This is a genomic window from Chitinophaga sp. RCC_12, from assembly GCF_041360695.1.
Lineage (GTDB): Bacteria > Bacteroidota > Bacteroidia > Chitinophagales > Chitinophagaceae > Chitinophaga.
On sequence record NZ_JBFUPS010000001.1, the window covers coordinates 1,211,104 to 1,326,446 of the forward strand.

At 47.1% G+C, this 115,343-nt stretch carries 93 protein-coding genes and 3 tRNA genes (2 of these 96 only partly in view); 47 read left to right on the forward strand and 49 right to left on the reverse strand.

What is annotated here, in order from left to right; all coding sequences use genetic code 11:
• The 7 genes from AB6805_RS04680 to AB6805_RS04710 form a co-directional block, all read right to left on the reverse strand.
• Positions 1–437: the start of a RagB/SusD family nutrient uptake outer membrane protein gene (locus AB6805_RS04680; protein WP_370908296.1), read on the reverse strand. Its footprint begins 994 nt before the window's first position; the window shows 437 of its 1,431 coding nt (coding positions 1–437); it begins with the start codon at positions 435–437; the stop codon falls past the left edge of the window.
• An 18-nt stretch (positions 438–455) separates the two neighbouring features.
• Entirely contained in the window at positions 456–3,848 is a 3,393-nt protein-coding gene (locus AB6805_RS04685; RefSeq protein ID WP_370908297.1) for a SusC/RagA family TonB-linked outer membrane protein, read from the reverse strand.
• Positions 3,849–4,074: 226 nt separating this feature from the next.
• Positions 4,075–5,124: a FecR family protein gene (locus AB6805_RS04690; protein WP_370908298.1), complete on the reverse strand. Its 1,050-nt coding sequence runs from the start codon at positions 5,122–5,124 to the stop codon at positions 4,075–4,077.
• Positions 5,125–5,234: 110 nt separating this feature from the next.
• Complete coding sequence (locus AB6805_RS04695; protein WP_370908299.1) at positions 5,235–5,816, reverse strand: RNA polymerase sigma factor; 582 nt, start codon at positions 5,814–5,816, stop codon at positions 5,235–5,237.
• Between the two features lie 103 nt (positions 5,817–5,919).
• Positions 5,920–6,867 (reverse strand): DUF6607 family protein, encoded by a 948-nt coding sequence (locus AB6805_RS04700; protein ID WP_370908300.1) that lies wholly within the window; start codon positions 6,865–6,867, stop codon positions 5,920–5,922.
• Between the two features lie 18 nt (positions 6,868–6,885).
• A complete protein-coding gene (locus tag AB6805_RS04705) occupies positions 6,886–7,473 on the reverse strand; it encodes an HmuY family protein (protein ID WP_370908301.1) in 588 nt (195 codons plus the stop codon).
• A gap of 11 nt (positions 7,474–7,484) precedes the next feature.
• Entirely contained in the window at positions 7,485–9,569 is a 2,085-nt protein-coding gene (locus AB6805_RS04710; protein ID WP_370908302.1) for a TonB-dependent receptor plug domain-containing protein, read from the reverse strand.
• Positions 9,570–9,737: 168 nt separating this feature from the next.
• Here AB6805_RS04710 and AB6805_RS04715 point away from each other — a divergent pair, with 168 nt between their 5' ends.
• From AB6805_RS04715 to AB6805_RS04725, 3 genes are all read left to right on the forward strand, one after another.
• Positions 9,738–10,451: a pirin family protein gene (locus tag AB6805_RS04715; protein ID WP_370908303.1), complete on the forward strand. Its 714-nt coding sequence runs from the start codon at positions 9,738–9,740 to the stop codon at positions 10,449–10,451.
• A gap of 140 nt (positions 10,452–10,591) precedes the next feature.
• The gene (locus tag AB6805_RS04720; protein WP_370908304.1) at positions 10,592–12,106 is read left to right on the forward strand and encodes a PAS domain S-box protein; all 1,515 of its coding nucleotides are present in this window, start codon (positions 10,592–10,594) and stop codon (positions 12,104–12,106) included.
• A gap of 4 nt (positions 12,107–12,110) precedes the next feature.
• Positions 12,111–13,169 (forward strand): response regulator, encoded by a 1,059-nt coding sequence (locus AB6805_RS04725; protein ID WP_370908305.1) that lies wholly within the window; start codon positions 12,111–12,113, stop codon positions 13,167–13,169.
• 2 nt (positions 13,170–13,171) lie between these two features.
• Here AB6805_RS04725 and AB6805_RS04730 read toward each other — a convergent pair whose 3' ends face one another.
• The 5 genes from AB6805_RS04730 to AB6805_RS04750 form a co-directional block, all read right to left on the reverse strand.
• Positions 13,172–13,552 (reverse strand): hypothetical protein, encoded by a 381-nt coding sequence (locus tag AB6805_RS04730; protein WP_370908306.1) that lies wholly within the window; start codon positions 13,550–13,552, stop codon positions 13,172–13,174.
• Positions 13,553–13,563: 11 nt separating this feature from the next.
• Positions 13,564–14,250: a hypothetical protein gene (locus tag AB6805_RS04735; protein WP_370908307.1), complete on the reverse strand. Its 687-nt coding sequence runs from the start codon at positions 14,248–14,250 to the stop codon at positions 13,564–13,566.
• A gap of 186 nt (positions 14,251–14,436) precedes the next feature.
• Positions 14,437–15,960, reverse strand: coding sequence for an ArnT family glycosyltransferase (locus AB6805_RS04740; RefSeq protein ID WP_370908308.1), 1,524 nt, complete (start codon positions 15,958–15,960; stop codon positions 14,437–14,439).
• Between the two features lie 143 nt (positions 15,961–16,103).
• Positions 16,104–18,494, reverse strand: a complete 2,391-nt coding sequence (locus AB6805_RS04745) for an ABC transporter permease (protein ID WP_370908309.1) — start codon at positions 18,492–18,494, stop codon at positions 16,104–16,106.
• Positions 18,495–18,635: 141 nt separating this feature from the next.
• The gene (locus tag AB6805_RS04750; protein WP_370908310.1) at positions 18,636–20,711 is read right to left on the reverse strand and encodes an alpha-N-acetylglucosaminidase; all 2,076 of its coding nucleotides are present in this window, start codon (positions 20,709–20,711) and stop codon (positions 18,636–18,638) included.
• Between the two features lie 113 nt (positions 20,712–20,824).
• Between AB6805_RS04750 and AB6805_RS04755 the strand changes: the two genes are divergently transcribed.
• From AB6805_RS04755 to AB6805_RS04765, 3 genes are all read left to right on the forward strand, one after another.
• Positions 20,825–23,326, forward strand: coding sequence for a cation-translocating P-type ATPase (locus tag AB6805_RS04755; RefSeq protein ID WP_370908311.1), 2,502 nt, complete (start codon positions 20,825–20,827; stop codon positions 23,324–23,326).
• 9 nt (positions 23,327–23,335) lie between these two features.
• Complete coding sequence (locus tag AB6805_RS04760; RefSeq protein ID WP_370908312.1) at positions 23,336–24,313, forward strand: 2-hydroxyacid dehydrogenase; 978 nt, start codon at positions 23,336–23,338, stop codon at positions 24,311–24,313.
• A 63-nt stretch (positions 24,314–24,376) separates the two neighbouring features.
• Positions 24,377–25,639: an acetyl-CoA C-acetyltransferase gene (locus AB6805_RS04765; protein ID WP_370908313.1), complete on the forward strand. Its 1,263-nt coding sequence runs from the start codon at positions 24,377–24,379 to the stop codon at positions 25,637–25,639.
• Between the two features lie 15 nt (positions 25,640–25,654).
• Here the strand turns inward: AB6805_RS04765 and AB6805_RS04770 are convergent, their stop codons facing one another.
• From AB6805_RS04770 to AB6805_RS04805, 8 genes are all read right to left on the reverse strand, one after another.
• Positions 25,655–28,672, reverse strand: a complete 3,018-nt coding sequence (locus tag AB6805_RS04770) for a PVC-type heme-binding CxxCH protein (RefSeq protein WP_370908314.1) — start codon at positions 28,670–28,672, stop codon at positions 25,655–25,657.
• 197 nt (positions 28,673–28,869) lie between these two features.
• Positions 28,870–30,015: a redoxin domain-containing protein gene (locus AB6805_RS04775; RefSeq protein ID WP_370908315.1), complete on the reverse strand. Its 1,146-nt coding sequence runs from the start codon at positions 30,013–30,015 to the stop codon at positions 28,870–28,872.
• A 102-nt stretch (positions 30,016–30,117) separates the two neighbouring features.
• The gene (locus AB6805_RS04780) at positions 30,118–31,068 is read right to left on the reverse strand and encodes a zinc-binding alcohol dehydrogenase family protein (protein WP_370908316.1); all 951 of its coding nucleotides are present in this window, start codon (positions 31,066–31,068) and stop codon (positions 30,118–30,120) included.
• A 69-nt stretch (positions 31,069–31,137) separates the two neighbouring features.
• Positions 31,138–31,677: a Crp/Fnr family transcriptional regulator gene (locus AB6805_RS04785; protein WP_370908317.1), complete on the reverse strand. Its 540-nt coding sequence runs from the start codon at positions 31,675–31,677 to the stop codon at positions 31,138–31,140.
• Positions 31,674–32,231: a DUF1543 domain-containing protein gene (locus AB6805_RS04790; protein WP_370908318.1), complete on the reverse strand. Its 558-nt coding sequence runs from the start codon at positions 32,229–32,231 to the stop codon at positions 31,674–31,676. The genes AB6805_RS04785 and AB6805_RS04790 overlap by 4 nt, the downstream gene beginning before the upstream one ends.
• Before the next feature lie 42 nt (positions 32,232–32,273).
• Positions 32,274–34,922 (reverse strand): GH116 family glycosyl-hydrolase, encoded by a 2,649-nt coding sequence (locus tag AB6805_RS04795; protein WP_370908319.1) that lies wholly within the window; start codon positions 34,920–34,922, stop codon positions 32,274–32,276.
• A 514-nt stretch (positions 34,923–35,436) separates the two neighbouring features.
• The gene (locus AB6805_RS04800) at positions 35,437–36,852 is read right to left on the reverse strand and encodes a glycoside hydrolase family 30 beta sandwich domain-containing protein (RefSeq protein WP_370908320.1); all 1,416 of its coding nucleotides are present in this window, start codon (positions 36,850–36,852) and stop codon (positions 35,437–35,439) included.
• Between the two features lie 114 nt (positions 36,853–36,966).
• The gene (locus AB6805_RS04805) at positions 36,967–37,929 is read right to left on the reverse strand and encodes a YheT family hydrolase (protein ID WP_370908321.1); all 963 of its coding nucleotides are present in this window, start codon (positions 37,927–37,929) and stop codon (positions 36,967–36,969) included.
• A gap of 46 nt (positions 37,930–37,975) precedes the next feature.
• On the opposite strand from AB6805_RS04805, the gene AB6805_RS04810 reads away from it, so the two are divergent.
• Together AB6805_RS04810 and AB6805_RS04815 are read left to right on the forward strand one after the other, a co-directional pair.
• Complete coding sequence (locus AB6805_RS04810) at positions 37,976–38,797, forward strand: helix-turn-helix domain-containing protein (protein WP_370908322.1); 822 nt, start codon at positions 37,976–37,978, stop codon at positions 38,795–38,797.
• Between the two features lie 80 nt (positions 38,798–38,877).
• Positions 38,878–40,302: an amidohydrolase family protein gene (locus tag AB6805_RS04815; RefSeq protein ID WP_370908323.1), complete on the forward strand. Its 1,425-nt coding sequence runs from the start codon at positions 38,878–38,880 to the stop codon at positions 40,300–40,302.
• A gap of 224 nt (positions 40,303–40,526) precedes the next feature.
• Here the strand turns inward: AB6805_RS04815 and lepB are convergent, their stop codons facing one another.
• On the reverse strand, positions 40,527–41,714 hold the full coding sequence (lepB, locus tag AB6805_RS04820; protein ID WP_370908324.1) for a signal peptidase I: 1,188 nt from the start codon (positions 41,712–41,714) through the stop codon (positions 40,527–40,529).
• Between the two features lie 346 nt (positions 41,715–42,060).
• Between lepB and AB6805_RS04825 the strand changes: the two genes are divergently transcribed.
• The gene (locus AB6805_RS04825; protein WP_370908325.1) at positions 42,061–43,038 is read left to right on the forward strand and encodes a sugar phosphate isomerase/epimerase family protein; all 978 of its coding nucleotides are present in this window, start codon (positions 42,061–42,063) and stop codon (positions 43,036–43,038) included.
• Between the two features lie 322 nt (positions 43,039–43,360).
• Positions 43,361–44,581, forward strand: a complete 1,221-nt coding sequence (locus tag AB6805_RS04830) for a tetratricopeptide repeat protein (RefSeq protein ID WP_370908326.1) — start codon at positions 43,361–43,363, stop codon at positions 44,579–44,581.
• A 23-nt stretch (positions 44,582–44,604) separates the two neighbouring features.
• On the opposite strand, the gene AB6805_RS04835 is transcribed toward AB6805_RS04830, so the two are convergent.
• Positions 44,605–45,273, reverse strand: a complete 669-nt coding sequence (locus tag AB6805_RS04835; protein WP_370908327.1) for an ankyrin repeat domain-containing protein — start codon at positions 45,271–45,273, stop codon at positions 44,605–44,607.
• 187 nt (positions 45,274–45,460) lie between these two features.
• Between AB6805_RS04835 and AB6805_RS04840 the strand changes: the two genes are divergently transcribed.
• From AB6805_RS04840 to AB6805_RS04875, 8 genes are all read left to right on the forward strand, one after another.
• Entirely contained in the window at positions 45,461–46,096 is a 636-nt protein-coding gene (locus AB6805_RS04840; RefSeq protein ID WP_370908328.1) for a 2Fe-2S iron-sulfur cluster-binding protein, read from the forward strand.
• Positions 46,093–47,073: a xanthine dehydrogenase family protein subunit M gene (locus tag AB6805_RS04845; protein WP_370908329.1), complete on the forward strand. Its 981-nt coding sequence runs from the start codon at positions 46,093–46,095 to the stop codon at positions 47,071–47,073. Before AB6805_RS04840 ends, AB6805_RS04845 begins: the two co-directional genes overlap by 4 nt.
• On the forward strand, positions 47,070–49,304 hold the full coding sequence (locus tag AB6805_RS04850) for a xanthine dehydrogenase family protein molybdopterin-binding subunit (protein WP_370908330.1): 2,235 nt from the start codon (positions 47,070–47,072) through the stop codon (positions 49,302–49,304). The genes AB6805_RS04845 and AB6805_RS04850 overlap by 4 nt, the downstream gene beginning before the upstream one ends.
• Positions 49,301–50,455: an XdhC family protein gene (locus AB6805_RS04855; protein WP_370908331.1), complete on the forward strand. Its 1,155-nt coding sequence runs from the start codon at positions 49,301–49,303 to the stop codon at positions 50,453–50,455. The genes AB6805_RS04850 and AB6805_RS04855 overlap by 4 nt, the downstream gene beginning before the upstream one ends.
• Complete coding sequence (locus AB6805_RS04860; protein WP_370908332.1) at positions 50,455–51,048, forward strand: NTP transferase domain-containing protein; 594 nt, start codon at positions 50,455–50,457, stop codon at positions 51,046–51,048. The genes AB6805_RS04855 and AB6805_RS04860 overlap by 1 nt, the downstream gene beginning before the upstream one ends.
• Positions 51,049–51,425: 377 nt before the next feature.
• Positions 51,426–52,319 carry a phytanoyl-CoA dioxygenase family protein gene (locus AB6805_RS04865; protein WP_370908333.1) on the forward strand — a complete coding sequence of 298 codons (894 nt, stop codon included), beginning with the start codon at positions 51,426–51,428 and terminating at the stop codon, positions 52,317–52,319.
• A gap of 12 nt (positions 52,320–52,331) precedes the next feature.
• Complete coding sequence (locus AB6805_RS04870; RefSeq protein ID WP_370908334.1) at positions 52,332–53,144, forward strand: SDR family NAD(P)-dependent oxidoreductase; 813 nt, start codon at positions 52,332–52,334, stop codon at positions 53,142–53,144.
• 96 nt (positions 53,145–53,240) lie between these two features.
• On the forward strand, positions 53,241–53,981 hold the full coding sequence (locus tag AB6805_RS04875) for a DUF72 domain-containing protein (RefSeq protein WP_370908335.1): 741 nt from the start codon (positions 53,241–53,243) through the stop codon (positions 53,979–53,981).
• Here AB6805_RS04875 and AB6805_RS04880 read toward each other — a convergent pair.
• On the reverse strand, positions 53,970–54,749 hold the full coding sequence (locus AB6805_RS04880; protein ID WP_370908336.1) for a DNA-formamidopyrimidine glycosylase family protein: 780 nt from the start codon (positions 54,747–54,749) through the stop codon (positions 53,970–53,972). The two genes, AB6805_RS04875 and AB6805_RS04880, sit on opposite strands and share 12 nt — an antisense overlap.
• A gap of 324 nt (positions 54,750–55,073) precedes the next feature.
• On the opposite strand from AB6805_RS04880, the gene AB6805_RS04885 reads away from it, so the two are divergent.
• Complete coding sequence (locus tag AB6805_RS04885; RefSeq protein WP_370908399.1) at positions 55,074–55,832, forward strand: murein L,D-transpeptidase catalytic domain family protein; 759 nt, start codon at positions 55,074–55,076, stop codon at positions 55,830–55,832.
• A gap of 1 nt (position 55,833) precedes the next feature.
• Here AB6805_RS04885 and AB6805_RS04890 read toward each other — a convergent pair whose 3' ends face one another.
• Entirely contained in the window at positions 55,834–57,393 is a 1,560-nt protein-coding gene (locus AB6805_RS04890; protein ID WP_370908337.1) for a murein L,D-transpeptidase, read from the reverse strand.
• Between the two features lie 156 nt (positions 57,394–57,549).
• Positions 57,550–58,137 carry a hypothetical protein gene (locus AB6805_RS04895; RefSeq protein WP_370908338.1) on the reverse strand — a complete coding sequence of 196 codons (588 nt, stop codon included), beginning with the start codon at positions 58,135–58,137 and terminating at the stop codon, positions 57,550–57,552.
• A gap of 239 nt (positions 58,138–58,376) precedes the next feature.
• Here AB6805_RS04895 and AB6805_RS04900 point away from each other — a divergent pair, with 239 nt between their 5' ends.
• From AB6805_RS04900 to AB6805_RS04925, 6 genes are all read left to right on the forward strand, one after another.
• Positions 58,377–59,195, forward strand: a complete 819-nt coding sequence (locus AB6805_RS04900; protein ID WP_370908339.1) for a DUF5672 family protein — start codon at positions 58,377–58,379, stop codon at positions 59,193–59,195.
• 63 nt (positions 59,196–59,258) lie between these two features.
• A complete protein-coding gene (locus tag AB6805_RS04905; RefSeq protein ID WP_370908340.1) occupies positions 59,259–60,209 on the forward strand; it encodes a hypothetical protein in 951 nt (316 codons plus the stop codon).
• Positions 60,210–60,244: 35 nt separating this feature from the next.
• Positions 60,245–60,844, forward strand: a complete 600-nt coding sequence (locus tag AB6805_RS04910; RefSeq protein ID WP_370908341.1) for a class I SAM-dependent methyltransferase — start codon at positions 60,245–60,247, stop codon at positions 60,842–60,844.
• Complete coding sequence (locus AB6805_RS04915) at positions 60,823–61,836, forward strand: glycosyltransferase (protein WP_370908342.1); 1,014 nt, start codon at positions 60,823–60,825, stop codon at positions 61,834–61,836. Before AB6805_RS04910 ends, AB6805_RS04915 begins: the two co-directional genes overlap by 22 nt.
• A gap of 19 nt (positions 61,837–61,855) precedes the next feature.
• On the forward strand, positions 61,856–62,854 hold the full coding sequence (locus tag AB6805_RS04920; protein WP_370908343.1) for a glycosyltransferase: 999 nt from the start codon (positions 61,856–61,858) through the stop codon (positions 62,852–62,854).
• Complete coding sequence (locus AB6805_RS04925) at positions 62,854–63,546, forward strand: hypothetical protein (protein ID WP_370908344.1); 693 nt, start codon at positions 62,854–62,856, stop codon at positions 63,544–63,546. The genes AB6805_RS04920 and AB6805_RS04925 overlap by 1 nt, the downstream gene beginning before the upstream one ends.
• A 44-nt stretch (positions 63,547–63,590) precedes the next feature.
• On the opposite strand, the gene AB6805_RS04930 is transcribed toward AB6805_RS04925, so the two are convergent.
• Both AB6805_RS04930 and AB6805_RS04935 read right to left on the reverse strand, forming a co-directional pair.
• Positions 63,591–66,128, reverse strand: a complete 2,538-nt coding sequence (locus AB6805_RS04930) for a phosphocholine-specific phospholipase C (RefSeq protein WP_370908345.1) — start codon at positions 66,126–66,128, stop codon at positions 63,591–63,593.
• Positions 66,129–66,320: 192 nt separating this feature from the next.
• Positions 66,321–66,740 carry a hypothetical protein gene (locus AB6805_RS04935; RefSeq protein WP_370908346.1) on the reverse strand — a complete coding sequence of 140 codons (420 nt, stop codon included), beginning with the start codon at positions 66,738–66,740 and terminating at the stop codon, positions 66,321–66,323.
• Positions 66,741–66,819: 79 nt separating this feature from the next.
• Here AB6805_RS04935 and AB6805_RS04940 point away from each other — a divergent pair, with 79 nt between their 5' ends.
• Positions 66,820–67,686, forward strand: a complete 867-nt coding sequence (locus tag AB6805_RS04940; RefSeq protein ID WP_370908347.1) for a helix-turn-helix domain-containing protein — start codon at positions 66,820–66,822, stop codon at positions 67,684–67,686.
• Between the two features lie 60 nt (positions 67,687–67,746).
• A complete protein-coding gene (locus tag AB6805_RS04945; RefSeq protein ID WP_370908348.1) occupies positions 67,747–68,616 on the forward strand; it encodes a hypothetical protein in 870 nt (289 codons plus the stop codon).
• Positions 68,617–68,662: 46 nt separating this feature from the next.
• Here AB6805_RS04945 and AB6805_RS04950 read toward each other — a convergent pair whose 3' ends face one another.
• From AB6805_RS04950 to AB6805_RS04965, 4 genes are all read right to left on the reverse strand, one after another.
• On the reverse strand, positions 68,663–69,802 hold the full coding sequence (locus AB6805_RS04950) for a hypothetical protein (protein WP_370908349.1): 1,140 nt from the start codon (positions 69,800–69,802) through the stop codon (positions 68,663–68,665).
• A gap of 70 nt (positions 69,803–69,872) precedes the next feature.
• Positions 69,873–71,681, reverse strand: a complete 1,809-nt coding sequence (locus AB6805_RS04955) for a hypothetical protein (RefSeq protein ID WP_370908350.1) — start codon at positions 71,679–71,681, stop codon at positions 69,873–69,875.
• 15 nt (positions 71,682–71,696) lie between these two features.
• Positions 71,697–72,674 (reverse strand): FecR family protein, encoded by a 978-nt coding sequence (locus AB6805_RS04960; protein WP_370908351.1) that lies wholly within the window; start codon positions 72,672–72,674, stop codon positions 71,697–71,699.
• A 10-nt stretch (positions 72,675–72,684) separates the two neighbouring features.
• Positions 72,685–73,260, reverse strand: a complete 576-nt coding sequence (locus tag AB6805_RS04965) for an RNA polymerase sigma-70 factor (protein WP_370908352.1) — start codon at positions 73,258–73,260, stop codon at positions 72,685–72,687.
• A 370-nt stretch (positions 73,261–73,630) separates the two neighbouring features.
• On the opposite strand from AB6805_RS04965, the gene AB6805_RS04970 reads away from it, so the two are divergent.
• The gene (locus AB6805_RS04970; protein ID WP_370908353.1) at positions 73,631–74,008 is read left to right on the forward strand and encodes an OmpH family outer membrane protein; all 378 of its coding nucleotides are present in this window, start codon (positions 73,631–73,633) and stop codon (positions 74,006–74,008) included.
• 258 nt (positions 74,009–74,266) lie between these two features.
• Here the strand turns inward: AB6805_RS04970 and AB6805_RS04975 are convergent, their stop codons facing one another.
• The gene (locus AB6805_RS04975; RefSeq protein WP_159454320.1) at positions 74,267–74,560 is read right to left on the reverse strand and encodes a GNAT family N-acetyltransferase; all 294 of its coding nucleotides are present in this window, start codon (positions 74,558–74,560) and stop codon (positions 74,267–74,269) included.
• Between the two features lie 182 nt (positions 74,561–74,742).
• Positions 74,743–75,615 carry an SMP-30/gluconolactonase/LRE family protein gene (locus tag AB6805_RS04980; protein ID WP_370908354.1) on the reverse strand — a complete coding sequence of 291 codons (873 nt, stop codon included), beginning with the start codon at positions 75,613–75,615 and terminating at the stop codon, positions 74,743–74,745.
• A 132-nt stretch (positions 75,616–75,747) separates the two neighbouring features.
• Here AB6805_RS04980 and AB6805_RS04985 point away from each other — a divergent pair, with 132 nt between their 5' ends.
• Together AB6805_RS04985 and AB6805_RS04990 are read left to right on the forward strand one after the other, a co-directional pair.
• Positions 75,748–76,728, forward strand: a complete 981-nt coding sequence (locus AB6805_RS04985) for a DUF2157 domain-containing protein (RefSeq protein ID WP_370908355.1) — start codon at positions 75,748–75,750, stop codon at positions 76,726–76,728.
• Positions 76,715–77,884 (forward strand): hypothetical protein, encoded by a 1,170-nt coding sequence (locus AB6805_RS04990; protein ID WP_370908356.1) that lies wholly within the window; start codon positions 76,715–76,717, stop codon positions 77,882–77,884. The genes AB6805_RS04985 and AB6805_RS04990 overlap by 14 nt, the downstream gene beginning before the upstream one ends.
• A 66-nt stretch (positions 77,885–77,950) precedes the next feature.
• Here the strand turns inward: AB6805_RS04990 and AB6805_RS04995 are convergent.
• The 5 genes from AB6805_RS04995 to AB6805_RS05015 all read right to left on the reverse strand — a co-directional run bounded on the left by AB6805_RS04995 (position 77,951) and on the right by AB6805_RS05015 (position 81,070).
• Positions 77,951–78,023: transfer RNA gene (locus AB6805_RS04995), tRNA-Gly, on the reverse strand.
• 27 nt (positions 78,024–78,050) lie between these two features.
• Positions 78,051–78,126, reverse strand: a tRNA-Gly gene (locus tag AB6805_RS05000).
• Positions 78,127–78,353: 227 nt separating this feature from the next.
• On the reverse strand, positions 78,354–79,580 hold the full coding sequence (locus AB6805_RS05005; RefSeq protein ID WP_370908357.1) for a PepSY-associated TM helix domain-containing protein: 1,227 nt from the start codon (positions 79,578–79,580) through the stop codon (positions 78,354–78,356).
• Between the two features lie 163 nt (positions 79,581–79,743).
• Positions 79,744–79,944: a hypothetical protein gene (locus AB6805_RS05010; protein ID WP_370908358.1), complete on the reverse strand. Its 201-nt coding sequence runs from the start codon at positions 79,942–79,944 to the stop codon at positions 79,744–79,746.
• Positions 79,945–80,050: 106 nt separating this feature from the next.
• Positions 80,051–81,070 (reverse strand): glycosyltransferase family 2 protein, encoded by a 1,020-nt coding sequence (locus tag AB6805_RS05015; RefSeq protein WP_370908359.1) that lies wholly within the window; start codon positions 81,068–81,070, stop codon positions 80,051–80,053.
• Positions 81,071–81,188: 118 nt separating this feature from the next.
• Between AB6805_RS05015 and AB6805_RS05020 the strand changes: the two genes are divergently transcribed.
• Both AB6805_RS05020 and AB6805_RS05025 read left to right on the forward strand, forming a co-directional pair.
• Positions 81,189–82,337, forward strand: coding sequence for a PAS domain-containing sensor histidine kinase (locus AB6805_RS05020; protein WP_370908360.1), 1,149 nt, complete (start codon positions 81,189–81,191; stop codon positions 82,335–82,337).
• Positions 82,338–82,418: 81 nt separating this feature from the next.
• A tRNA-Leu gene (locus AB6805_RS05025) sits at positions 82,419–82,502 on the forward strand.
• A gap of 130 nt (positions 82,503–82,632) precedes the next feature.
• Here AB6805_RS05025 and AB6805_RS05030 read toward each other — a convergent pair.
• Entirely contained in the window at positions 82,633–82,794 is a 162-nt protein-coding gene (locus AB6805_RS05030; protein ID WP_370908400.1) for a LuxR C-terminal-related transcriptional regulator, read from the reverse strand.
• A 97-nt stretch (positions 82,795–82,891) separates the two neighbouring features.
• Between AB6805_RS05030 and AB6805_RS05035 the strand changes: the two genes are divergently transcribed.
• The 3 genes from AB6805_RS05035 to AB6805_RS05045 all read left to right on the forward strand — a co-directional run bounded on the left by AB6805_RS05035 (position 82,892) and on the right by AB6805_RS05045 (position 89,594).
• Positions 82,892–84,076 (forward strand): FecR family protein, encoded by a 1,185-nt coding sequence (locus AB6805_RS05035; protein ID WP_370908361.1) that lies wholly within the window; start codon positions 82,892–82,894, stop codon positions 84,074–84,076.
• A 230-nt stretch (positions 84,077–84,306) separates the two neighbouring features.
• On the forward strand, positions 84,307–87,666 hold the full coding sequence (locus AB6805_RS05040; protein ID WP_370908362.1) for a TonB-dependent receptor: 3,360 nt from the start codon (positions 84,307–84,309) through the stop codon (positions 87,664–87,666).
• Between the two features lie 53 nt (positions 87,667–87,719).
• A complete protein-coding gene (locus AB6805_RS05045) occupies positions 87,720–89,594 on the forward strand; it encodes a RagB/SusD family nutrient uptake outer membrane protein (protein ID WP_370908363.1) in 1,875 nt (624 codons plus the stop codon).
• Positions 89,595–89,645: 51 nt separating this feature from the next.
• Here AB6805_RS05045 and AB6805_RS05050 read toward each other — a convergent pair whose 3' ends face one another.
• From AB6805_RS05050 to AB6805_RS05065, 4 genes are all read right to left on the reverse strand, one after another.
• Positions 89,646–90,200 (reverse strand): RNA polymerase sigma factor, encoded by a 555-nt coding sequence (locus tag AB6805_RS05050; protein WP_370908364.1) that lies wholly within the window; start codon positions 90,198–90,200, stop codon positions 89,646–89,648.
• Positions 90,201–90,402: 202 nt separating this feature from the next.
• Positions 90,403–92,322, reverse strand: coding sequence for an alpha/beta hydrolase-fold protein (locus AB6805_RS05055; protein ID WP_370908365.1), 1,920 nt, complete (start codon positions 92,320–92,322; stop codon positions 90,403–90,405).
• Between the two features lie 194 nt (positions 92,323–92,516).
• Positions 92,517–93,671 carry a FecR domain-containing protein gene (locus tag AB6805_RS05060; protein WP_370908366.1) on the reverse strand — a complete coding sequence of 385 codons (1,155 nt, stop codon included), beginning with the start codon at positions 93,669–93,671 and terminating at the stop codon, positions 92,517–92,519.
• 43 nt (positions 93,672–93,714) lie between these two features.
• Positions 93,715–94,302: a sigma-70 family RNA polymerase sigma factor gene (locus AB6805_RS05065; RefSeq protein ID WP_370908367.1), complete on the reverse strand. Its 588-nt coding sequence runs from the start codon at positions 94,300–94,302 to the stop codon at positions 93,715–93,717.
• 242 nt (positions 94,303–94,544) lie between these two features.
• Between AB6805_RS05065 and AB6805_RS05070 the strand changes: the two genes are divergently transcribed.
• The 9 genes from AB6805_RS05070 (at position 94,545) to AB6805_RS05110 (ending at position 107,146) form a co-directional block, all read left to right on the forward strand.
• Positions 94,545–98,027, forward strand: a complete 3,483-nt coding sequence (locus AB6805_RS05070) for a SusC/RagA family TonB-linked outer membrane protein (protein WP_370908368.1) — start codon at positions 94,545–94,547, stop codon at positions 98,025–98,027.
• Between the two features lie 24 nt (positions 98,028–98,051).
• Positions 98,052–100,034: a RagB/SusD family nutrient uptake outer membrane protein gene (locus AB6805_RS05075; RefSeq protein ID WP_370908369.1), complete on the forward strand. Its 1,983-nt coding sequence runs from the start codon at positions 98,052–98,054 to the stop codon at positions 100,032–100,034.
• 42 nt (positions 100,035–100,076) lie between these two features.
• Positions 100,077–101,288 carry a DUF5000 domain-containing lipoprotein gene (locus AB6805_RS05080; protein ID WP_370908370.1) on the forward strand — a complete coding sequence of 404 codons (1,212 nt, stop codon included), beginning with the start codon at positions 100,077–100,079 and terminating at the stop codon, positions 101,286–101,288.
• A gap of 29 nt (positions 101,289–101,317) precedes the next feature.
• Complete coding sequence (locus AB6805_RS05085) at positions 101,318–102,523, forward strand: DUF4998 domain-containing protein (protein ID WP_370908371.1); 1,206 nt, start codon at positions 101,318–101,320, stop codon at positions 102,521–102,523.
• 307 nt (positions 102,524–102,830) lie between these two features.
• Positions 102,831–103,418, forward strand: coding sequence for an SHOCT domain-containing protein (locus tag AB6805_RS05090; protein ID WP_370908372.1), 588 nt, complete (start codon positions 102,831–102,833; stop codon positions 103,416–103,418).
• 304 nt (positions 103,419–103,722) lie between these two features.
• On the forward strand, positions 103,723–105,015 hold the full coding sequence (locus AB6805_RS05095; protein WP_370908373.1) for a DUF2130 domain-containing protein: 1,293 nt from the start codon (positions 103,723–103,725) through the stop codon (positions 105,013–105,015).
• A gap of 10 nt (positions 105,016–105,025) precedes the next feature.
• A complete protein-coding gene (locus tag AB6805_RS05100; protein ID WP_370908374.1) occupies positions 105,026–105,646 on the forward strand; it encodes an HAD family hydrolase in 621 nt (206 codons plus the stop codon).
• A 203-nt stretch (positions 105,647–105,849) separates the two neighbouring features.
• The gene (locus tag AB6805_RS05105) at positions 105,850–106,494 is read left to right on the forward strand and encodes a DUF4136 domain-containing protein (RefSeq protein WP_370908375.1); all 645 of its coding nucleotides are present in this window, start codon (positions 105,850–105,852) and stop codon (positions 106,492–106,494) included.
• A gap of 31 nt (positions 106,495–106,525) precedes the next feature.
• Positions 106,526–107,146 (forward strand): outer membrane beta-barrel protein, encoded by a 621-nt coding sequence (locus AB6805_RS05110; protein ID WP_370908376.1) that lies wholly within the window; start codon positions 106,526–106,528, stop codon positions 107,144–107,146.
• A gap of 77 nt (positions 107,147–107,223) precedes the next feature.
• Here the strand turns inward: AB6805_RS05110 and AB6805_RS05115 are convergent, their stop codons facing one another.
• A complete protein-coding gene (locus AB6805_RS05115) occupies positions 107,224–108,240 on the reverse strand; it encodes an FAD:protein FMN transferase (protein WP_370908377.1) in 1,017 nt (338 codons plus the stop codon).
• A gap of 45 nt (positions 108,241–108,285) precedes the next feature.
• The gene (locus AB6805_RS05120; RefSeq protein ID WP_370908378.1) at positions 108,286–109,464 is read right to left on the reverse strand and encodes an acyl-CoA dehydrogenase family protein; all 1,179 of its coding nucleotides are present in this window, start codon (positions 109,462–109,464) and stop codon (positions 108,286–108,288) included.
• A gap of 317 nt (positions 109,465–109,781) precedes the next feature.
• On the opposite strand from AB6805_RS05120, the gene AB6805_RS05125 reads away from it, so the two are divergent.
• Positions 109,782–110,066 (forward strand): YciI family protein, encoded by a 285-nt coding sequence (locus AB6805_RS05125; RefSeq protein WP_370908379.1) that lies wholly within the window; start codon positions 109,782–109,784, stop codon positions 110,064–110,066.
• 72 nt (positions 110,067–110,138) lie between these two features.
• Here the strand turns inward: AB6805_RS05125 and pyrF are convergent, their stop codons facing one another.
• The 3 genes from pyrF to AB6805_RS05140 all read right to left on the reverse strand — a co-directional run bounded on the left by pyrF (position 110,139) and on the right by AB6805_RS05140 (position 112,970).
• A complete protein-coding gene (gene pyrF / locus AB6805_RS05130; protein ID WP_370908380.1) occupies positions 110,139–110,960 on the reverse strand; it encodes an orotidine-5'-phosphate decarboxylase in 822 nt (273 codons plus the stop codon).
• Positions 110,961–111,174: 214 nt separating this feature from the next.
• The gene (locus AB6805_RS05135; protein WP_370908381.1) at positions 111,175–111,801 is read right to left on the reverse strand and encodes an FMN-binding negative transcriptional regulator; all 627 of its coding nucleotides are present in this window, start codon (positions 111,799–111,801) and stop codon (positions 111,175–111,177) included.
• A 71-nt stretch (positions 111,802–111,872) separates the two neighbouring features.
• Positions 111,873–112,970 (reverse strand): Mrp/NBP35 family ATP-binding protein, encoded by a 1,098-nt coding sequence (locus AB6805_RS05140; RefSeq protein WP_370908382.1) that lies wholly within the window; start codon positions 112,968–112,970, stop codon positions 111,873–111,875.
• A 189-nt stretch (positions 112,971–113,159) separates the two neighbouring features.
• On the opposite strand from AB6805_RS05140, the gene AB6805_RS05145 reads away from it, so the two are divergent.
• A complete protein-coding gene (locus tag AB6805_RS05145; protein WP_370908383.1) occupies positions 113,160–113,765 on the forward strand; it encodes a carboxypeptidase-like regulatory domain-containing protein in 606 nt (201 codons plus the stop codon).
• Between the two features lie 58 nt (positions 113,766–113,823).
• Positions 113,824–114,708 carry a 3-hydroxyacyl-CoA dehydrogenase family protein gene (locus tag AB6805_RS05150; protein ID WP_370908384.1) on the forward strand — a complete coding sequence of 295 codons (885 nt, stop codon included), beginning with the start codon at positions 113,824–113,826 and terminating at the stop codon, positions 114,706–114,708.
• A gap of 98 nt (positions 114,709–114,806) precedes the next feature.
• On the opposite strand, the gene AB6805_RS05155 is transcribed toward AB6805_RS05150, so the two are convergent.
• Positions 114,807–115,343 carry the 3' portion of an Imm25 family immunity protein gene (locus AB6805_RS05155; RefSeq protein ID WP_370908385.1) on the reverse strand. It continues 75 nt past the right edge of the window, so 537 of the gene's 612 nt are visible here — the last part of the coding sequence; its start codon lies off the right edge, out of view; its stop codon occupies positions 114,807–114,809.

Sequence of the window (115,343 nt, forward strand, 5' to 3'; positions counted from 1 at the left end):
GCTTCGCCTTTGATAATATTATAGTTATCCGCGGTAAAGATTAATTTTTTGTTGTCGATATTTTTCAGGATATAATTTGTTTGCGCGATGGTAGCATACATATTACCCCAGATACTATTGATGATGCCTGTTATACCGGCATTGTCATACTGGTAGGTGGCGGCATAAAAAAAGTCGTGATCTATTTTCGTGGTGTTGTCGTATCCCTGCGATAAGACTTCCAGGAAACCGAAAGTCAGGTTGCCACCGTATAGTTGCCCGTCGGCCGCTTTCTGATAGCTGCCATACAGTGCATCTTTGAAACCCTGTTCAGTAGAAAACTGTTCTGATTCCTTGATTTCTGTCTTGGGTCTTACATCCAGCCATTTCTTGCAGGAGATAAGTGTGAGTGAGGTGATGGAAGCTACCAGGAAAAGTATATTGCGTAGATGTTTCATGTTCAGATCCTCTTAAAATTAAAAAGTGGTTTGTAACTGTAAAGTGAAGCTGCGGCTGAAAGGATAATCCAGGCCTCTTTCCCGCTTAATACTGGACCACCAGAACAACTGGTTGGTGAAGAGGGTGAGCTTGGTATCGTGCAGGCGTAACCGTGCGTTCTGCGCGTCACTTAAGCGATAATACAGCGAGGCGCTTTCGAGGCTCAGCCAGTCGTCTTTCTGTACAAAGCGGGAAGTGGCGTAGGTGATGGTGTTAATGGTGTACCCGTTATTATCCACAATACCTTTATAAAAAGTTGCGTCACCTGGTTTTTTCCAGCGCTCTTCAAATACACGGCGGTCCACATTAAATCTCATGTCAGCACTTTCTACCCTGTCAACCAGTGTTTGATTATAGGTATAGCCACCAAACCGGTACCGGAAGTAGAGGTTCACACCGATGCCTCTTTTTTCAAAATTGGTTCCGAAGGTTCCTTCCAGTGTGGAGCGGGCGTCTCCTACTATTACCTGGTCCAGTGGGTCATACACAGTAGTAGTGGTACCGTTGCGGGTACGAAAAATTTCTCTCCCGGTAGAAGGGTCGATGCCCAGCGAAGGCACTGCCCAGATAGCGGTGGTACTACGGCCTTCAGCAAAGCGGGCCAGCGGTGTGGTGCTGAGTGAATCAGTATTTTTTTTGTTGAGTTGTTCGAGGGTATTGGAGATTTTCTCAATTTTATTCTGCACATGAAATCCGTTGGCAAAAACGGACCAGCTGTCGCGGTTCCGCGAATTAGAGAAAATGGTGTAGCGTAAATTTACTTCATACCCTTTGCTTACTACGTCGCCCATGTTATCCATATACATGGAAAAGCCGGTAGATGGGGCGGTGGTGATAGACACAACAGAACCTTTTGTTTTCTCTTCAAAATAGTTGGCGGTAATATCCAGTCGCCTGAAAAAAGTACCGTCAATACCAAAGTTGCTTTTAGCGGTTTGCTGCCAGGCAAGATTGGGGTTACCAAAGCCAAGCAGGGAGGTGCCGAGGTGGTATAAATAATCCTGGTCGGTATAGTACCTGCTGGTGGTAAGACCGAGGTAGCTGGCAAAATTGGAGGAGCCGGTATATCCGTATGAATAGCGGAGTTTCAGCCGGTTGATAGCGGTACTGTTTTCCAGGAATTTTTCTTTATGAATATTCCATCCGCCGCCTACGCTCCAGAAAGAGGCAAATCGTTTATTGGCGCCAAACTGGGAAGATCCATCCAACCGGTATGAAACATCCAGCAGGTAGCGGTTATCGTATGCGTAACTCACGTTGGCAAAATACCCCAGCAAACGGGTAAGCCCTTCTGTGCCGAATGGCCGTGCACCTGTTTTGTATCCGTTTCCCAGTGTCACCTGATCCAGTTTATCATTTGGGAACCCGTTGATGGTGTAGGATTCTGAAGTAAGTTTTTCCTGGCGCAGGGTGGTACCCAGTGAACCAAAAAACATATGTGATCCGAACGATTTGTTTAAGTCGATGGTGAAAGCCCCATCGATCGTATTCCTTAAACCGTAACCTTTTGTGTAAGATCCTTTTTCATAATATCGTTCCACAGGGATACTGTCGAAGGCAGTGTGTTGCGCCGGGAGGAACTGATCTCCGCCGTTGGTGGTGCGCTGATAGGCAAAGCGGCCGGTAAAGCGCAGCCATTCTTTTGCCTGCCATTGCGCAAAAAAGTTGTTAGTGATATTTTGCTGTGTATACTGATCTACTGTGTGCAGGGATACATTATAAACCGGGTTCAGTTGTGAAGCCAGCCGGGTGTCATCAAAGAAGCGGATATCTTCCAGGTAGTATTTGGGATTTCCGTTTGCATCGTAAGGCGACCAGTAAGGATTTAATTTAGTATAAGTATAAAATGAGCCATAGGGTGAATTAACTGCCTTGTTGAAATTGAGGGTAAGATCATTTCTGAATAAAAAGTTTTTATATCGATAGGACAAATACGTGTTACCGGAGATATTCTGCCGGCTGGAGCCTTTCATGACACCCTCTGTAGTATTGTAGGTACCATTGAGGCCGTACATCACCGATTCCGAGCCACCTTCCAGGTAGAGGTTATGAGTACTGCCAATGCCGTTGCGCAGGGGTACATTGAGCCAGTCGGTATTGATACCTTTGGCTACTTCCGCCAGGCGGTAGTTATACTGAAAATCTTTTTTTTCCTGCCAAACGGGATTGGGATAGCCGTTATAAAGACCTGCTTCTTTTTCCAACTGGAGTTTCTCTTTGGAATTTACCAGGTCATAGCCTTTCAGGTCAGGCAGTTCTGCCACCACACTACCGGTATAGGTTACACGTAAACTGCCTTCACGGGGTCTTATTGTTTCAATAACAATTACGCCGTTGGATGCACGGGAACCATAAATAGAGGTAGCTGCTGCATCTTTCAGGATAGTGACCTTTGCGATGCGGTTCATATCAAAATCGTTTACCCGTTGTAGTGATACCTCAAAACCATCCATAATAAAGAGTGGTGTATTGGGGCTGGTGGTAAAGTCGTATACGTTGTTTTGATTAGTGCCATTCAGATTACCGAGGCTGTTACCGCCTCTTACCACTACACTGGGCACTGCGTTGGGGTTGGAGCCGGCAGCGATATTTTCCGGCATCTGGAAAGAGGGATCGAGTGCGCGCAGTGCGCTTAATACGCTGTTGCCCGATACCTTGTTCAGCTCTTCTTTTGTATAGGAAGATGCTGCACCGGTGAAGTTCTCCGCCGGCCTGGAAAACAGCCCGGTTACCACTACTGCGTTCAGTGATTTGGAACTGGTACTGAGTTTAACCGTGAGGTTAGCGGATCTGCGTACTTCCACTTCCTTTGTTTCATAGCCGACATAACTGATAAGCAGGGTGGCTTTACCGGCTGATACATCCACCGGTATTTTAAAGGCGCCTACTTCGTTGGAGGTGGTGCCGTTCAGTACTTTAGTTCCTTTCTCAATAACAGTGGCGCCCACAATGTGGTCGCCGCTTTTTTCATCGAGGATACGGCCTGTAATAACTGCCTGTTGTTGGAATAGTGCTGCTGCTTCATTGTCTGAAATGCCGGGATTGGCAATAGGCTTTACATACAATACCACGCTGCTGTCGACCTCCCGGTAGGCGAGATTAGTATTCTCCAGTACGGCATTCAGCGTAGCGCTTACGGAACGGCTGGCAGTGGGGAGCGTGATATGTTTGTACTTAGCTACTGCTGTAGGGGGATAAGCAAAAAGAAATCCGCTGGCCTGCTCAATTTTCTTAATAGCGCTGTGGAGCGTTTCATCTCTGAGGCCGAGTGTAATTGTTTTCTTTCCCAATTCCTGGCCCGACACCGGTGAGGCTATCAGTAGTTGAACGGACAATGCCAGCAGAAAAGAATACAAGAAAATTATCTTCATAATAAAACCTGTTTTGCCCTTTTTCCTAATGTATGGCTGGTTGATTCGCATAGGGACATAGCGATCCCTCACGGAGATTAGATCCATAATTCTGATGGTTGATTTAGATAATTACAATTAAAAAAATTAGCAGCTACACGCGGTGCACAACGCGCTTTACCGGATGAAGATCTTCACCGATATTATATTCCGTTTGTTGATTGACTACCGTTTTATAAGCGTTTATCTATTGATTGGCACATCCTTCACCGTTCAGTACTACTTTATCGTTGGGATAAATGGTATACCCGGCATTTGCCACACTGCAAATAATGGTCAGCACTTTCTCCAAAGGCTGGTTATGAAAAAATGTTCCTGCAATACGGCAATTTTTTAATGCCTCATTGGCAAATAATATTTTCACATGGTACTTATCTCCTATCATAACAGCTGCTTCCTCCATACTTACATCGTCCAGCACCAGGAATTCATCTTTCCATTTTACCACTTCCATACTTTTCACCTGCGCCCTTACTACTGTGCTGGTAAGCATATTTACTGATAGCTGCTGATCCGCTACCAGTACGCCATAGCTGCTTTTCTCATCATTTACCTTTACCTTACCCCTGGTAACAGTAATCACTACACGCTGCTGATCGGTTGATGCTTTTACATTAAAAGCGGTCCCAAGTACCTGCGTGCTGAGCTTACCGGTTTTCACGATAAAGGGTTTATCCGGCACTTCTTTAATATCAAAATATCCTTCTCCCCATAGCCGCACTTCTCTTTTATTCCCTTTGAAGTCGCGGTTATATTCCAGGCGGCTGTTATCCGCGAGTAACACTGTACTTCCATCGGGCAGGCGTACAAACTTCGTTTGTACTTCCACTATTTCTTCTGCTGCTGATGCAGCTGCGGGTAGGTTAATGGCTACCAGCGGCTGTTTTTTGCCTGCATGCCACCACCACCAGCCGGCAAAAGGCAGCACCAGCAAGCCAGTTACAATGGCAGCCAGCGCCAGCCTCCGCATGCCGCGGCGACGGTTCCGTTTAAGCGGGATAATGCTGGCAATGTGTGATTCGGCCGACATGATATTGCCGATCATCTCATGATAGCGCTCAAATGAAACGTCTGGTTCCATGATGCCGCTATCCCATTCCGCATCTATCCGGTTCTTTATTTCTTCATCAAAGTTGCCTTTGTTGATCAATCCCCTCAATTCATTCCACTCTGCCTCGCTGGCTTTCCCGGCAAGGTATTTATCCATTAATTCATTGAATCCAGGGTCGTTCGTCATAACGATACAATAACTTTACAGGAACTTACAGGTAGTTTTTCAAAACTTATATAATAACAGACACCTGGCAAATTCCGATGGTGGAGGATGAAGAAATATATTTTTTATTGTTATTTAACAAGAGTGATCACCAAGAGGATACTGATGCTACCGTTCAGGTAGCGGCGGATCGACTGTAACGCCCTGGCCATATGGGATTTCACGGTAACGGCGGAGATATGCATGCGGCTGGCGATGGCTTCATGGCTTAGTCCTTCTTCTTTGGCAAGGCGGTATACTTCCCGTTGCTGGGGCGGCAACTGTCCGAGGGCGGTCTGGATAATTTCCCGGTATTGGTGTTCCTGGATCCGGTGGTCAGTATCGTTTACCATTACCTCCCGGCGGCCAAGCTCTTCCTGGGCGGCGGCCTCATTGGCCCGTTTGCGGAAACGGTTCAGGACCAGGTTCCTGGTCACAACTTTCAGATAGGCATCCAGATTCTTTACTTCCGGCAGGGTTTCACGCTTCAGCCAACACTTCAGGAACACATCCTGTACCACTTCTTCAGCGGCTGCCTGCGACCGGAGAAACCGGAACGCCACAGAATACACCTTCGTACGGTAGCGGCTAAACAGCTCCGTAAAAGCATACTCACTGCCCTGTGATAACAGTTCCAGCATTGTGTTCTCATCGTAATTACTCGGGGAAGGCATATCCACGTAATATATGATTGCCCGACAAAATAGTTCAAAATATTTTAGCAAAACAAAAAAACCGCAGCCAGGAATGACTGCGGTACTTTTCTTATCCACTCGTTTATCGTTGTAAACTCAATGCTGTATTATGCGAAAACTGTTGTAATGTAGCCGTTACAGTCTTTTCCAGTTCGGCGCCGGCCAGCTCTTTGCGGAAAGCCTTTTCCTCCAGTGCGGACATCACCTTATATAACGGTTCATCATTTACTTTCTTCTGCAGGTTAATCTCGCTGCTCTCTCCATAGATCTTATCCCAGCTTTTACGGACTACCGCCCAGAAAGCTTTATGCTGCTCCCACCATTCTTTAGCCTGCTGGCATTTACTTTCACTGGTGCGGTTATAGGTATTTAATCCCTTCTCTCCCACAATCACCTTATCTATGCCATTTGCGCGAATCACCTTCTGGTTATCCTGTTCATGCACAGAGCCGGTAGCGGTAATTTCATGATGATTTACCCGGTGCAATACGTTATAGTCCTTACGGGTAGTGTATTCCCTGCGGGGTAACGGTGCATCTGACGCAGCTTCCCAGTAGTGGCGGCCGTCTGTATGTACCCAGGTAGCGGAACCTTCATAGCGCGGTTCATCGTCCACGCCATATACTTTCTGTGACCACTGACCTTTTACCTGCGCGGTGGGCAGCGTGACTTTCTTCCATTGGTTATCCTGCGTATAGGCCAGCAACTGCTGGTTTTCATACTGCCAGTCCTCTGTCCAGTGTTTAATCACGTTGCTGTCTGCAATCAGCAGATGCTGCAATACAATGCGGTGCGGATCTTCTGAGGCCACAGTTACATATTCAATGGCGTCAATAATCTTATGATATCCTTTAGGCTTATAGCTGCTATCCGCGGGGAATGTTTCTGTATATTCAAAGGTCACGTCCTGGCAGCCACACATACTTTTGATAGCTGCTTTATCCTGCGATAATTTATCGCCGCCCTTTTGCTGGGCGGTTGCTGCCAGCGCCATGAATGCGCTGATGGTTAAAATGGAAATATGTTTCATAAAAATAATAATGAGTGGTTAGTTGAATTGGCGTGTGCCGTTTGGCTGATAAGCAAACCGGAAATTATAATAACGGCTGATTGAATTCTGGTCCGGTGCAGCCGGCGCATCTTTGTAATAGCTGGTCACTTCCAGTTTGGCATAATTACCATTCGCTGTTTTCAGTACAATCACGGCGCCTGTTACCGGTGAAATTACGTGTGTGGTCATGTTGTAAGCATACCAGCCGGTGATGGCTTTCTTTGCAACAGCATCGGTAGTGTAGCCTGTTTCCGGCGCTGTTACCAACTGGCTGAATACACCGGTAATCACCTGGGCTTCGGCTTTACCAGGTCCGCTGGTACCGCCATTGATGATAATGGTAGTGGCTTTGAAACCAATGTCCCATTTTGTGGTAGCGGAATCGCTGTTCGGAATTACTTTATTATCTGCGAGGCTGTATAAAGTAAAACTGCCTTTATTGGCTGCATCCGCATCAATGTTTGCTACTGTTTTGGTTTCCACTGCAACCACCGGCGGTGTAACGGTATTATCATCATCCTTGCTGCAGGATACCAGTGTAAAAAGCGACAGTGACAGCATACCAGCTGTGAGTATTTGTTTCATATAGTATTTGGTTAATGGTTTACGTGATGATAAAAATTCCAGGTGGCGCCAATGGAATAGATCCTGCCTGGCATAGTACTGATATGCTGTGCATCCGTGTAGTTAAACACGTTTTCCACCGTAGCCTGCATACGCAGTTGACGTTTGAACAGGTATTTAGCTGCCGCCAGGTTTACCGTAGCATATCCGGGTACAAACTCACTATCCTTATCCGGTGTGTTATTCCCGTTCTCGTCGGTGAAGCCGTATTTGCTGCGGCACAGCATCCGTGCATTTGCATCGATGCCCAAACGGTACAGGGTATACGCTATTTTCAGATTGGCCGAATGATGTGAGCGGTTAAACAATCCGAAGTATTCACTGCGGGTAAGTGCGCGTGTTTCCCCGGTAGTTTCATCCTTCGTATATACTTCGCCGTTTTTTACCTTTTTAAAAAGATCATTATCTTTTGAGCGAAGGTATTGGTAGCCGGCCGACAGCTGTAAATGTTTACCAACAGCCTGTCCCAGCTCCGCTTCTGCGCCGGCAGTAGTAATACTGTTGATGTTTACATAGCTGTATACTGCCAGGTCGTTTGTTTTTACGGCAATAGCACGGGTGTCTATCAGGTTTTTTACACTGTTGTAAAAGACATTTACTTTGGCGGTGGTACGGGAAAATGGTTTCCCTTCCACTCCCAGGTTATAGGACCAGGAGCTTTCGGCATCCAGGTTTTTCAATTGTTCCGGATCGATGTTCACCTGTTTGATCTGCCCCTGCTGCTGCATTTCTTTCAGGATATCCGCTGCCAGTTTGGTACCTACTACGGTGTAACCAACTGCTGCGTTATTAAAATGCAGGTATAGCTGCCTGAAATCAGGCGCACGGTAGCCGCGGCCGATGGTGCCCAGCAGGCGCCAGTTGGGCGCTAGCTGATACGACACCGATAACTTCGGACTGAACTGAGATGGGTATTGGTTATGCGTATCAAAGCGGCCGCCGAGTAATACATTCCATGCATTTGCCGGTTTCCAGTTTTCCTGTATAAATACATACCCGGTATTAAAGGCCATCCGTTCCTCATAGCGGGTGGCTTCGAGCGATTCATGCACATAACCCACACCAGCGGTGAGCTGATGTTGCGGATGCAGCTGCCAGTCGGCCTGATATTCCGGTTTCAGATATTGCTGGGTAAAAAATGATGCATCATATAAACTTTTGTCCTCCCGGTAATGCATATCTTCATTGGTGGAATACCGCGAATAATACACCCGCCACGTTTGTTTGAAACGCTGTACCGGCGTATGGATCAGCTGTAACGATCCGTTCATGTCCTTCTCCTTTCCGATATCATCCACCGTTCCTTTGGCATCCAGGAAATAACTGTTATACTTTTGTTCGTAGTATCGCCCGGAGAGGATGGTGCTCCATTTGCCGGACCAGTTGTGTTGCCAGCGCGACTGTGCCGTATATGCTTTAAATGGCGACACGGTAGGCGCAGTGCTTTGGTTACCAAGCGTGTATCCGTCACTGTTATAAGTGTTTACACTGGCGGAGAAAGATCCTTTTTTATAAGGAATACGTGTGCTGCCATCAAGGGTATAGGTATTATTGGAACCATACCGCGCGCTGATACTGCTTATTCCCTCCTTGCTGTTGTTGCTGGTAATGATGTTAATAACGCCGGCCAGTGCATCGCTCCCATAGAGTGAAGAAACAGGCCCTTTAATGATTTCAATTCTTTCTATATTACTCACCACAATCCTCGACAGGTCTAACGTGCCGGCAGTTCTGCCTATAAGCGGTTCTCCGTCCAGCAGTATGAGTGTGTACTCCGCTTCCAGACCCTGCATCTGCACACCTGTTCCATGATTGGAGGTGATGAACAGGCCGGTTTGCTCTGCCAGCACCTGTTGCAGCAATACCGCTCCCATGGCCTGTATCTGTTGTTTATGGATTACGGTAACCGGTACCGGCACTTTGCTTAACAGTTGTTCATTCCTGGTAGCGGTAACCACTACTTCCTGTAACACTTTACTGCCGGAAGTAGTGTCGGTTTGGGCAAAAAGGGTCCCTACCCGCATGATGCAGGTGAGCAGGAATAAATATTTATACATCTTAAGGTTTATCTGAAATTGTGAAGCAAAAGTACGGGCATAAACAACAGCACCTTTACGAGTTTGGGAAAGTTATTTACGAGATCCGGAAATTTGCTGTTAACTTAGTTAGCCCGGAAAACTAACCGTTGCCGGAACAATTTTAAATCATCACCTGTTCATTAATATATGAAAACACAACACTTCCCGGCGGCCGACAGAGGCGTTAAAGACATAGGCTGGCTGAAAAGTAATTTCTTCTTCAGCTTCAGCGATTTTTATCATCCCATGCGCAGCGCTTTCGGTACACTGATCGCGTTCAACGACGACTATGTAGAAGCCGGCAAAGGCTTTGGTACACATCCGCATGTGAACATGGAAATCATTTCCGTTTTACTGAAAGGAAAGATGAACCATAAAGATTCCATGGGATACAGTACCGAGATAGAAGCACCTGCCGTGCAGATCATGAGTGCCGGCAGCGGGTTAAGGCATGAAGAGTATAATATAGGTACGGAAGAAGTTAACTTCTTACAGATCTGGATTCTTCCTAAACAACAAAACATTTCACCGAGGTATCAGCAACGCAGTTTCCCGCTGGAAAAAAGAAAGAATAAACTGGTGACAATAGTATCCGGCGAAGAAGGGATGGAACACTGCTGGATCAATCAGAATGCGAAGCTGTCGCTCGGATACTATGAGCAACCGGCCAGTGTTACCTATACCTTCAACCCCTTGAATAAGTGCTTGTTTATCTTTTCTATTGACGGCAACCTCAGGGTGCAGGACCAGGTATTACAGCCGCGTGATGCAATAGGGATATGGGAAACCGGTGAAGTAACATTGCAGTGCGGCGAAAAAACAACCTTCCTGGTTATCGAAACGCCTGTCAATCAGAAGTAAATCTCTCCTTAATACATATTAAATACAGACATATTATTACTTTTCTAAAATAATAACATCCAATTTATTCATACAGGTAATTTATTCCACCGGGAATCATTAAATTTATATTGCACCGCTTCAAAGGCTCAATTACCTGTATGATTAATACCTCCCAAAATAATTACATAGGTTTCGAGGTACTCTTTAACCATGCCACCATCAGCATACTGGTTGCCGACAATCAGCAGCGGATCGTGATGGCCAACCCCTTCCTGCTTAACCAGTTTGGCTATACGAAAGAAGAAGTAACAGGTCAGCTGGTGAGCCTGCTGCTTATCAGCGACCATAAAGAACAGTATGCGGTAAGGAAAAGCGGCAGCCAGTTCCCGGTAGAGATCAGCCAGGCTAACCACTCCACCCCGGAAGGAATACTAACCATTATTTACATCACCGACGCCACCGATCGCCGCAATGCGGAGATGACCCTGCGTGAACTTTCGCAGCAACGCAAAGAAGCGGCTGTGAAAGACGGCTCACTCCAGCGCATGAACAGTTTCCTCAACAGCTTATGGACCAGTACCGGCGCCATGATCATCGTGATCAATACCGATGGTTTCATCCGGTGGTTCAACCCTGCAGCAGAGAGGATTCTGGGCTATAAAGCCAGTGAGGTGGTGGATGTATATACCCCGATGCTGCTGCACGATCCGGAAGAAGTAGCCCTGCGGGCAGAAGAATTTTCACAGCAGCTGAACCAGCCGGTGGCTCCCGGTATGGAAACGCTGACCATTAAAGCCAGGCTAAACCTTTACAATGAATATGAATGGCAGTACATCCGGAAAGATGGTAGCACGCTGCCGGTTTCCCTGACGGTATCCGCCATACGGGATGCGGCCGATATTACCGGGTATATCGGTATTGCCATCGACCTCTCCCGCATTAAACAGGCGGAATCTGAGCTGAGAACTTCCCTGGAAAAAGAGCGGGAGCTTAATGAACTTAAATCCAGGTTTGTATCCCTCGCTTCCCATGAATTCAGGACACCCCTCAGCGCCATCCTTTCTTCCATCTACCTGGTGTCCAAATATGAAGCAGATGATGACGTAGCCAAACGGAGTAAACACATTCAACGTATTATTTCCGCGGTAAATATGCTGACGGATATACTAAACGACTTCCTCTCGGTAGGAAAAATAGAAGAAGGAAAAATCCAGGTACGCCACAGCACCTTCGACGCCGGTAAACACATCAGCAACATCCTGGGCGAAATGGACGGACTCAAAAAAACCAAACAGAATATTTACTATGCACACCACGGCGCCGCCCATGCCTGCATGGACCCTACACTATTAAAACACATTGTTATGAATCTTGTCTCCAATGCCATCAAGTTTTCTCCGGAGGGAGCCATTATATCCATCCGGTCACAATGTAGCGACAGCAGCTTCCAGCTATCCGTAAAAGACAAGGGAATAGGTATTTCAGAAGAAGACAGGCAGCATCTTTTTGAGCGGTTTTTCCGTAGCCAGCATGTGTCCAATATTCAGGGTACAGGACTCGGGCTGCACATTGTAGCCAAATATGCGGAATTGATGAATGGTACCGTTTCCTGTAACAGCGCTCCGGAAAAAGGCACAGAGTTCCTTGTTACCGTTCCCTTCCCCCAAAACTGAGCTCATGGAAAAAATACTGCTGATTGAAGATAATGCTGCCATCTGTGAAAACGTGGCGGAAATCCTTGAACTGGCCAATTACCAGGTGCTCACTGCCACCAATGGCAAAGAAGGCGTGGCCATGGCCCTGGAACACCTGCCCGATCTTATTGTATGCGACATCATGATGCCCGTGCTGGATGGCTATGGCGTTTTACACATGCTGCATAAAAACAAGGCCCTCCAAAAAACGCCTTTTATCTTCCTGACAGCCAAAGCAGAAAGAACAGATATACGGAAAGGAATGGAGCTGGGGGCAGATGATTATATTACCAAGCCCTTTGAAGGCACAGAGTTACTCAGCGCGATAGAAAGCAGGCTGAAAAGATGCGCTGAGATCAAACAGGACACGGTTACCGGCTTGCACGGGCTCCAGGTACTGCTGTCGGCCAGTACCGGCAAAGATCAGCTCGCCCTGCTCAAAGAAGACCGCAATACCAATCACTATAAGAAGAAACAACGCATTTACGCTGCCGGCAACCGCCCGGATCATTTATATTACCTGCTCCAGGGAAAAGTAAAAACGTATAAACGGAACGATGAAGGAAAAGAACTGATCATAGGTTTATATAACGAAGGGGATTTTCTTGGATATAACGCCCTGCTCGAAGGCGGCAACTACCAGGAATATGCGGAAGCGATGGAAGACACACTGGTAGCAGTGATCCCGCAAAAAGATTTTGAACAGCTGATCAGCAGTAACCCGGAAGTGCTGGGGAAATTTATCCAGCTGTTATCAAAAGAAATGGTAGAAAAAGAACAGCAACTGATCGGGCTGGCGTATAACTCGCTCCGTAAGAAAGTAGCGGAAGCATTGCTGATGCTCGACAAAAAATACAATACGGCAGGCAGTAAACATTTTACGATCGATATCAGCCGGGAAAACCTTGCCGCAGTAGCGGGAGTCGCAAAAGAATCATTGATACGCACGTTGGGCGATTTCAGGGATGAACAGCTGATTGCCCTGAAAGAGGGGCAGATCGCATTTTTATCTCTCAAAAAACTGGCGGCGCTGGTAAACTGATCCTATACTTTTTCTGCTGCTATAAAAATGAGGAATGCCACCTTTAAACGCTCGTACTCCTGGATCATTCCCTCCATATCATTTTTCAGCACCGCATAAGGATGCGGCGAAGACACGCCAGCCGGCTGCTTATTCAGCCAGTCGAGCTGCTCCCCTATTTCATGCCTTAACAGGACGAGCGACTCTTCCCGATCCAGCATCGTGAGCTGAAATTCTTCTGCCTCCTCAATAAACGACCGCCGAGTAGTTTCTTTCAACGCGGCCGCCAGCCGGTTAATCAGCGAAGCATTATCTTCTCTTAAGGCTTTCAGGGTTCTGATCCAGTTGTTGCATGCCTCCCGGTAGGCCGCAATATCTGTTTCAGTGCTAGGATCATAAGACATATTGATAGTTGCTAATTATAATAGGTTTGCAGCATGTGCAGATTTTTATCTGCACCCCATTTCTTCAACAGCTGACATAGATGTTGCTGGTGATGATTCATTTGCCGGATGCCTGACATCAATTCCATAATATGACGGAGATATTGTTCACCCGGTAAATAATTTTCCTTTCTTGCCACATCTTCCAGTACAGACAACATCGTTTTGCTTTGCAAAACAAATTCCTTCACTACCTTATAAAGTTTATTGATGTGTTCCTGTGCGGGCTCTCCTTCCGGTTCCCGTTTTTTAGACCTTCCGGCCGGTTGCAATTCCTGCTTCATATTACGCAGGATTACATTGTGGTAAATAGATACCTCCCGGTAGAAATGAATGATGAGATCACTGAAATCCAGGTAAAGCCCCGGTAAACTACCGGCTGATGCCTGTACCTGTGTATAAAATTCTTCCAGTTTCTGCATTACCTTCGCCGTTTCAGGCGCCGCTTTATCTGCGATACAGCGTTGTATTTCTTCTGCGTACCGGTCGTTGTTACCCGGCATACCCAGTTGCATATCCAACAATGTTTTCACACCGGCATGACGTCCGTATTGTCTGAAAATATGATTCCCATATTTGCGTAAATGCCTGATGGGAAAAAAAAGAAAACCTTCACAAAATTTCCGCTGACGGGATGTAGGAGTTAATCCGCTGAACATGATTTGCATTTTTTTAACAGTAGGTAAAAGTACCACCGCTGATAGAACGGTGATACCTTCTCAACAGCACATCTTCGCTTTTTGTTTACGCCAAGGAATCCAGGTGGATGTCCAAATGCTGGCGTAAAACTAAACCGGAATGCGTTGCTGAACAATGACGGGCATTACTCCTTCTGTTGACAGTCGTCATTTTTTCGGATGACCGGGATCATTAGCGGACTGATGAGGCTGGTAATTTATACAGCGGAAAACGAGGAATTTTCTTACTACGCGGCCCTGCTGGGTAACAACGATAGGAGGCAGCGACCGCACGGAGCTAAAGAACGGCGCCAGTTCTTCTGTTACAAATTCCTGTTCATCCACATCGTCGTTTACGTCGGTCAGTGAATTGATAAACAGGGCATTTTTTCCTTTTAATGCGTTTATATTGGTTCCGATAAAATCGAACTGCAGTGCATTTTCACCAATAATATTACGGGAGTATACCATGCGCCCCAGGTAAAGATTGAGCATCGCACTGGTTTTGTAATCATCTGCAGAAAAAATAAAATCATCGGGGTATTCTTTCGACAATGCCTTCACCCCATCGCCCAGCCCTTTCCAGCCGATCATGGTATCATCTGAATGAATGGGTACAGGATAAAAAATGATTTCCACCGCCAGCGCCAGGTGGATCACTAATGAACAGATCCATTGCCAGCGTACATACTTAAAGGTGATCCAGGTGCTTATCCATATAGTGCCCGTTATATAAGCAGGCATCATCCAGTTTATCTTTACCCAGTAAATGGGAGAAATCACCAGGAAAATACCAAAAACAGGAATAAAAAAACATAAGAGGAAAAGCTGACGGGCAGAGATGCGCGTAATATGCCATCTGTATTTACGGACCAGTTTATACAGATAATACAGCAAAGCAAAGAATAATACAGGTAGCAGAATAGCCGCCTGGTGACCAATAACACCGAAAAAGTCCAGCGGACGGAACTCTACGCCCTCTACCCGGTCGGATGATTGGAACCGGAAAGAGGCAAAGTCGTTATCCACATTCCAGATCACCACGGGCAAAATGGTGATGCAGAAAAACACGACGCTGGCCAGGAACCAGGGGGACCACAAATACCGCCGGTGTTCCTTCGACAGTAATAAATAAAGCACCGCTCCCGCCGGCAGGAAAACAGCCGTGTATTTGCTGTCGAATGCCAGCCCCATGGCGATCCCCGCCCAAATCCAGTAGGCTTTACGCTGCTCAAATACCGCCCTGTACACTGCTATCAGCGATAAAGTCCAGAACAGCAGCAATGGTACATCAGGTGTGGATACCAGTGATAAGATAGTGACCATCAGCGTAGCGCCCAGCAGCAACAGGCTATTCCAGGCACGCTCCAGTGGCAGGAAGCACCTCGATAAATTGTAAAAGGCCAGCAGTGTACCAATGGTAACCAGGGTATCTGCCAGCTTGATCACAAATACATGCCGGCCGAATAAGTCTGTAAAAGCACGCAGGATCCAGGCAATAGCCGGAGGGTGATCGAAATATGACAGGGCGAAGTGTTGTCCGTAGAAATAATAATAGGCGTCCTGGGGCATGGCACCCATAATGCCTATAAACGAAAATCTTAGCAGCACAATCATCCCGATGGCGATAGCCATCCATTTATGCGCTGTGATATAAGCAATGAAACGATTACTCCCCGGTAGATCCTGCATATGATAGGCTGACAGTTGTAATTATAACAGATGATGTGGTCAGATGCCTCCTTCCACAATCTCTGTGCCGCTTGGTAATTTCATACCTGCTGCTTAACTATAATTAACATTACTGTACCCCTTTGTTCAACTTCAACAAGGGATTATTCCGCCTTCAGACTATTTACAGGATTGGCCCTTGCTGCCAGTAGCGACTGCAGTCCCACGGTAGCAAAAGCAATGAGTAATGCGCCGGCTGCTGCTATCGCAAACAGGTACCAGCTGATACCTGCCCGGTAGGCAAAATCCCTCAGCCAGCGTTCCAGTAAATACCAGGCTACGGGTGTGGCAATCAATACAGAAAAGATCACCAGTTTGAGGAAATCTTTTGACAACAACGCTACAATCCCACCTACACTGGCTCCCAATACTTTCCGGATGCCTATTTCCCGGGTACGTTGCTCCGTCATGTATACCGTCAGCGCCAGCAAGCCCATCACAGAAATGAAAACGGAGATGAAGGTGAACACATGAATGATATATTGTACCCGCGTGTAGCTGCTGAAAACCTGTTGAAAATTATCATCCAGGAATGAATAGCGCAGCGGAAATCCCGGCTCTATCGTTTCCCATAAGGCACTGATACCCGCCAGCGTTTTATCCAGGCTGGCCGTATTCACCTTCACGAGGAGCGCTCCTCCCGACTGATAAGTGCAATGTGCATTGGAAATACTGTACAGGGTGGGGCGTACATAACTATCAAAACCCTGCACCTGGAAATCTTTCACTACCCCCACTATCTGGTAGGGCACACTGTCGCAGGAGGCATAGCGAATCTGTGTACCCACAGGATCAACTACGCCAAGCGATTTGGCCGCCGATTCGTTGATGATGGCCGTATTGTCCTGGTCTTCCGGATGTGCATCCGAAAACATCCTGCCGGCCAGGACTGCAATACCGAGCGTGGCAAAAAAATCGGTGCTTACCCGCACTGAAGAGAGTGCCCTGCTGCTGCCTGCATAATTGAAAGTGCTGAAAGAAGTATCTATATCGCCGCCGGGAACCGCCGTGGTTTTGGATACCAGTTGCACCCCTGGGATACGTAGCAGCTTTGCTCTTGTTTGTTCAAAATTCTTTTCACGGGTTGGCTGCATCGCTTCTATCTGCACTACCTGCTCAGGATTAAAACCAATATCCCGGTGTTTCATAAAATTCATCTGGTGCGCCATCACCAACACACTCACCATAAAAAATACAGATACGGCAAACTGCACCACGATCAGCGAATGGCTGAAACGCTTACCGGTATTGCCCATGCTGAAATTACCCTTCATCACATGTACTACGCTCCTGCGCGAAAATACCATTGCCGGGTACAAGCCCGAAATAAGTATAATAGCCAGCAAAGCAGCTCCGCCCTGGAGGATCATTTTATAGGAATACAGCTGACCGGAGAAAGACAACGACAACCCAAACGTTTGGTTAAACAAAGGCAGCATGACAACACACAAGCACATTGCCAGTAACAAACTGATACCGCATTGAATGGTTACTTCCATCATAAACTGCCCAAGTATCTGGGAACGGCTGGATCCCATCACTTTTCGTACCCCTACTTCCCGTGAGCGCTTCAACGTTTTTACCAGCGACAGGTTGCTGGAATTCAGCGCACCGCTCAGCAGTAGTAAACCTGCCAGCAGGAACAGGATCATCGTTGTTTTAAAAGGACTGCTACCCAAACGCGGGAAATTATGGATATCCGGTACTGCTTCTGTAAACAGTGAAGGCGCATGCCCTGCTTTAATATAGGCTGCGTAAGATTCATTACCTGTTTTCAGGCGATGCTCATAAAAAATACGGTTCACTTTATCTTCCAATACTCCCGGTGATAATGGCTCTCTTAAACGGATATACGAAATATAGGAAATATTACCCCAGCCACTATTAGCAGCCATATATGGGTCTCTCAATATAATGGAAGCATTTATATGCGAAGGCGTGGCCGGTTCCGCAATAACCCCGGTTACAGTGAAAGCCATCCGGTTATACACCTTTATCACTTTCCCCATGGGATCTTCTTTGCCAAACAATTTTTCGCTGACCGCTTTTGTAATCAATGCAGAAGCAGGCTCATTGAAAGCCGTAGCTGCATTTCCTGCCAGTAGCCGCAAAGGAAATACCTGCAAAAATCCGCTGTCTGCCATCACCACGTTTTGCTGATATATTTTGCGATCATCTACGCTGATCAGTATTTCATGTTTACCCGAGGGTATTATACGGGTGTATGCCTCCACTTCCTTCATATGTTCCTGCAGCAATGGCGCCAGGGGAGCCGGCACAGGATTGTTGGCGAAATTACTTTCCGTTTGCCGTGACACGCGGTATACCTGTTTCAGCGAAGGGTCCCAGCGATCATAACTGAGTTCATAGTTAAGATATAGTAAAATAATGAGAAAACTTGCCAGGCTTATGGCCAAACCGCCGATATTAACAAATGAGGTGAATTTGCTTTTCATCAGGCTCCTGAAAGCGATCTTACAATAGTTGCGGAACATTGCAGTGAGATTTGAAACATACTTATAAAAAAGGTGCCGGAATCCGGCACCTTTGGTTATCAATTCCTTATAATTAAGCACTCGATAGGCAATGTTCACTTTCGTATGGAATATGTTCATTTTCGAACGCCGGAAAATCCGCTATGGCTGCATTGTCCATTGTTTTTCCCACTGGAAGAAATCAGGCGCGGTGGCCGGCTTCCCCTCCAGCTGCGCAGTGAGATAAGTAATATACATTTTCCAGCGGGGCAGATAAAAATTCCGCATCAAACCACCCCATTCCTTGTTGGCATAATCATGCAGATCTGTTTCCGGGTTGTCTGGCCCCCAATAAGTAATCTGTGTTTTGGCATTCTTTACCAGCAGGGCTTTTTCAGCGGGTGTTTGCCCCATATTCTGCGCTGCGGTTATCCAGGTATCCAGCCTGAAATGACGGCTACCACTCAGCAACAGGTCTTGTTGCTTTATGAGCGCGAGGAAAGCGTTGGATGTTTGTTTAAATGCCGGCAGGTCTTTTTCCTTGTAGGCAGCCACCATACCGGCAAATGCCTCTTCGCCCTGGTTGGCGGTTACCTGGCGCTGGAAATCAATGGCGTCAATTTCATAGGTAGCGTTATCTTTCATCTTTGGCGCGGCTTTCATGAACTCCGCTACCGCTTCGGCAAATTGCCGGGTATCATAATTACGCTTGCGGGTGCCCCAGGATGACACGGGCTTGTCTTCCAGCGTGGGCCTTGCACAGAATACCGACTCATTGGGGCCTTCCTGGTATTGCGGAAAGCTGCTGTAAGCGGTAGCAATCAATCCCTGCCACGCAGCCTGCAACTGCGCATTATCGCTGCCATAACGGTAACGTACATATGATTTTATCCATTCCTTTATGTCTGTTTTCTCCGGACGCCAGGCCAGTTCCAGCATCAGGTCGTAGATCACGGGGTTGTTGTGGATTCCTTCCGGCATAATACCTATGCCTTTGAACCGGGCAGCATACGGACTGTGCGCCGCGCGCCAGGTTTCATCTGCAAAGCGCTGCAGCTTACCATAGAGCCCGGACTTTTCCCCGAAGTTGGTGACACTGCACCAGATAAAGGCCGTGCCCTCATAACCTTTGCGGGTTTCCCAGTTGGCCGTATTTTCTCCAAAAAGCTCCTGTACCAGTACTTTCGATTTATCAAGTCCCGCCAGCAGTGCGCCCGAGGGATTGGCCTGCCATCCCTGCAACACCCAGGTGCTACCCGGAAAATGCTGTAACATGGTTTGCTGAATAGTACGGGCGGCGGCGGTTACATCTACCCCTTTGCTGATCCCTCCTTCATGAAAGGGATCACCGGCAAAGAAACGAATATTGCTGCCGTAGAGCTTTTTCATCTCTTCATAATAAATACCGGCTATTTTGGTAAAGGCACTATCTCCCGGCACCAGGAAATCCGGGCGTTGAAAGCCACCTGCCCATTTTCCCTGTTCCACTACCCTGATCTTCATTTTCTCCTTCAGGCTTACAGGGATCATTCCGTAAAAGCCCTGCATCACCGGGGCGATGCCGAGTCCCTGCATACGGGCAAGCACCTGCTTCTCCAATGTTGTTTGCTGATCAATCATTTGCTGGGTAACAGGCCCGCCCCATCCTTCAAGGTTGCCCATGAGCCACCACGCAGTGAATCCCGGACCTGCCACAAACTTACGGGCCTCGTCGCTGCTGTATCCAAGCCGCTCCAGCGTATGCTGCCACACCGCTTCGGTACCCATGGTAGCCAGCATTACGTTTACGCCATTGAGCGACATCCAGTCCAGTTCATGCTCCCAGTCTTTCCAACTGTAGAAGCTCATGGTATAGCTGATGGTGCAATAGTTGAGCGCATAACGGTAATCGTAGGAGGTATTGATATGCACTTTCTCCTTTATGGATGGCAGCGGTGATACCGGCGCGAGGTTATCGCCCATGTGCGACATGGAACGGTGACAATAATACTTCAGGTACCAGTTGAGGCCTGCTGCAGCGGCACTGGGGCTGGAAGCCATGATTCTTACTTCTTTGCCGGGGGTGGTGATTTCAAATACATCTTTGCCATTTTCTGCGGGGATACTTTTCAATACCAGCTTATCAGCCAGCCAGGGAACGCGGCGTTGTGCCAGTTGTTTCACAGCGGGATAATCCTGCGCAAACACAGACGCAGACAAGCATAGCAGCAGCGCTGCCAGCAATTTCTTATTTTTCATTGGTACACTGTTAGATTAATCAATCTTTAAAGATGGTAAAAAATTATGAATTCCAGATCCTTAATTCATAATTCGTAAATTTAACAGACCTCTTTTCACCAAAACAACCCTGCATGGCTGGACAGATCAATTTACCGGAGCATATCAAAGGTTTGGATGAAGCAGCCGTTACCGCTTCAAGACAACAATATGGCAGTAATATTCCTCCGGAAGCTGTTACCAGTCCGCTGAAAGCCGTATTAAAAGAAATGATGGAAGAGCCCATGCTGGTATTGCTGATAGCAGTAACGGCTATCTACTTTGTGATGGGAGAACTTGGCGAAGCCTATTTTATGCTGGCGGCCATTGCGCTGGTATCGGGCATTTCATTTTACCAAGATAGCCGCAGCCGCAAAGCGCTGGAGGCACTGGAGAAAATGAACGAACCCCTCAGCAAGGTTATCCGTAACGGGGAATTGAAAAGTATACCTACCAGCGAAATTGTAAAGGGAGATATGATGCTGGTATCTGAAGGTAATACGATCAATGCCGATGGTATGATTGTACACAGCAACGACTTTTCCGTCAACGAATCCGCTCTCACCGGTGAGGCTTACGCCGTATTCAAGCAAAGCGACAGTGAAGATAACAAAGTGTACAGCGGCACCGTAGTAGTATCCGGACTCGCCATCTGCGAAGTACAGGAGATAGGCGCGCAAACAAAAATCGGCCAGCTGGGAGAAGCCATCCTTAATATCAAAGAAGAAACAACACCACTGCAATTACAAATCCGGCAGTTTGTAAAATGGATGGCCGTCGCGGGTGTCATCGTTTTCCTGGCGGTATGGTTGTTTAATTATATCCGCAGTGGCAGTCTTACCGGCAGCCTGCTGAAAGGATTAACACTGGCGATGTCTGTTTTACCGGAAGAAATACCGGTAGCATTCACCACCTTTATGGCGCTGGGTTCCAGGCGGCTCATGCAGATGGGAATCATTGTAAAAAAGATCCGTACCGTAGAAGCGCTGGGCAGCGCTACCGTTATCTGCACCGATAAAACAGGTACCATTACTGAAAACAAAATGAGTTTGCAGGCGGTATATAACGGCGCCGACTATACGCTATATGAAGCAGGCCATTTTCCGGCAGCGCTGATCAGCACTGCGATGTGGGCCAGCGAGCCTGTACCTTTTGACCCCATGGAGAAAACACTGCACCGGCTATACGAAGAAATGACGCCGCTGGATGAGCGCACCAATTACACCATGGTACATGAATACCCGCTGGAAGGCAAGCCACCTATGATGACGCATATTTTTGAGAATGCTGCCGGCAAACGCCTCGTGGCAGCGAAAGGAGCGCCGGAGGCAATATTGCAGGTTACCCATCTCCCGGAAAAAGAAAAACAAATGATCCTCGACCAGGTAAACATACTGGCGGCAAAAGGCTACCGGGTATTGGGAGTAGCTACTTCTGATTTTACCGGCAACAATTACCCCGCCACTCAACAGGAGCTGCCGTTTGTTTTTACCGGTTTGCTGGCTTTCTATGATCCTCCCAAAAACAATATCAGCGAAGTGTTCCGCCAGTTTTACCAGGCCGGTATTAAGGTGAAGATCATTACCGGCGATAACGCCGTTACCACCCGCGCCATTGCAAGGCAAGCCGGCCTGCAGCAGTCAGATGAAGCCGTGAACGGTGATACCCTGATGCAGATGAACGAAAAAAAGATGCAGCAAACATTGCAGTCCGTCAACATTTTCACCCGCATGTTCCCCGAAGCAAAACTGGCGGCTATCAATGCATTAAAGGCAGATAATGAAGTGGTGGCCATGACCGGCGACGGTGTAAACGACGGCCCTGCGCTGAAGGCCGCTCACATTGGTATTGCCATGGGCAAAAAAGGAACAGAAATTGCCAAACAGGCCGCAGCGCTCATCCTGGTGAATGATGACCTCAGTAACATGGTGGATGCCATTGCAATGGGACGGAGAATTTATACCAATATAAAAAAGGCGGTACAGTATATCATCTCTATTCATATTCCTATCATACTCACGGTATCGCTTCCGCTGTTCCTCGACTGGATCTATCCCAATATATTTACGCCTGTGCATGTTATCTTCCTGGAAGTAATTATGGGCCCCACCTGTTCTATTGTATATGAAAATGAACCGATAGAGGAAAACGCGATGTTGCAACCACCCCGGCCCATTACCCAAACTTTTCTCTCTTTCCGGGAAATGAATATCAGCATCCTGCAGGGCCTGATCATTACCGCAGGCGTGTTAACAGCCTACCAGTGGAGCGTGGCGCAGGATGCGGGCGAAGTGCTCACCCGCAGCATGGTGTTTACCACACTGGTGCTCGCAAATATTTTTCTTACCTTAGTTAACCGTTCGTTCTATTATTCCTTTATACACAGCATGCGCAACCGGAACAAACTGATGGTTGCGGTAATTGGTATCACCCTGCTGCTGCTGGCAGCGATGCTATATATTCCGCCGGTGGCAAGGTTCTTCAGTCTTACCGGTCTTTCACCGTATGAACTGCTGCTGTGCACCGCTATCAGTGCAGCATCGGTACTATGGTTTGAAATATGGAAACTGGGGAAGAGAAAATTTCAGCGCAATTAAACTAATGATATGATGAAGGTATTTACAACAAGGATTATTCCGGAAGAAGGGTTATCACTCCTGCAACGTGCAGGCTTTACCGTTACACAGTGGTCGGAAGAAAAGGAGATGACAGCTGCGCAAAGAGTACAGTATTGCAAAGGCAGTGACGCCTTGCTTTTCGCCGGTGGTGAAAAACTGGACCGGGCATTTTTGGAACAATGCCGGCACCTGAAAGTGATCAGTCTTTTATCTGTAGGGTATGACAATGTAGATCTGAAAGCTGCTACAGAACTGGGTCTACAGATCACCAATACCCCCGGCGTATTAAGTAATGCCACCGCCGACACCGCTTTTTTACTGATGCTCTCCGTGGCTCGTAAAGCGTTTTATCAGCATAAAAGAATTTTAAAAGGCGAATGGGGGTTTTCTACTCCTACCGCCAATCTCGGCACCGATATAGAAGGGAAAACACTGGGCATATGGGGCCTGGGCAATATAGGTACGGTAATGGCTAAACGCTGCAAGGCTGCTTTTGGCATGAAAATCATTTACTGTAACCGGCACCGCAATGAAGCCGCCGAAAAAGAACTGGATGCCACCTTTGTTCCTTTTGATGAATTGTTACAACAAAGCGATGTTATCAGCATACACACCTCCCTTACACCGGAAACAAAAGAAAAATTTAACCGGGAAGCCTTCCGCAAAATGAAGTCCACTGCCATTTTCATTAATGCGGCACGCGGAGGCATCCACAATGAAACAGACCTCATTGCCGCTTTACGTGAAGGGGAAATATGGGGCGCCGGACTCGATGTTACCAACCCTGAACCCATGCAACCGGATAATCCACTGCTGGAAATGCCTACCGTAGCAGTACTGCCGCATATTGGCTCTGCCACACTGGAAACCCGGAACGCCATGTCCAGGATCGCTGCACAGAATGTAATTGCTGCGTTAACCGGCCAGCCGGTGCCGAACCCGGTGAATCATATTTACGACCTGTAAACAAATACCGCGGTTGATTGTTGGGCTGGTACAATTCAGTAACTTTAGTTAAAGCACAGCAGCATGAAAAAGGTCGCTATCATTGGCGGATTACGTGTCCCTTTCGTAAGATCCTTTAAAGAGTATAACCATATCAGCAACCAGGAAATGTTGACCACGGTACTGAGTGCATTGGTGGACAAATACCAGCTTTCCGGGAAACGGCTGGGAGAAGTGGCATTGGGCGCATTACTGAACCGCTCCACGGATTGGAACTTCGCCAGGGAATGTGTACTGGGTACCTCCCTGGACCCGCATACGCCCGCCTATGGTGTGCTGAGAGCCTGCGGTACCAGTCTGGATACCACTATACAACTGGGACTTCGCATTGGCTGCGGACAAATAGATACCGCCATCAGCGGCGGCAGCGATACCAACAGTGATATCCCATTGCTGTTTCAACAACAGCTCGCATGGAAGCTGGCAGACCTCCGCGCTGCCAGAACCTTTTCCCAACGGTTAAAAATACTCGCCTCCATCCGCTTCAAGGATCTGAAACCATTATACCCTTCTATTGTAGAACCCAGAACGGGATTATCGATGGGCCAACATACTGAAAAGATGGTGAAAGAATGGGGAATTACACGGGAAGAACAGGACGCGCTGGCATACCAAAGCCATATGAATGCCGCAAAGGCGTATGAGGAAGGTTTCTTCAATGACCTCATTATTCCTTACAAGGGTGTAAAAAGAGACACTATTGTACGGGCAGATACCACGCCGGACAAACTGGCTGCACTAAAGCCGGCTTTCGACTTCAGCGGCAAAGGTTCCTTAACAGCGGGTAACAGCACTTTATATACCGATGGCGCGGCTGCTTTGTTAATGGCCTCCGAAGAGTTTGCCCAGCAACAGAACTGGCCGGTGCTGGCGCACCTCGTGGATGCAGAAACTGCCGCCGTGGATTATGTGAACGGTGAGGGCCTGCTGATGGCGCCTACCTATGCTGTGGCACGTATGCTGAAACGCAATCACCTGAAGCTCCAGGATTTTGATATTTATGAAATCCATGAAGCCTTCAGCGGGCAGGTACTGTGCACGCTGAAAGCATGGGAAGATGCGGCCTATTGCAAAAAGCTCGGCTGGGATACGCCGCTCGGAAGCATCGATCGAAACAAATTAAATACAAAAGGCGGCAGTGTCGCTATTGGCCATCCCTTTGCAGCCACCGGCGCACGTATAGTTGCTCAAACGGCTAAGATATTGCAACAACGCGGCAGTGGCCGGGCATTGATTTCTATCTGCACCGCCGGCGGCATGGGCGTAACGGCTATCCTGGAAAGATAAGCACCAGTTTCGCCCTTACTTTTTTAAAGAGGCCAGGTATGTAACCAGGTCCACCAGTTCCTGCTGCGGCATGGCCGTAGCAAGGCCGGTAGGCATCAGGGAGTGTTCGTATGCTTTCCGTGATACAATGGTGCTTTTCTGCAGTTTTACACCCTGACCACCCGCCGTACGCACATCCACTTCCTCTTTTGTTTCCCCGGCAACATAGCCCAATACCTGCGAGCCATCTTTCAGTTTAAAGAAATAGCCTTCAAAGCCAAAGCTGATACCCGCATCCGGTTCGATGATGGCGTCGTAGATAGCGCTTTTGGTAAGCTTGCTGCCAATTTCCGTTAAGGCAGGGCCGAAGTTCACACCGGAGTTTCCATCCAGGTGGCAGGTAGCACAATAATTATTAAATACTTTTTTTCCTCCGGAGATGTTGCCCGGCAAGGCTGCCAGCTTATCCACAGGCGGCAGCACGTGGCGTACGGCTGCAGGCTCATAATAGGCTACAGCTTTGGCTTTGATGTCTTGCCGCCATGCGTTGGTGAGTACTGCCCTGGCCACCGTATCCAGGTCGGCAGGAAGTGATTTGGCTTCTACCATATTCCACAGATCTGCAAATCCGTCCCATCCATGACCGAGGTTGCGGGTCGCCTGCTGCCGTAACGTTAAAGAATATACGTTGTTGCGCATCAGTGAAGCAAGCAATGCGCGGTTGGTGCGGTCCTGTCCTTTGCCAATGGCATTTATCAATATAGCGCCGGATAGGGAATCCTTTTTTGAAATGGCTTTTATCACCAGCGGCTGTCCGCCGCATTGCAGGAGGGTTTTCATGGCGTATCCCTGCACATCGTCGCGTTCTGACTCCAGTACCATCTGCAAAAGCGCTTCATTCTGATCGCGGACATGATACTTTTGCACGAGGTCAATGAACTCCATATGTCCTTTGAATGCACTCAGGCTGTTGCGGAGCAGGACTTCGATATCCCGCGTTTTGGGCACTGCTTTCGCATCCAGTTGTATAAATGCCAGTGCATTGATATAGGCTTGTTGCGGGTGCTGGCCTTTCAGTAATCCCAGCAGTACCGGCGTGCTTTCTGCGGCGGGATAAAAATCGAATGCGCGGAAATAACGTTTGTTTTGCAGGGGATCTGTACCCGGTTCCAGGATCAGCGCCGCTAACAATGGCAGTGCTGCCGGTGTTCTGGCGCGCCAGATGATATCGTGGTCTGCTGCGGGATTCTTTGTATTGGGAGGCAATTTCCGCCACTCGTTGAAGCAGGCATCCCAGTTGCCATCTGCCGCGATGCCCAGTGCTTCCAGGTACCACCGGTCTTTCCCGTTGTATTGTGCCGCCAGCAATGCCCAGTTGGCCGGCATGTCTTTTTCACGGCTATGATGCATGGCCAGCAATAGCTGACGGCGCACAGCGGCAGAAGTATCTGCCACCAGCAGATTGCCATAGGATACGCCGGTTTCTTTGGCAGCGCGGATGGCGGTAATGCGGATATCTTCATCTTTATCTTTCAGCGCCGTTTGCACATATCCGTTACCGTTAGGCAACCTGCTGAGCAGCCATAGCGCGCGGGCGCGGTAACGGGAGTTGTCACTGGCATACAGTTGCTGTAACTCCTTTTCTGCGGCTGCACCCATGCCGGACAGTTTCGTCCAGGCAAGGTAACGGGTACTGAGATTAGGATTCTTCAATGCAGTAATGGCATCGGCCGCGGTGTTGAGCACCGGTGGCTTCACCTTATACTGGCTACCGGGCGGGGCTATACGAAATATCCGGCCCCTGTTCAGGTCGCCTACCTGGTGACCACCAACACCGGGATCATACCAATCGGCTACAAACAGGGAACCATCCGGCGCCACACATACATCTGATGGCCGGAACCACTGATCGGAACCGCTTTCCAGGATATTTTCAATGGTGGCCGTATAGCCGGCACCGTATTTTTTTACAGGATAGGATCTTACCACATTATGGCCGGGCTCTCCGTGGATCATCTGGTTACGGAAAGGAGCGGGCAACAGGTCGCCTTCATAGATCACCATACCGGTAGGTGAACCGGAACCGGTTTGCAGCAGGTTGGGTACCACACCGGGATCATTAAGATGCCAGTGCCGGTAAGGGATAGAATCTTCCATATTCATACGGCGGGATGACCAGCCAGCGCCGGTCATCTCATCCGTATAACCATAGTTGCCGTGTTCAAGAATATAATTGATGCGAACACCCCGGTTACCATCATCATCGTTATCACTCTGCCACATGTTACCAAAAGCATCCACCGCCACTTCGTAGTTGTTGCGGAAATTATGCGCCATTACTTCCAGGTTGCTGCCATCTTCATTACAGCGGAAAATCATCCCCTGCCGGTAAGGCCTTCCTTTGTTGGCGATAAGGTTACCCTCCGCATCACGAATTACGTTTCCGTTTTTATCAAGTATGCTGTCGCCGGCATTACCGAAATTAAAATACAGTTTTCCATCGGGACCAAAAGTAAATGAGTGGATGGCATGATCATGCTGTACGCCGCCAATACCACGGAACAGCAATTCCTTCTTATCCGCTTTATCATCTCCGTTGGTATCTGTAAAAATAAAAACGTTCGGGCTGCAGGACACAATCACTTTATTTCCGAGTACACAAATACCTAATGCTGCATTAATGCAGGTATCCTGGTAAAACACTTTGGCAGTGTCTGCCTTACCATCGCCGTTAAGATCTTCCAGGATCATAATACGGTCACCGGCAGCCTTGTACGGATGACCAGGATTTAATTCATTGCGGTAATTATAGGCCTCCGTGATCCATACCCGCCCCTTTTCATCAATGTCCATGTTGGTGGGATTCATGATGCTGGGTTCACTGGCAAACAGGGTTGTTTCCAGGCCGGAAAGTGTTTTCAGTCCGTGTACGGCATTTTCAGGCAAGCGTTGCTGGGCTTCCGTTAGTACAGGCGGGATAGCCGCAGGTTTATTGGATTGGCATGCGCTGATAACAGTGGATACCATAAATAACAACCGGTGAATGTGTTTCATATACGTGGAAATAATTAAATGTCAATATAACACGTATTAAAAGTAATAAAATAATTTACATTTTTTCATAAAAAAAACCCGTCCCGGGAAACCGGGACGGGTGGTCCATTGTCATCCATTTCACCGAATAAATAATTCGTTGCAGGTATAGTGCAGATACCATGCCGGAAATGAATAAACAGATGAGGATTAAAAACTTAGTGCAGTATTTTTTCCAGTTCTTTTTCCAATGCTTCCCCCCTCAGATTAGTAGCAATAATGCGCCCCTGCGGATCGAGCAGGAAGTTCTGCGGAATGGAATGGATCATATACAATTTGGCGATATCACTTTTCCACCATTTCAGATCGCTCACATGATGCCATACAAGACCATCCTTTTCAATAGCAGCAGTCCATTTTTCTTCGTCGCCGGTTCTGTCGAGTGACACACCCAGGATATCAAAGTTCTTATCTTTAAACTTATTGTATGCTTTTACCACGTTAGGGTTTTCAGCGCGGCAGGGACCACACCAGCTGGCCCAGAAATCAAGCAATACATATTTACCTCTCAGGTCAGATAACTTCATCGTTTTACCATCAGGAGTAGCAGCAGAAAAATCAGGAGCTACCTGGTTCTTTCCCAGTAATGCAGAAGCTTTCAGCAGTTCGGCTGCTTTTTGCCCCAGGCTCGACTGCCGCAATGCCGCTGGAAATTTATTAAACAGTTGCTGCGTACCTTCCACGTCTTCCACGCGGCCACCCATGTTTTCATAAAGGGTCGCCAGGCTCACATAATAATCGGTGTGCGCGAGCATAAACTTTTCCTGCAATGCATCTTTCTCTGTTGCCAGTTTTCTGAAAGCCATGCTCAGCGCGTAATAACCGGTAGTATCTCTTTCGGCCTGCATCATCATTTTCTGCCCGATAGCACGGAGGGAATCCATACCTTTTGTAACAGGCGCCAGCGCCGCATCCATTTCCTGCTGTTGTTTGGTAATGGCGGAACCTTTGATCACTGCACCGGACAATGCGTTGGTTTCACCAAGCGTTTTGAGTGTGAAGGTCATCTTGTCGTTCGGCGTAATATACAGGGCCTGGTTGCCACGCAGTGGTTTATCTGCCGCCTTGGTCGCTACGCTTAACATCGCCGCTAAAGTATCGGTTACTTCATACTGCAGTTTGAAAGCGCCTTTTTCTATCAGGGCAGAATCCAGTTTTTTATAGCCGTTACCGGATACATTGAAGAGGTAGATGTACTCCTTGTCAAAAGCCGCGGGTATTTTACCGGTAATGACAGACTTCTTTTGTGCAAATGCACCTGAAACGGCTACTGTTGCCAGGCAGCCGAGAATCATTTTTTTCATACGATGAATGATTGGTTGGTTTTGCCCGAAAGTATAAAAATGCAGCAGCCCCTTCAAATGCTTAATGACAGGCGGTCGATGAACCATGATTACCGGCGTGACTCAGGGAATGAGTACCAGCCTGCTACCGCCGGGCACTTCCCTCGTCCAGGCCGCGGATATTTCACGGAGGGGCATCTCTATAGTATTAATCAGCAGTTTCCCTTCGGCGGCATTCTTCATAATTTCAGGAAGCATTTTAAAGATGGCTTCTATAGATACGCTGCCAATACCACTTCCAAGAATTTCCAGCCGTGAACTGCGCAATGCGCCAGAAGGGAGCGAAATAGGATCTCCTGCCATAGCGCCCACCTGTATGAGACGCGTACGCGGTGTTTCCTTCACCATACTTTTAGTCATTAGTGCCGTGATAAGCGCCATTACCGGCTCGCCCCACAGGTAATCCAATACCACATCATAAGGCTGGGCGGCAAAAGCTTTTACCAGGTTTTCGGGAGATTGATCCAACGCGATGCACTCATCTGCTCCAAGCCCGCGCAATTTTTCCAGCACGGCTTTATTGCGACCGGCGGCAATTACTTTGCCGGCCCCAAGCAATTTTGCCACCTGTACAGCCAGTTGACCGGATGTACCGGTAGCGCCTAGCACCAACACCGTTTCCCCTTGTTGCAACTGGGCCTGGTAGGTTAATGCCATCCACGACGACATAGCGGGATTAAAAATAGCGGCGGCAGTGGCATCAGTAAGGTTGTCCGGCACCGGGATATGCCAGCCCGGGGTGGTAATGCTTAATTCCGCGAAAGTGCCATAAGGCTTACGTACGGCGCCGAAATATACCCGGGAGCCGTCTGCCAGCAGCCCTATACCATCCACACCGGGAATAAAGGGCTGATCGCCACCCGCGGAATAATGCTTTCCCGCTGCAATAGACTTTACTACATGATGTATGGCCGCGGCCTTTACCTGTATGATTTGTTCTTTTTCTCCGGCGGCAGGATCGGCGAAATATCCATATTGAGGAGCCTGACCGGGTGTTACAATTGCTGCATTCATCTTCTTTGCGTTTTTATGTTACAAAGGTGCACGACGAAAAAACAGGATCACTTTACATTTGTTAAGAAATTACCGCTGGAGTTTATTCCTGATCCGGCTAAGGGATACGGGGGTAATGCCAAGATAGGAAGCAATGTATTGCAGGGGAACCCTTTGCAGGATGTGCGGTTGCTCACGGATCAACGCCTCATAGCGCTCCTGTGGCGTATCACGGATCTGGGATATGAACATTTTAGCGTAACGCAGCAAACGTTGGAAAGTAATTTCTTCCATCTTCGACCTGAAACCCGGCATGCTATCAATTACCAGGTCCATGTTTTCTTTCGAGATCTTATAGAGCCGGGCGGCAGTAATAGTTTCTATTGTACACATACTTGGCTGGCCGGTACGAAAACTTTCAATAGAAGACACTCCTTCTCCCTCAAAGAAAAACTGGAAGGTAGTATCTTTCCCTTTATTGTTAAACCACACACGCACCGCTCCTTCTATGATGAAATAAGCATACCGGGATATTTTGCCTTCCTCCAGCAAAACGGATTTGGCAGGTACGCTGATATCTTCATAGAGGTGCTGGTACCGCGACCAATCAATGTATTCAGATCCATTCATAAGTGTTGCAGCTGAAAATATCCGAGGTGAATAGGATCGGCTGTCACACCATTTGCCGGGCTGATCTCCAGTGTATATTTTTCTTTGAGATGCGCCGGTAAAATATCTTTTACGGTATGCACATCATCCACATCTACGCCATACTTATCATCCACATGTGAAGTAGCCTCTCCGAATGAAGTATGCTTATAAAAGGCCGTTTGTTTGGATGCCCGTATTGATGCGCCGATATCTTTCTGCACGCTGAGGATCTTGTAATGAAACTCTTCCATTTCATCAGGCTTGTAACCGCCCAGGTTGAGGAAAAATAATTGCATCTCCTGTTGCAGGGGTTCTTTTTTCTCCACCACCCTGATCCGGTGGTTATCCACCACATTCACTTCCCTGTACCCATCGATGTGCAGTTTATCTTTGGCCTCCGGCCAGAAGGCCTTCATATCAGGGATCAGGTCACGCAGGTGATGACCGATTCCAAAAAAAACATCGTGCTGCTCGGTATGACGCCCTTCCAGCGAACATCCCAACACCACCATGAACAATTTTAACGCTGCCATTTTTTTACTGTTTGCAGTAAGAAAGGTACAGTATTTCATCAATTATACGATAGTAAGATGAAAATGCTGGCCTGCCTTCAATTGCAGTGGTGTAGACAGTTGAATAGTTACAGCGCCGTTTTCTTCTTTGAAAGTGGCGGGTATTTTTTTATCTCCCAGCAATACCTGCTTCGCGCCGGTATGCTGCAAGCACAATGTATTTATTTGCAGTTGACCATACTTCAGCTGCAGTGTATGCCTGCGCCCTTGTTGTGTATAAGTTCCCCAGCCTTCGGCGGTGACAAAAGGCGCTTTGAAATGCTCCTTGTTTATAGCCGGTGCAAAGGCGATAAAACCTTTAGGGCCATGATAGCGGAATCCGCTGGCAGTAATAAAAGTGCCATAGCTGGCCATTGCCCGCGCATAGTGATCACTACATTCAATTTCGTTAAACGGGTTACGCTTTGCTGCATGGTACCGGTCGTGTACGGCGCGGGTAAGCGTAAGCGCTTCATCTGTCATGCCTTCTGCCATCATATGCGCGGCTACCTGGTGTTCAAAACCACTCATGCATTCATTAAAATAACCGAGCTGCCACGCATTTTTTACACCAAAGGGAAACTCCTCATTGCGGGGATTCGTATTCAGGATCATACCGCCTTCGCCTGCGAGGGCATAGGGCCGGCCTCCGGGATGAGCCGTGATATAAGGTCCCACGTCTGCCTTAAAATTATATTTATACAACGCCTTTAAAGCCGATAGTGTTTTTTCACGGTCAATTACCCGGTCCATGCCTACCTGGAAAGCCCAGCTCTGGCCATATACCTGGTCGATATGACAGGTATTGTAAGAGCCGATTACCGACCTGCCCTTTACCTTATCCGGCTGATGAATAAAATATTCGCCGTTGAATAACTGCGTTTCCATGTTCCGTTTCCCTTTCTCCGTATAGTCGTTGCAGATAGCAGCGAAGGCAGTGTCATTTACTTCTGCGGCCATGAGTGCGGCAGCTTTAACAGCGGCGATACACAAGCCTACTATCCAGGCAATTTCCCCGTCCCAAACAGCATCCAGTGTATTTTCCATCGGTGTGTCTTCCATGCCGTCGTTGTTGCGGTCCTGGCGGATCAGGAACAGAGTGGCCTTTTTTATACTGGGCCAGTTTTGTTGCAGGAAAGAATCATCCCTGCTCATCTGGTGCTCGCGGTAAATACGCAATATGGTGCCTGCTTGTCCGTCGATGGCCGGGCGCTTTTCCGCTTCTCCGCGGAACAGGATGCCACCATCAGGCATCTGGCCGATGCCGAGATCCACCCGTTGCCGCGTGTCGCGCTCCAGCGCCGGGAAGATACGTCCAACGGCCTGCGCATACTGCCATACGTGCGTGCAGGTACCTTCACAGGCGCCAACGCCTTCCCAGGCATAAAAACGTCCGGAACGGAAACGGTGTGCCGTGGTGGTTGCCAATGTTGATATGTTGAGAAAAGTACGTTCCATAAACCACCATGGCAGCGATGCATCGTACCAGGTATCTTTCCACAAGCGGCTTTCACCGGCCAGGCGCGCATAATTTTCCTGCACGTATTTCATTACTGCCAAGGCATCGGCAAACTTATTAGCGTAGTAGCGTCCCTCACCCTGGATATCTTTGAAATGCAGGTTAGCCGCGTACCAGCTGATAGCAAAATCAGTACGTATAGTCTTGCCCGGTAGTATGGTATGCCTGGTGGCAACGGTGCCGGTCAACTTCTCCCCAACTCCTTTTACTGCCTGCTTTGCAGACATCCGGGAAAAATGTGCGGCCGTTAATTTATCAGCGGGCATTGCCGGGTTTACCATTACTTTATTACCTGCTGCAGCAATACAAAAATTTCCATAGTTGTACTGTTTTTGAAAATCCTCGTCATTGCCGCTTTTAGTACGTACTGTTTCATAAATGCCCTGCCAGTTCTTTCCTTTCACCGTAGTATTTACGCGTTCATGGGCATCTCCGGCAGAATAAATAGCTGTTTTATTTTCCAGCCATCCGAGCACGGTTGCAGTAACAGGTACGGTATCTTTGTTCTCTATTTTATAAGATAGAATGGTCACGGGCAACCCGGAATCATCTTCATTCAAAGGAATAAAAGGTGAGAATGCTTCCAGCGTAACAACTACCGGTAGTGCAGGATCTGTATACCGGATAGTGGCCATCGGGTAAGTGGCTTCAAAACTGATTTCAGGCCAGCTTTCTTCATCGAACCGGCGGATAATGGTTTGGTTGCCCCAGGTAAGTTGCAATGCAAATCCCTGGTCCAGCGGCCGGATATTTTTCGACGGCTCAATATAGCAGGCGCCATCGCGGGAGCGCACTTTTTTTCCACCATCCAACACATTGGCGCTATAGTTAACTACTTTGGGTTCTATACCTTCCTGGTTTTTATTAAAAATGTCCCAGAGCCACAGGCGGCCATCGCCGCCGAGGTATACCGTGCCACACATGATACCTCCCACCGGCATACCGATGTACTGCAGTTCATTTTTGCTCTTGAGATAAGTGGTAGCGTTGCCCCGTTCATACAGGGAAGCGATCCATGCCGCGTCCGGCTGCCGGGTAAACAATAAGCGGCCACTTTCTGCCATAGCGGAACCTAACACCGGCAGGCGCACGGTAAATGCGCCAGCCATTGTTAAACCAATATTTCTTAAAAATTTCCTGCGTTCAATACCCATAAAAAAGTGTTTTATTTCCAGGCAGCTGTTTGTACCAGGTTTTTGTTTTTATCGAGGGCCGATTGTCACCGGTACCGGCATTACAGAAATTGGCAATTTTGGGAAGTCCGGTCATCACGCGCAGGCATAACGCCTTTAGGGCATTACTATCATTGTTCAATATTATGTCTTCCTGCCTGGTATTAATCATAACGGTGGTAAAGCAATATATACAACCTTCAGGAGGGATCATACCATATGTTAAGGTAGCGTCAGGAAATGTGAAGAAATCATCAGGGCGGATGTTGTCTTTCCCAGGATTACACTGATTATGTTGATTACATTGATTCGATTTTGTTCACTGGATTTATAAGGATTAGGGAAGATAGTAGCGAATTTATTCCCCTGTTATCTTCCCTAATATCTTAAAAACAAAAATAAAATTAAAAATCAAAAATAAAATCTAATCAATGTAATCAACATAATCAGTGTAATCAACATAATCAGTGTAATCCTGGGAAAGACAACATCCGCGCTACCATACAAACGTGGCCACTTCTCCCCCACGAAGGGATGCAGCCGCCAATTTGCCTTTTGCTTTGATCTGGAAGTCCTGCGCCGCCGCATCGGTGTTTACCACAATCAGTACGGTTTTGCCGCCAGGCGTTAAAAAGGCGACGTTATCAAGCGGACCGGCAATATTGGAAGCGATTCTTATGGAACCGGCAGGGACAAATTTAGAGGCATGGCCTATTACGTAGTAGGAGGAGTTGCGTGAAATAGCCTGTCCATCAATGGTAATGCCACCGAGGCATTGGGAGCATCCACCCTGATCGGTATGTGGATTCCAATGCGCATCAGCGGCGAGGTTCCATTGCAATACATTGCGGCTCCAGTTACGGGTGGCGCCTACAATCAGTTTGCTGACATTATTTTTCAACTCGCCGGAAAAACTGCCTTTTCCATCAGACCATTGCTCTGTGAAGTAAAGGTGCTTTTCCGGGAACTCATCATGTACTTTACTCAGTGCATCAATAGTGCCGCCATACAGGTGAAATGCAGAGCCATCCACGTAAGGATAAGCGGCTTTGTCTCTCAGAATAGTGAGCGGGTATTCCGGTTTATCACAGTTGTGATCATACAGGATAATTTTTGTTTTGACGCCGGCCTTTTTAAAAGCGGGGCCCAGGTGATCTTTGATAAAGATGGCCTGGTCTTCCGCCAGCATCAGCATGCTCGGATTATTTTTAGGATGTAAAGGTTCATTCTGGATGGTGATGGCATCGATGGTGATGCCAGCGGCTTTCATCGCCTTTACATATTTTACAAAATATTGGGCATAAGCGCCGTAATATTGCGGTTTCAGGCTGCCTCCAATAAACGAGTTGTTTGTTTTCATCCAGGCTGGCGGCGTCCAGGGAGAGCCTAAGATTTTAATACCCGGATTTAGTGCGGTAATTTTTTTCAGCACAGGGATCAGGTCTTTTTTCTCTTCGTTGATATTGAAATGCTTCAGTTCCGGATCTGTTTGTCCTTCGGGCATATCGTCATAGGTAAATACCGATGCGCTCAGGTCGGAAGCGCCGATGCTGAGACGCAGGTAGCTGATGCCAATGCCATTTCCCTTTGTGAGGAACAGTTCTTTCAGCAATGCATCCTGTTGCGCAGCAGGCAGCTGGTTGATCAGCGTGGCGCTGCCACCGGTGAGGGTAAATCCGAAGCCGTCTATCGACTGGAATTTCTTTGCGGCATCTACTTCAATGGTGGCGATACCTTTATCCTGCGCGGTAAATGCCAACTTAGCTGTTTGTTGCTGCAGCGCGATGGATTTGTCGGGAGATGTTAACCAGTAACTGATCTCTTTATTTTTTTTCTGCTGACTTTTTACTGGCTGTATACTTCCTGTCAGCAAGGCGAGGCAACATAGGAGTTGTCCGGTTCTCTTCATCATAGCAAAACAAATTATTAATCGGTAAAAGTATTCAGGAAATTCCGGATTTTCTTATTTGGAGCAATTGTTTCGTTAGAAAATATCAACCTGAATTTCATTGCTCAGGCGTACGGTCTATACTTCCAGTATAAATGCCAGCGCCCTTTTTTCTGACCAGTAAAAATCTTCTCCAAACTTCACAAAGCCTACATGGCCTCCCTGGTGCGGAGTTTCCAGGAAAAGGTAGGGACTATCGGCCGCTATCTCATAAGGGTAACACTCCTTTCCCAGGAACGGATCATCTTTCGCGTTGATCACCAATACCGGTATCCTGATAGAGGACAGCAACGGCCGGGAACTGCATTGTTCCCAATAGGTAAGGGCGTCTTTAAACCCATGCATGGGCGCCGTATAGCGGTCGTCGAACTGCCGGAAAGAACGGATGTCCGCATACCGGTCGAGGCTGATGCTTCCCGGAAACTGCAACTCTTTCAACCGCAGCTTTTCCCCCAGGTCGCGGATGAACCGCTGCATATAGATGATATTGTGTCTTTTCTCTAACTCCGCAGAGCCGCTTTTCAGGTCACACGGCACAGAAATAGCCACGGCCGACTTTATAGCACTGTCCAGCGATGCGCCCCTTTCTCCCAGATACTTTAATGTTACATTCCCTCCCAGGGAAAAGCCTACAAGGTGGATGGCCTTATATTTTTCCAGCGATACCAGGTATTGGATCACGGTATGCAGGTCCTCCGTTTCACCGCTATGGTAAAAACGCAGATTTTTATTCGGTTCGCCACTACACCCCCTGAAATTCATGGATACCGTGTCAAACCCTGCACCATTGAAGATATGCACCATTCCCAGCACATACTTGCGGGTGGCGTTACCTTCCAGTCCATGCAGGATCACTACAATACGCTCATTCCCCTTTTCACTAAAATCCAGGTCCAGGAAATCGGCATCGGGCGTAGCAATCCTCTCCCTCCTGTAAGCCGCCGGCCGGATGCTGCGGAATAAAGAGGGATAAATGGTAAGCATATGGCGATTCTGCAATAAAAAAGGCGCCTGGTAATCTGAGTTATGTAATACGGGCATCCTGCAAATTTACGGATTCAAACACCTTAATCCGTATTTTCGCGGCATGTCACTTCCCGTTTTTGGTATAGAGAAAATATTTAATCTCCCTTACAAAAAGGAAGATTTTAAAATAGTATATCATGCACCGATCAATATGACGGTGATACCGGAAGCGCATAAACATGACTTTTTCATGCTGCTGGTGATTAGCCAGGGAAGCGGTGTTCATACCATCGACTTCAACGACTACAAAGTGAGCGCCCGCAGCGTTTTTTTCCTGGCGCCGGGCCAGGCGCACCACTGGCAGCTGTCGAAGAACACCAGCGGCTACCAGGTGATGTTTTCTGCGGAGTTCATGTTACAGAAAGGGCCCCTGTGGCCTTTTTTCACGCCGTCGTCCAAACCGGTATTAAAGCTGGACAACGCACAGTACGACCAGCTTTTCCGGGAACTGCAGCTGATGGAGCAGGAAACCACCGCCATTATTACGCAACACCGGCTGCAGATTGTGCTGCTGTTGCTGCAGCGCTGGTACGCCGCCATCCACCCGGAAGAAGTGGCTGCCGCGGGGAATCACCTGGTCAACCGCTTCCTGCTGCTGCTGGAGAAACATTATGCGCAATATCATGAAGTGGCCTACTATGCTGCCAAACTGCATGTTACAGCCAGTTACCTGAACCAGGTATGTAAGAAGGAAACCGGCAAAACCGCCGGCGCCTACATCCGGGAACGGCTGCTGCTCGAATCCAAACGCATGCTCACACTCACCGATATGGATATAAAAGAAATCGCCTTTACGCTGGGCTTTAATGATACTTCTTACTTCTCCCGGTTCTTCAGAAAATATACGCTACTTACCCCCATGGATTTTCGGCGCCAGTTATAAAATGTACCCGTGATATTATAACCAGTACCATTTCCCACCTCCATACGGGGATACCTTTGCAGCTATAGCATAACATTCGTATGAAAAAAATACTGTTCTCTTCGCTGATACTGCTTTGCGGGATATCCGCATTCAGCCAGCAAAAAAAAGCCGACCTGCTGATCAGGTCTGTACGCATCATTGATGTAAAAACCGGTAAAATCACTGCCAACCAGGCCATCGCGGTGCGCAACGACAGTATCATTGCTGTGATGAATAACAAACAGGCCACGCAATACCAGGCCACGGAAACGGTGGATGGGCAGGGTAAATATGCCATGCCTGGCTTATGGGATATGCATATGCACTTTGGTGGCGGCGACACACTGGCCGAAGAAAATAAAAACTTCCTGCCGCTGTATCTCGCCCACGGTATTACTACCATCCGCGATTGTGCCGCAGATATCAGCACAGACGTTTTAAAATGGCGCGATGCCATCAACAACGGCCAGTTACAGGGCCCTACCATTTTCACCTCCGGTCCAAAGCTGGAAGGTTACAAATCCGTTTGGCTCGGCGACCTGGAAATAGGCACCTCCGCAGAACTACAACAGGCGCTGGATTCCCTGCAAAAACTGAAAGTCGACTTTGTAAAAATTACCGAGAATACCATTAAGCCGGAGATCTACCTCGAAGCATTAAAAGAAGCCAGGAAGAGAGGGATGTTTATTTCCGGACACGTACCTTATGTACTCACCATGCAACAAGTAACAGACGCAGGACTCAGCTCCGTAGAACACCTGACCTATGCCTGGAAAGCCGGCGTAAAAGATGATGCAGCCTTTGCGCGTGCCATCGCCAATGGTGAAATCAAAGGAAAAGAGATCAATAAATATATTCTCAACAACTTTGATACCGCCGCTGCTATGAACACCTACCGTCACATGGCAGAGAAAGGCACCTTCATAACGCCAACGCTTACACTGGGAAATGTAATGGCGTACTTTGACCAGGATAACCACGCACACGATCCCTACCTGCAATATATTGGCAAAGGTATTCAACGCACTTATGAAATGCGCGTGAAGCGCGTAATAGCAGATGATAGCGCTGCCATTGCCTGGCGCAAGATGATCTATGAAAAATCATCTTCCATCCTCCCGCTGCTGCAGAAAGCCGGCGTTACCATTATGGCCGGCACCGATGCTGGCTACCTGAACTCATTTGATTATCCGGGCATCGGTCTTCACCAGGAACTGGCACTAATGGTAAAGTTCGGATTAACTCCGTTACAGGCACTACAGGCCTCCGTGATCAACTCACCCGCTTACCTGCATAAAACCAATTATGGCGCTATCGCTCCCGGCAAAAAAGCAGACATCCTGCTGCTGGATGCCAACCCGTTAGCGGATATCCACAACACACAGAAAATCCACGCCCTCCTAGTAAAAGGTAAATTCCTCAACAGATCCGCACTCGACGGCCTGCTGGAGCAGGTAAAAGCCAACGTCGCGCGTACGAAGTAGAGCGCGGATTTTGTCTTGGCTCAGGATTACGCTGATTATACTGATTAGTTTGATTTTTACTTTTGGATTTTATAAAGGATTAAGGGAGATAGAAGCGGATATATTCGCTCTTATCTCCCTTAATTATAAATCTAAAAATCTAAAAATCCAAAAGTAAAAATCAAACTAATCAGTATAATCAGCGTAATCCTGAGCCAAGACAATTTAAAAGCGCCGAAGGCGCCCTACTCTATCGCCGAGAACAGCCGCCCCCAACGAATACGGTTATGATGAATGCTCATCCAGATGATCCAGGCTTTGCCCACTACATGGTCTTCGGGAACATAGCCCCAGAAGCGCGAATCCATCGACTCGCGGCGGTTATCCCCCATCATCCAGTAATAATCCATTTTGAAGGTATAGGTATTGGTTTCCTGGTTGTTGATATAAATTTTTCCGTTTACTACGCGCAGCGTGTTATGTTCATAGGTATCTATAATGCGGCTGTAAAAGGGCAGTGTAAGCGTGTCCAGCGTTACGGTGGAACCTTTCCGCGGGATATATAAAGGGCCAAAGCAATCTTCATTCCACTCGTAGTGTTTTGTATCAAAGGGAAACACCCTGGAATCCGCGAAGGCGTCATATACATAACGTTTTACGGTAGCGCCCATCGACTTCAGGGTATCTATATTGGCGGTGGTGAGGTTGTAAATAAACATACCTGAATCGCGGGTAGCCCGTTGGATATGGTCTGTTCCCAGCACATCCCGCATAGAGTCGCTGAGTTCTTTCTTATCCGGCATGGTAACATAATACCTCGCTTCAAAATGTTCCGGTGAAGCGGTAGGTATATGATTGATATACACGATGCCATCGATGATCTGCAGCGTATCACCGGGAATGGCAATGCATCGCTTGATCCAGTTTTCTCTTTTGTCGACCGGCCGGGTGATAACAGGAGGATAATTTTTATGAACGTATTCCGCACCAAGCGACCGCATATTCGTGTAGTAATCCTCATCATCGCCGGTAATGGTTTTCAGTACAGTATCCCCGCAGGGATAATTAAATACTACCACGTCGTTTCGTCGAATACTGCTGAAACCCGGCAACCGTGTATAAGGCCATTGAACAGCTGTGGAAAAGGGTGGGGTGTTTCTGGTAAACGGAAGGGTGTGATGGGTAAAAGGCCAGGCCAGTGGTGTGATGGGGATACGCGGACCGTAACTGATTTTGCTGACAAAAATAAAATCGTTGATCAGCAACGTTTTTTCCATAGAAGCGCTGGGGATAACAAAAGCTTCAAAGATAAAGGTACGGATAAGGGTAGCGGCAACCACAGCAAAAAGAGCAGCTTCTATCCATTCTCTCACCTTCGATTTCTTCCGGGTACCTTCCTCCGGCTGCTTTACATCGCTGAAAGAAAAATTCATTTTACACGTGGTTTTGGATAAGTAACTACTAACAATTTAATTAATTATACCCACATCTTTTCAAAATTTACAGGAACAAAAAAGGCTGCTGCAATGACGCAGCAAGCAAGGCGTACAAACCTTTACAGCAGTATCATACAGCTGAAAACAAGGGTTGCTGCAGCGAGGTATCTGTGTTATTGAAGCCAGTACATCCTGTTGTACTATTCTACCCGTTTCCGCAAAAAAGTATTACCTCCCGTTATCCTTTTTAAAAAATTTCAACAAGATAAAATCGTTTTATTAAATTGCTCTGCGTAACCACTTCAGTAGTTGCACATTTACCCACGTTCCAAACATAATTACCATGCATACGTCGAGACGTTCTTTCATACAACAAACCGGGCTGATAGCCGCAGGTATGATGTTACCCGGTGCGCTGGCCGCCATGAACGGCAACAAAGCGCTGCCAAAGAAAATAGGTTTACAGCTGTATACCCTCCGCGACCAGCTGGCCAAAGACCCCAAAGGCACGCTGGCCAAAGTAGCAGGCATCGGCTACAAAGAAGTGGAAACGTTTTACGGCTACCAGGGAGCGGGCGACAAAGCTGAGTTCTGGGGACTGAAACCCGCCGAACTAAATGCCGTGCTGAAACAACACCAGCTCAGTACGCCCAGTGGCCATTACCAGCTTAACGACTACCTCACCAAAGGCAATGGCAACGCAGATGCACTGCAGCCACAAATTGACCTGGCCGCCGCACTCGGACAACAATATTTTATCGTTCCTGTATTGCCCCTCTCCCTCTGGGATAAAAAGCTGGGCGCAGATGATTATAAGTTCATGGCCGAACAACTGAATAAAGCCGGTGAACAATGTAAAAAAGCCAACCTGAAAATCGGTTATCATAACCACTACTGGGAGTTCAAACCACTGGCAGACAGCCCCGGCACCGGTTATGAGATTATGCTGAAAGAAACAGATCCTGCACTCGTTGCCTTTGAACTGGATCTTTTCTGGGTCGTAAAATCCGGGCATGATCCCATTACGCTGTTTAAAGAAGCACCAGGCCGATTTGTCGCCTGGCACGTGAAAGACATGGACAAAGCCAATACTGCCAGTCTTACCGCTGCAGGCACAGAAAACAAAACCTCGATGGAACTGCTCTCCGGCGTTACTTTTGCAGAAGTAGGAACCGGCAGCATCGACTTCTCCAAAATATTTGCCCAGGCAAAACTTGCCGGTGTAAAACACCTCTTTGTAGAACAGGACAAAATCACCATCGAACCATTCGACAGCATAACGCAGAGTTATAAATATGTGAAGAACGTTTTGTTGAAATAGCGAAGGTTGTCTTACTCAGGATTAAACGGATTTTATTGATTTAAGGATTTGATCCTGTTGGATTTTAAAAGATTTGGGGAGATATAAGCGGATATGCCCGCGGATTTTCTCTTACTCAGGATTAAACGGATTTTGTTGATTTTACTTTTTTTGATTTTATAAAGGATTTGGGGAGATATAGGCAAAATTCGCTTATATCTCCCCAAATCTTTTAAAATCCAACAGGATCAAATCCTTAAATCAATAAAATCCGTTTAATCCTGAGTAAGACAACATCCGCGAAGACAAAATTCGCGTAGTTTTGCACAAAAGCAAGTAACCTATGGCGATGCATGAAATTGAAACATTGGTGGAACTATCTGTTCTTTGCCTGGATAAAAGCCAGGAAGAAGGACTTGATCGCAGAAGCCTCTTTTTTAATCTGTACAAATTACAACAGCAATATGACACCGGCTTTACCCATTTCCGGGTAATGGATGTATTAATCAAACATCATTTCGTTTATACCTTTCCCGTTACCGCGCATCCGGCTTATGTCACGCATGCGGCCTGGTTTGATGCATTGGCTGCCAGTCAGAAGTTCAGCTTTATTTATGAAGAGCCTACGGCTGAATGGGATCAGGAAACCAATCCTGTAGCGGGTTACGCCAATTTCGATTTTGCCACCCAATCCTATATTTTATATTGCGATGCGGGATCTTCTCTCTGGGCCGCTATGGTAGCGAATGGCATCCTTACCGGCGACGATGCCGCAGCGCCGGAAAAGATGGATACCTTCCCGCTGGCGCATGAAGTGGCGGAAGCAGCCGGCGAACAAAAAGATAAAGATGTGCTGGGCCTCTGGTACCAGCTCCTTCCTTATATGGTAATGGAGGCAGAACAGGAAGGTGAACCCATTCACTACAAAGCACTGGAAGCCATACTGGAACTGGTAGTAGCCAACGACGCCATTCCTGATGAAGGATTGCCGCCGGCAGATGAACTGCCCGTAGGCGGTGAGCTGGGAAAATTCTGTAAGTGGTGGTACGCGCCCGCAGCAGATAAAATGCCCGCCACCGCGCCGGAAGATGTGGAAGAAGAAATAGACCTCGAAGCCGTACCATTTACAGAACAGGTCGATAAAAGTGCTGCCTGGTACGAACAACAGGTAGTACAGATCCTCCAGGACGCCAATGCTGCCATCACGCACATGGAAGACAGCGGCCCCAATGAAGCCACACAGCGAAGCGTGTATGAGCGCCTGCAACAAGGATTGGTGTACGCTAATAAAGGACTGGAGCTATCACCCGGTCAGCCGCCACTGCTCATGAACAAAGGCTCCATACTGATGCTGCTGGAACAATACGATCAGGCGCTCGCCGTTTACAACGAAGCACTCGCCATTGCACCCGAAAATCCATATGTACACCTGAACCGTGCAGTACTCTTTTATCATATGGAGCAGATTCCCGAAGCCATTGCCTCTTTTGAACAACTGCTGCAACTGGAACCGGGCAATGAATTTGCACAACAGTGGCTTTCACATCTGAAAAGTGACGGGTAAGATCCAAATCTGAACCAGTAAAGCTACCGCGCCCCGGCCTGTTGCAATAGCTGTACGATCTCCTTATAACCCCTTTTCTGTGCATGTTGTAAAGCCGTTACACCGTCTTTGTCCGCTATATTCACATGGGCGCCGGCGGCAATCAGCATTTTCAGCACCTGCTGATGCGCGGCGCCACCCTGACCTAATATCACTGCCTCCAGGAGGGCACTCCAGCCCAGGCGGTTGATGTGATCCACCGGGAAATTTTTATCTGCCAGCAAAATGGCTATCACTTCAAGGTGTGCGCGCTCGCAGGCAGGGATCAACGCAGAGCCGCCATAACGGTTATACACTTTATAATCCGCACCAGGCAGGTATAGTTTTACCAGATCGGTATAGCCTTCCGCACCGGCATACAGGAAGGGGGAGTTCTGCAGGTGATCCTGCGTATTTACATTAGCGCCGGCAGCCAGCAGTAATTTTGCGGCAGCAGTATGATGATGATAAGTCGCCACCATTAACGGCGTACGCCCTTCCGCATCTTTTGCCTCCACCTGTTCGCCCCCGGCAATCGCCTTTTTGATAGCATCGGTATCATTGGCCGCAGCCGCTTTAAAAATGATCATATCACGCATAGTCATCTCTTTTTCTTTTTGTGCGCAGGCCGGATGCATAACCCAGAGCAGGCCCAGTAATAAGGTTAATCGCATTGTTGAGGATTGTTACACGAAAATAAATCAATGTTGCGTTGATAACTGGTGCTATTCATGCATAAAACATGACTAATTAAAATTACTGTTCTTCTTCCGTCCGTTAAAAAGATATATCCGTTCATCTATTTTAAAGCCAAAATCCGGAATTATTTGCTAACTTATTAGTGATTAAATCTGGTAGAAAATGCCACAGGAAAACGACCAACAAAATCATCCGCAGAAAAAGGAAAAACATGAAGCCCGCCGCGACTTCCTGAAACAATCCTCCGCGATGATGGCACTGGCCCTCACGCCACCGCTGGTAATGAAAGCAGCGCAGCACGATGAAGCCATTGCCGGCATCTTTGAGAAGATGCCGGTTAGCATGGAAATAAACGGAAAAAAAGTACAGGTTACTGTAGAGCCGCGTGTTACATTACTGGACCTGCTCCGGGAACAACTGGATCTTACCGGTACCAAAAAAGGCTGCGATCATGGTCAGTGCGGCGCCTGTACGGTGCATGTAAACGGCCACCGCATTAATTCCTGTCTCACGCTCGCCGTTATGCAGGAAGGCAAAAAGATCACTACTATTGAAGGCCTCGCCAACGGGGAACAACTGCACCCGGTACAGGAAGCCTTTATTAAGCACGATGGCTTCCAGTGCGGCTATTGCACGCCCGGACAAATCATGTCGGCGGTAGCCTGTATCCGCGAAGGCCATGCCGGTTCCCCGGAAGAGATAAGAGAATTTATGAGTGGGAATATTTGCCGCTGCGGCGCATACGACAATATCGTTCATGCCATCATGGATGTAAAACAGGGAGGGAAAACAGTATGAACCAATTCTCCTATGTACGCCCTGCCAGTCTGAAAGCTGCTATAGATGCGGTGGCAAAAGATAACACGGCCCGTTTCATCGCCGGTGGTACCAACCTGCTGGACCTGATGAAAAGCGGTGTGGTGATACCGGAAAAACTGGTAGATATTAACCGTTTGCCGTTAAAAGATATCCAGCTAAACGGTAATACCCTGCATATAGGCGCACTGGCACTTAACAGTGAACTGGCCGCACATGAGCTGGTTACCACGCATCATCCGTTGCTGTCGCAGGCATTACTGGCAGGTGCGTCACAGCAACTCCGCAATATGGCTACCGTAGGCGGCAATATGATGCAACGTACCCGCTGCACTTATTTTTATGATACTACCATGCCTTGTAATAAACGCAGCCCCAACAGCGGCTGTGGCGCCATTGGCGGCATCAACCGTATGCATGCCATTTTTGGTTCCAGCGAAAGCTGTATTGCCGTACACCCCAGCGATATGTGCGTGGCGCTCGCCGCACTGGATGCTACCGTACTGGTAAGCGGCCCAAAAGGTAACCGTCGTATACCTTTCACAGATTTTCACCGCCTGCCGGGCAATACCCCGCAGCTGGACAACAACCTGGCAAAGGGAGAACTGATCACAGCGGTGGAAATTCCCGCTAACGCCTACACGAAAAATGTATACTACCTGAAAGTACGCGACCGCGCCTCTTACGCATTTGCCCTGGTATCAGTAGCTGCAGCGCTGGATATCAGCAATAATGTAATCAGGAGTGCCCGGCTGGCAATGGGTGGCGTAGCGCATAAGCCCTGGCGGCTATATGAGGCAGAGAAAGCACTGGCCGGTAAAGCGCCCACGGAAGAAAATTTCCGCGATGCCGCCAACATCGCCCTGCAATCTGCCAAAGCATACCAGCATAACCGGTTTAAAACCGGTTTATCTGTCAACAGTATCCAAACCGCCTTACTTAAAGCTGCCAGCGTATGAAAAAGCAACAAACAGGACAGTCGATGGACCGTGTAGATGGCCGCCTGAAAGTAACCGGCGGGGCAAAATATTTTGCCGACCATCACTTGCCGGATCTGCTATATGCCGCGCTGGTATGCAGCCCTATCAGCAACGGTACTATTAAAAGCATCAATACTACCAAGGTCCTCAGAGCCCCCGGTGTGCAGGATGTGGTGTCTCACCTCAACGCGCCGCCGGTGCCGGGATACAAGAATTCCGATCCCAACGCGAAAGACGGTCTCAAAATATTCAAAGACAACCGCATCTACTCCAACGGGCAACCCGTAGCCATAGTGATGGCCAATACAATGGAACGCGCCGTATATGCCGCCTCCCTGGTGGAAGTACAATACAACCAGGAAACGCATTATACCGAAATGAATGCCAATATGGGCAAAGCCTTCCAGAACAACCGGATGAAAGACTATACGCGCGGGGAAGCCGACGCCTGGAAAAAAGCGCCGGTAACCATTGATGCCACCTACAGCCTTCCGCTGGAAGTGCATAACCCGATGGAACTGGCTGGTATTATTGCCCACTGGGATACGCCGGATTCACTGGTAGTGTATGCCAAAACCCAGGGAGTAAAAAATGTACAGGACACCATCAAAAGATTATTTCAGCTACCTGAACAGAATATCACCGTGCATTCACAGTTTGTGGGCGGCGGTTTTGGTATGGCACTCCGCGTATGGCCACTTGAAATAGCCACTATACTGGCCGCAAAAAAAGTCCGCAAACCGGTGAAGCTGGTGATAACGCGTGACCAGATGTTCACACTGGTAGGTTACCGCCCCGCCGCCGTACAGCAATTAAGCCTGGGCGCCACAGCGGATGGTAAACTCACCGGTATCACCCATGAAGCAGTGGCCGTTACTTCTCCTTACGAGGATTTTACCGAAGGCATCGTTGCCATGAGCAAATTCATGTACGCCTGCCCAAATGTAAATACCCGGTATAAACTGGTGCCGCTAAATATCAGCACGCCTATCTGGATGCGCGGCCCCGGTGAAGCTACCGGCGCATTTGCGCTGGAATCGGCTATCGATGAACTGTCTTATAAACTCAATATGGATCCGCTGGAGCTCAGAATACTGAACCACGCGGATACCGATCCTGAAAAGAACCTGCCTTTCTCCAGTAAATATCTCCGGGAAGCTTACCAGCTGGGAGCTGAAAAAATTGGCTGGTCGAACCGCAAAGCCACTCCCCGCAGTATGCAGGAAGACGGTATGCTGGTTGGCTATGGCATGAGCAGCGGTACCTTTGGTGCATTCCGCGGTAAGGCTACGGTATCGGCTACACTGAAAGCAGATGGTACGCTTATTCTCCAGAGCGCCGCTGCCGATATTGGTCCGGGTACTGCTACCGCAATGGTACAGATAGCAGCAGATGTAACCGGCATTGCCCCTGCGAAAATAAAGTTCATGCTCGGTGAATCTGCTTATCCGTTCGCACCCCAGCAGGGCGGTTCTTCTACCGTATCTACTTTAGGTAGCGCAGTAACAGATGCCTGTAAGGCGCTGCAGCAAAAGCTGACAGACCTTGCCATCAATCATGTACCGGCGTTTAAAAATGCTGCTCCGGAAACAATTACTTTTGAAGATGGACAACTGCAGAGAGCCGGGCAGTCGGAAAAAATTTCTTACGAAGCTATCTTGCAACAACAGCAGCTGCCGGAAGTAAATGTGGTCGCCACTTCGCAAAGCGGGGAAGAAAGAAAGAAATATTCCATGTATTCTTTCTCCGTTCACTTTACCAAAGTACATGTACACCCGGCTACCGGCGTGGTTCGTATAAAGCACATTGTAAGCGTGGCAGATGCAGGTACCATTGTAAACGCCAAAACGGCCCGCAGCCAGATGATCGGCGGCGTGGTTGGCGGCATAGGCATGGCGCTTACCGAAGAAGCGGTCATGGATCACCGTTTCGGACGTTTTGTAAACAATAACTATGCAGACTATCACGTTCCTGTAAATGCAGATACACCACCCACCGATGTATATTTTATTAACAAGAAAGATCCTTATATTAATCCGATGGGATCAAAGGGCATGGGAGAAATAGCGCTGATAGGCTTTGCTGCCGCAGTTTCCAATGCAGTGTACCACGCTACCGGCAAGCGGATACGCGACCTGCCTATCACTCCCGATAAAGTGCTTGATGAGAAAGTATACCAGTTGGAAACGAAAAATAAAATGAATTCATGAAAGAACTGGAAGATATCGTAAAATCATATTATGCTGCCTGCAGCCAGGGCATAAAAACCGCGCTGGCCACCGTGGTACACGTAGAAGGCTCTGCTTACCGGCAACCCGGTGCAAGGATGCTGGTTACAGAAACCGGTGTGCTCACCGGCGCCATCAGCGGCGGCTGCCTCGAAGGAGACGCCCTCCGGAAAGCGCAACTGGTAATGATGCAGCAACAGCCCATGCTGGTAACCTATGATACCAACGATGAAGACGATGCCAAACTAGGCGTAGGACTAGGATGCAACGGTATCATTCACATATTGCTGGAACCGGTGAACGCGGAAGATCCCACCAATCCCGTGGCCATGTTGCAGGAAATAATATCCCATCGCACATCGGCAGTATTGGTGACCCTGTTCACCCTGCGCCAGCGCAAAGCGCCGCAACCCGGTACCTGCCTGGTACTCACCGCCAATGGCCAGATGCAGCATTGCATAACAGACGGCGACCTGCAAAACGCCGTCACCGCAGATGCACATCACGCATTGCAAACGCATACGTCTTTTACAAAAACATACCTCTCTACCGGCAACGACTATACGGCACATATAGCTTACATCCCGCCAGCGCCACAGCTATTGATCGCCGGCGCCGGCAACGACGTCATCCCGCTGGTAAAAATAGCCGCGTTGCTCGGATGGCACACCATCGTTGTAGATGGCCGTCCTGGTTACGCTACTACCATGCGTTTCCCGGAAGCCACACAGCTGATCACCGCCAAACCTGCACAGGTGCTCTCCCAGGTACAAACAGATCACTACACCGTGGCAGTGCTGATGACGCATAACTACAACTATGATCTCGCCCTGCTGGCGCAATTGCTTCCGCTGCAACTGCCTTACACCGGTGTGCTCGGCCCCGCCAAAAAGCTGCAGCGCATGTTCGACGAATTATCTGAAAACGGCATCTGCGTTTCCGCGGAACAACGGGCACGCATATACGGACCAGCAGGACTGGACCTGGGTGCAGAAACAGCGGAAGAAATAGCCTTGTCCGTTATCAGTGAAATAAAGTCGATACTCTCTGCTGCTGCCGCCACATCACTCCGGGAAAAAAGCACTGCTATCCATTCCCGCGAACAACAGATCATCCTTCAACAACAACTATAATGGAAACAACTGGTATCATCATCCTGGCCGCCGGAGCCTCAAAACGACTGGGAACACCCAAACAACAACTTCCCTTCCAGAACAAAAGCCTGTTGCAAAATGTAGTGCATGCTGCCCGTCAGTGTGATATGCCCACAGTGGTGGTGCTTGGCGCCTTTGCCACCCAGATCAGGGAACAGCTGGTGTCAGAAAAAGTACATACCGTGGTAAACCCCAACTGGCCCGCCGGCATGGGCGGCTCTATCCATACCGGGTTGCAACACCTGCTACGTATAGCCCCTCACGTAAGTAATGCTTTACTGCTGCTGTGCGATCAGCCTTTTATTACCACTGCGCTGCTGGAAGAAATGTTTGCACTGAAAGATGCTACCGGCAAACCCATTGTAGCCTGTACCTATGGCGACTCTACCGGCACACCGGCGCTTTTTGGCAAATCATTCTTTCCACAACTGCTGGCACTCAATGGCCAGGAAGGCGCCAAAAAAATATTGCTCCAACACCGGGAGCAGGTAGCTACCGTCGATTTTCCACAGGGAGCAGTAGACATAGATACCAGTGGTGACTATGAACAACTGCTTACCAGTACAAAATAAACCGCTGTTTCAGGGTACAACTCCAGTATAAATACACCCTTCTATCTGTTACCCAACCGGAGAAACCTTTATGGTACTGTATTCCAGGTACCTGACCGGGTATTCTTTCTCATTTCTGAAAAATAATTTTTGGTAAATAAAATGACATGCTTATATTTGTCCACAAGATTGGTAGACTAATAAAAACATACCGCCATGAACACAGATCAGGATTATCTAAAGTCGCGCCGGATAAGCGCATCAACCAACCACCCCGCAACAGCGGCGTCTTATTGTTGTTGTTAATTCCCACTCCCCCCTGCGGTCACCCCACCAATTGCCGCGACACCATTTTCTATTTCAACAACTGATTTAACACTGTTAACAAAAAAATCGTCATGAAAACGACCAACCAACCCATATTCTCCCTTGCCGGAGGAGTCACTGCAGCGCATCTTGCCTGGTTCCGTACCTATGGCATCATACAGTTCAAAAACTTTCTCGACAAAAATGCATTGGCAACCGTGCATGAAGAAGTAGAACGTGTACAGGAATTACTAATCCGGAATAACATCCAGAAAGTAAATGGTATTCCGCTCAAATTTGGCACAGACGTGGACGGCAGCCCGCTGATCCAGCGCATCGCCTTCGCATCGCACTACAGCAATGTGCTGCGGGAGCTATTAAAAGATAAAAGACTGCAAACACTCACAGCTTTGCTGGGTCCTTACTCCGGCAGGATCGGTGAAAACGAAAAAGACGGACTGGTGGTAAACCATTACGTCAACACTACGGAGAGCCAGTTTAAACAACTGGGCTGGCACACCGACAGTCCGCGTGATCTGTTCCTGGGCTCACGCATCCTGCCAATGCTCAATGTAGGCATCCATCTCGACGATTGCCCGCTGGACAACGGCGGCCTGAGAGTATTACCCGGCACACATGAACAGGGAATACTGAAGCTATTGTTCAGAAAGAAATACTTCATCGATAATAACCCCGATCAAAAAGAAGTGGGCTTTGAAATTGAAGCGGGTGATCTCACGGTTCACGACGGGCGCCTCTGGCACCGCGTACAGCAGTCGCCCTACACCGGTGAAAAAAGCCGCCGGAGAGTGATGTATATTCCTATCATCACCGGCGCCTATCAGCCTAAAACAGCCAGCAGCCCTACTCCTTTTTATCACAAACTGGCACATCTCAAACAACATCTGTATGGTGGCAAACCACAATGGGCACATATAAAAGCCCGGTCCGAAAGCCTCGCAGAAGTAAACACGCCATCTCTTTAAAAATATATTCCGATGTCATACGCATTAATAACCGGCGCAGCAAAAGGAATAGGAAAAGCCATTGCTGCACAACTCGCAGAGAGAAACTATCACCTGTTGCTGGTAGATATAGATGAAAAAAGCCTGGCTGCAACAGCAGAAACACTCGCGGCGCAATATCACGTGAACGTACATACGTTACACCAGGATCTGTCGGCCCCGGACGCTTTATCAAATGTTACGGGCTGGAGCAGCACCTGGCATCATTCGCTGACCGTAGTAGTGAATAACGCCGGCTATGGCATCAACGGACCGTTTGAGCAACTCACGCTACAGGAACAGTTCAACATCATTGATGTAAATATCAGGGCACAGGTAGGCTTATCGTACGCCTATATACCTGTACTGCGGCAGTTTTCTAAAGCATACCTGCTCAATCTTGCCAGCACTACCGCCTATCAAACGGTGCCTTATCTCAATATTTACGCGTCTTCAAAAGCGTTCGCGCTTTCCTTTACACGCGGACTCCGGTATGAACTCAGGCATTCCCCCATATCGGTGAGTGCCCTGAGTCCCGGGAGCACCGACACGGATTTTGTGAACCGGGCACGCATGGGCGACTACACCCGCAATGTTGCCAACCGCTTCAATATGACGCCGGAGAAAGTCGCCAAAATTGCGATAGACGGCCTCTTCAAAGGCAAAGCGGAGATCATCCCCGGGTTCACCAATAAACTGAATGCATGGCTACCAAAATTCTTCCCGAAATTATTTGTAGAGAAAATTGCAGCAGGTATCTATGAACCAAAAGAGAAAGAAGCCGGCACGATAGCACTCAGTGCATAATACAACCCTTGCTTATATCAGAAAGCTGCATCAAGCCTGGTGCCGCTTTCTGATGTATATGGGAACAACATTTGCAGCGCTCTTATTAAAAAGATAATGGTAACTGCAGGCATTCATATCGGCACATCCGGCTGGAGCTATAAACATTGGCGCGAAATATTCTATCCAACAGGATTAAAACCCGTTGACTATCTTCCCTGGTATGCAAAACAATTTAAGGTAACAGAAATAAATACCAGCTTTTATCATCTCCCAAAACCTGCAACGGTAGAAGCCTGGATAGAGAAAGTGCCGGCGCGGTTCCGCTTCTGCCCAAAGATCAGCAGATATATCACTCACGTGAAAAGATTACTGGATCCTGAAGAATCACTGCCCAGGTTCTTTGATATCTTCGATCCCTTCATCAAACACCTCGGACCTGTGCTCATCCAGCTGCCGGCAACGGCTGCTTTTGATGCAGAAAGAGCTGATCATTTCTTTAAAGTGCTGACTGAAAACTATGCCGATTATCATTTCGCATTGGAAGCGCGACACCAAAGCTGGATTTCTGATGAAGCAATGGCGCTATTGCGGCAATACAAAATTGCGTGGGTAATTGCATTGTCGGGACACCGGTGGCCGTTTGCAGAAGCCATAACGGCAAAACATATCTACGTCCGCTTCCACGGACCCGACGGCAAATATGATAAACTATATCCGGAAAAAACGATGGATACTTATGCGGGTAAATTCAAAGAATGGCAACAGGACAAACATACTGTCTGGGCATTCTTTAACAACGACGGGCACGGCTACGCTTTGCAAAATGCGGAACAGGTGATGGCCCTACTCAAATAATTCCTGCTCATCCGTGTAATACGTTTTCCGGCCGCCGCCGGTATCCTTCTTAATGGGAGCGCCACCGGGACTCTCCGTTAATTTAGCGTTATGTACCAGCATAAAATCGCGGACCTCGCCATTAATAATATCAGGGTTACTTTTCAGGATCTTCTTTTCCGCTCCTTCCAGGATCTTTTTAACTGATTTCAACAACGCTTTGATCTTTGGCGCCGGTATTTTATTGGCAACAGAGAAAGGAGAGATCTTTGCATCCCACAAGATATCATCTGCATAGGCGTTTCCAATACCCAGTACATTGTGCTGATCCAGCAGGTATTTTTTGATGGTTATTTTCTTCTTTGCCAGCTGCGCTGTCAGGTAACTTTCGTTGAAGTCTTTCGACATCGCATCCGGTGCTGTTTTCTCTTCCGGATCAAGGGTGATATTGGCGGCTGCCTGGAAATCCGTCAAAGCCAGCCCGGTGCCATCGGCAAACAATAATTCTACAATAGTATACTTCTGCTCATTCTTCTTTTCAAATAAATACAATTTCCCATGCAACATTAAATGCATACCCAGCACATGCCCGTTTTTAAACACAAAATGCAACTCCTTTCCCACCCGCTGTATATGTTCCAGTGCCTGTCCTTCCAGGGCTGCCTGCAGGTCTGCCTCTTTGGTATGTAATTTCTTCGCGTTCTTTACCGTAACGGACTTCAGTTTTTTATGAAGTAGCGCCTTTTCCAGGTTATGCCGGAAGGCTTGCAGATCAGGTAACTCAGGCATAATGAATATTTTTAAGATAAGTTAACGAATATGGCGGAAATAATAAAGGGCCGGCAGCAATAACCGGCCCATTTTATGGCAGTTTTTTCCTCTTACGAAACAATAAACTAAAGATAAGGATCATAGCAGATCAGCTTTTGCTGATATTGTCCATCATTTAACCAATATTAACCACTTATACATAATTTCCATGTATGTGAACGGCCTGTTAAAATATCCGCCCAGCGGCCTCAGACGCGGATTTCAGGGCTTTTTCAACCCAAAAATCAGTATATTTGTAGTCTATGCCTTTTCTCTAAACCAAATAAAACACGGAGTGTGAACATGAAATTGAAGAAAGTGATTAAACCGTTGATTTTTATTATTACCATTTGTCTTTTCGTATTCCTATTTACAAACTTTACAAACCTCACCACTGCCGGAACATCCACCGCGGCCATCAAACCGGCTACTGCTGTAAAAACGGACTCGGTTCAGCGGGAAAGTTTATACGACATGATGCGACTGGATACCACCGGGCTTTCCAGGGAGGCGTTTGACAATGCCCTGGTAGGATACGAGCATCTGCAGGAAAACGGAAGGATCAAAAATCCGGATGTGTTGTCTATTATCGACTTCTCCCTGCCCAGTACCAAAAAGCGTTTGTTTGTGATAGACTTGAAGAATAAGCTGCTACTTTTTAATACGCTCGTATCTCATGGCCGGAACTCCGGTAAGGATATTGCCAATGCTTTCTCCAACAAGATGAACAGCTTTAAAAGCAGTCTTGGTTTTTATGTTACCGGCGATACCTATAACGGCGAACATGGTTATTCTCTCCGTTTGGAGGGAGAAGAAGCCGGCATCAACGATAATGCCCTCAGCAGGGGTATTGTGATGCATAGCGCAGATTATGTGAATGATAACCTCGGTAAATTACAGGGTTATATTGGCCGCAGCCTGGGATGCCCTGCTATCCCTGAAAATGTGCACCGTAAAGTGATCAGCAGCATCAGGAATGGTACCTGCCTGTTTCTTTACAGCCCGGATAAATATTATTCTGCACATACCCGCATTCTTGTAAAAGACAGCACCGCGTCTTAAATTATTTAAACAGCTTTTCCTTAAAAACGGCGTCATGCCCATATACATCGGAGGCAAAATATAATTTGCCTCCTTCTGACCATGCTGTGAAATAAGTGATAATCACCGGCACCGGATCTTTTACCGCCACAAACTTTTCCTTTCCGCTGTTCATTGCACTGTCAATTTTTTCGTTGGTCCATTGGGGTGAGTCCTCCAAAACAAACTGCGCCATTTTTACCGGATCTTTCAGTCGAATACAACCATGACTGTATGCCCGGTTATCACGGTCAAAAAGACTTTTCTCAGGCGTATCATGAAAGTAAATATTATAACTGTTCGGAAACAGGAACTTCACGCGGCCAAGGGCATTACGCTGTCCGGGCCGCTGGCGGATCACCGGCAACCCGTTCGCCTGCCCTGTTACTTCCATATCTTTCGAGGCCAGATAGCCCCTGTTGCGCTGAATGGCTGGCAGAATTTCCTTTCGCACAATGCTGCGGGGTATATTCCAGTAAGGGCTGAATACCACCTGGTTCAGCATTCCTGAAAACATGGTCGTGCTGTGTCCTTCTTTTCCCACCACAATATCCATATCGAACAAACGTTTATCCCCCTCCGTTACATGTAGCATAAAAGCCGGTATATTCACCAGGATCAGCTTCCCCTGCGGCTTAACAGGCATCCATTTCATGCGTTCCATATTCAGCAGCAGCGCCTGCATCCGCTCTTCCGCAGAAACGTTCAGTGCATTGATCACTGTATCATTCAACACACCGTTTTGCGTATATCCATTGCTGTTACGGAATGAATTAATGGCAGTTTCCAGTTCATCATTAAATACATCGGTGCTGTCATTTTGCTTCAGCTCCCCGGTTATCTGCAACCGTTTTTTTACGGCTATAATTTCGGGAGATGATTGCCCTTTTTTTAATCCCTTCTTTATCACGGGCAATGGTTGCCAGCCACCATTTTTTACATATTCCCGGTAGGCTTTGAGCGGCTCCTTCATGGGGGCAACTGCCGGAAACATTTTATCATTGGTTTTAAGCATGGAATCAGCCAGTTCCATGACGGTGTAGCGCTGCGCCGGTATCATATGTTCAAGCTGACCAATACTGCCGCCGGTTTCCCTGAAATAATTGATGAGCCGCCAGGTAAGCTGCAGTTCCGTTTTAATGAATTCTTTGTCCGTGGCGCTCACCACCAGGCTGTCTTCATCCATGAGGGCATTCAGCCGCTTGTCAAGCGCCCGGTTGCTGGTACTGTCTTTACTGTAATTGTACAGGCTCCGGAAGGCGGCGGCTTGTTCTACGGGCCCTTTACTGTCGAACCAGGCAAACTCGAAATTACGTGCATTATAAAAGCTGCGTAACCGGTCAGCAATGGTATCGTTCAGTTTTTGGGCGGTGATGAATGCGGCTATCGCCGAACTGTCCAGGAACAGGTCGTTATAGGCATTTTCAGGGGTAATCCCAGTGTTGCGGGGACTAATGTGTTCAGCAGAGGTGGCTGGTGCAGACGGGGAGTTACAGCCATTGAGTATGTATGCAAACAATGTAATCAGTAGTAGCCTTTTCATACTGGTCTACTATCAAATTAGAAGCCGGTTGCCAGATGCCATGCTACAGCGGCAAAAGGAAGAGCGGACGTAGCCGCGACGGAACAAACTGTGCATATAGCGCAACAAAAAGCCCTCCCGGGATACCAGGAAGGCTTTCTCACGAAAATATCTGTGTTAATTTTTTAGTCCCAGGTATTGCTGTACAGACTTATAATTCTTCCAGTCCACTCCACTGGCGCTACGGGCAGCAACGCCGCCGGGAACCAGCACATAACGGAACTGCTGGATCACTTTTTCGCCGGGATAATTGCCCGAGCTGAGATCATGACTGGCCAGGATAACGATTCCTCCTTCGGAGGCGCGGAAACTTACAAACAGGTACGGATCCACGTAAGGCAAAGGCACGATATAAGGCGCATCGGCGGAGTCAAGGTTGAAATAAACATTTATGACGCCTTTGGTTAGTATTTCCTTGGTCAGTTTGGGAATTTCTATGGCGCCAATAAAGCCATCGCCGGTTGGCACGCCATTTTCATCCCGGATACTATCAAAAGCAACGTTGAGCCAGTCCGAGTAGATCACATTGGCCACGCCAGTATCACCTTTGGGACCACCGGGGCCGGCAGGACCGGCAGGGCCCCCTGGACCAGCAGGACCAGGATTTCCGGCAGGGCCCTGGGCTCCGTCTTTGGAGCAGGCAGCAAAAGCCAGAATTACAGCAAATAAGCACATCAGGGGCAGGTGACGGGAAGAAAGTTTCATAAAGGAAGATTTTGGATGATTTAATATAATTAATGATATGTGGAGATGCAAGGCAACGGGATCTTTAACACGTTAGTCAATATACAAAAAAACAAACAACAAAAATGCGATAATTTAGTTCAGGTAGCCCTCCGTAACTTCCTGCCCCCTGGCTAAAACAAAATCGCTCTTTGTTGGTTTAAATACAATAGACCCTTTTTATCATCTGAACCATTTCTTTAATAACCTATAGTTAAAATATGACCGTGCACCGCAAACTCTGTGTAATAATACCTGTACATAAGTCCGTGTTGTCCGAGGAGGAAGCGTTATCGCTACACGCCTGCTACAGGCATTTAAAAGCATTCGACTGTTTTCTTGTTTTCCCGGAAGGCTTGCCCGTCGACCGCTATCTCGCAATCCATCCCGGGCTCATCCCAAAACCGGTAGCTCCGTCGTGGCTTTCTTCTCTGGCAAACTATAACCGGATGAAATTATCTGTTCCGTTTTACCAGCAATTTGCTGACTACGAATTTATGATGACCTACGAATTGGATGCTTATATCTTTAGTTCCAAAGTGCACGAGCATCATGGATTCGATTTCGATTTTATAGGAGCGCCTGTTTTTGAGGGATACCTGAATGCAACGCCGGATGCACCATTCCATGGTGCGCTTAATTCCGGTTTTTCTATCCGGAATATACAATCATGTCTTAGCGTGCTGAAATTACTTAGAAGATATCGGTTAAGATGGAAGTTCTACCATTTTATTTACGCCAACTGCGCCGCTTTACGGAAAAGAATAAAACAGGATCAGGACGCTATCTTTTTTAATATCCATCTTAAAAAATATTATACCGGGAAAAGTTTTAATGAAGATATGATCTGGACGCAGGTAGTTCCACTCCTGGATCCCTCATTCAAAACAGCTCCGCCGGAAACCGCCGCTGCATTCAGTTTTGAAGTAAATCCAGAACGGCTGTATGAATTAAATAACGGCAGGTTACCACTCGGATGCCATGCCTGGTTCAGATTTCCTTTCTGGAAAGAACATATAAAGAAGATAACTGTGCACTGATCAGTTACCCCTTGTTTACCATGCATCATTTTATTAAATTTACTATACATCTATTTATCAGGTATGGCCAATTATCATGTGCAATCACCTGTCCTATTATTATCCTTCAACCGACCTGATACTGCCTTAAAAATATTTGAACGGGTAAGAGAAGCCCGGCCCGCTAAGTTGTATATCGCTGCAGACGGACCACGAGCCGGTGTAGAAAAAGATACACAGCTATGCCGGGAAACAAGAAAGATTTATGACCAGGTAGATTGGGACTGTAGCGTGCACAAACTATTCAGTGAAGAAAATAAAGGTTGCAAGGTTGCTGTAGCGGAAGCTGTGACCTGGTTTTTTCAACAGGAAGAGGAAGGTATTATCCTGGAAGATGATTGCCTGCCCACCAACGACTTCTTCTATTTTTGCGATCAGCTGCTTCCCCGGTACCGGCACGATACCCGTATGGTAAATATCACCGGTACCAATTTGCAGATGGGAAAAAAGTGGGGAAACGGCAGCTATTATTTCTCACAATACAGCCACATCTGGGGATGGGCAAGCTGGCGGCGGGCATGGGAAGCATACGACATCGACCTGGAACACTATAACGAAACAGACGCCGTTGCTGTACTGGAAAATATCTTTAGTGATCAGTTCCTGATCGATGGATGGATCGAAATCTTTCAAAAATTAAAAAGAAAAGAAATAGATTCCTGGGACTACCAGTTTAACCTGATTAACTTTTTCCGGAATGGACTATGTATTACACCAAATGTAAATCTGATCAGCAACTTAGGGTTCAGGCCGGATGCCACCCACACTTATAATGTTCCGGAAGATCACGCCAATTTACCGGCGGAACAACTGGAAAAACCTTTGGTGCATCCTTTGCATTTTACGCCGGAAAAACGCGCCGATTATTATTTTTTAAGCAAAGACTTTAGGCTCGAAGAGAAATGGCAAAAAGTAAAAAAAGAGCAACTGCTGAGAAGACGGTTTAAACGGTGGGTAAGAAGTCTTTTTAAATAAATCATCCTCAAACGTCCAGCAGTATGTTTAAAAAAATGATAGAAAGATCTGCCCTGAAAAAGATCCACCCCTATTACGAAATAGATGGATGGCTAACCGAACGGGAAGCACTGGGACTGTTCCTTACCGCACGCAAATTGCGTCGCGATGCGGTAGTGGTGGAAATTGGCAGCTGGCAGGGCAAAAGCACTTACTGCATTTCAAGAGGACTCCGGTCAGGAAAAATCTACGCGATTGATCCATTTAATGCAGACGCAGGGTTCGACCAGGGAAGCCGGAAGGAATATGCAGAAAAAGGCGCCACTACTGATCTTTTGATCCGCTTTACGGAAAATATGGAACGCCTGTCTGTTCATGATAAAATCATCGTGAAGAAAGGCTACTCATATGAAATGCACAACGACTTTCAACAGATCGACTTCCTCTTTATCGATGGCGACCACTCCATCGCAGGATGCAGATCGGATTTTGAGTTATACGCCTCCAAAGTGGTAAGAGGCGGCTACATCGCTTTCCACGATTACTACCCGGACCGGGATGAACTGGGACCTACTTATGTAATCCAGAACCTGGCAGGCGACCATTTTAATTTTTCCAGGCAATATGACTCGTTATGGATTGGAAAAAAACGATAGATTATTCACTGGTCATATGCACCTTTAACCCGGACGAACGCATCCTGCGACGTTGCCTGGAAGCAGTATACCGCCTGGACACTACCGGTATTTCCACCGAAGTTATTTTAGTGGATAATAACAGCGATCTCCCACTCCACCAGCAATCATATGTAAAGGAGTTTGAAGAAAAGATCCCCGGCATGCACCTCCTCCTGGTACAGGAACAGGGCGTAAATTATGCACGGATGGCGGCCATAGAAAAAGCCGCCGGCAACTTTATCGTATACTTTGATTACGACAATGAACCGGAAAGGGATTACCTCCGGGAACTAAAAAAACTAAACGAACAATTCCCTAACGTGGCAGCCTGGGGCCCGGGTAAGGTGAAGGTGGATTTCATTGACGGCGTAGATGCTACCATTATGCATTTTGCCAGCATGGCCTTTCAGCAACGGGAAGAACAAACGGTAAGAACCGCATGCGAAACTTCATGGCAATCCTGTTATCCTTTTGGTACCGGTCTTTGCACTACCGCTTCCCTGTTAAAAGAATTTGTGCAGCTGGCCCGCCAGGGACGCTTTACCGCCTCAGGAAGAAAAGGGAATAAACTCAGCAGCGGAGAAGATACCCAAATGGTACTACACTGCATCAGCAAAGGATACGAGGCAGGCGTATCCCCGGCTCTGAAACTTACACATATCATACCCCGCAGCCGGGCCAACAGTCAATACTTGCAACGCCTCCTGTATGGCACATTTATCTGCTATGAAACCTGCCTGTTACAAGTATTCCCGGAACAAAAAAGATCGCTCGAACAAAAAATAATGCCGCGATGGAAATTCTCCCGGAAATCCCTGAAGAAATTCATCAGGGCCAGGTGGAGTAAAGATCCGCACAAAATGTTTGACCTCGTGGAATTCATTGCCACCAATGCGGGCACCTATGCCGCACTGGATAAACCAATACCGTTGCCGGTAAACCAGATAGTAAGGATCCTAAAAGTGGAGTAGCTTAAAAATAATTATCAATATGAAGTGGAAGATTCCGGAAAGTAATATGAAAGGCGTTTCAGTTATTATTTGCTGCTATAACAGCGCTTCCCGGCTGCCGCAAACATTAGCGCATCTGAATGAACAGGTAGTTCCGGAAGATTTTTCCTGGGAGATTATATTAGTTAACAACGCCTCAACAGATAATACCGTTGAATACGCCAGCACGGTGTGGAAGGAAAATAAACCGGTGAATGCCACCTGCCGGGTAGTGGAGGAGCTTACACGCGGGCAAATGTATGCCCGGAAAAGAGGCGCCAGGGAAGCTAATTATGAATGCCTCATATTTTGTGATGATGATAACCTGCTGGATAAAAACTACGTTTATCTTTCATGGCAGGTGATGTTGAAAGATAAAAAGATAGGAGCTGCAGGCGGACAAAATGTTCCGGTAACAAATTCGGCAGCTTATCCCGACTGGTTTGAAGAATATAAAGATAAATATGCCATTGGCATTCCCGCGGAAGAATCGGGCGATGTAACACATCGCGGGTTTGTGCTCGGCGCCGGGCTGATTACCCGCCGGGCGCTGTTCCTACAGGTATTTGACGACAGGTACCCTTCCCTCCTGAATGGCAGGAACGGGGAAAAACTCACCACCGGCGACGATTTCGAATACTGCAAACGCCTGCTCCTGTGGGGGTTTACTTTATATTATGATAAGGATCTGAAGCTGAAACATTTTATACCGGCAGAAAGATTAACAATAGATTACAGGGACCGCCTGATGGAAGGCATCCGCGAAGCCACAAAAGTGCTGAGCGTGTACGACAGGGCGCTTTTCCTGCACAACAAAAACAAACATAAAAACAGGTGGCGCCTACTCGCGATAACTCCCTTCCGGATACTGCTGGCAAGAATAGGTTTATCTAAAAGGGATCTGACAACAGAAAGACAGGTGCTCTTTTACCTGTCGCCATTTGCACGCGAACAGGACGAAGTAACCAGCTCAATTAAAAAATTCTTAAATAATAAATGATGGCAAGAGAAAGAAGAAAGCAGTTTAAGGTATTCTCTTTTTATAATCATAAAGTAAATCCCCGCGTACCCCGGTACCAAAAAGCGGTGTTTGGTAAATTCGGAGTACCGGTACATCATATTATTGATGAACAGTTCAGTCATGGCGATTTTCTGAATCATATATGCAGAACCGTTACTGATACCGACTACCTGATTTTTTTTGATATTGATTGCGTGCCCACGCGTAAAGAGTGGCTATCTGATCTTTTGGAAGATCTTCGCGAACCCCGTACCATTGCCGGCGCCGCGCAAACGGCCAATCACCTGCGCGATGCAAAAAACCTGTACGTTTCGCCATTCTTCTTCGGTATTTCCACGGCTTATCTGAAAGAGCTGGGATACCCGGATATGAATATGACAGAAGATATGGATGCAGGGCAAAACCTGACAGAAGAAATTATCCGGCAGGGCGGCCATGTAAAATACTGGTGGCCCACCCATATCGAAGACGAGCAATGGTATCTGCATCATCCGGAACATAATAAATTCGGATACGGCACTACTTACAACGACCGCATTTATCATGCGTTCCTGTCGCGCCACGATTTATCGCAACGCTTTATAAAGAAGTGTAAATCAATATTACCGTTATTTACCAAACTCCGTTTGAAGCTCACGGATAAAAAACAATCTCCTCCCATAGGACAATAAAAAAAGGCGTCTCCTGTTAAAGAGACGCCTTCAGGTAAATATTATTATACTCTTCCCATTACCGGGTCGCTTATGCTTTCTTTCCCGGTTTCCACCCTGCCGGCATAACGCTGTGCAAACAAGTCACTGCCGGTGGCCTTCACAGAAAGGTCGTACCAGCCGTGGCTTTTAGCCAGATCTATTACTAAGGTGGCGGTTGTGCGTGCGGCTACTGTTTTCTTCAGCACGCCTTTGTTATACCCCAGATCGCTGATGGTAAAGGTGGCTGGCTGCGTGCCGTGGTTTACCAGTTTCAATTCCACGTTCCCGGTCAGTTTCTTACTGTTGGTAAGGGTCCGTTGATAGCTGCACTGGATTTCCACCTGCGGGTCGCCGGCATCGCCGGTAAACTCACGGTAAAACCCATTGGGGCCATATACTCTCAGGTGATAATGCGCGTTTTCAAAAGACGATAGCGGCCAGGTATCTTTCAGCTGGTCTCCTGCCTTTACAGCATACGACCAGGTGCTCACCGGCTCCATTGTTTGCGTGGTTTCCTGCAGGTATTTGCCGGGCGCATATACATTGAAAGGGGCGCCGGCAGCCCGGTCGCCAAACACCTTGCTGGCAGCTTCAAAACTGATTTCAAATGATTGCTTATCCGCTCCCAGTTTCCCGCCCACATATAATTCATAAGGCAATGCGTTGGCAACACGGGTGCCTTTCTCCTGCTGTGGCATCCATTCTGCTGTGGCGGGATTGGCATTGATCTTTTCAATTTCCTCCGCAGTGAGCAGCTTAAATTCATCCGGCAGCTTCTTGAACTTCGCATTGTAGATCGTTTCAATAAACTCGTTCCTTTCAGGAAATGGCACTGATATTTTTTCACCATTAAAAGGACGGAATACGGAAGTAAGATCACTGCATACCGTACGGCGCCAGGCAGATATATTCGTTTCCTTAATGGGCTTCCCCGTTTTATGTTGCAGGAAATGCTCCATTAGTTGCAGGATGGAAGTATGGTCGCATACCTGTGAATTCACATAACCACCACGGCTCCAGGGCGATGCAATCACCAATGGTACGCGGTAACCCAACCCGATAGGACTTTCCCGGATTTCATCTGCGCTGAGATATTTCTTTGCTTCTTCTTCCTCACGTGTTACATATTCCAGGCCGGTATCAATTCCTGCGGACACTTTGCCGGTACCGGGTTTATGCGGTGCGGTAAACGGAGGTACGTGGTCAAAATAACCATCATTCTCATCATAACATAAAATGAAGATGGTCTTTTTCCATACCTCTTCCTGGCGGGTAAGGATATCCAGCACTTCCGACACATACCAGGCGCCATACCATGGCGATCCGGGGTGATCGGAGAATTCGCCCGGCGCCACCAGCCAGGAAATAGTTGGCAGCTTGCCCTCATTTACATCTGTTCTGAACTGGTGCAGGATATCTCCTTTCGGCACCTGCACGGTTCTTTCCGTGTCTCCATCTTTGTAGGTGAGGGTTTCCAGTTCATGGTAATCAGGATCGCCAATATTGGTGGTAAATGCTTTTTTATGAAGATTTTGCGCGCGCTGCGGCAATTTTGCAAAATTAGCCGCTGTAAACTTTTCTGCATCAGACTTTGCTCTTTCCAGTTCCGCCTTACGCTGATCCAGTTGCTTTTGCAGCCTGGTGGCTTCTTCCCCCGAAGTGCCGCCCAGTTTGGATGCCAGTGTTTCTATTTCAGCCGGCAGTTCTTTGATTTTGCGTTGCAGGTACTGGATATGCCCCGCTGCAAAACGAACATTATAGGCAGCAAACCACTCTATGGGGTTATCGGTAAAGTTGGCCAGCATCCCATCTTTTTCTCCTTCCAGGCCCGCGGCGCTGATTTCATTCTGGTAAATTTTCCAGGAAACCCCGTTGTCTTCCAGGCGTTCAGGGAAACTGGTCCAATGCGCTTCCCGGCCATAGTCCACGTCTTCGTTCCATACGTTAGCTTTGGAATCAGCCTTTTGCTCATCGCGCAGGGTACCCGTCCACAAATAAAGCCTGTTGGGCGTGGTACCGGTTAAGGAGGAGCAGAAATTCTGGTCACATACGGTGAAGGCATCTGCCAGGGAATAATAAAACGGGATATCTTCCCGGTTATAATAACCCAGTGTGAGTGGCATCGGGGCCCAGTCTTTATTGCCTGATTTCTTTACCAGCAGCCACTTGTCGTATTTGCCGTTATTACGGGCATCTACCTGGTTACCCCATGAATGCGGCAGGCTGCTCATCCACGTGGCCTTTGTTTCCTTCAGGTTAAGCCGGAAAGGGGCATACGTTTCATTGTTGGCATTGCTCTGCAACCACACCAGGTTTTTATTGGGCAGCTGGATAGCACGTGGATCATTGTAGCCCCGTACTCCACGGAGCGTTCCATAACAGTGGTCGAAGGAGCGGTTTTCCTGCATCAGCACTACGATGTGCTCTGCATCCAGGAACGTGGTACCCGGCTTCGGATCAATGGCCATTGCCCGCTGGATAGACGCCGGCAGGGCACTGAAAACGCCGGCAGCTCCGGATAGCAACGCCGCCTTCTTAATAAAATCTCTTCTGTTATCCATTATTCGTTGAATTTTTCATGTACACTGTAAAGGGATTACGAAAGATGGAAAATAGTAAAAATCCTGTGCTATACGCAACTTACTATGAAGAATGGCTGTTATTTTATTATTATGGTTCCGGTTTAACGGAAATAAAAAAGGCGCCCGTTTCCACGGAAGCCTTTATATATGTTGAGAAATGGTAAAGCCGGTTTACTGCGCAGAAGGTATCAATACAATTTTCACTCTCACTTTGGTAGCCGGTTTTTGTGAGTTAACACCGTTTACACCTTTGATATCAACTTCTACTGCCTGATCATCATGAATAATGAAATAAGACTGATTGTTATACACCTGCGGCAATAATTCAAATGACTGTGGTACCACTGTTGGGCTGTTGGCATCATATCTGGCCATAGAAACGATCACACCATCCAACTGGTTTACATTATTTAGCTCCGATACAGGAATGGAATAAAAGTAAACGCCGGTAGCAGTATCAAATCCCCAGTCGTTCGGGTTTATTTCAAACAAAATCGTTTGGTTAGGGATGACTACTTCATTGGTTGTTTTTGTGCAACCGGGCAATATAAAACCCAGTAACAGCAGCGGCAGGTAAAACCATGTTTTCATATTGAGTTGCTTTTAATATTATTTTACCAAATACAATGCCATAAACATATAATTCGGCGCTAATCCGTATTTTTATGGCATGTTACTGCGATACCCAAAGGCCTTTGAACATATCCCGGCCGTCCGGCAACAACATGCCGGGAAGTCGCTGGTGGCGTGGTTCAGGCAATCTAACGAACCCGGCGAAGAACAGGGTTTTCTTACTGAAAACTCCCTCGTGTTCATTCTACGGGGCACCAAACATATGCACTTCCCCGAAGGAGATATTATTGCACATGCCGGCGACCTGGTGCTGCTGAAAAGAGGCGTGTATCTGATGACCGATTTTATTACGGATGGCACCGATTACCAGTCGCTTTTACTGTGCATAGATGATACCCTGCTCCGTTCCTTTATCAGTGAAGATGGCATATCCGCTCCTACCACACAAGCGGGATCCCCGGTAGTCATCTCCTGTAAAAATAACCTGCTACAGGTGCGGAACAGCATCCTGGATTACCTGGAGCATCCCAACACCCATACTACCCGGTTGCTGGAACTGAAAATACAGGAAGTACTGCTGCTGTTGCTTTGCGGCGAACACCAGCAATCCGTCCGGGCATTCCTTTCCCATCTTTTCGACAACAGTGCGGAAAATATTTCCCTGATCATCCGCAATAACCTTTTTCAACCTTTTACCCTGGAAGAATATGCGAAAATGTGCGGGTTAAGTCTTAGCAGCTTTAAAAGGGAATTTGCCCGTCTGTATGATGCTCCTCCCAAAAAATGGATCAATGAAGAACGGCTGAAACATGCCCGTGAACTCCTCCTGCATTCCCGCAACAATGTCAATGAAATCGCCTATGAATGCGGCTTTGAAAATGTATCTTACTTTATAAAACAATACCGGCAGCTATACGGCACTACGCCCAAAAATGCACAACGGGCTAAAAATGCTATTTTTTGAACGATTCCTGCTACTGCTTCATCTCCGCCGGATATACCTTTGATAAAAATATTATCAACTATGAAACGTATATCCGTATTGGCTTTCATCCTGATGTCCGGTCATGCCTTTGCACAACAAAAAATCAATAATTCCGCATTTATGCACGCGCCGGAAAGCGTAGCAACAGACAACAACAGCTATTATATTGCGGACATTGGCGAAGGCGGCAACCCCACCAAAAAAGATGGTAACGGGATCATTTTCCGTATGGACAAAAAAGGCAACGGCGCCGTCTTCGCAAAAGGACTGGATGCACCTAAAGGCGCCTTCATCCTGCATCATACGCTCTTTGTAGCAGATATCGATAAAGTAAAGGGATACGACCTGAGCACCGGTACACAGTTATACAATATCAACTTAGCACCCGCCACCGCTTTCGTGAATGATATCACTGCCATCAACGACACCACCCTGGTGGTTTCTGCAACTGATGTAAATAAACTCTTCCTGGTGTATCCCGGTAAAAATCAGCGCGTCGAAGAACTGCTATACACCACACCCATAAAAGGTACCAATGGTGTGACATACGACGCCCGCAGTAAAAAGCTGTATGTGTGCGGCTTTGGCGGCAATAATAAACCCGATGGGCAAATCGGTTATATTGATATGACAGCAACGGAGAAAGTATTCAAACCACTCACCAGCCGGCTGGGTTATTATGATGGCATTGCACTTACAACACATGATACACAGCTGATCATATCCGATTGGGTAGCTTTTGAAAAGAAAGGGATACTGCTTAAACTGGACCTGGCCAGTGGCCATATCACCACGCTGAATGAGGAACTGATTGCCGGCCCCGCTGATTTTACACTGGATGCCGCCGGTGCGGCGATTGTACCTGCTATGCTGGAGGGAAACGTGTTGCGGTACAATATCTCAAAATAAAAATATTTCAGTGGAGGAAGTGCGCTTCCTCCACTGAAAATAATGCTTACAATCTTACCTGTACACCGGCGGTTCCGCCAATATATCCGCCATGAAATTTGTCGTTGTTCCTATGCTCCGACCATACATAATGGTTGCTTAACTCCGTTCCCACACCATGTTCCGTTTGCACAAAATTAAGCGTAGGTCCGGCAAATACTTCTATCCTGCTGCCAAAGCGGTAGGCGGGAAATATGCCCAGCGTTTGACGGTGATAATATCCTTTTTTGAAATCGGAGAGCACCAGCGTGGTGGCTTCTGCATTGATCCTGAAATGCGACAACAACGGAAGATGTGCACCAACACCTGCCTGCAGGGCATACAGCGGATTGGGATTATCTTTAAAGTTATATCCCACGCCAAGAATACCGTACAATATCCTTCCGCCTGATTTGAAAGAGGCAATGGTGGTGGCAGTTTCATCAATGCTTACACTCACCTGCTTTTCCCCGCCTTTCACGATGTTGATCACACCAATCGGGCATTCGCTGCTATCCGCGATGTTAATAAAACCTATCTGTACGCCTTTTACTTTTTTGGCAATATTCAGGAAACCGGTTATTTGTGTATGCACATTCTCCGCTTTATTCATAAAACCAGCTATCTGTACGTTGGCATCTTTCTTTACAATATTTGTAAATCCTGCTACCTGCGCCTGTGAATTATTAACGCCCATATTCATAAAACCCGCTATCTGCGTACCTTTCACATCCTGCCGTACGAGGTTGGCGAAACCTGCCATCTGGAAACCCTGCAAACTGCCGGACAGGTTCAGGAAACTTGCTACCATAACGCCGTTGGCGCTGGTTTTCACCTGGTTCATAAATCCTGCTACCGTAACCGCGTGAAATGTTTTACCAATGTGATTGGAAAAACCCGCTACCTGTACACCGGTAGCGCTATCTTTGATGATATTGGAAATACCCGCGATAGCCGCGCCTGTTTCGGCTTTGGACACGCCGGCAATAATATGTAATGAAAAATGATTGGTATAGGCTGCTGCATTTTTTCCATTGCTGCTCAATGGGTATACAAAACCAATATGCGCGGGACTGGTAAGCGGTGATTGCGCGTAAGCCGCTGTGACAAAGAATAAAACGGAAACAAAAAAACAAATGATCCGGCTGCTGAAGTAAAATGTTCTCATGGTGTGTTAGTTATTTCGTACTGTATAACGACACGTTGAAGAACTTATACCCCTATGCGGAAAATGAAATTTAAAAAAGACTGATACCAGCCTGCCAGCCCAGCCAGGAAGTAACTGAGTTGCCTATATTAAAAGAGGGATAATGCGCGCCAAAATCGACCGACTTATAACCGGGCATGGGTCTTATTTTATCGTCAAAATAGATCGCCATTGCAGGCCCTGCAAATAAGCTGATGCGTTTGGATAGTTTCACCTGGAGAGAAGGCTGCAAACGGAAGATCTGCGTATTACGATCCCAGCTGCCCAGAAAAATATTCTGCGCAGTAATTTCTGTGGATAACGACAATGTTTTATTAAACGGGATAATTTTACCGATGCCATATCCCAGCGACCATGCCTTATTGTTTTCGCCAAAATCCGCGCCACCCAGCAGGATGCTGTATAGCTCACTGCGACCGGCTTTCCAGGCGATATTAAAAGGCAGCACATCTGTACTGAATAACACCACCTTTTTGTAGCCTTTCCGCACAATATTGATGATGCCGATACTATACCCCGTTACCGTATCTGCAATATTTACCAGCCCAATCTGCACACCATCCATTTGCCGCGCATAGTTAAAAATAGCGGCAATCTGCACGCCTTTCATCACCCCACGGTTAATATTGCCGCCACCCGTAATCTGCGCACCATAAACGTCTTTCGCGTTATAATTGGCCAGACCGCTCAGTTGCAGCCCGTCGAGATTTTTACCGTTATAAGTAATTCCACCGGCTACCTGCCAGCCTCGGGTATTGCCGCGTATTACGCCCGCGATCCCTTGTATAGATGCCCCGTGCATATTTCCGTATACCTGGCCAATACCGCCGGTGATTTGCACACCTTCCATGTTGCCTTCCGTGATATTGCTGATACCAGCTACCTGTACGCCCTTCATAGAGTCCAGTACATTATTGTGAAAGCCTGCCAGTTGCACGCCTTTGGTTTTTCCTCCAACTACATTCACCATGCCGGCGATTTGCACATGCTGCATATCATTTTTCACAATATTGAAAACAGTGCCTATTTCCAGGCCATCTACCCCGGCCGCATAGCCACCAAGCATGTTCATGGAAAATTTATTCACTACCTGTCCGCTCATTTTGCCATGGGTTCCCAAACCCGGTGTGAGAGACACCTGGTAGGGCTTATCGGCCAGGAAGCCACCGATATTCAAACTGGTTAGCTTCTGACGGGAAGATAAAAACATGTTACCGAACCAGGTTTTTTCCACGTGCGAATGCCCGGTAATATCCACCACTTTCAGCTGATAGGTAGCAGGGGCAATACTTACAGCGATCTCCTGATCGTAGCCTGTAGTAAGCAAAAGAGAAGTATCTGCATAGAGGTCCTTACTAACACTAATGGCTGCGGTAGGATATTTATCCTTTAACCGCAGCCTGAAGAAACCGTCGTTGTTTGTTAGCGTAGAAATGAGTTGCTGTCGTTCATACACACTCGCATTGGGTAGCCGTTGTCCTGTTTTCCGGTCCGTGACGACCCCACTGATCAGGTAGTATACTTGTCCCGATGATTTTTTCAGCAGGATAATATAGTTCCCCGATTCTTTATATAAATAATCACCGTTGAATAAAATATCGAGTACCTGTTTTACGGTTTTGTTTTTTTCGGAGATGTTTACCAGGCTATCCTGTGGAAGGATGGTACTGAGATACGAGAAATAAAAGCTGCCCTGCTTGCTGATGGTGGTAAGCACTTCCGAAAGTGGCCGCTGCTTCGCATCGATGCTCACCGTTTTGTTCAGTAGCTGCTGAGCCGCCAGTGGTAGTGAAAAACAACAAACAAATAATAATGTCAGCAATTGCTTAGGTAGTAACATACAGTACGAAGGCTATTATTTCAGTGTGATTTGTGATCCCTGTTTCTCCACGGCGATCTCGTAAGTAAGCCCGATTACTTTTAAAGTACTATCCAGCGAACTGTTGGTAAAGGTAGAGTTAATCTGCAGATTGCGTTTATCATTATTGGCAATAACAATGTTTACGCCATATGCTTCATTCAGGATCTCCACCAGTTTCCATAAAGGAGTGTTATTGCATACAAATGTTTGGGTACGGTAGTAGTTATACAATTCATCTGTATTATTTTGTTTGCTGGGAGCGGCTTCCTGGTCTGTTACCACTGCTTTTTCATGTTGCTTCAGCTGTACGCTGTTATTGTTTTTTGTTACTTCCACGGCGCCGCTTTCCACAATTACTTCTGTTTTACCGTGTACGCTTTTAACATTGAAAGAAGTACCCAATACCGTCACTGTTACATCATTCACCTTTATCACGAATGGTTTTCCGGGGTCCTGTGCCACGTTAAAAAAAGCTTCGCCTTCCAGTTTTACCGAGCGTTCTTTCCTGTTGCCGGCATAGGTAATAGTAGATTGTTTATTCAGTGTTACCTGGGAGCCATCCGGCAAAACGTCCTGTTTGATTTGTTCCCCTGAGCTTACGATCAGCGGGGTATTGCGGTTTTGCGAGATAAACCAGGCGCCGGCAGCGCCTATCATGACGATGAATATGGCGGCAATGCGGAGTATAGGTCGCCAGGCAATGCCGGTATCCAGTTTTACGATGCGGGTGGTATTTTCGTTGGTGCCTACCCGTTGCTGGAAGCGTGACCATGCATCACTTTCATTCACTGTGCTTACCGCGGCCAGTTTACGGCTCTCCTCCCATATCAGGCGGAAGTGTTCAAAATAACGCTGGTGCTCCGTATCCTCAGCCAGCCATACGTTCACGGCTGCTTTTTCGGATGGTGTGGTAATATCCAGCAGGTGCTTTACCAGCAGGTCGTCGTTTATATGTGTAGATGTTTTTTTCACGGATGCACTTTTACAGGTGGAGCAAAATTAATAACAAGGGCAGAAAATCTACCAGGTTGAGTCGTAATAAGCGCAACGCTTTGCCCATCTGATTTTCCACAGTTTTTATAGAGATATCCAGGCGATCTGCTATTTCCTGGTATTTCAGTTCTTCGAAGCGGCTGAGCTGAAAAACGGTGCGGCATTTTTCAGGTAGTGCCATCAAAGCTGCGTCCAGCTTCTCCTCCAGCTCCCGCAACATTACTTTGCCGGATGCGTTACCGGTATCATGATCATTACTCATCTGGTATTTGGTATGTGCCTGGTGGGTAGCTTTCACTTTCTGGTGCCGCAGATAATTAATGCACTCGTGATACACCGCCCGGTATAGGTACCCCGAAACAGATTGCTTTATTTTTATATCACCTGATTTTTCCCACAGCTTACAAAAGACATTCTGTACCATCTCTTCCGCCATCACTTCGTCTTTTAATAAGGTACATGCATAAGCATGCAAGCCTTTAAAATGAGTTTTAAAAACCTGTTCAAATGTTAATGAGTTTTCTATTACCGGTGCTGCAGTGTTACCCGGATTTATAAATTCCATGCCTAGGGTTTGATATCTAACGTCAAATATAATTCCTTCTGCCAATTGAACTGATTTATTATACGACACCTTTCTAAGTACTTACCCCTACGCGGAGTTTGTCTTTCTCAGGATTTAACTGATTATGCAGATTACCTTGATTTTATTTTTTTTGATTTTACAATGATTATAAAATATATAAAATGTTATTTTACAATATGTTATATGATATGATAATCTGAAAATCAGATAAAAAAATAAAATCAAGGTAATCTGCATAATCAGTTAAATCCTGAGCAAGACAACCTTCGCACGTCACTTTAACATTACTTTATATTCGTGTTAAAGAATATTTCACAACTGGACGATTATTATTGTGGAAATTATCCCGATGAAATTTATCTGTACACTTTGTCTTTTGCTGTCAGGAAGTACTGTTCTGTTTGCCCAATCCAAAACGGGCTATATTAATTTTCAACAAATGATTGGTATGATGCCGGAAAGTAAGCTGGCAGGAGATTCATTAAATATTTTACAAGAGAAGCTGAATGCCGACGGGCAGCAGCTGGTGGCCGAGTACTCGAAGAAGGTAACTGATTTTGACAGTACCCAGCATACGTTAAGTCCGGCTATGAAGGAAGTGAAAGTATCTGAAATCAAAGCGCTGCAGGCTAATATCCAGAAATATAAAGAGATGTCGGAACAGGCCATGAATACCAGGGAACAGCAATTACTGACACCTATTCTTGATAAAGCAAAAAGATTTTAAAGGCGGTGGCTAACGAAAAGGGCTATACGCTGGTGATTGATAACTCCAGAGACGCGGTGTTGGTATCCGCAGAAGCCGATGACCTGATGTCAGCAGTCAAGGTGAAGATGGGAATCAGGTAGAAGGGCATTTGAATATTTAGTTATTTAGTTATTTGACTGGTCTCAATGCCTGATGAATCTTCCGCCATTCTAATGCTGATAATGTGGATGGCCGGCAAATAATTAAATAACTAAATGTCAAATGTAAAATAAAGAGCTATATGTGTAAGCCATGCGCCAGCAGCGTTTTCCACTGAGGATTGCTGCGTACAAATTCTGCCACTTTTTTGCTGGAAGGCACCATACGGATATTCTGTGCAGAAATTTCCTCCATAACTTTTCCCAGCATCATTGGCAATACACCCTGCTTTTCCAATACCGGAGGCACTTCTGCACCAGTCAGGAAAATACGGCTTCCGTTTCTTTCGTAAATAACTTTAGCCATTTGTCCGGCGATATGCGCCTCAAACTGCCTGGCCTCTTTGTTGTCAATAATTTTAAAATCCTTCATGATCATAATTATTTTTTACATGATGTTTCTAGCGGTAGCATACTAAAGGGAAGTATCTTATGCAAAGGGAAGTTGAAATAAGATAGTACGAATGGTATTAAAATACCCTGAAAAGCTGATTCCGTCTGCAAATATACTAATAATATAGCAGAAAACCGTGAAACAATAACATGTAAAAATAATTAATACCTAAAGTAGTTGGCAGGTAAGCCTTTAACAGGTAGCCTTACGTGAAACACGCTGCCACTAAGGGGAAATTCAGCCACCTGTCCGGCCGTCATGTGCTCCCGGGCAGTTGTAATCAATAATTCATTCATATCCGGGCCGCCAAAAGCACAGGACGACACATTGGGCGCCGGCACCTCCACTTTTCCCAGCAACTCACCGGTTTCAGGATTCCAGCAATATACACCGTAACCGCCCCAATGGGCTATCCACAACATCCCTTCACTGTCTGTTGCCATGCCGTCCGGCCAGCCCATTTCCGGCGGAATATGCAAGGCCACTCTTGTAAAGGCAATCGCACCAGTGGATACATCATAACTAAATTCCTGTACCGTGCGGGTATGCGTATCGTTGTAATACATTTTATTGCCTTGCCACACCAACCCATTGGAAATGGTTACACCGCCCAGTTTTAATACAGGCGCTACTGATCCGCTGATGCAATACAGGTTACCCGTTCCTTCTTCCGCCGGCATCTGCATGGTGCCAATCCACAGCCTGCCCGCAGGGTCACATTTACCATCGTTGCAGCGCACCTGGCTGCGTTCCTCCAGCACAGCGATACGTTTACCCAATCCCTGCTCCGGTGAAAAAAAGGCAATGCCATCTTTCAAACCCACCACCAGCTCATTCCTGCCGGCAACCAGCGTCAGGGTGGTTACATAGTCGCCAACATAAAACTGCTGCTGGTAGCCATTTACGTCCTGTATATAAATTGTAAACCCAAGGATATCCACCCAGCACCAGCTATTCCTTTCCGGCCACCAGCAAGCGCCTTCGCCCAGTTCACAAGTTAATGCAGATAATATGGAGGCGTGGAATGTTTTCATGTTCGCGCTGTTGATTTAAATAAAAGCAGTATTGCTCTTCATTTCCATACGCCACAATATATAGTTTTGTGCGCTGATATTGTATATTGCAGGAGTTAACGAGTGTTAATTCCAACTACCTTAACTCCATCTATGAACATTAAAGTATTTGAAAAACTCCGCGCAGCAGAACTGATAAATGATGCGGAGCTGACAGCAGTTAAAACTGCGGAAGATCAGCAGCTATTCTCCCTCCACTGGGAAATCAAAACACTACTGTACCTGGGCGTACTACTGTTGAGCGGTGGCCTGGGCATCCTGATTTATAAAAATATCGACACTATTGGTCACCAGGTAATATTGATGATCATTGGCGTCATCTGCGCCGGTTGCTTTAATTACTGCATCCGGAAAAAAGCGCCGTTTTCATGGAGCAAAGTAGATTCGCCTAATGCTTTTTTCGATTATGCGTTACTGTTAGGCTGTCTCACGTTTGTCACCTTTGTGGGTTATCTCCAGTTTCAATACACCGCATTTGGTACGGCCTATGGACTGGCCACTTTTATACCACTGGCCGTGCTCACCGTGAGCGCCTATTACTTCGATCACCTGGGAGTGCTGTCGATGGCGATCACCAACCTCGCCGCCTGGATGGGCATTGCAGTAACGCCCTTTCAGCTGTTATCCGCCAACGACTTTGGCAGCGTACAGCTCATTTATACGGGCGTGATACTGGGCGGACTCCTGCTAGGGCTGGCATTCCTGTCTGCCTGGAAAAATCTGAAAAAACACTTTGCCTTTACCTACCAGAACTTCGGGGCGCACATCATTTTTATTGCCTGTATTGCCGGCATGTGCGTGTTTGACACCAGCTGGCTCGCCTGGCTCGCATTCATGGCAGCTATTGGTTTCTTTCTTTTTAAAGAAGCATTCAAAGAGCGGTCGTTTTACTTTGTACTGATCACCGTTTTATATGGCTATATCGCAGTGAGTATTGCGGTAGTGCGTTTACTTATTTTAACAAACGATATCGGCGGCCTGTATCTCGGGTTATTGTACTTCATTGGTTCTGCCATTGGGGTCATTGTATTATTGATCAGCCTCAACAAAAAAATTAAACATGCTAGCGTATAATTCCCAAACACTCGACAACCTTGAAATAAAAGAAGAAGCAGAAAAAGCGCTCCGGAAAAACTGTATCACCCAGCCTGCCTATCAGGCTATTGAAGCAGCGCACCCGGTAAATTTTTATACACCCAATCCGGTGATTAAAATCGGTTTGTTTATTCTTACGGTGGTGATCATTTCTTTTTCGCTTGGCTTGTTATCGCTGATGGCAATGGATATGCTGCGTAACGAAGACGGGTTTGCCGGTCTTTGTATTTTCGCCGGATTGGTATGTTACGGTATCCTGGAAATGTTTATCAGAGAGAAGAAGTTATTCCGCGCGGGGGTTGATGATGCCCTGTTATGGGGCGCTGTAATGCTTATTTGCAGCAGCATGGTTATCGTAGACCGGATCTCTGCTTCTACTATCTGTTTCGTGGTTGGTTTTGTTACCGTGCTGGCTACCTTACGGTTTGCAGATATGCTGATGGCTGGTGTGGCTTATTTGGCTTTCTTAGGATTTATATTCACCGTAGCGATCAAACTGGGGCCTGTTGCCAAAACCATTGTGCCGTTCCTTATCATGTTCATTTCCATTACGGCGTACGTGGCGGCGAAAAAAATATCGGCCTACCATAGCAGCAGGCATTATAAACATTGCCTGACGGTGATATCTGTATTGTCTTTACTCACGCTTTACCTGGCGGGCAACTATTTCGTGGTGAGGGAGCTGAGTAATACCATGTTTGATCTGCAGCTGCAGGACGGAGAAAGTATTCCGGGCGCTATCTTCTTCTGGATTTATACAGCCGTTATCCCGGTAGTATATCTTTACCTGGGCATCCGTAAAAAAGATGCCGTGCTGCTGCGCACGGGTATGATATTGCTGGCAGCTATTGTATTTACCATCCGCTATTATCATAGCGTGCTTCCGCTGGAAACTGCGATGGTGCTCGGCGGCCTTGTACTCGCGGTAGGCGCCTGGGCGCTGATCCGTTACCTGAAAGAGCCGAAACATGGCTTCACCTATGCAGAACCGGAAGATCCTTCCCTGGCAGATAAACTAAGACTGGAGTCGCTGATCATTGCGCAAACTTATGCGCCGGGTGCGCAGCCTGCTGGTAATGATGTACAGTTTGGCGGTGGTACCGGTGGCGGTGGCGGGGCAAGCGGAGGATATTAAAAACAACGTAATCTTTCGCCTCCGGGCATAAAAAAAGCCTGACTGAAATGATCAGTCAGGCTTTAGAGCGAAAGACCGGGCTCGAACCGGCCACCCCGACCTTGGCAAGGTCGTGCTCTACCAAATGAGCTACTTTCGCAGATGTATTAAGAACTTTATAAAAAACTGGAGCGAAAGACCGGGCTCGAACCGGCCACCCCGACCTTGGCAAGGTCGTGCTCTACCAAATGAGCTACTTTCGCAGGTATTAAAAACTTTGTTATTTTAAGAACTCTCCCATTGAACTGCATTCTTTCGTTTGCTTTGCCCCGTGGCGTTTTCGTTGGGATTGCAAAGATAGGAAACGGACTGAAAACACAAAATTTTTTTTGAAACTTTTTCGAATATTTTTCACGCCGCTGTATACAGCAACTTGCTGGAACACAACAGGGAAAAGCATTTCAACAGAAAGATAAGTAATACTTTTTATTTACATTGTGCTCGGTACCGCAGATGCCCGGATCACCACAGGCTTCTTTTTCGACTTCTTCCGTTTACCCCACCATACATAAAAACCCGTTACCGGCAACGATGCGCAGATCAGGCTGATAATGAACGCCAGGATCTTTCCGGGCAGCCCTGCAATAGCGCCTACGTGGATATCGTAGTTCATATCTATTAACCGCTCTCCGGCATTTTTATGCGAGTCGTTCCTTCTTCCAAGCAATGCACCACTGTATTGGTCGAACGTAAGGTTATCAGAGCCGTAGTAGGTTTCCGCTCCTTTATTTCCGCTGATGATGTTCACACCGGTTTCACCGGCTGCCGGGTAAATGAACAGCCGCTTTGCATCTTTCAGTATGGGCAGAGCCTTGCTGTAAGCGATATCCAGCGGGTCCTGGCTCAGCTGTGCAGCTGTTTTGGCAGATTGATATTCTTTTATATCAGGCGGAGTGGTGCTGCGGGAAGCCACTACATATACGGTTGTCTGGAACCACGTAAACGCCCATACCATGCCGGTAAAAGCTATTACCAATGCAATGATCATGGCATAAAAACCCAGTACATTATGCAGGTCGTAGTTCACTCTTTTGAAGCCTGCTTTCCATTTTATTTTAAAGCTCTTATCACGGTTGGCTTTGTTCCACTTCTTTGGCCACCACATAATCAACCCGGTAATCATCAGCACTACAAAAATGAGGGTGCTCCAGCCTACAATGGTTTGTCCGTACTTATCGTTCAGCAACAGGCTCCAGTGGATCCCTTTTACAATCGAAAAGAAATTGTACTTATAGTCGATTTTCCCGGTCACTTTTCCCGTATAAGGGTTCACCAACACCGATTCATAATGCTCCAATGTGCCAAAATAGGTTAAGGCAGTATCGTTGCCCTTATAGGACATAAACTCCCATGCCATATCCGGCCTGGTGTAGGTGGTGATCGTCATCGCCGGTTTATCGGGCCCCAGGACGGACTGCGCCGTCTTTTTCAGTTCGCTTACCGGGCGGAAGGGTGTATTTTGCGGGGTTACATATAATACTTTACGATAATAATAATCGTTCACTTCTTTCTGAAAAACAAACAAACAGCCGGTGATGCTCACAATAAGCACAATAATGCCAGCCCCCAGCCCCAGCCAGAGATGCAACTTATCCACAACTACCCTGAACAGCGACTTGTGCTGCTTCTTCTTTAACTTGTCCGTCCGTTTAAACATACTAACACCCTCCGGTAGATATCATTCCGGAGATACAAAAGTCGATTCAAATGGTCAGAAAAACCGATCGGATCGGGAATTTTATTTACGCAAAACGGAAAGGCATAAAAAAACCTCCACCGGAAAACCGGTGGAGGCTGGATAATTATGTTGAAGCCGCAGCTTACTTATATTTCGGATTGTACAGCGAACTTTCCTGCACCTTTACTTCGGGCTTACCCTTATATCTGTGTGCGTAAAGCCCGTAGCTAACTCCCACGATAAAGGCTACCATACAAAACAATTGTACGTAGAAAAGCCAGCGGGAACGGGAAACCTTGTCTATAGTGATATCGTACTTATTTTCTATTGTATTCTGTTCCATAATCAGTTTATTTCCGGTGCAAACCTACATAATATTTTGAAATTTTCGAATTTTCGTACCGGGTTATTTTGTAAGATAAGCAACTTTTCCCGGAGCCTGCCGCTGCCTAAATCAATTCAGAAAAATGTTTGTGTCCCAGAAAATAATAGCGCCAGATCATAATACCATGAAACACACCACTCATTTTCATCAGCTTCATTTCCGGCAGGTTATCTTTCTTCACATAATTCCTGCGCCAGCGATAATAATCCCTATAGGCCCGGTAAATAGCCGCCATATCCTTTGGCTTTCCCGCTACCAGGCTTTTAACGCCTGCCAGTATATCCAGGAAAAAGCGTTGTACCAGCACTATCCAGCGGTCTTCGCTATGCAGGTTTTTCCACAGCATCATGAGGTTGTTCCTGAAGTTCAGGTACAGCTTGCGGGGATTGCCCTGGGGCAGGCTCCCTCCTCCTACGTGAAACACCCTGGAACCCGGGCAGTAACAAATGCGGTAACCCGCTCTTTGCAGCCGCCAGCAAAGGTCTACTTCTTCCATATGTGCAAAAAAATCGCGGTCAAAACCTCCTACCTGGTGATAACAGGCCGAACGGATAAACAATGCCGCCCCGGTTGCCCAGAAAATATCCTTCACATCATCATACTGCCCGTTGTCTTTCTCCGTAGTGTACAGGATGCGTCCCCGGCAAAACGTATAGCCCAGGATATCCATCCAGCCGCCGGCTGCCCCTGCATATTCAAATTCATCGGGATCTTTGTAAGCCCGCATTTTAGGCTGGCAGGCAGCAATCTTCGTATCCTGCTGCATCAGCGCCACTACCGGCTCTATCCAGCCTGGTTCTACCTCCACATCCTGGTTGAGCAGCACGTAAATGTCGGCCTGCACATGCTGCAAAGCATCATTGTACCCGCCGGCAAACCCATCATTCCGGGGATTCTGAATAATCCGGATCTGCGGGTAATGCTCCGCCACAAAAGCCACGCTGTCGTCCGTAGAGGCATTATCGGCCAGCACCAGCTGCAGGTTGCCATAGGTAGAACGGCAAACTGATGGCAGGAACTTTTCCAGAAAAGATCTCCCATTCCAATTTAAAATAACAACTGCTACTGATGGCAATACGGACAACGGCAATTACGTTTATGCGTGAACAATTATTTTTGAGATGCAAATATGCAACAAAGGATTCTAATATTTGCGAATCATTACAGATTCAGGTAAGTCGAATAAGGCTTAAATTAGAAGTATGTTTAAACAGTATATCGGTTGGAAGTTTGTACTGGCCTCCATAGCAGTGCTTATCATAGGCACTACTATCTGGTTCGTAAGTAATTTATCCCGGAACATTCAGGAAGAAGAAAGAAAAAAAGTTGCTACCTGGGTGGAAGCCAACCGCGAACTCCTGCGGGCAAGTTCCGAAGCTAACCTTAACCTGGCAGTAGACATCGTTACCAATAATACCACCATCCCGCTGATACTGACCGATGAAACCGGTAAGATCCTGGACAGCCGTAACCTCGACTCCATGCGGATCATGCAGGACCCCAGCTTCCTGAAAAACGAACTGCAGGCGTTCAAAAAGCAACACCCGCCGTTTATCATGGAAGTGGATTCCAAACAGAAACTGTATAACTACATCTACTACGGCGATTCGCTGATACTCCGGCAGATTCGCTACTACCCATACATTCAGCTGATCGTGGTAACCCTTTTCATTGCCATTGTGCTTTTTGCCCTGTCCAGTACCAACCGCGCCACCCAAAACCAGGTATGGGTGGGACTGGCCAAGGAAACGGCCCATCAGCTGGGTACCCCCCTCTCCTCTATGGAAGCCTGGCTGGAAATCCTGCGCGACAATGAAGCCAATGCCACCATCGTAACAGAACTTTCCAAAGATGTGGACCGGCTGAAACTCATCACCGACCGCTTCTCTAAAATAGGCAGCGTACCGAAACTGGAAGAGAAAGACATTGTGGCGCAGATAGAAAACATGACCAATTACATCCGCAAACGGGCGCCCCAGAAGGTTATACTCACCGTTCACAGCGCAGAAGATGAGCTGCCCGCTATGTTTTCACCCCCACTTTTCGACTGGGTGGTGGAAAATTTATTAAAAAATGCGCTCGATGCGATGGAAGGAAAAGGAAAGATAGATATCACCATAGAAAACCACCCTACTTTTATCACCATCGATGTGGCCGATACAGGTAAAGGCATTCCTAAACTGAGCTTCGAAAAAGTGTTCAAACCCGGATTCAGCACCAAAAAGCGGGGATGGGGCCTGGGACTGTCGCTGGCCAAACGGATCATTGAAGAATATCACCGCGGCCGGCTGTATGTGAAGTCGTCCGAAATAAATAAAGGAACCACTTTCCGGATCTTATTGCGGAAATAATGACCCTTTTCAGTAAAATATGAATAAATAAATTTGCTTATTTTAAAAAAGCCATTATTTTTGCACCCCATTCTACCAGATGCGAAGGTGGCGAAATTGGTAGACGCGCTACTTTGAGGTGGTAGTGCCTGAAAGGGCTTGGGAGTTCGAATCTCCTCCTTCGCACACGAAAGGGTAATGTTTTAAAACATTACCCTTTTTTATTTTTATTGCCGGAAACCTATGCCCACACCGGAACATCGTATTTTCTTGAAAGCTCTACTCCTTACTCACTTCATGGCAATTCCAATAGATTTTAACTAAAATACTTTATGATAGAGCATTTGCATTTTGAAAACTGGATATTATTCCGGCGATGTGTTTTCACCGTATCCCCGGAAATATACAGTTCACTCCGTATGCCTCCATTAAGTCCCCTGATGATCAAACCCAGTATTTTTTTCTCCTGTTGAGACAGGGAACAGGAGCGGGCGTAATTAAAACAATCAGAATACTTCCCACTTTTTTTTTATTCCGCATGGGTATCATCTCCTGTTCAGTATACTTCTATTATTATGAACTTACCGATTCACGTTATAGAAAAATACCTGCGTGGGGAAGCCAACGGGGAGGAAACCCGGCTGGTAAACGATTGGTTCTATTCGGCAGACGCAGCAGAAGCTCCCGCAGATGAAGCACTGGCAGCATTAAGAACGCAGATAGGAAAAAGGATACATGACCGCCTGGATAAAAGTATAGACCTCACTATAAGGCAACGGAAGAAACAGCGCTCAGGAGTGCTTAAAATCGCAGCAGCAGCGGCTGTTATACTGGGCATCGGAACATACTTCCTGGTGCAGAGGGGGATGTTCTCCAACAAACCGCTGCTTGCCGCTAAAACAACAGTAAAAAAGGGAGATGCCGGAAATAACAAAGCAACGCTGATCCTGGCAAACGGGAGGCAAATTGAGCTGGATAGTACTGCAGATGGACCTATCGACAACAAAAGCGGGATACAGATCATAAAATCCGAAGATGGGAAGGTAGCCTATGTGCCAACACGTGAACACGGGCAGTCGTCATCGGTGGCTTATAACACTATTATTACGCCTAAAAGCGGACAATACTGTGTTACCTTGTCCGATGGAACAAAAGCCTGGCTTAATGCGGCGTCGTCACTCAGGTACCCGGTAGCATTTAATGCAGACAGCAGGGAAGTGGAATTGTCGGGAGAAGGATATTTTGAGGTAGCCACTGTGCTTTCAGAACAGGGCAGGAAAATTCCGTTTATTGTATCCGTTCGTAACACCGGACTGCCCAGGGCCATGAAGATAAAAGTGCTCGGCACAAAGTTTAACGTGATGGCTTACGATGATGAAGCATCCATTGAAACAACATTACTGGAGGGAAAAGTGGAAACCGCTTATTCCACGGGCACTGCCTCACTATTGCCGGGTTTACAGTCGACACTGGAGAAAACCAACCTGAAATTTAAAGTTTCTAAAGCCGATATAGAGCGGGCGGTTGCCTGGAAAAACGGGGAATTCCGGTTTACCCGGATGGATATTAAAGGCATCATGCGGCAAATTGCACGCTGGTATGATGTTTCAATAGAGTACAGGGGCAATATGGATAATATTAACTTATCTGGCGTTTTTTCCAGGAAAAGTGACGTAAAACAGATGCTGGATATTTTGGAGGCCACTGGTACAGTGCATTATCAACTGGAAGGAAATAAAGTTATCGTATCAACCAAATAAGAATCTAATGCCAATGAATAGTACATAATAATTCCGCGTACATGCAGATCCAAAAATAAATCCGGAAGTGCGGTCACACTTCCGGACGATAACATTTGGGTCCAAACAGCCTGTAACAATATCACTTTACAACCATTTATCACCCAAACATTATAAAGATAATGAATCTTATTCCCATTTGGGGCAGATTTAAACGTCTGCAGCCCTTCCATGCCTCGTTTTTTCTAGCCATGAAGTTAATTGCTTGTTTTATACTTGTTGCCACTTTCCAGGTGAATGCCACCACTATGGCCCAAACAGTAACAATAAGAGGAGCGAACATGTCGCTGCCGGCCATCTTTGAGAAGATCAAAACGCAAACCGGTTATGCTTTTGTATACCAGGACGACCTGCTTAAAAAAGCAGTACCAGTTACTATTAACGAGGTGAATAAACCGCTGGAAGAAATACTGGTGCAGATCTTCAAAAGCCAGCCGTTTAGTTATGAGTTAAAATACAAAACAATTGTGATCAGGGGAAAGCCTGCTCTTCAGCCTGTACCCAGGCAGGGCCGGTATATTGAAGCAACGGGAACCGCTTATAATAACATCGGGGAACCGCTGGTGGGGGCTACTGTAGTGATTAAAGGAACACAAACCTCTACCATCACCAACAATGCCGGCAAGTTTACCATAAAGGTGCCCGATACGGGGGCCACGTTGGTGATTAGCTATGCCACTTACATTTCCCAGGAGATCAGTGTGCTCAGTACTACCCGCTTTCCCATTGATGTGGTACTGCAATTGAATGCAAAAAGTATTGAAGAAGTGGTAGTAGTAGGATACGGTACACAAAAACGGAAATACCTTACCGGCTCTATTGCTTCTATTGGTCCCAGGGAGCTAAGGCAAAGCCCCGTTGCCAATATCAGCAACGCGCTGGCCGGCAGGTTACCGGGCCTCATTACGGTGCAAAACAGCGGAGAGCCCGGAGCCGACGGATCCAACCTCTTCATCAGGGGATTAAGCACCACCGGTAACAATAGTCCCATTATCCTGGTAGACGGTATTCAGCGCTCCTTCAGTGATATCGATCCAAACGAAGTGTCAGACATCAGTATCCTGAAAGATGCAGGTTCTACTGCTATTTATGGTATCAACGGCGCCAACGGCGTAATACTGGTTACTACCAAAAGAGGTACTACTTCCAAGCCACGTATAAATGTAACGCTGCAAAACGGATGGCAAAGCCCTACCAGGTTACCGGAGTATGCCGACTCTTACGACGGCCTTACCATGTACCGCGAAGGGCTTATCAATGACGGGCTGCCGGTGGCCATACAGTACACGGATTCCGTATTGCAATACTACCGCAACAGGAGCAAACCCGCTTACGAGTATATCTACCCCAATGTAAATTGGATGGATGCCATGCTGAAGCCTTACTCCCTTATGCAACAGGGAAATATCAACGTTACAGGAGGCAATGAATTTGCCAAATACTTTGTATCCATGGGGTATTTAAGACAAAACGGGTTGTACCGGTATGAAGACCAGATCGAGGGATACAACATGCAGGCCATCACCAACAAGTATAATTTCCGCTCCAATATTGATCTGCAGATCTCGAAAGATCTCAGCATGGAACTGGGATTGGGTGCTATTGTGCGCGACAGGAACTACCCGGGCGCCAATGCAAGCGATATTTTTAACGCCATTAAATCAGCGCCTGCCTGGTGGTACCCGGTTACCAACCCGGATGGCAGCCCCGCAGCATTTAATACCGTACCGGCCTCTCCATATGTGCAGTTAACCCAATCGGGCTACCAACGGAACTTTGAAACGAATCTTCAGTCGACCGCAGGCTTTAAATGGGATATGCATTATTTCCTGAAAGGACTCAGCTCAAGAGTAAGACTCTCATTCGACAACACCAGCTATCGTAACGTGAAACGGGGCCTTTCCAGGCGCACTTTCCTTTACAAGTTACTGCCCGGCGTAGTAGCCGATACGGTGACCGACCTCGCAAAAAGCGGTACCTACCAGGTGATTGAAAACGGGGATGGCACCTTGGGCTATGACGTAAGTGCCAACAGCACCAGGCGCACCACGTTGGAAACATACCTGAACTATGATAATACTTTCGGCAGGCATACCATACAGGCCATGGTCCTTTACACCCAATCCTCCTTTTTTGACGGCGTAGGCGGCGGAGTGAGTAATGCTATTCCCGGGCTTCCGTATAAAAACCAGGGCGTTGTAGGAAGGGTGATGTATAACTATGATGACCGCTACACGGTGCAATTTTCCGGCGCTTACAATGGTGCGGAAAACTTTCCGTCCGGTAAACGCTTCGGGTTTTTCCCCGCTGTTTCTGCAGGCTGGGATATAGCCAAAGAGTCATTTGTCCGTTCCGCCCCGGGGTTATCATTTGTAGACCAGGTAAAGATAAGAGGCTCTTACGGGATCACCGGAACTTATGCTTTGCCATCGGGAAGGTTCTCTTACCTAAGCCAATGGAACCCCAATGATGCAGGCTACCAGTTTGGCGTAAACCGGGATGGTACCGGTTATGGCGGTGCCTATGAGCAACGGATTCCCAACCCTAACCTTACCTGGGAAAAGGGTTATAAAACCGATGTGGGACTGGACGTCGGGTTATGGAAAGGAGGATTGAATGTGACCGTAGAATATTTTAGGGAGAAGCGTAAAGACATTCTTATTAATTCTGAACTGGTGCCGGCCACCGTGGGACTCCTGAATCAACCCGCTTTGAATGCCGCTATTGTGAATAAACAGGGGATCGACCTGTCTGTTGAGCACCGGCACGAATTCAGGAAACAGGGCTATGCCGTTCGTGTTAACTATTCGTACGCAACAAACAGGATAGCCTATTATGCGCAACCTGACTATAAAGGCAGGGAATGGCAGGCCCGGGCTGGCAGCGAAGTGGGATCCATATATGGGTATACCGCCATCGGTTTCTTTAAGAATAATGATGATATAGCGAAAAGCCCTTCACAATCCGTGTTTGGAACCGTGCAGCCCGGCGATATCAAGTACAAGGATATTAATGGAGATGGTATTATTAACTCCCTCGATGCCGGTTTCCTGCCGGGAAAACGTAACCAGCCCACGTCTATTTTAGGCGTAAGTTTTTCTTACCACTACGCCGGTTTTGATGTAAGTGTATTATTCCAGGGTGGTTATGGCGGCTCCCTGCTGGTGAACGGGTCTGGTATCTTTCCTTTCTCAAGATTTGCCGGTGTGCTGGAAGATGTGAAAGACAACCACTGGGTAGCTTCCAATCCTGACGGCGATTATAAATATCCACGCCTCTCTTCGCAGGACAATACCAACAACCAGCAAAATTCCACGTTCTGGATCTATTCCAGCAATTACCTGCGCTTAAAAACAGTAGAGATAGGCTATAATATTCCCCGGTACTGGCTTAATAAGATAGGATTCAATAATGCGAGGATTTTTGTAAATGGTATTAATCTCATTACCTGGGATAAATTGAAAATTTTTGATCCGGAAATAGCCAGTAACGGTACCGGCACTTATCCGCAACAGCGGGTCATCAATACAGGATTGACCTTCTCATTTTAGTAAATCAACGCGATCAGGCACCTGTTATCTGAATAAATTAAAATCAACAACAAATGACACGTAAAATATTATTCCACGGACTCCTGCTTCTCTGGATAACAGCCATATCCTGTAAGAAGTATCTGGATGTTGTTCCCAAGGAAATTGTTACAGAAAAAGATATTTACGATAATATAAATACGGCGGAACGGGCCTGGGCCAATATGTACACGTCGTTAAATACAAGTACCACGAACATCTACTATAATACAGTGTTGGGCGCCTGTACGGATGAATGCAAAAATCACTGGGAAAATGTGCCGGAGTTGAAATTTAACGCCGGCGCCTGGGGGCCTACGGATAATTCGCTGGACAATTGGGGATGGTCTTACCAGTTTATAAGGAGGGCTAATATTTTCCTGAAAAATATAGATAACACCCCGATTCCCCAAGACCGGGCAGATTACTACAGCATCCGCATACCTCAGTATAAGGCGGAGGTACGTTTTCTCAGGGCCAAACTATATTTTGAGCTGCTCAGATCATATGGTGCAGTGCCGCTGCTGGGAGAAGATGTTACGGATGTAAGCGAGGGTATTCCTGATGCACTGAATACAAGAAAGCCGGTAGATGAGGTGGTGAATTATATAGTAACAGAACTGGACCAGGTAGCGCCAGTGTTGCCCATCGACTATACCGATAATCCGGGGGAAACCGGGCGCATAACCCGCGGCGCCGCGATGTCATTAAAAGCTATTACGCTCGCATATGCTGCCAGCCCCTTGTTTAACGGGAACACCATGTACGCCGGCATAAAAAATACAGACGGCGCACAACTCTTTCCACAAACTTATGACAAGGAAAAATGGAAAAAGGCAGCCGATGCAGCAAAGGCAGTATTGGATATGAATGTATATGCGTTGAACAATCCCAATCCGTTGAACCCGATAGATAACTACGCACGCCTGTTCTACTCCCGTGAGTATAAGGAAACCATTTTACCCTATTTGATAGGCTCCACCAGGGACCTGGACCAAACGATGCAGCCGAATGGCCAGGATGCACAGTCGGCGGGTGGAAATGGTAAATTCAGCGTATTCCAGGAAATGGTAGATGCCTACGAAATGAACAACGGGCTGCCAATTACCGACGTCCATTCGGGTTATACCAAAGATGGTTTCTGGGATGGCCCTCTCTGGGACGGAAAAGCATACCGGCAGGCAAAAAACATTTCCAACATGTACAAAAACAGGGACCCGCGTTTCTATGCCAGCATCAATTTTCAATATGCCTTCTGGGATTCCGCCAACCACAGGCGCCCGTTAAAATATGCCTACTTTGGCAACAACGGCGGGGCTTCTGATGGATGGCCCAAATCAGGCACCAATTGCGAGAGCGGGTATAACTGGAGAAAATGGTGTGACCCTGGTGTAAACCTGAGGGGAGGGGGAAATGGCAACAGGAATTTCCCGGTAATACGACTGGCCGAAATTTATCTTATTTATGCCGAAGCAATGAATGAATACCTGGATGCTCCCAGCCAGGATATGTATGACGCCATCAATAAAGTAAGAACCCGTGTATCGATGCCGGCATTACCGGTGAGCGGCACAAATGATAATACAAAAGCGGGAATGCGAAAACGAATCCAGAATGAATGGCGCGTGGAGTTTGCCTTTGAAGGAAAACGTTTTTGGGATGTGCGCCGCTGGCTGATCGCTGAAAATGTAGATAACGGGGATGTGCATGGTATGAACGCCCGGCCCTCCTCAGGCGAACTGCAGGCTACCGGTTTTGATCCTGGCAGCGAAGAAGCGGGCCTCGCTGTGTTTTACAAGCTCACCACTATACAACGCCGCGTGTTTACAAAGCGGCACTATCTTATGCCAATTCCTCAAACAGAAATAGATAAGGGAGGTGGTAAACTGGTACAAAATTTTGGCTGGTAAAAACAAATAAAAAAGCGCCGGTACCTCAGCAAAGGTGCCGGCGCTTTTTTATTATCCTAAAAATGAAAAAAGCATATGCCTGAACCGGAACTTCAAACGTTCCAGGGCTTTATGGATCTGGTTATCCACTGTTTTTTTGCTGATGTTCAGTGTTTGGGCAATCTCCCTTGAGCTCATTCCTTCTTCCCGGCTGTATTGAAAAATGAGTCTGCATTTTTCCGGTAACTGGTCAATTTCTTTATATACCAGTTCCAGTATTCTCCTGTTATGTACGGCATCACTGATTTCGGGTACTAATTCAGGGTGGTTGTCCATAGCGGCATCCCTGGTATATTTCCGGGCGTAAGCCTTCTTCCTGATCTGGGTGAGCACCTGGTATTTGACTGCCGTTACCAGGTAGTTTTCGAACTGACCTATTTCCACCTTCTTCCTGTTATTCCACAAACTTAAGAATACATCGTGTACCACGTCTTCTGCTGCCACTGCATCTTTCAGGTGCTTATTGGCAACAATGAATAATTTCTCCCAATACCGTTTGTATAAGTCGTTAAATAAATCTCTATCACCGTTGGCTAAAAAAGTAGGTGATTCTTCAGACGTGGACATAAATGTAATAACCTATTTAATCACGAATAGATATACTGATCTGGATTTTAAAGAGATCTTCACTATAGCACAAATATAGTATATTCCGGGGCATTATGGCCCCGGAATACGTTTTTAGTAATGCGAATTTTGGGAGATAAATGATTGGAAGAATTACGTTTTGATCTGCAGGCTTTTGCAAAAATTCTATTGGATACCCGCTCTACTTAAAAAGTACTTGCGCAAAATTGAACAGGTTATTCCGCCATACCGGCCAGGTATGGCCACCTGGATATTCGCTATAGGTATGCTTTATATTCAGCTCGTCCAGTTTCGCCAGCATCAGCTGACAGTTCTTGTAGGCAATATCTTCCTTTCCACCCATGGCAATCCACAGCGTTTTCAGATTATTGTTAATCGTGGCAGTATTGGCTTTCATAAAATCGTACTGCGCATCCGCAATACCGGCCTGCCGGGACAGTATCCAGCCGGAACTGAATACACCCAGGGAAGAAAACAAATCCGTGTTTTTAATACCTGTATAAAGCGTATGGATGCCGCCCATCGATAACCCGGCCAATGCCCTTTTCGTTGCAGCTGCTTCCACGCGATAATTTTTTTCTACCAGGGGAATAATCATATCCTTTAGTTCCGATTCAAATGTCTTCAAGGCGGATTCGTCGAAAGCAGTGCCACCTACATTGGCATCGGGCATTACCACCAGCATAGGTTCGGCTTTCTTTGCAGCAATCAGGTTATCCAGGATCAGATCCGTTTTACCCTGCGTAGCCCACCCGGTTTCGTCTTCGCCACCGCCATGCAAAATATAGAGCACGGGATATTTTCCGTTTGTATTTGCGTCATAACCAGGGGGAACGTAGATATACAACTGCCGCCATGAACCGGTAACTTTTGAGAAATATTTTTTGATACGGATATCTCCATGCGGTACATCTCTTAACGCATAATAGTTACCACCGGCAAACGGTATTTCAATACCGCTTGCCATTCTTCCCATGCCGTAAAAGGTTTCACTGGCGGGGTCCGCAATGGCTACGTCATCTATCAGCAGCGAATAGTAATGAAATCCTTCGCCGATGGAATCTGTCGTTACGGTCCATACACCACCGGTGTCTTTCACCATGTCATATTTGCGGCCAAGGTCAACCTGGACCTTCCGCGCTTCCGGCGCTTTGACGCGGAAAACAACGCGATGATCTGCCATTACCTGCGGATACTTTGCATTGCGCACATTGGTTGCTGCAGGGGCGCCCACCACGGGGTATTTTGAGAAGGTGGTAGTATCCACCGGTTTAAAGATCAGCTGCGAAAACATAAACAGCCCGTTCTTCCATACTTTAAAGTCATGTACACCCGGTTCAATGTAATAGATATGCGGCACATCGTTTTTTTGCAGGTAATCATGTGTACGTTTGCTGAAAGAAATTAATCCATCGCTGGCGCCGCAGGAAATCCAGAGTAGTTTTATTTTCTGCCTGGCGCCGGCAGGATCCGGTACCAGTTGCTCCGGTGCTTTCGTGTTTGGGGCAGACGAAAAACCGCCGATCCACGCAAATGTATCCAGGTTACCCAGTCCGAAGTTCAGTGACTGCCCCCCTCCCATCGACAATCCTGCAATGGCCCGGTGATCCCTGTCGGTATAAACAGGGTATTTCTTTTGTATATAGGGAATAAGATCGTTCAGTAAATCTTTTTCAAAAGTGGCAAACGCCTGCACCTTATCGGGAGCCATTATATTACCGGTAGCCCGGTCGTCTTTCATGGCCCTTCCGTTAGGCATAACAACGATCATAGGCTCAATTTTCCCTTCAGCGTACAGGTTGTCCAGGATTACCTGGGGCGTGCCGCCGTTCAGCCATTCCTTTTCGTCACCGCCAATGCCATGCAACAGGTATAACACGGGGTATTTATGCTTCCTCGAAAATCCCGGCGGCAGGTATATCAGCGCTTTGCGCGGATTGCCTACGGTTACAGAGCTATAGCTGATGGTATCGATCCGGCCATGCGGTATAGCTGTATGCAGGGTATCAAAACCGGGCGGTGCATGCTCAATAACGCCTTGCGTAAAAGCATTGAGGGTAAACAATAACAGAATGACAAGATTAAATACTTTCTTTTTCATGTTGAATGATTTTTCCTGTTACAAATGCGCGTAGTGGGTTAAAGCACCTGTTAATAAAACAAAAATACAGGGACCCACTTTTAACCGATGGCTTATTTGTTGAAATTGATAGTATAATTGTCTTATGGACAATAATTTCCATCATAGGAAACAATTAAAGGGTTAGTGCGGCGTATATTTTAGCCGGCGGCGTCTCATAGGATCTGAAGCACGCTGCCCGTCAACTGGTATTTGATATCCGTAGTTTTCGACAGGTTATCCATAAATTCCGGCAGTCCTTCTTTTTTGGTAAGCACCCCGCTCACCGTGATGTTTTCCGCACCTGGTGCAGTGAATTGTACCTTCACATCAAACAGTCGCCTGATCACCACTGCAATTTCTTTCAGGCTGGTATTCCTGAAGTAATATTTTCCTTCCATCCAGGCAAGCGTATTCCTTGCATTGAATTCATCCACCCTGAAACCATTGCCTTGTTGAGGATTGTAAATGGCTTCATATCCCGGCGACAACTGTACGCTTTGATTACCGGTTTTACTTTTCAGGGAAACCTTACCCGAAGAAAGCGAAAGCCGGGGGCTGTTGCTGCTGTAGGTGTTGATATTAAAAGCAGTACCAAGTACGTTAACAGAAAACTGCCCGGTATGTACAATAAAAGGGCGGTTAATATCTTTGCGGACAGAAAAATAGGCTTCCCCGCTTACAAACACTTCACGTGTACGGCCATTGAACGATACCGGGAACCTGATTTCAGACATCGCATTTAACCATATTTCTGTACTGTCCGGCAACGTAAGCTTATAGTCTTTTCCTGCCGGCACCTGCAACAGGTTTATCGCAGTAGGTGCATCGGTACCTGCGGCCTCGTATTGCAGGCTTTTGGACGACACCCGCATCTGCGCAGAGCCGATATTGAGCAACGACGACTGCGTGGTATCGGAAAGCACAATGGTTTGTCCGTTGGCCATCTGCAGGATAACACTGTTGGCCGGCGCGGCGCTTTTTACAGCAGCAACCGGTTGCTGCGGCTGTTCCCTGGGAAAGAGAAAGTACAAAGCACTTCCAAGCAGCAGCAATATGCCGGCAGCAGCCCAATACAGTACCCGCATGTTGCGGGTATTATTTTTCTTAAACAGGTGTTTTCTTTCTTCCCACAACTGCGATTCATCCAATTGATCGAGGTATTGTTTTGCAGCAGGCTCGTTGAGTTGCTGTTGCAAACAACTGAACGCGTCTTTCAATGCCGGATCGGCCGCCATGAGCTGCTGCAGCGCATGGTCGTCTTCCCCGGAAATGCTCCCGGTTAGCTTTTCCAGCATTAATTGATCAATATGTTGCTTATCAGAGGTCATTGATAGTAAACTTAAGAAGATAGGTGAACGCTTGCAGTACATTTCATTCCGACACTGGTGGATGCAGTTTGGTGCGCAGTGTTTTAACGGCCATTTTAAGATGGGTTTTCAGTGAATTGATGCTGATGCCCATGTTGTCGGCCACTTCATGATACTTCTTTTGTTGCATGTATACCAGGGTAAATGCCCGCTGACGTTGGGCCGGAAGCTCGCTCAGCAATTCATGCAACTGCCGGTGAAGCTGCTCCTGCGCGCTCCACCGGTCTTCCATATCCCTTTCTTTAAGCATATTCGACTCGTGTTGGTAAGACCGGTCAACCGTTTCCGCATACTTCTCAATCTTCTTCAATGCCCTTTGCTTCACCTTATGATAATCATTCACCTGGTTACGGACTGCCGTGAGCAGGTAATTTTTAAGACAGCCTTTTATATTCCGGTACAATTTCTTTTCCCACATACCGCTTAATACCAACTGCACAAGATCGTCTGCCGCCACCGGATCGCTGGTGCCGACATAGGCTTTCGCCCACATTAACCGGTAATATTTCTTAAAAATAAACTCAAAAGCATCACCGGCATTTCCAGTTTGTAATAACGCCAGTATGACTTCATCTCCCGGATATTCAGGCATAAAATACTTTTTAGGCTGGTTGATCAGATAACGCGGACAATATTTATTTGGGAAATAGAAATTAAATATAAGTTGTTTGCCTGATAAAATGTTAGTTTGACAATTATTAATTTTTTTAAGCAAGCGGGATAACGGTTTTTTCATTCACCCGTTTTTAAAATGTGTCGTCTTAGTATAGTGCACCACAAAAAACAGGCACCCATCGTTACCACGTTACAGTCATTGTCAACCAAACAAGGAAAATGAAAAGAAGTATCCCGTTATTGAATACTGGCCGGCGTTTTTTTGCCGGGTCCAGGGTGTGTATCACCATTTTTTTGCTCTTTTTTCTACACCTAAATGCGAGAAGTCAGCAAATTCCTGCCGCCACGGTAACTATCAAAGGAAATAATATGACGCTGGAAGGCATTTTCCAGGTGATTGAAAAACAAACAGACCTTACCTTTTTTTACAGCGACGACCTGCTGAAAAACGAGGTAATCAGCGGCCCCATTGACTACACGAATGCCAAAGTGGCCACCGTGCTGAACGAAATACTGAGAGGCCGCAGTTTGTTGTACGAACTGAAGAAAAACGTGGTGTTGATTAAACGGGGACCCAAACCCGCTTCCGACGATGCCAGTCCGGCCGAAAAAAAGAATCCCGGCGCTGCACAGGACCGCCAGGTAGCAGGCCTGGTACTTGCCGAAGATACCCGGACGCCTTTGCCCATGGCAACAGTGATGCTGAAAGGAACCACCACCGGCGCTAAAACAGACCAGGACGGCCGTTTTAAACTAAAAATCACCGGTGATAATAGAATACTGGTGGTGCAATACGTAGGCTATGTACCAAGAGAGGTACCCGTTAAAAATATCGTGGGCGATTACGAGATATTACTCTCCCCAAAAGACAACACCATTAAAGATGTGGTGGTAGTAGCTTACGGTACCCAGAAGAAATCCAGTATGGTCAGTTCCATTACCGCCATTGACCCAAAAGAACTGAAAGGACCTACCGGGAACCTCACCACGATGCTCGCCGGCAGAATTCCGGGCGTCATTTCTTACCAGCGCAGTGGCGAACCCGGAGCCGATAATGCACAGTTCTTTGTAAGAGGCGTGGGTACCTTCGGTGCAGGAAAAGTGGACCCGCTTATTTTAATTGACAACATAGAATCCTCCTCCAGGGACCTTGCCCGGCTGCAACCAGATGATATTGCCGGCTTTTCTGTGTTGAAAGATGCAACGGCTTCCTCGCTGTACGGAGCCAGGGGCGCCAATGGCGTGATACTGGTTACTACGAAAACAGGGAACCTGGGAAAAATGCGTTTCAATTTCCGCATGGAAAATTCCACCTCTGCCAACACACAAAATTTTAAACTGTCCGATAATATTACCTATATGAAGCTCGCCAATGAGGCGGTGCTAACCAGGAACCCTTTGGGCGTATTGCCATACTCACAAAATAAGATTGATCATACCGCTGCAGGAGATGACCCGCTATTGTATCCTAATAACAACTGGATTCAGCAGCTGATCAAGGACCGCACCACCAACCAGCGCTTTAACATCAATGCCAGCGGGGGATCAGACAAGGCAAAGTACTACCTGGCCATGACCTATAATATTGATAATGGCATCCTCAAGGAAAACGAATTAAATAATTTCAACAATAACATCAAGCTCCGTTCCTATTCCATCTTATCAAACGTTACTTTAAATCTCACCAAAACAACAGAAGCACTGGTGAGCCTGAAAGGGCAGTTCGATGACTATAACGGCCCTATCGGCGGCGGCGCCGCTACCTTTAATAATGCCATCTGGAGCAACCCGGTGGCATTTCCGGCAGTATACCCGTCGGACCTCATGCCCTACGCCAAACACCCCCTGTTTGGAAACGCCCTGGTACCAGGTGGCGGCGGGTTATATGTAAACCCTTATGCGCAATCGCTTTCCGGATTCCAGGCCACCAATACCAGCACACTGACAGCCCAGCTCAGTTTGCGCCAGGACCTGGCAGCGATTACCCCCGGTCTTTCCGCGAGGATGATGGCATATACCGGCCGGTACGCAAACTTTGCCGTTTCCCGCCAGTATAGCCCCTATTATTATCAGGCAGGGTCACTGGACGGAAAATTTACCGGCTTAAACCTGATTAACGATGGTAGCGTGGGAAGCGTTGGAACAACTCCCACTGAGTACCTCACCTATACACCCGGCGATAAAAATGTAAACACCACTACCTACGCCGAAGCAGCCATAAACTATTCCAGGATCTTCGATAAGGTACACAACGTAGGAGGCATGCTAATTGGTACCATCCGGAATTACCTGACCGGCAATGCCTCCACCCTGCAGCTTTCCTTGCCGGCCCGCAACCAGGGCATATCCGGCAGGTTTACCTATGGCTACGACAACCGTTATCTCTTCGAATTTAACTTCGGATACAACGGCTCTGAAAGATTTGCCGCCAACCACCGGTTTGGATTTTTCCCATCTGTGGGAGGAGGCTGGATAGTATCTAATGAAAAATTCTTTCAGCCGCTGGCGAATACCGTTAACCAGTTGAAGTTCCGGTTTACGTACGGACTGGTGGGTAACGACCAGATAGGCAGCGCCACCGACCGCTTCTTTTATCTCTCGGATGTTAATTTAAACGGCGCTTCAACAGGATACTTCGGTACCAACTTCACCTACAACCGGCCTACCGTAGCCATCAACCGCTACGAGAACCGCGATATCACCTGGGAGTTGTCGAAACAAACCAATATCGGGATGGACCTCACCCTGTTCAAAGATTTCACTATTACAGTAGATGCTTATGAACAAAACCGTTCCAATATCCTCATGGTAAGAGGTACCGTGCCCAGCTCCATGGGATTACAGGCAAATATTTCATCCAATGCAGGAAAGGCATACAGCAGGGGAATAGACCTGGCGGCCGATTACCGTAAAACATTTAATAATTCCTTGTGGATACAGGCACGCGGTACCTTTACCTATGCTAAAAGTAAGTTGCTGGTAAATGAAGAACCACAGTACGCAGAAAATAACCGGAACCTGTCAAAAGTAGGCAATTCGCTGGGCCAGATCTATGGCCTGATTGCAGAAAAACTGTTTATTGACCAGGCGGAAGTAAATAATTCCCCCCTGCAATACGGCAGTATCATGGGCGGGGATATTAAATACCGGGATATTAACGGAGATGGAAAAATAACCGATGCCGATTATGTGCCGATAGGATATCCCACTACCCCGGAAATTATATACGGTTTCGGTTTCTCTGTTGGATACAAAAATTTTGATCTGAGCACTTTCTTCCAGGGTTCCGCCAGGTCGTCTTTCATCATTAACGCCGCCAATACAACTCCGTTCTACCTGAACGGCGGCTACCAGAATGGCTTGCTGCAGGTGATCGCCGACAGCCACTGGTCGGAAGATAACCGCAATTCCTATGCTTTCTGGCCGCGGTTAAGTAATACCATCTCCGACAATAATACGCAACCATCTACCTGGTGGTTAAGAGATGGCTCCTTTTTACGCATGAAATCAGCAGAGATCGGGTATAACATTACCGGTCAGCTTTTGAAGAAACTACACCTGAGCAGTGGACGCGTTTATGCCAATGGCCTCAACTTATTCAGCATCAGCGCCTTTAAGCTATGGGACCCGGAAATGGGCGCATCAGGATTGGGATACCCTGTTCAAAAGGTATATAACGTTGGGGTAGTTGTAGGTTTCTAACATTCAAATAAAGCATTTAATCATATGAACGATAATAAGTTTAATAGCAACAGCCTGGTAGGCACACCCGCTTACAATAACACCGGGCATCGCATTGCCTCTTCCATCATCTGCCTGCTCATTATAATCATTTCCGGAATGGCCTGTAAAAAACCTTTCCTGGATGTAGTGCCGGATAATGTAGCCACCATCGATAATGCTTTTACTTCCAAAACGGAAGCAGAAAAATATTTGTTCTCCTGTTATGCATACATTCCTGTTAACTATGATCCTACTTACAACGTAGGACTTTCGGCCAGTGATGAGGTGTTTGTGCTGGATCCAACCAATGTTATCAGGTCGACCAATGTATTAAGGCTGGATTATGGAGATCAGAATACATCAAATCCTATCGCCAACTACATGACCGGCGACAGGGATGGTGTGAGCTGCTACAAGGCTATCAGGGATTGTAATATTTTCCTGGAGAATGTAAGCGATGTAAGTAAGGTAGTGGATCTCGACATCGACACCAGGAACAGGTGGGTGGCGGAAGTCACCTTCCTGAAAGCCTACTACCATTTTCTTATGTTCAGGGCTTATGGTCCTATACCACTGATAGACAAAAATTTACCTATCAGCGCTTCTCTTGAGGAGATGTTTGTTAAACGCCAGCCGGTAGATTCGGTAGTAGATTATATCGCCGGTTTGCTCGACGCTGCAGCAGTGAACCTGCCGGTAAGTATCGCCAATATCTCTTCAGAATTAGGACGCGTTACAAAGCCCGCCGCATTAAGCTTAAAGGCTAAATTGTTAGTAACTGCCGCCAGCCCTTTATTCAACGGCAACTCCGACTATGGGTCTTTTAAAAATAAAGACGGGGTACAACTTTTTAATACTGTTTTCAACGCTGCAAAATGGCAACGCGCGGCAGACGCCTGTAAAGAAGCAGTAGACCTCTGCACTGCACAAGGCATCCGCTTGTATACTTTCCCCGCGCAAACGATACCGCTTAGCGATACCACTATGACGCAGATGAGCATCCGCAATTCCATGAGTGAACCCTGGAACAGCGAACTGGTATGGGGTTCTACCAGCGGCGTTACCTGGGGTTGCACCTTCCTGCAACGCTGTGGTATAGGGCAGTTTGATTTTGTAAATGCGATAGCATCAAAAACGGGAGGGCATCCGTTGCTGGGGCCCACCATCAAGATGGCTAAAATGTTTTACACGCGAAACGGCGTTCCGATTGATGAAGATAAAACACTCGACTTTTCAAATATCGCTGCACTGCGGGTAGGTTCCCATGCCGAAAGATTTAACATCAAGGAAGGTGAAACCACTGCCCGTTTAAACTTCGACCGGGAACCAAGATATTATGCCGACCTGGGATTCGACAGAGGCATCTGGTACATGGCCAACAGCCCGTCGAAAAGCGATGAGAATACCTTCTGGCTGATGGCCCGCGGCAGTGAACTGAGCCAGTCGTCGCCGGTGCCCATAGCAGGATTTTATATGAAGAAAGTAGTGAACTGGCATATGGACTGGAACACAGTCACCTACCCATCTTACCCTTATCCCGAAATACGCCTGGCAGATCTGTATCTGCTCTACGCGGAAGCGCTGAATGAAGCACAGGGGCCTACCGCAGATGTATATGATTATGTTAACAGGATAAGGGCCAGGGCCGGCTTGCAAACCGTGCAAAGCTCATGGGCCAGTTACAGCCGGAACCCTTCCAAATACACTACTAAAGAAGGAATGCGGTCCATCATCCAACGGGAAAGAGCTATTGAACTTTGTTTTGAAGGACATCGCTACTGGGATCTGCTACGCTGGAAAACTGCCGCACAGGAGCTCAGCGGCAATATCACCGGCTGGGTAGTAAGCGGTCAAACGGCAGAACTGTATTACCGCGAAATTTCTTTTCTCTCCAGGCATTTCGTAGCCCCCCGCGATTACCTGTGGCCAATAAAAGAAAGCGACCTGCTGGCAAATCCCAACCTGGTGCAAAATCCTAACTGGTAACCTGCACACCGTGCGGATGTATTAACATTAAATCATTAAGAAGTGAAAACAATAAAACCAGGTACAATCTTATATACAGCCTTTTTCCTGATGCTGATATCAGGCTGTAAAAGAGATGAGCTCAACAAAGCCATTATTACCAATACCAATCCTCCCGGCGTGGTAACTGGAATAACAGTAGCGAACACAAATGGTAAGTCAGTGATCACGTATTCCCTGCCGCCCGATGCAGATCTTTCCTATGTAAAAGCCGTGTATGAAACTTCTCCCGGTCATCCGGCGGAGGTGAAAGCTTCGCACTATGAAAATAACCTGACGGTGGACGGTTTCGGTGATACGCTGGCGCACACTATTAAACTGTATTGCGTAAACTCCAGCGAGGTATCCTCCCCGGCAGTAACTGTTACGGTGAATCCCCTGACGCCCGCTATTAACCTGGCTTACAGATCCCTGGATATAGAGGCTACGTTCGGCGGATTCAATCTTACCTGTAATAATCCGACGCTGGAAAATTTAGCGATCATTCCCCTGGTGGATACGTCCGGCGCCGGGCAATGGGTGCAAACCGATGGAATGGACAATGTATACAGCAATGATCCGGTGATCAAAAGTGCCGTGAGGGAACAACCTGCTATCAAAAGAAATTATGCCTTTGTGGTAAGAGACCGGTGGATGAATTTTTCAGATACCTTGTTAGTATCACTCACGCCATTTTTTGAACAACTGTTACCAAAATCAGATTGGAGCAACTACGTATTGCCAAAAGATGCAGAGATCCTGAATAACGGTGGCAGAACAGATGTACGGTACATCTTCGATGGCGACCTACACCCGGGATGGCCACGTTGCCTGTTTACCGTGGAACAGGCCGGCAGTCCGCAAACAGTAACGCTGGACCTTGGCAAGGCGCACATCTTCAGCCGTATGCAGGTAAATCCCTATAAAGAGGTTGGCGATAACTACTATGTAAGAGGCAATGTGAAAGACTTTGAAATATGGGCTTCCAACGCCCCCAGCCTGAGCGGCGACCTGGATGAAAGCTGGACCAAACTAACTACCTGTCATGTTGTAAAACCATCCGGATCTCCTTATGCTACTGAAACCGCATCCGACCAAACACTGGCCTACAACGGCTGGCAGTTTGATTTTCCTGCAGGACAAACCCCTTACCGTTACATCAGGATAAGGAGCTTGTCGAACTGGCAGGGATCTTACTTTATCAATATCGCGGAGTTCACATTGTGGGGTAACTAGTTATGATCAATCAACGAAATTTAAAACAAATGAAACAGCATCAACTTACAGCTTCCTGTATCATCCTGGCACTGGTGTTAATTATAAGCGCCTGCTCTAAAATGGACGACTACAGGGATAAATATATGACCGGCGGAGCCATCACCTATCCTGGGAAAATGGACTCCGTAGTGGCATTTTCCGGTAAAAGCAGGGTGATGATCACGGGGCTTTTTACCTCCGATCCCAAGATTTCCAGTTACAAAGTATTCTGGAACAGCCGCCAGGATTCTATTGAAGTAGCCGTTAAAAGAACCGCCGGCGTGGACACCGCGAAGGTGATTATCCCCAATTTGCCGGAAGGACTGATGAACTTCGAGATCCGGACTTACGATGCCGCCGGTCACGTTTCCATCCCGGTAAATACTGCCGCCAACGTATACGGACAGCTATACGAAAGCGCGCTCATTAACCGGGGTATCGCCAATGCGGAAATGCAGCCCGACGGTTCCGCCCTGATCAGCTGGGCAGATGTGAATGCAGATGCCGGCGTGGTGAATATGCGGATAAAGTATGAAGATAACGCCGGTAACCTGCACGATACCGTGATCGTGTCCGGCAGTACCGCCTTCACCACTTCGTTGCCCGCTTTTAAATCAGGCAATGCTATCAGTTACCAAACGGCATACCTGCCCAATACAACAGCGTTTGACACCTTTTATGTGGCCTTCCAGGACCATAGCGTAAAAGCCGATGTAACCGCCCAATACCTTCAGAATACCGGTCCTTTTGCAAGGGCCACCTACGATGGCGGCAGATGGGGCACCCTGGCCGCACCCTGGATCACCAGCGCCAATGTAATGAACCACTCCGGTTTTGGTGGCTATGTGGCGGATGCCGGTGGCTGCCTGGTAATGGAATCGGGCTGGGGCGGAACAGCCAGTATCATCAATGGTAAAATTTATCAAACGGTTACTTTACCTGCGGGAAACTATATTTTCCTGGTGAACTACTACACAGAAGCGCTTGACCCGGTATACGTGGTAGCCGCCGCCGGTAATACGCTGCCGGATATCAGTGACCTCTCCACTGCCGCAGGATACACCGCATTTACCACCACCACATTCGTGAACGGAACCGCCCAGTGCCAGTTTTCCCTCGCACAGCCGCAAACCGTTTCGTTAGGCTTTCTGGCCACTATGACGTCCGGCAACCAGTACTGGCGCGTGCCGTCCGTTAAACTGATAAAAAACTGATCCTTTTTACCCTATGCCTAAAAAGCCTGTTCCGGTAACGGACAGGCTTTTTTTAAGACTTACTACAGAGGCAATCCACGGCAGGGTTTGTCTTGACCTGATTCCCACGGAAAAATTATCTGATAAGGATAGTTATATAAAGATTTTTGTAAATTAGGTTTTATATACCTATTATTTGTAGCACCTGAATGGAGTAATTCACTCATATTTTACTTCATAACCCCCGGGACATAACTTATTGATGCCTGGCCTGTTTTAAAACAAGTGTACAAAACAATACAAGATAATAACCTCTGAAATTAACACCATGAAAAGATTTCTATTTGCATTAGCAGCATTATTCCCCGTAGCGGCTTTCTCCCAGAACTCACCAACAGTAATAGAACCCGGAACAAAACAAATGGCTGCGCAAGCCCTGGTGGAAAAAGGATATACTACTCCTTCCGGATGGACTGTTAAACCGGGCGATGAACTTAAGATAGGAAAGGGATCCATGCCCAATAAAACATTTTCGTTCATTTATCAGTCGCCCGCAGGATTTGCAACAGAAACTTCCGGAGACAATTATAGCAATAAGCGATATGCGGGTACAAATATGGCCGGTAAATCAACAAAGGTAAAATCATTGATTGCTTATGGAAATAAGAAAACAGGGTACACCATTGTTGCAAGGGTTGGCTTTGGAGAGCTGGTTAACTATTGGATCGAAATAGATAATGCTGTTGACGGCGGAGAACTCATTCCACCTGCTGCATACGCCAAAAAAGAGCAGGGTGGTACTTCAACAGGAGGCTCTGTTGCCGATGAATTAAAAAAACTAAAAGAACTTTTAGATTCAGGCGCCCTTACCCAGGAAGAATATAACGCGCAAAAGAAAAAGCTACTGGCACAATAACAACATTAGTTAAATGTATATAAAAGGGCCTGTTCCGGTAAGGAACGGGCCTTTTTTCGCTATTGGCAACATCCGCAGTCACCATCCTTAACAATTCCCTAACCCACACTTAACTTCCGCCTAACAATCATTTCCCATCTTGCCGCTGTTACCCCGGCAGGAAATGCTATCCGAATTGAAAAACCCGACTAACGTTGTTTGTTTTAGCCATTATTGATGCAGGAGGAAGGAAGAGCAAGCTCCTTCCTTTTTTTATTCCGGCTACCAAACCCCTATCTTTACGTAATTTTTTTACTGAAATACTATGGGAACATCAATTACCTGTCCCAGTTGCAAGCACCAGTTTGTCATGGAGGATGCTTTTGCAGCGGATATAGAAAAAGAAATGCGGGGAAAAATGGAAGATGAATGGCGCCGCCGCCTGAAATCTCTCCAGGAGGAAAAAGATACACTTCTTTCTGAAAGGAATAAGATGGCACTCGAACGCCGGCAGATAGAAACGTTGAAACAACAGCAGGAAGAAGAAGTGACCCGCCGAGTGCTCGCAGAAAAAAAACAGCTCCAGGATGCCATGGAGCAGGAACTGCGTAAATCCATCACCGCCGATTTCGGCAGTCAGCTGGCAGCACTAAAGGAAGCCAACCAGGAACAGGAGGAAAAGCTCCGGGAAGCCCGCAAACAGGAGCTGGAATTTCTCCGCAAGGAGCAGGACCTGAAAACAAAGGAACAGGAACTGGAAATTGATCTCCAGAAAAAATTACTGGAAGCCCGGTCGGAACTGGCCGACCAGATACGGAAAGAAGAATCCGAACGTAACTCCTTGAGAGATACAGAACACCAGATGCGCCTTCGTGAACTGGAAAAGCAACTGGAAGACCAACGCAAACTGGCAGAAGAAATGAAACGCCGGGCAGAACAGGGCTCCACGCAACTGCAGGGGGAAGCACAGGAACTGGTACTGGAAGAAATGCTGCGTGTTCACTTCCCGTTTGATGAAGTAACATCAGTAGGCAAAGGCGTCCGCGGAGCCGACTGTATACAGCTGATCCGCAATCAATACGGACAGGAATGCGGACGCATCATCTATGAAAGCAAACGCACCAAGGAATTTATCAAAGACTGGGTAGAGAAACTGAAAGCAGACATGCGCAGCCAGGGAGTGGATGTGGCCATCCTTGTTACCCAAACCATGCCGAAAGACATGGAACGGTTTGGCGAAAAAGAAGGCATCTGGATCTGCACCTTCGCAGAAGTGAAAGCGCTGGCTTATGTACTGAGAGACGGCATCATCAAAATTTCGGGTAAGCTCCGCTCACAGGAAAACAAAGGGGATAAAATGCATATGCTCTACGAATACCTTACCGGTGGCGAATTTGCGGAACAATGGAAGGCTATCCGGGAAGGGTTTATGTCTATGAAATTATCCATCCAACGCGAGCGTGATGCCATGGAAAAACTCTGGAAAGCACGCGAAAAACAACTCGAAAAAGTATTGCTCAACGCAGCGCATATCAAAGGCTCTATTGAAGGCATTGCCGGCAGCGACTCGGTAGACCTGCAACTGCTTGAAGATGCAGCCGATGAACTTCCTGAATAAATACTAACCTATGCAACACAAAAAAATCAACACAATTATATTTGACCTGGGCGCCGTATTGATCGACTGGAATCCCCGTCATTTGTACCGTAAAATTTTTTCTTCGGAAGAAGAAATGGAAACCTTTCTCCGCGATGTATGCAGCTCCGACTGGAACGAAACACAGGACGAAGGCAGAACCCTCGCGGAAGGCACTGAGCTGTTGGTAAAAACCTTTCCGCATCATGAAGAAAACATCCGCGCCTATTACGGCAGATGGAGTGAAATGCTCGGCGGGGAAATTGAAGGCACAAAAAATATATTGCATCAACTGAAAGAAAGCGGACAATACAAATTATATGCGCTCACCAACTGGTCCGATGAAACTTTTCCTATTGCCTGGGCCATGTATCCGTCCCTCCACTGGTTCGACGGTATCGTAGTGTCTGGCAAAGAAAAAATGCGAAAACCCGACCACGCCTTCTTCCAGCTGCTGCTGGACCGCTATAACGCAGATGCATATACGTCATTATTTATCGATGATAATTTACGTAATGTAAAAGCTGCGCGTGAGTTTGGTATCGATACCATCCTGTTCGAAAATCCCGAACAGTTAAAAACAGCATTAGAAAACAGATCTATATTAATTTAATCCACTACATTACTTATTGTGTTTGTTAACCCATCGTCCACTTTAAGATTTCATTAACACTCCACAGATAAACTTTCTGTAACAATCAACCATCTAATCCGTTCAAGAAGCATACACGGAAACCGGAATGTCAGGATACCAATCTGCTTGGTTCATGACTGTTAGCCTGTATATTTTATTTTTTTAAATTAATACGCTAGGACATGAAAAGAACTTTGTTTTTATTCAGTGCCGCTGCCGCATTGGTAGCGATGGTTTCATTCAGTAGCTGCCGTAAAGATCCCCTGAAAGATATGACTAATGAAGAGTCAAGGATCTACATCACTAACCACGACAGCACCGCTAATTTCACCTCTTATTCCACTTTTAGCATAGTAGATTCAGTGGCAGTGCTGACGCGTAGCAGCGATTCAGCTAAAAAAGAGCTGACCGACTACGACAAAAAACTGATTGCCTCCGTAAGCACTGCTATGCAGCAACGGGGCTACACACTTGTGAGCAAAGCCGCCAAACCTGATCTGGCTGTCAACCTCACACGTATCGACAACTCCTATACCAACATCTCCTGGAATCCGGGATGGTGGGGCGGCGGCGGCTACTGGGATCCTGGTTACTGGGGATATCCGGGTGGCGGCTGGTACTGGCCCTCCTATTACACGGTTTACCAGGTGAATGAAAGACAGGTAGCCATCGATGTGTTTGACCTCAAAAACCCCAAGAATAATAAGCTGACAGCTGTATGGAATTCATTATGGCGAGGCTCAGGCGTATGGAGTACCGGTAACATCGATTCAATGGTGCAGGCATCTTTTGCCCAATCACCTTACCTGAGTAAAACCGCTAATTAATGTTGATTGACAACTTTTAAACTGACAGGAAATGAAAAAGATAAGAAACTGGATATTGATTTTTGCCGGATGTTTTGCTGCACAGGCAGTATCCGCACAGGTTCGTCCGCCTTTATCCGTAGATGTGAATTATTCCATTGCACAGCCCCTTGGCTCATTAAAGGACTATTCCGATAAAACCAGCTTCCGTGGCTGGAGTGCAGGGTTGCAATATCAATTGAACAACCAATGGTCCGTAGGATTACGTTCCGGGTTCCAGGACTTTTACGAACGGCTTCCACGTGCAGTATATCCCGATAAACAAGGCGATGTATCTGCTGTTCAGTCACGCACATTGCAGGTAATCCCGATCCAGGCAACGGTGAGCTATGCATTCACCAAACCTTCTGCAGCCGTTATTCCGTATGCTACTGTAGGTGTAGGTACCGCTAATATGAATTATGAAAAATACTGGGGTGAATTTGTAGAGAAAGATAACAGCTGGCAATTCCTCGTGAGCCCGGAAATAGGCATCAATGTGCCTTTTGGCAAGGCTTCACCGTTGATGTTCAATGCCAATGTACGGTATAACTACGCGCCTTATAAGTATGGCGACATCACCAATTACAATACCGTTCAGGGAAATATTGGATTGAAGTTCTCGTTGAACTAAATCCTTTTGAGTCCATATTCTAGGAAGAAAGTGTGCGTGTGAGTCCCGTTCGTGAACCAGCGAGCGGGACATTTTTTTTAGAACTCCATATATGCCTTAAAGCCTTTACTAAAGGCTTCCTTAATGGCGCCATCTGTGTCTTTATAAATATAAATAGCTTCCAGTCCATACGCCGGATGCTGTGCAATATAGGCGAGTCCCTTTTCCACACCCATCAGGATAAGCGGGTTATCAAAAGCATCGGCAGTAAAACAATCTTTTGCAATTACCGTTACGCTGATAATATTATTATGCAGCGCTATCCCTGTTCCCGGATGGATCGTATGCGCAAAACGTGTACGCCCCTGGTCAAAAAAGCGGCGGTAATTCCCACTGGTAGCGATGCCTTTACCAGGAAGCCGTACCAGCCCCTGTACCGGCTCATAGGTGGTATCGCCGGGCGATGGCCTTTCTATCCCTACACTCCATACTTTATGCTGATGGTTATGCCCTTTTGCACACAACTCCCCTCCTACATCCACCAGGTAATTATCGATTCCCTGTTGCGATAAAAAATGTCCGATCACATCTACCGTATAGCCCTGGGCGATACCATTACAATCGATCTGCACACCTTTCTTTGCGGCATACAGCTGGTTGCCTTTTACACGGAGATAACGGTAACCAATATACGACATAGCGGCCTTGATACTGTCCGGTGGCGGCACGCCTTTAAAAGAAGGTTTGGTAACGCTAAATCCCCAGAGGTATACCAGCGGCTTTACCGTAATATCAAAGAGGCCATTGGTGGCTTTACTGGTAAACAAGGCTTTCTGAATAACCGCTTTCATGTGTTCATCCATCGTGATATGGCCGGTTTCATTAAACCGGTTGATGGCCGATCCGGGTTTATACAGGGACAACGACTGATCGATCACTCCAAATAAAGAATCAATGCGTTTATCCATTGACGTCGTATCGGCCGATAAATATTTCACGAGATAATAAGTACCCTGTGCTTTCCCTTCGCAGGTGATCAACTTCAGGGCAGGCGCCTGCTGCGCCCGGGTGTTGGCAGACCACAGGAAAATGGCCAGGAAAAAAAATCGTTTCATGTACAGCTGTTGGCAGTCAGCATAAGCGGTTAACCGCGTATGCCGCTATTTAAATGCGTCTAACCCGGTAACGTCCATACCGGTAATGAGTAAATGTATTTCGTGTGTTCCTTCGTAAGTCATTACGCTTTCCAGGTTCATCATATGCCGCATTACAGGGAATTCGCCGGTAATCCCCATTCCACCGAGGATACTGCGGGCGTTGCGGGCAATATTGGCAGCCACTTCGCAGGAATTGCGCTTGGCCATTGAAATCTGGGCAGCCGTTGCTTTCCCTTCATTTTTTAATACGCCGAGCCGCCAGTTGAGCAGCTGCGCTTTGGTGATTTCAGTGATCATCTCCGCCAGTTTCTTCTGCGTAAGCTGAAATCCACCAATAGGGCGATCAAACTGGATCCGTTCTTTCGCGTATCTGAGGGCCGTATCGTAGCAATCCATCGCCGCGCCGATCACTCCCCAGGCAATACCATAACGCGCAGAAGAAAGGCAGGTTAACGGGCCTTTTAACCCGCGGGCTTCCGGCAGAATATTTTCTTTAGGTACTTTTACATTATCAAATACCAGTTCCCCGGTAGCGCTGGCCCGCAAACTCCACTTCCCTTTTGTTTCCGGCGTGGTAAACCCTTCCATTCCTCTTTCCACAATGATACCGCGGATCACACCACCTTCATCTTTTGCCCACACTACGGCGATATCCGCAAATGGCGCATTGGAGATCCACATTTTAGCGCCGTTCAGGATCACATGATCTCCTGCTTCCCGGAAGTTGGTAAGCATTCCTGCAGGGTTGGAGCCGTGGTCGGGTTCAGTAAGGCCAAAGCAGCCCATCATTTCGCCTGTAGCCAGTTTAGGCAGGTATTTCTTTTTCTGCGCTTCGCTGCCAAAAGTATAGATCGGGAACATCACCAGCGAACCCTGTACGGAGGCAGTAGACCGTATACCGCTGTCGCCCCGCTCCAGTTCCTGCATCATTAGTCCGTAAGCAATATGATCCATTCCGCCGCCTCCGTATTCCACCGGGATGGTAGGGCCGAAGCAACCCAGTTCTCCGAGTCCTGCTAAAATCTGTGATGGGAAAGCAGCGCGCTGGCAGTAGTCTTCAATAATGGGGGATACTTCTTTCTTCACCCATTGACGTACGGCGTCGCGGATCAAAAGGTGTTCTTCTTTCAGCAAATCATCAATGGCAAAATAATCAGGCGACTGAAACAGATCTTGTTGCATTAACTACGGGTTTAATACCCAATATAAGAAATTACCCGTTAGGAACCACGTCCACGGGGAGATTTCAGCCATGGAACCTATATTTTTTTCCTGCAAAATACCTGCACAACAATCACGTTTTTTCATGACAAGTTTGTACCTTTCCTTCAAATTCGACAACTATGGCAAGCAAAGTTATACCTGCGCTTTTGCTATTGGGATTTTTAGTCATTGTGATGTTATCATTTCACCCCACACCATTACAATCTGTTGCACTAAGCAAAGTGCTCCCCCCAAAAGTCAAATCAGGCGCACCACCTGAATTAAAAAGGTATTGGATGGTTCTGCTAAAGAAAGGTCCCGTCCGGAACCAGGATACTGCCCTTGCGGCAAAAATCCAACAGGCTCACATGGACAATATCAATAAAATGGCTACTGCCGGCAAATTGCTGGTAGCGGGTCCTTTTGAAAATGATGAGGAACTGCGTGGTATTTTAATTATGGATTGTAAAGACAGCCTGGAGGTAGTGTCGCTGGTAAACAAGGATGCTGCTGTGATAGCAGGCCGGCTGAATTTCGAGGTAAAGCCGTGGTGGACCGTAAAGAACTGTATTTTCAAGTAAAAATCAGGGAGATGCCGGTACCTGGCGCCTGCTGCAAACCGCAGCTGCCAGGTACCGGTATTAAAAAGTTATTTACACGGTAGCTACTATCTTGTTGAGATATCCGGCCATTTCCACCTGGTATTGTTTTGCTATGCGACGGGCGTCTGTAGCAAAATCGTCTCCATTACCTGCATAAATGATAGCGCGACTGGCATTTACCAGCAGTCCGCAATCCTTATTCATGGCTTGTGTGGAAATTTCTTCGAGGCTTCCGCCCTGAGCGCCTACACCTGGTACCAGGAAGAAATGGTCAGGTACCAGTTTACGGATATATCCCAGCTGTGAAGACTGGGTAGCTCCGATCACGAACATGAGGTTGTCCGGAGTGCCCCATTCCATCCCGGCTTTCAGCACTTTTTCAAACAGGAACTCATCTCCGATCTGTTGCATCTGGAAATCCTGGCTACCTTCATTGGAGGTTAATCCCAGCAGGATCGCCCATTTTTCAGAGAACTGGAGAAAAGGCGTTACACTGTCTTTACCCATGTAAGGCGCAACAGTCACTGAATCGAACTTATAGGTTTCGAAAAATGTTTTCGCGTACTGGGTGGAAGTATTGCCGATATCGCCACGCTTGGCATCAGCAATGGTAAATATCCCCTCCGGGATATACTCAATGGTCCGTTGTAAACTTTCCCAGCCGCGCATGCCCATACTTTCGTAAAAGGCCGTATTAATTTTATACGCTACACAAAGATCTTTGGTAGCGTCAATAATCGCCTTGTTAAAGGCAAACACCGGATCTGCATGAGAAAGCAGGTGTTTTGGAATCTTTTGAATGTCCGTATCCAGTCCTACGCACAGGTAAGACTGCTTTTCCTTAATCAGATTCACCAATTCCTGTCGATTCATAGTCGGTTAATTTGGGGCGCAAAGTTAAGAAAAACTTAAGCATTGACGCTTCTTTAAACATATTATGATTACCTGTAATTGAAAAACAACGCTATTTATTCACTGTGGTAGTTGTGGTTTACCGACAATGTTGGATATTTTTTAACGCGGAAGATTAAAATAAAGATATTCCTTTTTGGGATTACGACCATCAACAAAAATAAAATGTTTCCGTCTATTTTTGGGTTGACCGGCGGGCTTCCATTTCTGCAGCCACGCGTAATGAATTTTCATCGCCCAATGCCCGCAGATGAGCGATTACGCTGAAATAATCCGCATCTTTTTTATTCTGGCTGAGCTTATAATTGGCATTTACCTCCCGGATACTCATTTCAAATCCCACAATAGCTTTTACATTGTTGCTGAGTGTTTTATCATCAATATCGCTGATATGCACCGGGCAGGCAGATGCCGCCTCGTAATGATCCACCAGCGCGCCCAGCGCCTGTATCACTTCCGCTTCTTCCTGGATACGGATGGTACCGTGAATATGCACGGCCATGTAATTCCAGGTAGGTATCTTTTCCTTTTCATACCATGAGGAAGAAATGTACGCATGATGTCCGGAAAACACCGCCAGCGTTTCATTTTTCTCAAACCATTCCCACTGGGGATTGATCCGTGCGATATGTCCGTGTAAAACAAATTCTCCCGGTGTTTTTTCCACCAGGGTCATGGGAATATGCGTAGCGTGCGGGGTTCCGGCGTTATCGGTGTTGATCAGCAATCCAAAACCATTCTCCCTGATAAAATTGGCAATAGTATCCCAGTTGGTTTCCCGGGTAAGTTTTGGTGTATACATACGGAGTTGTTAGAGAAAAAAAATTACGGATCACAGATATTCCTATCTGTAATCCGTAACGGATGATTCTTTTATACAATAATTTCTACAATCCTGGTGGGAGCAACATTGGCGTTGCGCATAGCGATGCTGCGTGCAGCTGCACCGGCAACATCCAGGAAAGCCTTGCGGGTTATTTTATCGTCGCCGGCCATAGCGGGCACACCGGCATCACCGCCTTCGCGGATGCTTTGTACCAGCGGGATCTGGCCAAGGAACGGAATATCCATTTCTTCCGCCAGTTGTTTTCCACCTTCTTTTCCAAAAATGTAATATTTATTTTCCGGCAGTTCAGCAGGTGTGAAATAGGCCATATTTTCCACTAATCCGAGAATTGGCACATTGATCTGCTGTCCCATGAACATGGAAATGCCTTTTTTGGCATCTGCCAGGGCTACATCCTGCGGTGTGGTTACAATCACAGCGCCGGTAACAGGCACCGTTTGTACCAGGGTGAGGTGAATATCACCGGTGCCGGGCGGCATATCGATGATGAGGTAATCCAGTTCATCCCAGTATACATCGGTAATAAATTGCTTCAAAGCACTGCTGGCCATAGGTCCGCGCCATACCACCGCCTGTCTTTCATCTATCAGCAAACCGATGGACATTACCTTGATACCAAACTTTTCAATCGGCTGGATCATGCCTTTGCCATCTACATTCACCATCAGCGGCCTTTCGCCGCGTAATCCGAACATAATGGGAACGGAAGGACCGTAAATATCCGCATCCATCAGCCCTACTTTGGCGCCATCACGGCCCAAAGCCAGCGCCAGGTTGGCTGCCACAGTGGATTTACCCACTCCTCCCTTTCCAGAGGCCACCACAATGATATTTTTTACATTAGACAGGACGCCCTGCCCGTTTGCTCTTTTGGTATTTACATTGGCCGTCATGACAACTTCCACTTCCGCATCCTTGCTTACCAGCATGTGAATAGCGTTCACACAGGCATTACGGATCAGGTCCTTTAACGGACAGGCCGGCGTGGTAAGAATGACCGTAAATTTCACTTTATTGCCATCAATCTCTATATCTTTTACCATGTTCAGCGTAACGAGATCCTTGCCCAGATCCGGCTCTTCTACGTTGCTCAGGGCCTTTAAAACCTGCTCTTTCGTGATCATAAATTGTTGTTAATTTTGAATCCAGACAGCAAAGTTAACCCAATTGGGATTTAATTTACAATTTCTCTGAGCAGGTGATCAACTGCATGGAAACACGTAATTAAATTTTTATATCTTAGGGCCGGCATGCATCAGAAAAGATCCTACATACTGTCACTCATAATTGTTTTCGTTTTATCTCCTTTCCTTTTGAAAGCTCAGATCGCGGAATTCAGAGACAGCGTTATACAAATTTCGGGTATTACCATGACGGCAGACAGCCTGCGGGCCATCCCCGCGGTGAGCATCCTGGTAAAGGGACAAAACAGGGGAACTATCTCCAACAGATCCGGTATATTCTCTATCGTTGTATTCAAAGGCGATACCCTGTCGTTCAGTGCGGTGGGCTTCAAACATAAAAATTACCGCATACCTCCCGATATCAAAGGCAATAGCTTTTCCCTGATACAGCTGATGGTGGAAGATACCACCTATCTCCCTGTAACTATTATCAAACCTTATCTTTCCAGGGAAGAATTTGAACGCGCCTTTGCCAATATGGACATTCCCGATGATGCCTATGAGGTTGCACGAAAAAATACCAGTAACGCCAGGCTTCGCGCCATGGCCCGTTATACACCTATGGACGGCACGGAAGGTACCAGTCAATACCTCAAGAAACAGGCACAAAGCCTTTATTATGCCGGTCAGCCACCTCCGCAAAATATCTTTAATCCACTGGCATGGGCCCAGTTTATCCAGGCCTGGAAACAGGGCGACTTTAAAAGGAAAGACGATAGTTATGGCAGTTACTAACGGTAACGCGTAATACCTTAAATTAGCGCCTTATTCAATTCCGACAAATCACTACACCATGCAAAAAATTGCGGTTATCGGCGCTGGTACTATGGGAAATGGTATTGCGCATGTATTTGCCCAACACGGCTACGCCGTAAACCTGATAGATGTTTCGGCCCCCGCACTGGATAAGGCGCTGCAAACCATTACCAAAAACCTGGACCGCCAGGTGGCAAAAGGCACTATTACCGAAGCCGTAAAAGCGGATACCCTCCGTAATATTTCCCTGCAAACAGACCTGGCAACCGGGGTAAAAGATGTATCCCTGGTAGTGGAAGCCGCTACAGAAAATATTGCGCTGAAACTGAAAATATTCCAGGACCTCGACCTCCATGCTCCTGCTGACGCCATTCTCGCTACCAACACCTCTTCTATCTCTATTACAAAAATTGCCGCAGTTACCAAACGCCCGGCAAAAGTAATAGGCATGCACTTCATGAACCCCGTACCAGTAATGAAACTGGTAGAAATCATCAATGGCTATGCAACTGATAAAGAAGTAACCAACACGATCGTGGCACTTTCCGAAAAACTGGAAAAAGTTCCCTGCGTAGTAAATGATTATCCAGGCTTTATCGCCAACCGCATCCTGATGCCCATGATCAACGAAGCTATCTGCTCCCTCTTTGAAGGTGTAGCCGGCGTAGCGGAAATTGATACCGTCATGAAACTGGGAATGGCGCATCCGATGGGACCACTGCAACTGGCCGACTTCATCGGGCTGGATGTTTGTCTCTCTATCCTGCAGGTGCTGCACGACGGCTTTGGCAATCCCAAATATGCACCCTGCCCGCTGCTGGTAAACATGGTTACAGCGGGTTATCTCGGTGTTAAAAGCGGTGAAGGATTTTATAAATACACGCCCGGTAGTAAAGACCTTGTTGTGAGCGGGCGGTTTTAATCAGAAGGCCTTTAGCGATTGACTTTGTCAATTGCTAAAGGCCTTGCATAATGAGATTAAATAAAAGGTTGAAATTTGTCAGCTATCATACTTACATACTACAGAGAGTAAATATAGCATAACTCCCAAATGCTGTCTTTAGTAGCCTTCAGTCCAAATTTATCAAAGAAGGCTTTCATGTCACCTTCCAGATTTGAAAACTCTTTTTCAATCACTGCTTCACATTTCGTTTTGCTCTTCAGCACTTTTACATCATTGTCCGTCACGGCTAAAATCTTCCTGAAAAAAGGTAACAGATAAGCGGTATATACCTCATGTCTTCTGTTATTGACAGACGGATCTGCCAACTCTTTTTTTGAGGTAGCCAATAATGACGTTAAAGCTCCTTCTTCGATCAGGCGGATGATCTTCTTTTCACAATTCCTGAAAAAATTCTCATCAAGGACCTGTGTATAGCCAATATCCACCTTAATGTGAGCCGAAAGGCTACTAAGCCCATCATCAGGCCTGTCAATAGGTCCAACCCACAAAGTGGTTTGCAGGGAACCATCCTCCTTATACACCCTGGCGATGACATAACAATAGAAAATATCTTCGATATGTTTGCTCAATGCCACCAAATGGGAATACCATAA

Excerpts from the sequence above, each read along its gene's own strand:
- AB6805_RS04685 (WP_370908297.1), bottom strand. The coding sequence starts at position 3,848 with ATGAAGATAATTTTCTTGTATTCTTTTCTGCTGGCATTGTCCGTTCAA.
- AB6805_RS04690 (WP_370908298.1), bottom strand. The coding sequence starts at position 5,124 with ATGACGAACGACCCTGGATTCAATGAATTAATGGATAAATACCTTGCC.
- AB6805_RS04695 (WP_370908299.1), bottom strand. The coding sequence starts at position 5,816 with ATGCCTTCCCCGAGTAATTACGATGAGAACACAATGCTGGAACTGTTA.
- AB6805_RS04700 (WP_370908300.1), bottom strand. The coding sequence starts at position 6,867 with ATGAAACATATTTCCATTTTAACCATCAGCGCATTCATGGCGCTGGCA.
- AB6805_RS04705 (WP_370908301.1), bottom strand. The coding sequence starts at position 7,473 with ATGAAACAAATACTCACAGCTGGTATGCTGTCACTGTCGCTTTTTACA.
- AB6805_RS04710 (WP_370908302.1), bottom strand. The coding sequence starts at position 9,569 with ATGTATAAATATTTATTCCTGCTCACCTGCATCATGCGGGTAGGGACC.
- AB6805_RS04715 (WP_370908303.1), top strand. The coding sequence starts at position 9,738 with ATGAAAACACAACACTTCCCGGCGGCCGACAGAGGCGTTAAAGACATA.
- AB6805_RS04720 (WP_370908304.1), top strand. The coding sequence starts at position 10,592 with ATGATTAATACCTCCCAAAATAATTACATAGGTTTCGAGGTACTCTTT.
- AB6805_RS04725 (WP_370908305.1), top strand. The coding sequence starts at position 12,111 with ATGGAAAAAATACTGCTGATTGAAGATAATGCTGCCATCTGTGAAAAC.
- AB6805_RS04730 (WP_370908306.1), bottom strand. The coding sequence starts at position 13,552 with ATGTCTTATGATCCTAGCACTGAAACAGATATTGCGGCCTACCGGGAG.
- AB6805_RS04735 (WP_370908307.1), bottom strand. The coding sequence starts at position 14,250 with ATGTTCAGCGGATTAACTCCTACATCCCGTCAGCGGAAATTTTGTGAA.
- AB6805_RS04740 (WP_370908308.1), bottom strand. The coding sequence starts at position 15,960 with ATGCAGGATCTACCGGGGAGTAATCGTTTCATTGCTTATATCACAGCG.
- AB6805_RS04745 (WP_370908309.1), bottom strand. The coding sequence starts at position 18,494 with ATGTTCCGCAACTATTGTAAGATCGCTTTCAGGAGCCTGATGAAAAGC.
- AB6805_RS04750 (WP_370908310.1), bottom strand. The coding sequence starts at position 20,711 with ATGAAAAATAAGAAATTGCTGGCAGCGCTGCTGCTATGCTTGTCTGCG.
- AB6805_RS04755 (WP_370908311.1), top strand. The coding sequence starts at position 20,825 with ATGGCTGGACAGATCAATTTACCGGAGCATATCAAAGGTTTGGATGAA.
- AB6805_RS04760 (WP_370908312.1), top strand. The coding sequence starts at position 23,336 with ATGATGAAGGTATTTACAACAAGGATTATTCCGGAAGAAGGGTTATCA.
- AB6805_RS04765 (WP_370908313.1), top strand. The coding sequence starts at position 24,377 with ATGAAAAAGGTCGCTATCATTGGCGGATTACGTGTCCCTTTCGTAAGA.
- AB6805_RS04770 (WP_370908314.1), bottom strand. The coding sequence starts at position 28,672 with ATGAAACACATTCACCGGTTGTTATTTATGGTATCCACTGTTATCAGC.
- AB6805_RS04775 (WP_370908315.1), bottom strand. The coding sequence starts at position 30,015 with ATGAAAAAAATGATTCTCGGCTGCCTGGCAACAGTAGCCGTTTCAGGT.
- AB6805_RS04780 (WP_370908316.1), bottom strand. The coding sequence starts at position 31,068 with ATGAATGCAGCAATTGTAACACCCGGTCAGGCTCCTCAATATGGATAT.
- AB6805_RS04785 (WP_370908317.1), bottom strand. The coding sequence starts at position 31,677 with ATGAATGGATCTGAATACATTGATTGGTCGCGGTACCAGCACCTCTAT.
- AB6805_RS04790 (WP_370908318.1), bottom strand. The coding sequence starts at position 32,231 with ATGGCAGCGTTAAAATTGTTCATGGTGGTGTTGGGATGTTCGCTGGAA.
- AB6805_RS04795 (WP_370908319.1), bottom strand. The coding sequence starts at position 34,922 with ATGGGTATTGAACGCAGGAAATTTTTAAGAAATATTGGTTTAACAATG.
- AB6805_RS04800 (WP_370908320.1), bottom strand. The coding sequence starts at position 36,852 with ATGATGAAGAGAACCGGACAACTCCTATGTTGCCTCGCCTTGCTGACA.
- AB6805_RS04805 (WP_370908321.1), bottom strand. The coding sequence starts at position 37,929 with ATGCCCGTATTACATAACTCAGATTACCAGGCGCCTTTTTTATTGCAG.
- AB6805_RS04810 (WP_370908322.1), top strand. The coding sequence starts at position 37,976 with ATGTCACTTCCCGTTTTTGGTATAGAGAAAATATTTAATCTCCCTTAC.
- AB6805_RS04815 (WP_370908323.1), top strand. The coding sequence starts at position 38,878 with ATGAAAAAAATACTGTTCTCTTCGCTGATACTGCTTTGCGGGATATCC.
- lepB (WP_370908324.1), bottom strand. The coding sequence starts at position 41,714 with ATGAATTTTTCTTTCAGCGATGTAAAGCAGCCGGAGGAAGGTACCCGG.
- AB6805_RS04825 (WP_370908325.1), top strand. The coding sequence starts at position 42,061 with ATGCATACGTCGAGACGTTCTTTCATACAACAAACCGGGCTGATAGCC.
- AB6805_RS04830 (WP_370908326.1), top strand. The coding sequence starts at position 43,361 with ATGGCGATGCATGAAATTGAAACATTGGTGGAACTATCTGTTCTTTGC.
- AB6805_RS04835 (WP_370908327.1), bottom strand. The coding sequence starts at position 45,273 with ATGCGATTAACCTTATTACTGGGCCTGCTCTGGGTTATGCATCCGGCC.
- AB6805_RS04840 (WP_370908328.1), top strand. The coding sequence starts at position 45,461 with ATGCCACAGGAAAACGACCAACAAAATCATCCGCAGAAAAAGGAAAAA.
- AB6805_RS04845 (WP_370908329.1), top strand. The coding sequence starts at position 46,093 with ATGAACCAATTCTCCTATGTACGCCCTGCCAGTCTGAAAGCTGCTATA.
- AB6805_RS04850 (WP_370908330.1), top strand. The coding sequence starts at position 47,070 with ATGAAAAAGCAACAAACAGGACAGTCGATGGACCGTGTAGATGGCCGC.
- AB6805_RS04855 (WP_370908331.1), top strand. The coding sequence starts at position 49,301 with ATGAAAGAACTGGAAGATATCGTAAAATCATATTATGCTGCCTGCAGC.
- AB6805_RS04860 (WP_370908332.1), top strand. The coding sequence starts at position 50,455 with ATGGAAACAACTGGTATCATCATCCTGGCCGCCGGAGCCTCAAAACGA.
- AB6805_RS04865 (WP_370908333.1), top strand. The coding sequence starts at position 51,426 with ATGAAAACGACCAACCAACCCATATTCTCCCTTGCCGGAGGAGTCACT.
- AB6805_RS04870 (WP_370908334.1), top strand. The coding sequence starts at position 52,332 with ATGTCATACGCATTAATAACCGGCGCAGCAAAAGGAATAGGAAAAGCC.
- AB6805_RS04875 (WP_370908335.1), top strand. The coding sequence starts at position 53,241 with ATGGTAACTGCAGGCATTCATATCGGCACATCCGGCTGGAGCTATAAA.
- AB6805_RS04880 (WP_370908336.1), bottom strand. The coding sequence starts at position 54,749 with ATGCCTGAGTTACCTGATCTGCAAGCCTTCCGGCATAACCTGGAAAAG.
- AB6805_RS04885 (WP_370908399.1), top strand. The coding sequence starts at position 55,074 with ATGAAATTGAAGAAAGTGATTAAACCGTTGATTTTTATTATTACCATT.
- AB6805_RS04890 (WP_370908337.1), bottom strand. The coding sequence starts at position 57,393 with ATGAAAAGGCTACTACTGATTACATTGTTTGCATACATACTCAATGGC.
- AB6805_RS04895 (WP_370908338.1), bottom strand. The coding sequence starts at position 58,137 with ATGAAACTTTCTTCCCGTCACCTGCCCCTGATGTGCTTATTTGCTGTA.
- AB6805_RS04900 (WP_370908339.1), top strand. The coding sequence starts at position 58,377 with ATGACCGTGCACCGCAAACTCTGTGTAATAATACCTGTACATAAGTCC.
- AB6805_RS04905 (WP_370908340.1), top strand. The coding sequence starts at position 59,259 with ATGGCCAATTATCATGTGCAATCACCTGTCCTATTATTATCCTTCAAC.
- AB6805_RS04910 (WP_370908341.1), top strand. The coding sequence starts at position 60,245 with ATGATAGAAAGATCTGCCCTGAAAAAGATCCACCCCTATTACGAAATA.
- AB6805_RS04915 (WP_370908342.1), top strand. The coding sequence starts at position 60,823 with ATGGATTGGAAAAAAACGATAGATTATTCACTGGTCATATGCACCTTT.
- AB6805_RS04920 (WP_370908343.1), top strand. The coding sequence starts at position 61,856 with ATGAAGTGGAAGATTCCGGAAAGTAATATGAAAGGCGTTTCAGTTATT.
- AB6805_RS04925 (WP_370908344.1), top strand. The coding sequence starts at position 62,854 with ATGGCAAGAGAAAGAAGAAAGCAGTTTAAGGTATTCTCTTTTTATAAT.
- AB6805_RS04930 (WP_370908345.1), bottom strand. The coding sequence starts at position 66,128 with ATGGATAACAGAAGAGATTTTATTAAGAAGGCGGCGTTGCTATCCGGA.
- AB6805_RS04935 (WP_370908346.1), bottom strand. The coding sequence starts at position 66,740 with ATGAAAACATGGTTTTACCTGCCGCTGCTGTTACTGGGTTTTATATTG.
- AB6805_RS04940 (WP_370908347.1), top strand. The coding sequence starts at position 66,820 with ATGTTACTGCGATACCCAAAGGCCTTTGAACATATCCCGGCCGTCCGG.
- AB6805_RS04945 (WP_370908348.1), top strand. The coding sequence starts at position 67,747 with ATGAAACGTATATCCGTATTGGCTTTCATCCTGATGTCCGGTCATGCC.
- AB6805_RS04950 (WP_370908349.1), bottom strand. The coding sequence starts at position 69,802 with ATGAGAACATTTTACTTCAGCAGCCGGATCATTTGTTTTTTTGTTTCC.
- AB6805_RS04955 (WP_370908350.1), bottom strand. The coding sequence starts at position 71,681 with ATGTTACTACCTAAGCAATTGCTGACATTATTATTTGTTTGTTGTTTT.
- AB6805_RS04965 (WP_370908352.1), bottom strand. The coding sequence starts at position 73,260 with ATGGAATTTATAAATCCGGGTAACACTGCAGCACCGGTAATAGAAAAC.
- AB6805_RS04970 (WP_370908353.1), top strand. The coding sequence starts at position 73,631 with ATGAAATTTATCTGTACACTTTGTCTTTTGCTGTCAGGAAGTACTGTT.
- AB6805_RS04975 (WP_159454320.1), bottom strand. The coding sequence starts at position 74,560 with ATGAAGGATTTTAAAATTATTGACAACAAAGAGGCCAGGCAGTTTGAG.
- AB6805_RS04980 (WP_370908354.1), bottom strand. The coding sequence starts at position 75,615 with ATGAAAACATTCCACGCCTCCATATTATCTGCATTAACTTGTGAACTG.
- AB6805_RS04985 (WP_370908355.1), top strand. The coding sequence starts at position 75,748 with ATGAACATTAAAGTATTTGAAAAACTCCGCGCAGCAGAACTGATAAAT.
- AB6805_RS04990 (WP_370908356.1), top strand. The coding sequence starts at position 76,715 with ATGCTAGCGTATAATTCCCAAACACTCGACAACCTTGAAATAAAAGAA.
- AB6805_RS05005 (WP_370908357.1), bottom strand. The coding sequence starts at position 79,580 with ATGTTTAAACGGACGGACAAGTTAAAGAAGAAGCAGCACAAGTCGCTG.
- AB6805_RS05010 (WP_370908358.1), bottom strand. The coding sequence starts at position 79,944 with ATGGAACAGAATACAATAGAAAATAAGTACGATATCACTATAGACAAG.
- AB6805_RS05020 (WP_370908360.1), top strand. The coding sequence starts at position 81,189 with ATGTTTAAACAGTATATCGGTTGGAAGTTTGTACTGGCCTCCATAGCA.
- AB6805_RS05035 (WP_370908361.1), top strand. The coding sequence starts at position 82,892 with ATGAACTTACCGATTCACGTTATAGAAAAATACCTGCGTGGGGAAGCC.
- AB6805_RS05040 (WP_370908362.1), top strand. The coding sequence starts at position 84,307 with ATGAAGTTAATTGCTTGTTTTATACTTGTTGCCACTTTCCAGGTGAAT.
- AB6805_RS05045 (WP_370908363.1), top strand. The coding sequence starts at position 87,720 with ATGACACGTAAAATATTATTCCACGGACTCCTGCTTCTCTGGATAACA.
- AB6805_RS05050 (WP_370908364.1), bottom strand. The coding sequence starts at position 90,200 with ATGTCCACGTCTGAAGAATCACCTACTTTTTTAGCCAACGGTGATAGA.
- AB6805_RS05055 (WP_370908365.1), bottom strand. The coding sequence starts at position 92,322 with ATGAAAAAGAAAGTATTTAATCTTGTCATTCTGTTATTGTTTACCCTC.
- AB6805_RS05060 (WP_370908366.1), bottom strand. The coding sequence starts at position 93,671 with ATGACCTCTGATAAGCAACATATTGATCAATTAATGCTGGAAAAGCTA.
- AB6805_RS05065 (WP_370908367.1), bottom strand. The coding sequence starts at position 94,302 with ATGCCTGAATATCCGGGAGATGAAGTCATACTGGCGTTATTACAAACT.
- AB6805_RS05070 (WP_370908368.1), top strand. The coding sequence starts at position 94,545 with ATGAAAAGAAGTATCCCGTTATTGAATACTGGCCGGCGTTTTTTTGCC.
- AB6805_RS05075 (WP_370908369.1), top strand. The coding sequence starts at position 98,052 with ATGAACGATAATAAGTTTAATAGCAACAGCCTGGTAGGCACACCCGCT.
- AB6805_RS05085 (WP_370908371.1), top strand. The coding sequence starts at position 101,318 with ATGAAACAGCATCAACTTACAGCTTCCTGTATCATCCTGGCACTGGTG.
- AB6805_RS05090 (WP_370908372.1), top strand. The coding sequence starts at position 102,831 with ATGAAAAGATTTCTATTTGCATTAGCAGCATTATTCCCCGTAGCGGCT.
- AB6805_RS05095 (WP_370908373.1), top strand. The coding sequence starts at position 103,723 with ATGGGAACATCAATTACCTGTCCCAGTTGCAAGCACCAGTTTGTCATG.
- AB6805_RS05100 (WP_370908374.1), top strand. The coding sequence starts at position 105,026 with ATGCAACACAAAAAAATCAACACAATTATATTTGACCTGGGCGCCGTA.
- AB6805_RS05105 (WP_370908375.1), top strand. The coding sequence starts at position 105,850 with ATGAAAAGAACTTTGTTTTTATTCAGTGCCGCTGCCGCATTGGTAGCG.
- AB6805_RS05110 (WP_370908376.1), top strand. The coding sequence starts at position 106,526 with ATGAAAAAGATAAGAAACTGGATATTGATTTTTGCCGGATGTTTTGCT.
- AB6805_RS05115 (WP_370908377.1), bottom strand. The coding sequence starts at position 108,240 with ATGAAACGATTTTTTTTCCTGGCCATTTTCCTGTGGTCTGCCAACACC.
- AB6805_RS05120 (WP_370908378.1), bottom strand. The coding sequence starts at position 109,464 with ATGCAACAAGATCTGTTTCAGTCGCCTGATTATTTTGCCATTGATGAT.
- AB6805_RS05125 (WP_370908379.1), top strand. The coding sequence starts at position 109,782 with ATGGTTCTGCTAAAGAAAGGTCCCGTCCGGAACCAGGATACTGCCCTT.
- pyrF (WP_370908380.1), bottom strand. The coding sequence starts at position 110,960 with ATGAATCGACAGGAATTGGTGAATCTGATTAAGGAAAAGCAGTCTTAC.
- AB6805_RS05135 (WP_370908381.1), bottom strand. The coding sequence starts at position 111,801 with ATGTATACACCAAAACTTACCCGGGAAACCAACTGGGATACTATTGCC.
- AB6805_RS05140 (WP_370908382.1), bottom strand. The coding sequence starts at position 112,970 with ATGATCACGAAAGAGCAGGTTTTAAAGGCCCTGAGCAACGTAGAAGAG.
- AB6805_RS05150 (WP_370908384.1), top strand. The coding sequence starts at position 113,824 with ATGCAAAAAATTGCGGTTATCGGCGCTGGTACTATGGGAAATGGTATT.